Source organism: Solibacillus ferritrahens (assembly GCF_037027585.1).
GTDB classification, from domain to species: domain Bacteria; phylum Bacillota; class Bacilli; order Bacillales_A; family Planococcaceae; genus Solibacillus; species Solibacillus ferritrahens.
The window spans coordinates 1-93,580 of record NZ_JAXCLE010000015.1 but is presented as its reverse complement, the minus strand read 5'-3'; the positions used below and the strand labels follow the sequence as shown (position 1 = coordinate 93,580).

General features: G+C 38.1%; 104 protein-coding genes, 2 pseudogenes and 1 riboswitch. Of the genes and pseudogenes, 10 read left to right on the top strand and 96 right to left on the bottom strand.

From position 1 onward, the window contains the following. Positions 1-108: 108 nt before the first annotated feature. From SNE38_RS14625 to SNE38_RS14520, 22 genes and pseudogenes are all read right to left on the bottom strand, one after another. Positions 109-222, bottom strand: a pseudogene (locus tag SNE38_RS14625) (sporulation initiation factor Spo0A C-terminal domain-containing protein); the annotation flags it as partial. Between the two features lie 148 nt (positions 223-370). Continuing rightward, positions 371-631 (bottom strand): hypothetical protein, encoded by a 261-nt coding sequence (locus SNE38_RS14620; RefSeq protein WP_336046781.1) that lies wholly within the window; start codon positions 629-631, stop codon positions 371-373. Positions 632-1,873: 1,242 nt separating this feature from the next. Continuing rightward, positions 1,874-2,257 (bottom strand): DUF2577 family protein, encoded by a 384-nt coding sequence (locus SNE38_RS14615; protein WP_336046779.1) that lies wholly within the window; start codon positions 2,255-2,257, stop codon positions 1,874-1,876. Then, positions 2,254-3,300 carry an XkdQ/YqbQ family protein gene (locus SNE38_RS14610; protein ID WP_336046778.1) on the bottom strand — a complete coding sequence of 349 codons (1,047 nt, stop codon included), beginning with the start codon at positions 3,298-3,300 and terminating at the stop codon, positions 2,254-2,256. Before SNE38_RS14610 ends, SNE38_RS14615 begins: the two co-directional genes overlap by 4 nt. Continuing rightward, positions 3,297-5,357: a phage tail protein gene (locus tag SNE38_RS14605; protein WP_336046776.1), complete on the bottom strand. Its 2,061-nt coding sequence runs from the start codon at positions 5,355-5,357 to the stop codon at positions 3,297-3,299. The genes SNE38_RS14610 and SNE38_RS14605 overlap by 4 nt, the downstream gene beginning before the upstream one ends. After that, positions 5,350-5,670 (bottom strand): hypothetical protein, encoded by a 321-nt coding sequence (locus SNE38_RS14600; RefSeq protein WP_336046774.1) that lies wholly within the window; start codon positions 5,668-5,670, stop codon positions 5,350-5,352. The genes SNE38_RS14605 and SNE38_RS14600 overlap by 8 nt, the downstream gene beginning before the upstream one ends. 216 nt (positions 5,671-5,886) lie before the next feature. Next, positions 5,887-6,141 (bottom strand): UDP-glucose 6-dehydrogenase, encoded by a 255-nt coding sequence (locus tag SNE38_RS14595; protein ID WP_336046772.1) that lies wholly within the window; start codon positions 6,139-6,141, stop codon positions 5,887-5,889. Continuing rightward, positions 6,141-6,422: a hypothetical protein gene (locus tag SNE38_RS14590; protein WP_336046771.1), complete on the bottom strand. Its 282-nt coding sequence runs from the start codon at positions 6,420-6,422 to the stop codon at positions 6,141-6,143. The genes SNE38_RS14595 and SNE38_RS14590 overlap by 1 nt, the downstream gene beginning before the upstream one ends. A 66-nt stretch (positions 6,423-6,488) precedes the next feature. Next, positions 6,489-6,767, bottom strand: coding sequence for a hypothetical protein (locus SNE38_RS14585; RefSeq protein WP_336046770.1), 279 nt, complete (start codon positions 6,765-6,767; stop codon positions 6,489-6,491). Positions 6,768-6,769: 2 nt separating this feature from the next. Next, positions 6,770-7,462, bottom strand: a complete 693-nt coding sequence (locus SNE38_RS14580) for a hypothetical protein (RefSeq protein WP_336046769.1) — start codon at positions 7,460-7,462, stop codon at positions 6,770-6,772. Further along, the gene (locus tag SNE38_RS14575; RefSeq protein WP_336046768.1) at positions 7,452-7,865 is read right to left on the bottom strand and encodes a hypothetical protein; all 414 of its coding nucleotides are present in this window, start codon (positions 7,863-7,865) and stop codon (positions 7,452-7,454) included. The genes SNE38_RS14580 and SNE38_RS14575 overlap by 11 nt, the downstream gene beginning before the upstream one ends. Before the next feature lie 5 nt (positions 7,866-7,870). Next, positions 7,871-8,017, bottom strand: coding sequence for a hypothetical protein (locus SNE38_RS14570; protein WP_336046767.1), 147 nt, complete (start codon positions 8,015-8,017; stop codon positions 7,871-7,873). Positions 8,018-8,106: 89 nt separating this feature from the next. Beyond that, a complete protein-coding gene (locus tag SNE38_RS14565; RefSeq protein WP_336046766.1) occupies positions 8,107-8,232 on the bottom strand; it encodes a hypothetical protein in 126 nt (41 codons plus the stop codon). Between the two features lie 119 nt (positions 8,233-8,351). Continuing rightward, a complete protein-coding gene (locus SNE38_RS14560) occupies positions 8,352-8,918 on the bottom strand; it encodes an HNH endonuclease (protein WP_336046765.1) in 567 nt (188 codons plus the stop codon). Between the two features lie 127 nt (positions 8,919-9,045). Then, entirely contained in the window at positions 9,046-9,369 is a 324-nt protein-coding gene (locus SNE38_RS14555) for a hypothetical protein (RefSeq protein WP_336046764.1), read from the bottom strand. Positions 9,370-9,382: 13 nt separating this feature from the next. Next, the gene (locus SNE38_RS14550) at positions 9,383-10,330 is read right to left on the bottom strand and encodes a hypothetical protein (RefSeq protein ID WP_336046763.1); all 948 of its coding nucleotides are present in this window, start codon (positions 10,328-10,330) and stop codon (positions 9,383-9,385) included. A 14-nt stretch (positions 10,331-10,344) separates the two neighbouring features. After that, positions 10,345-10,587: a helix-turn-helix transcriptional regulator gene (locus tag SNE38_RS14545; protein WP_336046762.1), complete on the bottom strand. Its 243-nt coding sequence runs from the start codon at positions 10,585-10,587 to the stop codon at positions 10,345-10,347. A gap of 235 nt (positions 10,588-10,822) precedes the next feature. Beyond that, entirely contained in the window at positions 10,823-11,395 is a 573-nt protein-coding gene (locus tag SNE38_RS14540) for a hypothetical protein (RefSeq protein WP_336046761.1), read from the bottom strand. Positions 11,396-11,416: 21 nt separating this feature from the next. Then, positions 11,417-11,959, bottom strand: a complete 543-nt coding sequence (locus SNE38_RS14535; protein ID WP_336046760.1) for a hypothetical protein — start codon at positions 11,957-11,959, stop codon at positions 11,417-11,419. 956 nt (positions 11,960-12,915) lie between these two features. Continuing rightward, positions 12,916-13,320 (bottom strand): hypothetical protein, encoded by a 405-nt coding sequence (locus SNE38_RS14530; protein WP_336046759.1) that lies wholly within the window; start codon positions 13,318-13,320, stop codon positions 12,916-12,918. A 106-nt stretch (positions 13,321-13,426) separates the two neighbouring features. Next, positions 13,427-13,897 (bottom strand): hypothetical protein, encoded by a 471-nt coding sequence (locus tag SNE38_RS14525; RefSeq protein WP_336046758.1) that lies wholly within the window; start codon positions 13,895-13,897, stop codon positions 13,427-13,429. Further along, positions 13,855-14,028, bottom strand: a complete 174-nt coding sequence (locus SNE38_RS14520) for a hypothetical protein (RefSeq protein WP_336046756.1) — start codon at positions 14,026-14,028, stop codon at positions 13,855-13,857. The genes SNE38_RS14525 and SNE38_RS14520 overlap by 43 nt, the downstream gene beginning before the upstream one ends. A 149-nt stretch (positions 14,029-14,177) precedes the next feature. Here SNE38_RS14520 and SNE38_RS14515 point away from each other — a divergent pair, with 149 nt between their 5' ends. Beyond that, on the top strand, positions 14,178-14,402 hold the full coding sequence (locus SNE38_RS14515; protein ID WP_336046755.1) for a helix-turn-helix domain-containing protein: 225 nt from the start codon (positions 14,178-14,180) through the stop codon (positions 14,400-14,402). A 77-nt stretch (positions 14,403-14,479) separates the two neighbouring features. Here SNE38_RS14515 and SNE38_RS14510 read toward each other — a convergent pair whose 3' ends face one another. From SNE38_RS14510 to SNE38_RS14415, 20 genes are all read right to left on the bottom strand, one after another. Further along, complete coding sequence (locus SNE38_RS14510; RefSeq protein ID WP_336046754.1) at positions 14,480-14,929, bottom strand: hypothetical protein; 450 nt, start codon at positions 14,927-14,929, stop codon at positions 14,480-14,482. Between the two features lie 680 nt (positions 14,930-15,609). Then, on the bottom strand, positions 15,610-16,581 hold the full coding sequence (locus SNE38_RS14505) for a tyrosine-type recombinase/integrase (RefSeq protein ID WP_336046753.1): 972 nt from the start codon (positions 16,579-16,581) through the stop codon (positions 15,610-15,612). A gap of 140 nt (positions 16,582-16,721) precedes the next feature. After that, on the bottom strand, positions 16,722-17,513 hold the full coding sequence (gene spo0A / locus SNE38_RS14500; protein WP_191703985.1) for a sporulation transcription factor Spo0A: 792 nt from the start codon (positions 17,511-17,513) through the stop codon (positions 16,722-16,724). A gap of 338 nt (positions 17,514-17,851) precedes the next feature. Continuing rightward, complete coding sequence (locus SNE38_RS14495; RefSeq protein WP_191703986.1) at positions 17,852-18,775, bottom strand: SpoIVB peptidase S55 domain-containing protein; 924 nt, start codon at positions 18,773-18,775, stop codon at positions 17,852-17,854. 198 nt (positions 18,776-18,973) lie between these two features. Next, positions 18,974-20,665: a DNA repair protein RecN gene (gene recN, locus SNE38_RS14490; RefSeq protein WP_336046752.1), complete on the bottom strand. Its 1,692-nt coding sequence runs from the start codon at positions 20,663-20,665 to the stop codon at positions 18,974-18,976. Positions 20,666-20,681: 16 nt separating this feature from the next. Further along, positions 20,682-21,131 carry a transcriptional regulator AhrC/ArgR gene (gene ahrC, locus SNE38_RS14485; protein ID WP_191703988.1) on the bottom strand — a complete coding sequence of 150 codons (450 nt, stop codon included), beginning with the start codon at positions 21,129-21,131 and terminating at the stop codon, positions 20,682-20,684. Positions 21,132-21,325: 194 nt separating this feature from the next. Beyond that, on the bottom strand, positions 21,326-22,963 hold the full coding sequence (locus SNE38_RS14480; RefSeq protein WP_336046751.1) for a hypothetical protein: 1,638 nt from the start codon (positions 22,961-22,963) through the stop codon (positions 21,326-21,328). A 94-nt stretch (positions 22,964-23,057) separates the two neighbouring features. Further along, positions 23,058-23,876 carry a TlyA family RNA methyltransferase gene (locus tag SNE38_RS14475; RefSeq protein ID WP_191703990.1) on the bottom strand — a complete coding sequence of 273 codons (819 nt, stop codon included), beginning with the start codon at positions 23,874-23,876 and terminating at the stop codon, positions 23,058-23,060. 6 nt (positions 23,877-23,882) lie between these two features. After that, complete coding sequence (gene dxs, locus SNE38_RS14470; RefSeq protein WP_191703991.1) at positions 23,883-25,778, bottom strand: 1-deoxy-D-xylulose-5-phosphate synthase; 1,896 nt, start codon at positions 25,776-25,778, stop codon at positions 23,883-23,885. Between the two features lie 88 nt (positions 25,779-25,866). Beyond that, a complete protein-coding gene (locus SNE38_RS14465; RefSeq protein ID WP_191703992.1) occupies positions 25,867-26,751 on the bottom strand; it encodes a polyprenyl synthetase family protein in 885 nt (294 codons plus the stop codon). A 3-nt stretch (positions 26,752-26,754) separates the two neighbouring features. Continuing rightward, entirely contained in the window at positions 26,755-26,982 is a 228-nt protein-coding gene (xseB, locus tag SNE38_RS14460; RefSeq protein WP_336046750.1) for an exodeoxyribonuclease VII small subunit, read from the bottom strand. Next, entirely contained in the window at positions 26,979-28,337 is a 1,359-nt protein-coding gene (gene xseA / locus SNE38_RS14455) for an exodeoxyribonuclease VII large subunit (protein ID WP_191703994.1), read from the bottom strand. Before xseA ends, xseB begins: the two co-directional genes overlap by 4 nt. Positions 28,338-28,565: 228 nt before the next feature. Continuing rightward, a complete protein-coding gene (gene folD / locus SNE38_RS14450) occupies positions 28,566-29,429 on the bottom strand; it encodes a bifunctional methylenetetrahydrofolate dehydrogenase/methenyltetrahydrofolate cyclohydrolase FolD (RefSeq protein ID WP_191703995.1) in 864 nt (287 codons plus the stop codon). A 113-nt stretch (positions 29,430-29,542) separates the two neighbouring features. Next, positions 29,543-29,929 (bottom strand): transcription antitermination factor NusB, encoded by a 387-nt coding sequence (nusB, locus tag SNE38_RS14445; RefSeq protein ID WP_191703996.1) that lies wholly within the window; start codon positions 29,927-29,929, stop codon positions 29,543-29,545. Between the two features lie 210 nt (positions 29,930-30,139). After that, entirely contained in the window at positions 30,140-30,406 is a 267-nt protein-coding gene (locus SNE38_RS14440) for an aminopeptidase (RefSeq protein ID WP_191703997.1), read from the bottom strand. A gap of 72 nt (positions 30,407-30,478) precedes the next feature. Further along, complete coding sequence (gene glpK / locus SNE38_RS14435; protein ID WP_336046749.1) at positions 30,479-31,969, bottom strand: glycerol kinase GlpK; 1,491 nt, start codon at positions 31,967-31,969, stop codon at positions 30,479-30,481. Then, positions 31,969-32,778: an MIP/aquaporin family protein gene (locus SNE38_RS14430; RefSeq protein ID WP_336046748.1), complete on the bottom strand. Its 810-nt coding sequence runs from the start codon at positions 32,776-32,778 to the stop codon at positions 31,969-31,971. Before SNE38_RS14430 ends, glpK begins: the two co-directional genes overlap by 1 nt. Before the next feature lie 11 nt (positions 32,779-32,789). Next, the gene (locus SNE38_RS14425; protein ID WP_191704000.1) at positions 32,790-34,436 is read right to left on the bottom strand and encodes a glycerol-3-phosphate dehydrogenase/oxidase; all 1,647 of its coding nucleotides are present in this window, start codon (positions 34,434-34,436) and stop codon (positions 32,790-32,792) included. A 177-nt stretch (positions 34,437-34,613) separates the two neighbouring features. After that, on the bottom strand, positions 34,614-35,018 hold the full coding sequence (locus SNE38_RS14420) for an Asp23/Gls24 family envelope stress response protein (RefSeq protein WP_191704001.1): 405 nt from the start codon (positions 35,016-35,018) through the stop codon (positions 34,614-34,616). Between the two features lie 130 nt (positions 35,019-35,148). Further along, the gene (locus tag SNE38_RS14415; RefSeq protein WP_191704002.1) at positions 35,149-36,222 is read right to left on the bottom strand and encodes a mechanosensitive ion channel family protein; all 1,074 of its coding nucleotides are present in this window, start codon (positions 36,220-36,222) and stop codon (positions 35,149-35,151) included. A 189-nt stretch (positions 36,223-36,411) separates the two neighbouring features. On the opposite strand from SNE38_RS14415, the gene SNE38_RS14410 reads away from it, so the two are divergent. Next, positions 36,412-36,756, top strand: a complete 345-nt coding sequence (locus SNE38_RS14410; RefSeq protein WP_191704003.1) for a nuclear transport factor 2 family protein — start codon at positions 36,412-36,414, stop codon at positions 36,754-36,756. 32 nt (positions 36,757-36,788) lie between these two features. Here the strand turns inward: SNE38_RS14410 and SNE38_RS14405 are convergent, their stop codons facing one another. The 17 genes from SNE38_RS14405 to SNE38_RS14325 all read right to left on the bottom strand — a co-directional run bounded on the left by SNE38_RS14405 (position 36,789) and on the right by SNE38_RS14325 (position 49,954). Next, on the bottom strand, positions 36,789-37,697 hold the full coding sequence (locus SNE38_RS14405) for a VanW family protein (RefSeq protein ID WP_336046747.1): 909 nt from the start codon (positions 37,695-37,697) through the stop codon (positions 36,789-36,791). Between the two features lie 213 nt (positions 37,698-37,910). After that, complete coding sequence (locus tag SNE38_RS14400) at positions 37,911-38,906, bottom strand: M23 family metallopeptidase (RefSeq protein WP_336046746.1); 996 nt, start codon at positions 38,904-38,906, stop codon at positions 37,911-37,913. Positions 38,907-38,913: 7 nt separating this feature from the next. After that, entirely contained in the window at positions 38,914-39,693 is a 780-nt protein-coding gene (locus SNE38_RS14395; protein ID WP_336046745.1) for a polysaccharide deacetylase family protein, read from the bottom strand. A 162-nt stretch (positions 39,694-39,855) separates the two neighbouring features. After that, positions 39,856-41,157, bottom strand: a complete 1,302-nt coding sequence (locus SNE38_RS14390) for an NCS2 family permease (RefSeq protein WP_191704007.1) — start codon at positions 41,155-41,157, stop codon at positions 39,856-39,858. 279 nt (positions 41,158-41,436) lie between these two features. Continuing rightward, positions 41,437-42,801, bottom strand: coding sequence for an acetyl-CoA carboxylase biotin carboxylase subunit (gene accC / locus SNE38_RS14385; RefSeq protein WP_191704008.1), 1,365 nt, complete (start codon positions 42,799-42,801; stop codon positions 41,437-41,439). Between the two features lie 15 nt (positions 42,802-42,816). Further along, positions 42,817-43,311, bottom strand: coding sequence for an acetyl-CoA carboxylase biotin carboxyl carrier protein (accB, locus tag SNE38_RS14380; protein ID WP_191704009.1), 495 nt, complete (start codon positions 43,309-43,311; stop codon positions 42,817-42,819). Positions 43,312-43,504: 193 nt separating this feature from the next. Continuing rightward, a complete protein-coding gene (locus SNE38_RS14375) occupies positions 43,505-44,038 on the bottom strand; it encodes a SpoIIIAH-like family protein (RefSeq protein WP_191704010.1) in 534 nt (177 codons plus the stop codon). Then, the gene (locus SNE38_RS14370; protein ID WP_191704011.1) at positions 44,035-44,412 is read right to left on the bottom strand and encodes a hypothetical protein; all 378 of its coding nucleotides are present in this window, start codon (positions 44,410-44,412) and stop codon (positions 44,035-44,037) included. Before SNE38_RS14370 ends, SNE38_RS14375 begins: the two co-directional genes overlap by 4 nt. Positions 44,413-44,478: 66 nt before the next feature. Further along, entirely contained in the window at positions 44,479-44,613 is a 135-nt protein-coding gene (locus SNE38_RS14365; protein WP_263618324.1) for a hypothetical protein, read from the bottom strand. Then, the gene (locus tag SNE38_RS14360) at positions 44,610-45,521 is read right to left on the bottom strand and encodes a stage III sporulation protein AE (protein ID WP_191704012.1); all 912 of its coding nucleotides are present in this window, start codon (positions 45,519-45,521) and stop codon (positions 44,610-44,612) included. Before SNE38_RS14360 ends, SNE38_RS14365 begins: the two co-directional genes overlap by 4 nt. Beyond that, the gene (locus SNE38_RS14355; protein WP_191704013.1) at positions 45,521-45,898 is read right to left on the bottom strand and encodes a pyruvate formate-lyase; all 378 of its coding nucleotides are present in this window, start codon (positions 45,896-45,898) and stop codon (positions 45,521-45,523) included. Before SNE38_RS14355 ends, SNE38_RS14360 begins: the two co-directional genes overlap by 1 nt. Positions 45,899-45,902: 4 nt before the next feature. Beyond that, positions 45,903-46,109 (bottom strand): stage III sporulation protein AC, encoded by a 207-nt coding sequence (locus tag SNE38_RS14350; protein WP_191704014.1) that lies wholly within the window; start codon positions 46,107-46,109, stop codon positions 45,903-45,905. 104 nt (positions 46,110-46,213) lie between these two features. Then, positions 46,214-47,218: an NAD(P)H-dependent flavin oxidoreductase gene (locus tag SNE38_RS14345; protein ID WP_191704015.1), complete on the bottom strand. Its 1,005-nt coding sequence runs from the start codon at positions 47,216-47,218 to the stop codon at positions 46,214-46,216. Between the two features lie 179 nt (positions 47,219-47,397). Then, positions 47,398-47,955: an elongation factor P gene (gene efp, locus SNE38_RS14340; protein ID WP_191704016.1), complete on the bottom strand. Its 558-nt coding sequence runs from the start codon at positions 47,953-47,955 to the stop codon at positions 47,398-47,400. 17 nt (positions 47,956-47,972) lie between these two features. Further along, entirely contained in the window at positions 47,973-49,034 is a 1,062-nt protein-coding gene (locus tag SNE38_RS14335; protein WP_336046782.1) for a M24 family metallopeptidase, read from the bottom strand. Positions 49,035-49,049: 15 nt separating this feature from the next. After that, positions 49,050-49,478: a type II 3-dehydroquinate dehydratase gene (gene aroQ, locus SNE38_RS14330; RefSeq protein WP_191704017.1), complete on the bottom strand. Its 429-nt coding sequence runs from the start codon at positions 49,476-49,478 to the stop codon at positions 49,050-49,052. 68 nt (positions 49,479-49,546) lie between these two features. After that, positions 49,547-49,954, bottom strand: a complete 408-nt coding sequence (locus SNE38_RS14325) for a DNA helicase (protein ID WP_191704018.1) — start codon at positions 49,952-49,954, stop codon at positions 49,547-49,549. 235 nt (positions 49,955-50,189) lie between these two features. On the opposite strand from SNE38_RS14325, the gene SNE38_RS14320 reads away from it, so the two are divergent. The 3 genes from SNE38_RS14320 (at position 50,190) to SNE38_RS14310 (ending at position 54,824) form a co-directional block, all read left to right on the top strand. Beyond that, a complete protein-coding gene (locus SNE38_RS14320) occupies positions 50,190-51,077 on the top strand; it encodes a DUF1385 domain-containing protein (RefSeq protein WP_225223786.1) in 888 nt (295 codons plus the stop codon). Between the two features lie 235 nt (positions 51,078-51,312). Further along, positions 51,313-53,031: an ABC transporter ATP-binding protein gene (locus SNE38_RS14315; RefSeq protein WP_191704020.1), complete on the top strand. Its 1,719-nt coding sequence runs from the start codon at positions 51,313-51,315 to the stop codon at positions 53,029-53,031. Beyond that, on the top strand, positions 53,028-54,824 hold the full coding sequence (locus SNE38_RS14310) for an ABC transporter ATP-binding protein (protein ID WP_191704021.1): 1,797 nt from the start codon (positions 53,028-53,030) through the stop codon (positions 54,822-54,824). Before SNE38_RS14315 ends, SNE38_RS14310 begins: the two co-directional genes overlap by 4 nt. Before the next feature lie 92 nt (positions 54,825-54,916). Here the strand turns inward: SNE38_RS14310 and SNE38_RS14305 are convergent, their stop codons facing one another. Next, positions 54,917-55,789, bottom strand: coding sequence for a CPBP family intramembrane glutamic endopeptidase (locus SNE38_RS14305; protein WP_191704022.1), 873 nt, complete (start codon positions 55,787-55,789; stop codon positions 54,917-54,919). 351 nt (positions 55,790-56,140) lie between these two features. Here SNE38_RS14305 and SNE38_RS14300 point away from each other — a divergent pair, with 351 nt between their 5' ends. Further along, the gene (locus SNE38_RS14300; RefSeq protein ID WP_191704023.1) at positions 56,141-56,590 is read left to right on the top strand and encodes a cAMP-binding protein; all 450 of its coding nucleotides are present in this window, start codon (positions 56,141-56,143) and stop codon (positions 56,588-56,590) included. A 64-nt stretch (positions 56,591-56,654) separates the two neighbouring features. Here the strand turns inward: SNE38_RS14300 and SNE38_RS14295 are convergent, their stop codons facing one another. The 21 genes from SNE38_RS14295 to trhO all read right to left on the bottom strand — a co-directional run bounded on the left by SNE38_RS14295 (position 56,655) and on the right by trhO (position 76,718). Further along, the gene (locus SNE38_RS14295) at positions 56,655-57,494 is read right to left on the bottom strand and encodes an alpha/beta fold hydrolase (protein ID WP_336046744.1); all 840 of its coding nucleotides are present in this window, start codon (positions 57,492-57,494) and stop codon (positions 56,655-56,657) included. 105 nt (positions 57,495-57,599) lie between these two features. Beyond that, positions 57,600-59,081, bottom strand: coding sequence for a methyl-accepting chemotaxis protein (locus SNE38_RS14290; protein WP_191704025.1), 1,482 nt, complete (start codon positions 59,079-59,081; stop codon positions 57,600-57,602). 175 nt (positions 59,082-59,256) lie between these two features. Next, the gene (kynB, locus tag SNE38_RS14285) at positions 59,257-59,871 is read right to left on the bottom strand and encodes an arylformamidase (RefSeq protein ID WP_191704026.1); all 615 of its coding nucleotides are present in this window, start codon (positions 59,869-59,871) and stop codon (positions 59,257-59,259) included. A 10-nt stretch (positions 59,872-59,881) separates the two neighbouring features. Beyond that, entirely contained in the window at positions 59,882-61,228 is a 1,347-nt protein-coding gene (locus SNE38_RS14280) for a sodium-dependent transporter (protein ID WP_191704027.1), read from the bottom strand. A 43-nt stretch (positions 61,229-61,271) separates the two neighbouring features. After that, entirely contained in the window at positions 61,272-62,129 is an 858-nt protein-coding gene (gene kynA / locus SNE38_RS14275) for a tryptophan 2,3-dioxygenase (protein ID WP_336046743.1), read from the bottom strand. An 11-nt stretch (positions 62,130-62,140) separates the two neighbouring features. Next, entirely contained in the window at positions 62,141-63,400 is a 1,260-nt protein-coding gene (gene kynU / locus SNE38_RS14270) for a kynureninase (protein ID WP_191704029.1), read from the bottom strand. 83 nt (positions 63,401-63,483) lie between these two features. Continuing rightward, positions 63,484-64,359, bottom strand: a complete 876-nt coding sequence (locus tag SNE38_RS14265) for a hypothetical protein (RefSeq protein WP_336046742.1) — start codon at positions 64,357-64,359, stop codon at positions 63,484-63,486. Further along, positions 64,352-64,828 carry an RNA polymerase sigma factor gene (locus SNE38_RS14260; protein WP_336046741.1) on the bottom strand — a complete coding sequence of 159 codons (477 nt, stop codon included), beginning with the start codon at positions 64,826-64,828 and terminating at the stop codon, positions 64,352-64,354. The genes SNE38_RS14265 and SNE38_RS14260 overlap by 8 nt, the downstream gene beginning before the upstream one ends. 126 nt (positions 64,829-64,954) lie before the next feature. Beyond that, positions 64,955-65,134, bottom strand: coding sequence for a hypothetical protein (locus SNE38_RS14255; protein WP_191704032.1), 180 nt, complete (start codon positions 65,132-65,134; stop codon positions 64,955-64,957). A gap of 126 nt (positions 65,135-65,260) precedes the next feature. Further along, a complete protein-coding gene (locus tag SNE38_RS14250; protein ID WP_191704033.1) occupies positions 65,261-65,968 on the bottom strand; it encodes a response regulator transcription factor in 708 nt (235 codons plus the stop codon). 31 nt (positions 65,969-65,999) lie between these two features. Next, positions 66,000-66,653 (bottom strand): phosphate signaling complex protein PhoU, encoded by a 654-nt coding sequence (gene phoU, locus SNE38_RS14245; RefSeq protein WP_191704034.1) that lies wholly within the window; start codon positions 66,651-66,653, stop codon positions 66,000-66,002. Positions 66,654-66,668: 15 nt separating this feature from the next. Continuing rightward, positions 66,669-67,484 (bottom strand): phosphate ABC transporter ATP-binding protein PstB, encoded by an 816-nt coding sequence (gene pstB / locus SNE38_RS14240; protein WP_225223779.1) that lies wholly within the window; start codon positions 67,482-67,484, stop codon positions 66,669-66,671. 16 nt (positions 67,485-67,500) lie between these two features. Continuing rightward, the gene (gene pstA / locus SNE38_RS14235) at positions 67,501-68,325 is read right to left on the bottom strand and encodes a phosphate ABC transporter permease PstA (protein ID WP_336046740.1); all 825 of its coding nucleotides are present in this window, start codon (positions 68,323-68,325) and stop codon (positions 67,501-67,503) included. A gap of 1 nt (position 68,326) precedes the next feature. Beyond that, positions 68,327-69,241, bottom strand: a complete 915-nt coding sequence (gene pstC / locus SNE38_RS14230; protein ID WP_191704036.1) for a phosphate ABC transporter permease subunit PstC — start codon at positions 69,239-69,241, stop codon at positions 68,327-68,329. Between the two features lie 21 nt (positions 69,242-69,262). After that, positions 69,263-70,093 carry a phosphate ABC transporter substrate-binding protein gene (locus SNE38_RS14225; protein ID WP_191704037.1) on the bottom strand — a complete coding sequence of 277 codons (831 nt, stop codon included), beginning with the start codon at positions 70,091-70,093 and terminating at the stop codon, positions 69,263-69,265. Positions 70,094-70,561: 468 nt separating this feature from the next. Beyond that, positions 70,562-72,520: an ABC transporter permease gene (locus tag SNE38_RS14220; RefSeq protein ID WP_336046739.1), complete on the bottom strand. Its 1,959-nt coding sequence runs from the start codon at positions 72,518-72,520 to the stop codon at positions 70,562-70,564. Beyond that, a complete protein-coding gene (locus tag SNE38_RS14215; protein ID WP_191704039.1) occupies positions 72,510-73,274 on the bottom strand; it encodes an ABC transporter ATP-binding protein in 765 nt (254 codons plus the stop codon). Before SNE38_RS14215 ends, SNE38_RS14220 begins: the two co-directional genes overlap by 11 nt. Before the next feature lie 75 nt (positions 73,275-73,349). After that, on the bottom strand, positions 73,350-74,324 hold the full coding sequence (locus SNE38_RS14210; protein ID WP_336046738.1) for a sensor histidine kinase: 975 nt from the start codon (positions 74,322-74,324) through the stop codon (positions 73,350-73,352). After that, positions 74,321-74,932 carry a response regulator transcription factor gene (locus tag SNE38_RS14205; RefSeq protein ID WP_336046737.1) on the bottom strand — a complete coding sequence of 204 codons (612 nt, stop codon included), beginning with the start codon at positions 74,930-74,932 and terminating at the stop codon, positions 74,321-74,323. Before SNE38_RS14205 ends, SNE38_RS14210 begins: the two co-directional genes overlap by 4 nt. Before the next feature lie 189 nt (positions 74,933-75,121). Beyond that, entirely contained in the window at positions 75,122-75,622 is a 501-nt protein-coding gene (locus SNE38_RS14200) for a hypothetical protein (RefSeq protein ID WP_336046736.1), read from the bottom strand. A gap of 154 nt (positions 75,623-75,776) precedes the next feature. After that, the gene (gene trhO, locus SNE38_RS14195) at positions 75,777-76,718 is read right to left on the bottom strand and encodes an oxygen-dependent tRNA uridine(34) hydroxylase TrhO (protein WP_191704043.1); all 942 of its coding nucleotides are present in this window, start codon (positions 76,716-76,718) and stop codon (positions 75,777-75,779) included. 221 nt (positions 76,719-76,939) lie between these two features. On the opposite strand from trhO, the gene SNE38_RS14190 reads away from it, so the two are divergent. After that, positions 76,940-77,704 (top strand): YqjF family protein, encoded by a 765-nt coding sequence (locus SNE38_RS14190; protein ID WP_336046735.1) that lies wholly within the window; start codon positions 76,940-76,942, stop codon positions 77,702-77,704. 109 nt (positions 77,705-77,813) lie between these two features. On the opposite strand, the gene SNE38_RS14185 is transcribed toward SNE38_RS14190, so the two are convergent. From SNE38_RS14185 to SNE38_RS14170, 4 genes and pseudogenes are all read right to left on the bottom strand, one after another. After that, positions 77,814-78,437: a response regulator SirA gene (locus SNE38_RS14185; RefSeq protein ID WP_191704044.1), complete on the bottom strand. Its 624-nt coding sequence runs from the start codon at positions 78,435-78,437 to the stop codon at positions 77,814-77,816. Between the two features lie 65 nt (positions 78,438-78,502). After that, entirely contained in the window at positions 78,503-79,330 is an 828-nt protein-coding gene (locus SNE38_RS14180) for an HNH endonuclease (RefSeq protein ID WP_225223780.1), read from the bottom strand. Between the two features lie 255 nt (positions 79,331-79,585). Further along, positions 79,586-81,535: pseudogene (locus SNE38_RS14175) on the bottom strand (vitamin B12-dependent ribonucleotide reductase); the annotation flags it as partial. Between the two features lie 251 nt (positions 81,536-81,786). After that, the gene (locus SNE38_RS14170) at positions 81,787-82,566 is read right to left on the bottom strand and encodes a lipoate--protein ligase family protein (protein WP_225223790.1); all 780 of its coding nucleotides are present in this window, start codon (positions 82,564-82,566) and stop codon (positions 81,787-81,789) included. A 153-nt stretch (positions 82,567-82,719) separates the two neighbouring features. On the opposite strand from SNE38_RS14170, the gene SNE38_RS14165 reads away from it, so the two are divergent. Beyond that, positions 82,720-83,103, top strand: a complete 384-nt coding sequence (locus tag SNE38_RS14165) for a rhodanese-like domain-containing protein (protein WP_191700099.1) — start codon at positions 82,720-82,722, stop codon at positions 83,101-83,103. A gap of 128 nt (positions 83,104-83,231) precedes the next feature. On the opposite strand, the gene gcvPB is transcribed toward SNE38_RS14165, so the two are convergent. From gcvPB to comGA, 11 genes are all read right to left on the bottom strand, one after another. Then, a complete protein-coding gene (gene gcvPB, locus SNE38_RS14160; RefSeq protein ID WP_336046734.1) occupies positions 83,232-84,713 on the bottom strand; it encodes an aminomethyl-transferring glycine dehydrogenase subunit GcvPB in 1,482 nt (493 codons plus the stop codon). After that, positions 84,706-86,052, bottom strand: a complete 1,347-nt coding sequence (gene gcvPA, locus SNE38_RS14155) for an aminomethyl-transferring glycine dehydrogenase subunit GcvPA (protein ID WP_191704047.1) — start codon at positions 86,050-86,052, stop codon at positions 84,706-84,708. Before gcvPA ends, gcvPB begins: the two co-directional genes overlap by 8 nt. Positions 86,053-86,075: 23 nt before the next feature. After that, entirely contained in the window at positions 86,076-87,179 is a 1,104-nt protein-coding gene (gcvT, locus tag SNE38_RS14150) for a glycine cleavage system aminomethyltransferase GcvT (protein WP_191704048.1), read from the bottom strand. A 259-nt stretch (positions 87,180-87,438) separates the two neighbouring features. Beyond that, a riboswitch (glycine riboswitch) is annotated at positions 87,439-87,531 on the bottom strand. A 129-nt stretch (positions 87,532-87,660) separates the two neighbouring features. Next, positions 87,661-88,173 (bottom strand): shikimate kinase, encoded by a 513-nt coding sequence (locus tag SNE38_RS14145; protein WP_191705541.1) that lies wholly within the window; start codon positions 88,171-88,173, stop codon positions 87,661-87,663. Between the two features lie 271 nt (positions 88,174-88,444). After that, positions 88,445-88,585: a hypothetical protein gene (locus SNE38_RS14140; protein WP_225223925.1), complete on the bottom strand. Its 141-nt coding sequence runs from the start codon at positions 88,583-88,585 to the stop codon at positions 88,445-88,447. Between the two features lie 16 nt (positions 88,586-88,601). Beyond that, positions 88,602-89,054, bottom strand: coding sequence for a competence type IV pilus minor pilin ComGF (gene comGF, locus SNE38_RS14135; protein WP_225223924.1), 453 nt, complete (start codon positions 89,052-89,054; stop codon positions 88,602-88,604). Then, on the bottom strand, positions 89,051-89,344 hold the full coding sequence (locus SNE38_RS14130) for a pilus assembly FimT family protein (protein WP_191705538.1): 294 nt from the start codon (positions 89,342-89,344) through the stop codon (positions 89,051-89,053). Before SNE38_RS14130 ends, comGF begins: the two co-directional genes overlap by 4 nt. Then, positions 89,253-89,804 carry a prepilin-type N-terminal cleavage/methylation domain-containing protein gene (locus tag SNE38_RS19310; RefSeq protein WP_225223923.1) on the bottom strand — a complete coding sequence of 184 codons (552 nt, stop codon included), beginning with the start codon at positions 89,802-89,804 and terminating at the stop codon, positions 89,253-89,255. The genes SNE38_RS14130 and SNE38_RS19310 overlap by 92 nt, the downstream gene beginning before the upstream one ends. Positions 89,805-89,816: 12 nt before the next feature. Further along, the gene (gene comGC / locus SNE38_RS14125) at positions 89,817-90,128 is read right to left on the bottom strand and encodes a competence type IV pilus major pilin ComGC (RefSeq protein WP_191705536.1); all 312 of its coding nucleotides are present in this window, start codon (positions 90,126-90,128) and stop codon (positions 89,817-89,819) included. Between the two features lie 18 nt (positions 90,129-90,146). Then, complete coding sequence (gene comGB / locus SNE38_RS14120; RefSeq protein ID WP_336046733.1) at positions 90,147-91,226, bottom strand: competence type IV pilus assembly protein ComGB; 1,080 nt, start codon at positions 91,224-91,226, stop codon at positions 90,147-90,149. Next, complete coding sequence (gene comGA, locus SNE38_RS14115; RefSeq protein ID WP_191705028.1) at positions 91,207-92,223, bottom strand: competence type IV pilus ATPase ComGA; 1,017 nt, start codon at positions 92,221-92,223, stop codon at positions 91,207-91,209. The genes comGB and comGA overlap by 20 nt, the downstream gene beginning before the upstream one ends. Before the next feature lie 189 nt (positions 92,224-92,412). Here comGA and SNE38_RS14110 point away from each other — a divergent pair, with 189 nt between their 5' ends. Both SNE38_RS14110 and SNE38_RS14105 read left to right on the top strand, forming a co-directional pair. Then, entirely contained in the window at positions 92,413-93,111 is a 699-nt protein-coding gene (locus SNE38_RS14110; protein ID WP_191705027.1) for a helix-turn-helix transcriptional regulator, read from the top strand. 117 nt (positions 93,112-93,228) lie between these two features. Continuing rightward, on the top strand, positions 93,229-93,471 hold the full coding sequence (locus SNE38_RS14105; protein ID WP_008404362.1) for a DUF2626 family protein: 243 nt from the start codon (positions 93,229-93,231) through the stop codon (positions 93,469-93,471). The last annotated feature ends 109 nt before the right edge of the window (positions 93,472-93,580 follow it).

Here is a 93,580-nt window from a genome sequence, read left to right as displayed (position 1 = left end):
ATCTATTCCCCCTCCCCACACATATTAAACTTAAATCAAAAAAAAAAAAAAAAAACACCCCCATAATCATTCGAGCTGAAAATGAACGTGTTTAAATAATATATTAAATTATGAAGCTACCATTTCAATACGAATCTTGTCCGCAATCATGGCAATGAATTCCGAATTTGTCGGTTTTGACTTCATATGGTGCACCGTATAGCCGAACGTCGATAAAACGCTCATTCTACGTAGCTTGTAGCGGTTTTACTTATTATAATTAACGATTATACAACGAAAGTTTAGCGGTCATTCTGACGGCAGCCTTCGCAGTTATTAACGACTTATATTTATCGTCTATATTACATTGATGTGACGGTTATAGCAAGAACTATTTATCCGAAATTTGTGAATGATAGACAGCAGTGATAGCGAACTGTTCTACGCTATTATACTCACTTGGGAATACTTCATTTTTAATAATAATAAATACCGCACAAGCCCGCTCATCATAACGCCATTTGTTTGCGTCGACTTTAATCGCAAATAGAGGATATAATTTAATAAGTTCCGGTGTTTTATTACGTATTGTCGATGGTGCGTATCCGCTCATATTAGAAACGTAGGAACCACTGTAAATAAACTTATTCATTAGCGCTATTCTCCTTTTCTGCGACGTCGACTGATCGCGTTCTCCTTAAGTGATTTTTACGATACCATCACCGCTAAATATTTGCAAGATAAATTTCACCGAAAACCCTTGGTACTACTGACTTTCAACGCATTTCCGACGCAAATAAATCATGTGATTTCCCTCTATCTATATTAACGCAAAATCGACGTATTTTAACGAATCCAATCGACCAACTATCCGGCTTTCCGATTTTCGAACGCTCTCAATACGATTTGACAGCGGTTTTACTACGTAAACTGCACCTATCGAGTATAAAAAAATTGTAGCGGAAATTTTTATAGCGGATACTTGCTGCGGAATATGTAGCGTCTTGGGTAAACAACAATGACGTAAAGTTAACGCATATTATCGGCTATAACCCCCCGATGAAAAAAAGTTGCTTAGAAAAAGCGTTTGGCAGATGCGCGCGTTTGTGGAAAGGCGCTTGGGGCGCGAGACTATCGGCAAATTTACATAAAAGCGTACATACATTCGATATATAACGATGATTAAGAACTGTATAAAAATACGTTTACAGCTTCCTATAAGCTACATTATGTAAACTCGATTTAAACTAAAGTAGCGTCATATCAACGTTCTTCAACTTCCGCTTAATTATCCGTATGCAATATTCTATACATTTCTTGCAAACGTAATGTTATCGCATACTTACGTTAAGTAACTGAAACAGTTCGATTTGTTTCCTCTGCATAAAATACGCCACTTTTATACATCCGCTATATACGTATATTATACCCCGTGAGTTCGCCAAGCCCTCGTCTAATCCTCCTCGGTTGCCCCTGTATTACGTACATTACCCGTTATTCCATTACCGTACATTACATACTATTCCGCCTGTTAAACGGCGTTCCTACTATTATATGCGCCTTATAACGCTGTATTATCAATGCGGTAATACTTCCGATTGTTCAAAGCGTTTGGATAGCACGCGCATTCAGACGTTCTAGCCGATAATACTTACGTCTACTAACGTGCATTTGCCGATTAATGCGGAGTTAAAATCGCTCATTCTGTCGCCATATGTAGCGTTAGAAACACTCGAAAAGTGGAAGTTTTCGGACATGCTCCGTTTGAGTTTCTTCTATATAATGCGCCGATTTTTCGCTATATCCGGTTACTTCCCATCGGAGCAATTTCCGTTAGGCTACATTAGACATAAAAAAATCGGCAGACACTCAGTTATGAGCGCCTGCCTTTTCTTTATCCTATTTTCGCCAGTACATAAATCAACTGGCCGTCGTCTGCTACTGCTACGATCACTTTATCGCCTACTTTAAGCGGACTCTTAACCGTCAATTCTCCATCTGTAATCGTTAGTGACGTTAGATTACCTGGACCATGAAATCCGTTCACATTACCGCTAATTGTACCGCCTTTAAAGTCGATCGTGCGCGTATGTGTCAGTAATTCATCTGCAACGACTAAGCCTTCGCTCGGTGTGTCGAAGCTGTCTCCGTCAACTCTTACCGATAAATCCGGAGGCTCTGCCGTTACTGTAGCTTGTGTAATCGAAAGAGGCGTCTTATTATTACCTCGCGCTAACTGCGCAATCCTCTCATACCCGTTTCCTTCTAGGTTTGTCATTTCTTAGTTACCTCCTTCTTTGCTGGCCTTTTAGCCTTCTGCTTAACCGTTTCCGGCTTTAATTCATCGTCGTTAAGGTCGATGTCCGGTAGCTCATAAGTACGCGTTAATTCAAGCTCCATCGTGTGCAAGCTGTTCGCGATGTTATGCCTTACGTTAGTTACGTAATAGCCTCCGTTTGTGCCAGTCATTGCATTCCTGACGTATACTGCCGTTCCAATATCAACCGTAATAACGCCTAATACCTCGACTGTTAATTGCTCTTTGACTCCGGATTGCTCACGTAATAACGTTGTAGCTCGCTGTTTAATTTGTGAAGGCGTCGCTTTCTCGTCCATTTCCTCATAGGCTTGTAACGCACCGTATTTAGCACGCTTGGCATCGTCTTTAACGACTACTACCGTTTCTTTGCCTTTTGGACCGCCTATAACCTTTACCTGAGTTTTAGTGTCGTCAATGGATCGAGAATACGTTGCGCTCATTAAATTCTGACCATCCGAAGCAAGTAAGAAACTTTTAGCCTCTACGCCTGCATTTAGCGTCAATTTCCCGTTCTCGTTTCCGAGGAAAAATCGCTTTCCAGTTTGTTGCTGCGTTATCGTCAACGCCTTTAATACCATGTCGCGTAACGTGAGATTAGAAAGGCGTAAATATGGTATAACGTAACCTGTGTCTGCGATTGTTCCAGTAGGAATACCGAAGTCTCTCGCTAATATCGTAAGTATTTCCGACGCCTTTTTTTCACGGAATAGTTTACTATCCGTATTCTTTGTTAAATAAACGTTAGAATCGTACGCCTTAATACTTAGCGAGCCGTCTGAACCGATTTCTTGCGAGAAAAGTACGCCTCTAAATCGAATCTTATCGTTAAATAAGAACGCGACGTCCTGTCCTTCATCTAGCTTAAACGAAGGCTTACGACCATCTACGGAGGCAATCAGCTCCACCGTTAATGTACGGTGAAACTGCGTTGAATTACCTTCGAGTGAGACGGACTTAACGGTATCTGTTATATCTAAAGTGCCTACGAATAATCGAATCATCCTAACGCCACCTCTACTTCTCGAGCGATTATTGCAGCGATTCTTCTCGCTTGCTCCTCGTCTGTACCGCCAGTACCGTTGAATGTGAAGTTAAGCGTATTACCGCCAGCCTTAACGCCTTGTCCCGATGTACCTTCACGATAAGCCTTCGCCTCTTGAGCGGTTAATACTTTTTCTCCGCGATGTAAAGATGCTGTGTAATTATCGTAGGGAACGTTATCTAGTCCATGATAGTGTCCTGGAATGGCTTTTTTATCGCTACCACCCGTTACGAAGTTAACCGCAGTGGATACACCATTCTTAATCCAGTCCGGTAATTTAACATTGCGAATGAAATCGGCAAATTCTCGGATTTTATCGTAAACTGAGCTGACTTTACCCGACACACCGTCAAATGCGCCTTGTATGATTGATAATGCATCAGTAAGTGCCTCGAACGCATTTTTAACACCTGTTGCAATAAATTTGATAAATGGCGCTAGTACGACTTCCCATAAAACTTTTAATGCTGCCATCCATAAATCAAAACCGGCGGCAAGTAGTTGTAAAATAGGACTGGCTATCGACCATAACGTAGAAAACGCCTGAGCCGCAAAGCCTAAAGCCGGAACTAATACGTTATTGAACACGATTACCGCATAGTCACCTACCATTTGTAGCACCGACCACAAGCCGCTAAGAATCGGACTAATAATCGTCCATGCAGTAGAAAACACGCTAGAAATCGTTCCCCAAACTTGCGAGAATATACCGCTTAACTTTTCGATTGTTGGCGCAAGCTGTTCAATCTTGCCTCGGATAAAACCGACGACTGTATCGAAAATAGCCTTCAACGATTCGAATTTTTGAACGAGTCCGTCGAATGAACCTTCTCCGAGAAGTGCATCGAATAATCCGCTGATTCCGTCTGACTGGAACGCTGTTATTAGCTCACCGGCTTTTACGGTTATACGGTCGATAAGCTCTCGGAATTGATCGCTATTATCGTACAATCGCTTAAATCCGAATACTAAGCCGGTAATTCCAGCGGCTATTAGTCCGATTGGTGAAGTTAGGAACGCGAAGGCTGCTCCGATTCCCATAATCGTTTTTGCTACGACTACTATTCCGACAATTGCTCCAACGAACGTGCCGAATACTTTAGCTGCTGCGATAATAGGCTCGCGCATTTCCCACGCCTTTTTAGCAAAGTCGATAACGCCTTGTACTGCTCCACCGATAGCTGCATCGAATTTAACGGCTATATCATCGAGATTTATGCTGTCGAGTTTATTGACGATTCCTCCGAGGACGTCGCCTATTTTCGAGTTACCCATATTTCCGATAGTCCTCATAAACGTTTCAGCACGTTCTCCAATTTGCGACCAATATCCGAGCGTTGTTTTACCCATTGCATCAACGGTTGCTTGCGTAACACCCATACCGTCGAGTAGCGCACTAATTGCTGCGACTTGCTCAGGTATTGCCATTTTCTTAATCTGATTAAGCGCCTTTTTATCAAGACCGAAACGCTCGACCATACTTAGTGAATCTCCCTGAAAAACCTCTTTTAATGCGAATGAAGCTCCACTTGTGCCTTGCGTTGGATCAAGCACTTGTAATCGCTCGACAATCGACCATGCTTTTCCTAGCTCCCCGACGTCCTTTGTCATTGCGACTAAACCTTTTGAACTTGCTAACATATCCTTCGAATTTAATAGCGGACTATCCAGTGCCATTGAATCGACCATTTTTAAGTAAGCGCTAGACGCTTCATCATCGTTAAAAATCGCCTTTACTGCGACCTCACTGGCTTCATACTGTGCTGCTTCTCCGATAGTAGCGTGAAATGCCTTCATTGCTCCTTGCGCTCCAAAATATGCGCCAGCTACGCCAGCAATTTGCGATTTTAAGCCGGTTAATTGATTTGCTTGGCGTCCAATCGCCGATCCCATTCCACCTACCGTACCTCCGACCCTTTTAGCTGTATCACTAAAGCTCGTCATTTGCCTTGATACTTGGCGTAATGGCTTAGTTAAATCATCATTGAGCCGGAGGGTTGCGACTAAATCAATCATTTTTAGTACCTCCTCGGGACATTACGCGTGAAAGTCGCTTAAATTCCTTCGACATTTCCTCACTGTGTCGGCGTACTAACTTGGCCTCGCTAGGCTTGCACGTTTGTAAACTACGTTTAGCTGCTGAGAGCATTAATAGCGTTGATTGCTTTACTGTCTGTAAATAGTCCGTACTTACGGATTTAACTTGTTCTTCGAATATTTCTAGCGACTGAATAACCGAAGGTTTGTCCGCTTGTTTCTTAACACTTAGTGACTGGCGAGACAACTCGTTAGCCATCGTTAGTAGCTTTATTTCTTGTATCGTTTTCATTCCGTTCATTCCCTTCCGTCGGATAATCTGTTTTAACACACACAAAAAACGCAGTTATACCGCTGCGTGTCGGTTGTCTGAACGGTTTCCAGGCGTTCAAACTTAGAGGATTTGAATTATAACGTCATAACAAAACTAATCGTTGGTGGTCCAATACGGACCCTAATAAAAAGAAGGCGCGCGAACTTAGTCGACACACCTTCGGAAATTTAGTTATTATTTTTTGTTGCCCATTTTTTGAATGTACATTCCACGCAATTTAGCGTAATAAGCTGCTTTATTGACTTTACTAACGCCGTCATTTTTAAGCGCATATGCATACGAATCAATTAAATGCTCAGTTGAGATACTACTACTTTCAATATCAAACGCATCGTAATATTTATAATCGTAAGGAATTATCGATAAAATCTCCTCGTCACCCTCAATAAAAGTTAATATTCCGCCTCTATTAAATGTTAGTTGTAGCATTATTCCGCCTCCGTTTCTTCTACTTCGACTACCGGCTCATGCGATGCTTTCGCTAGTGCTTGTTGCTCGATATAAGCCTGTTTTAACGCTGCATAGAACTTTACATGATCAACGCTCTTATAGCTGCCGTATTCGGCTGCGATAGCTAGGTTATGTGCGTCAACTCGGACGTCTGTTAAATCGACTGTTGCTACGTCAAAGCCTTCCGGTAGGCGTTTTAAAATCTCTGCGTCTCCTGTGATAAGTGTTCCGTTTTCGTGATTCATAATTTGAATAGTCAATGTAATCGCTCCATTTCATTTTTAGTTTGTAATTAAAAAGGCGACTCAATGGCCGCCATGATCGGTTTATTCTGTTGGTTGTTCTTCATTCTCAGGCGTGTCGTCCGATTTTTCCTCGACGATACTCTCAGCTGCTCGCTTGACGCTAGCATACATAACTCGCGCTTGGTCGGATTGAAGTCGTTTAGCTACGTCAAATGCTACGGCTACATCGTCTTTCGTGATTTCACCGTTTGCAAGGCGCTGTTTTAATCCGTTTTCGAGAACTCGATAATTAACCGTCTTGCCTCCGTGTGCTGCTTTTGTTGCATTGTATACGTCTAATTGCTCGTTGTATTTGCTCATATTTATTTACCTGCCTTTTCCGTTGTTTTTGTTTTTACCGTTGGTGCTACGTCGATGTACTTATAGCTGTGAGGTGTTTTACCGAATGTGAACTGTGACACTTCTTCTAATAACTTTCGAACACCGGATGTGACGCCTACTGCGTTATGAATCCTCGCATTATCAGTCGGATGATTCTGTAGCATAATTTCTCTTGTTAATCCTCGTTTATGATTACCTTTCACATGGTCGTCAATTTCTTGATGAATCGGCTGATATGCCGCTGAATACTCTTTTCCATCTGCGATTGCGCTTAAAATCAAATCGAGAGCCAGTTGTAACTTCGGATTGACTAACTCCTCAAATTCCGAACGTATACCGTCCGCAAAATCAGGCTTATAACGCGCTACAACGTCGACTGGTGAAATCTTTGTATTACGCATTGCTTGGTGCACTAGTACTAAATCACGTTCACGTCGTGCGACTACTTCGCGTTGAGTCTCAATGTCTTGGTCGATTTTAAGGAGTTCCGCCGTAACGTCTGTTCCTTCTTTTACTGACCGTGTGAACGTAATTTCATATTGAGTCTGTAATTCATTTAATCGAGCGCGTGCGCCTTCTGCATCTTGTTGGTACTGTGTTAACTTCACCGCACGTTCCGTTTGCTCCGCCTTGAAATCTTCTAATAATTTATAATCGTGTACTTTAATCGTCATTGTGTTTTAATCCCCTTGTTTTTAGTATTTGAATGATTTTTTCTAACTTATCAATAACAAAAAGCCTCCATCGAGGTATAACGACGGTAGGCTCTGAATTTAGCTCAAATAATTCGATTAGCGTTTCTTTGTTTTGCTCAATTAACTGGCGTGTTCCCTCGACTTCTCGACGATAAATAACCGGATATTTAAGGCTCATAAGCTCGCGATAAATCGACTGGCTATCGGTATGCAATTCCGATATGTCATAAGCGATCAAGTCGTCTATTAAATCAGCCAATTCGTATGGCTTTGTTATCTCTGCAATACAGTTATAAATACCGTTATCGTCTGACTCGTAAATGAGCAACGAAACGAACTGCGTCGATTCTACGTCAATGAGTGATAGTAAAGCGAACCTCATTCCGTTTACGCCTCCGCTTTCTTGGTTTTAATTCGTGTAATAAATAAACGCTCCTCATGGCGTTCGTTAGCGATGCGTTTTCGTTCCGCCGCTTTCGTTTGCCATTTAGAGCGCTTGCTGTCCGATATTTCTTTATTCGATTTCTTTGCCATCCGACATACCTCCGATTGACTTCGATGGGTATGGAAAATCGGCATTTCTTTCGATTCTAACCGTTTTAATCCATTCCCTGACTTATTTATCATTGACGTTCATAATCGCCATTCTCAAGCCTTTTAAGCACGGATTTAATACCGCGATGCATACGCTCAGGTACTTTAAATTGAACTGCATCGAGTTCACCTTTTCTAGTCGTATAAGTCGCCATAACCCTGTAGTCCTTGCGTTGTTTTAGTCGACGTATGGCCTCGTTATGGCCGGCTCCGACGTATAATACAAAAAAGCCCGGTATGCGCCAGGCTTCGAAATCGCGATTATTTGTATTCACTACGCAGTCACCTTCTTTTTACGCTCTGTCGCCTCAACTAATCGTCGATACTGCGCCTCACTCTCAGCCTTTTGATATTCGAAAATGCGGTCATATAACTGCTCATACGGCATATTACCACGTGTAGCGAGTAATTTTACAAGCGGTAGCACGCTATGCGGATTGTAGCGCTCCTCAATAAAGTCCATCATATTCGTAATGCGCTTTTGACGATTAACTTCGAGGTCAATAACGAGTATATTGTCGATTGTATTTGTACCGCCTTCACTTAACGGAATAACATGCTCTAACGATAAGCACTCCGACGGTTGATTTGTATAACTGCAAATTCCGCCAGCTAATTTAAAAAGATAAAGAACGTCGTCATAGCTTAAATTATCGTAAGCACCGTACTTTGCTGCTGATTTCTGCGCCGTTCTAAATGCATTACCGGCTTTATTTTGTACTGATGCCATACGCTCGCGTGCTGCTTCACGTTCACAGTCGATACACATGTAGCGCGATGCATTGTAGTAGTGCAATCCGATTTCTTTTTCTTCGAAACAGCTCGTACATACTTTATTCATACACGCTCACCGCCTTTGATTTTCTCCAGTTGTTTCTTCGTGTTGTACGTAATGATTCCGGCTGTTGTGAGCATTGCAAAACTGATAATTAACATTTCCCCATTCTCCTTTTACCTGTTTATTTTTATTAAAAAGCGGTATATTCCGCCTTAGTGATTTCCGAATTGCTATCGTCTAATGTTTCACGTAAATATCGAGTAAGCGTACGATCGTTTTCGTGTAGCAGTCTCAGGTCACTTAATACCGCATTAACATTCGTTTTTAACGTGATTAACGCGTTCGGGTGGTCGTGAATGAGTCTACGTAGCATCGTGTGAGCAGCAAAGGCGCTGTTGCAATCGTTATACTCAAAGGTCAAGTATTCATCACCGTTTACAAAGGCTTGCACGTCATACTCGCGATAAGCTACTCGCTTAGATAAAATCTTAAATTCAATCTCTCGTTTTTCCATTCCGCATTTCTCCTTAGTTAAATAAAATTTTAATCGCTGCCAGTTGTTTACCGTCTCCAGCAAAAACAGCGCGTGGATTTACAACAATACGCTTCGTACGACGGTCGTTCGGATTTTCAAAGAAACCGAATACCGGCTTACCGTCAATTTTTACTTTGTTCATCGCCGTTTTTAACTTAGCTGCGTCTTTGTACTCCAGTAATACCGCTAGCTCGTCCAACGTTATTAACTTCAATTGCTCGTCGTCAACTTCGTCAGGATTGTGGCAAACAGCGTTACTTCCAAAATGCAAAAAAGGCATGATCGAATATACAAGCGCAAGCTGTGCAATCGTTCTGCCTTCGGATTTCTCATATAAATCGCGTACTGTATCTTTAAACATTCGCGTATATTTTAAGTCGGTTACTTCTTTCGGTGCATCGCTAAGACTGCCGCGATAAAATACTGACGGATTGACGAATACGGCTCCGTCTTGCTCCGATACAATTCCCTCGCTTACAAAGCGGTCAAATAACTGACGAGCGCGTTTATCGCTTAGTTTAAACATTCCCTCGATTGCTTTACGGTCGATTACTCGTCCATTGTCGTACTGGACGCGTCCTGTTTTCCATGCTGTGTAAGTCGCAATGTACATTAGTCGAGCAATATCAGCTGTAACTAGCGAAGGGAATCGCTCATTAATCGTCCGTGACTGCTTAAAGAACGTAAATACGAAACCTCCGTTTTCCTCCTCATGTGCGCCTAACACTTGCTTTGATTCGATGAAACGTAATTGCGCGTCTGATCGGATTGGAACTAACTCATGGCGGAATTTATCGCCTAAATACTCACCAGTTTCCGAATCGTAGGGCTTATCGTCTACTACTACGAAGTTATGCTTTTGAGCGATTGCTCGGCGTCTTACTTGCTGATGTAATCCATTAAATTCTTTTCCGTCTAATACGTTTGCTGTGTTCGTCATTGTAAAATCTCCCCTTAACCTTTTTTAGTTTGATATTGCGGAAATAGCGATAATCGCTCCGCCTTTACTTCTTGCATCACTTGTACTAACTCCGCTGTAATTCCGAGTTGCTTTGCGAAGTAACCTGGAATCTCACGTGAACCGCTTTCGATATGCGCGATGTAGGATTGAGTGACGCCTAATTTTCGCGCCAGCGTTTCTTGTGTGATTCCGTAGTGATAGCGGTAATCCTTGATGGTTGTTGCAGTTAGTTCCATTTTTGACGCCTCCTATTCATATTTTTATGACTAAATTGGAAAATAAAAAAAAAGCCGTCCATTTTTGGACTGCCTTTGACTTCTCAAAATATAAAATACAAACTGCTGTGAAATAGAAGTTAAACTTCCCTTATATATACTAGACCGTTAAAAGTCACTTTCTAGACAGTTTTAGGTAGAAATTATAAATTAAATTTCCATCTTACACCTTTAGGACGTATGACCGCAGTAAAAACTATTTATCATCGTCCTCATACGCAGTTGCCCAAGTCGTTCCCCAAAACTCACGCGATCGCTTAATACCTCTCGATTTAATATCGTCAATATTCTGCGTAGTTACTCGCTTTTTACCGCCATTAAGCTGACGAATCTGTGAGCGTGCTATCGTCTTTTCATAATCAGGTGTATCTACTCGATGTTTAATATTATCGTCCATAAGCGCTTGGTCGTCCGCATAAAATCCGTAAGCCTCCGAATAGTTTGACGGGCCTGTCGCACTATCTTGGCGCTTTAATCGCCGTAAAAAGACGTTCTTTTTCGCGCGACAGTCATCCGAACAAGTAATCGCTTGATTCCCTTTAGATTGATCCCGGAAATAATGTCCACATGCGCTACATCGTCTGACACGCTTATCCTCGAATATCTCCGGTCTGTCCGATTCAATGTCACGGAAAAGTAGAGCCTCGTCCGGATATTCATCGCCGTACTGTTCGATTAATTCTTGCGCAAAATTTACTGCGCCTATTCCTGGAGCTAATTCATTCGCTAACTCTGCAATAACTTCACCTTTTATAATTTTCCGATTCATGCACTCACCTCCCTATATAAACTAAAAATTAATGAACTTATAATGCTCATTAGTAAGGCTAGATTCTGTAAATCCTATATCTTTTCTCATTTTGAGAATACATTCTGAAAATAGTTCCTTCTCTAACGATTGTATTTCTTGTTGGGTTAATTCATTAAGAAGGTTATTGGTATTAATTTTAAATTGCATATAATTCGACAATGCAAGCAAAACTTCATCACTCGCCCATAACCAAGATGCATCATAAGCTTTCAAAAACTTTTTTTGATATTCTACTCTCTCATTTTCATCTACTCTCTTGCCTATAAAAACTGCCATTGTATTAATTAAATCAATATAAGCATTTCTCTTCTGAGTTAATCTTTCTAGTTCATTAGAAAATTCCAACTCAAGATTTCTCTTTAGCTTTTCTATTTCTTTGTCAATTTCTCCTTTTTGCTTTAATAGTTGATTATCAAATTCTAGTTTTTGTTTTTGTAATCCGCGGTTAAACATATTTCCTATAATTAGAGTGAATATCCCTATAAACGCTGCGTTTGTAATAATTGATATAAAAGTTTCCATTTAAACTTTCCCCCTCTATTATTTTTAACATAATACAATAAATAACTGTTGTAATAAATTTACTATAACTTAATAGTTTAACGTCTCCAATAGGTTACTAAAAATAACCTGCTTTTACGTCCCATATTAGACGAATTATACTGCTTTTACGTACCGCTACAAAAGTGCATTAACGCTTACTCTCCGTAAGGTTTATAACACTTCGACGGTGCACTTACTCATCTTATCTTATACTCTACGCTTAATTAAAGACCTACAATAATATATAGCGAGTAAATAATCCGCCAAGATATATCGAAGTTATTCGCCTTTGTTCCGTGAAGTTGGTACAACTTCCTAAAACATTATCGCCTTCATTTTGCAAAGAACGCAAAATAAATTCGATTGATACTTATTGTATCGTTTATATCGTACGGTAAAGGAGTTACAATAATAGTGCAATGAGACGCGCCAGCGGATCATAGAGGCGTTAGCCTCGTATAATAACCGCTTTAATCCGTTCAATTGTCAATGTACGAGCATACTGCGTCTACTTGACCGCCTACTATATGTATCCCGAGTTTTTATAGCGTGGAATTAGAAATATCGTAAAATTAATAAAAATAGCGGATATTCGCCAAAATACCCGCCATAACCATCCGGCCACTGCTGCAACAATGACCACTTATCTAAGTAACGTCCGCCAAAACGCTACCACTCGCACCAATCCGCCAAAATCGGTGCTACTCACGACTGCAATCGTGAGGTTAATCGTTGAACGTACCGCCAATTATGCTCAGTTAAAATCCGCTCAGTTTCGCATACTACCATTGAATATCGCATTTTCGTAGTATGTCGCTATACATACCGATGATAATTAACGTTAAATCTCGGTAGATTTACCGTATCTGATTCTGTTTACACCGTTTAATAATCGACTGTACGGTAATTTAAGCGGAATTTAACGTTACTGTTACCTAGCTCCATCTGTAGCCAGCCATTTCACACGCTTTCTTGATTAGGACAAGCGTTAAAGCACGTTGGCTCAAATTCGTCTTAGCCTGTAGCAATCGGAATTTATCGTATAACTCTCTGCTGATTCTTCCATTTACCTGGAATCCGTCTGCCTCTCTTAGAGATCGTTTAGCTGCAACTAAATCGTCTTTTGTTATTGCGAGATGGATTCCGTTTGCTACTGCATCCGTTACAAAGTCAACGATTGTTCGATAGCCTTGCATGTGTGCAACTTCATTAACAAGCAACTTTTCCCGCTTTGACAATAACGCCTGAATCGTGTGCTTTTTATCGCTGCGTCGTTTCTTTGCTGGACGCTTCACATTCAATTCGTAGCCTTTATAACTTACTATTTTAAGATAATCCAACTACTCTCTCCTTCCGTTTAAGTATCTCCCCCGGCCACATTAGCCTATAAGGGTGTAAGTGCGTAAGGGTATAAGGGTAACCTCCCCTACTCACGAAATTATTCCGCTATAAATCTCTCGCTGATGATACTCGACTGTAAAGCGCCATGACCTCCGGATTAGCTGCATCAAATTCGTTACTTTCCTGCCTCGGAATTTTAAACTTGCGCTCCATCTCGTCCATTATGTTTGATAAAAACCGGCTACGTGTCGGCTCTTTCATCGAGCAAGCTGATTCGAATTGTCGCTCATACGACGCCAGCAATAACTCCGTGCTGTTCAATACTTCCTCGATAAAGTCGTTCAATGCGATAACAAACTCGCCAATCTCGATCGCTGATGCCTCGTAATCGCGTTGCAACGTGACTGCTTCGTTATACATGACCTCAGTGAAGTATTCTTCGATTCCGTATTGAGTGACGTTAGCATTTTCGCTGTACCATTTGTTGAAACGTTGCTTTACCTCTTCTAAGCGATTAATCATGCGATAACCTCCTAAATATTCGATAAAATACTTAACAATTCCACCGGCTCGCATACGTCTAAATCATCGAATAAAGCCGCAGCCTCGTCCGTCCATTTAAATAAAACTGTATTCATGCCTATTAACAAAGCCGCCTCATTACCGTTCAATTCCAACTTAACGTTATCCATTAATTCAATCGTCATATTTTCCGCCCCCATTTTGCTGATGTGTTGTTCTTGATATCAATATATCGTATATACGATATAACGTCAACACTTATTTACGGAATAGTTTTAAAGCGGTATAATTATGTTAATAATATGAATACCATACATAAAGGAGCGATTTTACAATGCGTAAAATTCGAATAAAGTTATCAGAGATATTGGAAGAACGAGGATTAAAACAGTCTCAGCTTGCGGAAATGGCAGACGTAAGACCAAATGCAATAAGCAATTTATGCCGTGGGTATGTGGATCGCCTGTCTATCGAGCATTTAGAAAAGATTAGCGATGCGCTCCAATTGGCGAGTATTAACGAATTAATCGAATTAGAGAACGACAAAAAAGACGCCTAACATTATAGTTGAGCGTCTTTACATTTAATTTGGAATTAACAAACTATTTGATTCAAATTTTAATAAAATACTTCTATTTAGTTTTCTTTTTGTTTTATTTTAAATTTGTTAATTATTTCTATAACACCTTGATATTCTAAAATAAATAGGGCAAATACTCCTCCAAATAACATAGGACCCATATTACTTATACTTGTTGTAATTAATGCAAAAATATACAATAAAGCAGATAATAAAAGTAATAGAGCTAAATTTTTTATCTTTTTTTCACCAACAAGCTCAACTTCCTTAGCATTTTTAGATAGTTCCAAGAAAATCATCTCATACCATCTATGACAAAATAAATTTAAAATTCCAATCCACAAAATAAATAAAATTACAACTTCCTCATTTGATTGAACTACAATAAAAGATTCCCAAAAATCACTCCAATTACCACCCAGATTAAAGTTGCGAAATAAAAAAATACTAGCAGTAATTAAACTTAAAGTAACAATTATTGTCCAAGCTATTTTAAATATTTTCATAAATTACCCCCAACAAAATTACGATTATTTAAGATAATCATTTACTTTATATATTAAATTATTTATTTAACTTTGTATTTAATAACTTTAAGATTGACAAACGCACTATCAAACTAGCAGAATGGGGCTTGCTCCAGGAAATCGGCTGAACGTAGTTACCTTATATCGCGTAACAAAAATTAATTCGTTAAGCGATATAAAGTAAATACGCAATTTCTAGCGTCATGTGACGTCTGAGGTTTCTCGTTGCCCTGTTCGTATCAGAATTTCTTCCGCTATCATCTCATGCAATTACTGTCCTGCATGTGTACGCTAACGCACTCGATCATAGTTACCCTTACCGTAGTAAGCCAGTAAACCTTTCCGCACCATAAGCCGTGCTCGCTATTCGTCGCTACGATAACAGGGAATCGTTTATATGCGATATATCCGAATTTATTGCGTTAGCTCGGCAAACTTGACGTGTTTTTTATAGACGCTTAACGGCTGCTCGTCTTGAGCGCTTGCTAAAAAAGACAATAGCAAAGCTAACCTTTGACACTTTACTTTTTTTTGAGTAAAATGAAGGCTATATAAAGCTCATATTCAGTTATGAGTTACGCAAATGCGGTCAGGCAATTTAGCGTAGATATTTATTTTCAGAAGTCGTTCCGGTTACCGCCGGAGCGTCTTTTTTTTATTTAAATATCGAGATTTTCTAACGGACTATGCTGTCTGTACTTTTGCATAACCTCTTTATCCGCAAAATCCAAATAAATTTGCGATGTAATTTCTATACTTGCATGGCCCAGCAAACGTGATAACGTCGCTAAGTCTCCGCCATTAATTAAGTATCTTTTGGCGAAGTTATTTCTAAGCAAGTGCGGAGTTACCTGTAATCCAACGTCTCGACTTCGTAGTCTGAATGAACGTTCTACACCTTCTAAACGATGCTTTGTACCGCGATTTGTCGGAAATACATACGGACTATCCATATATCGATCCTTGTACGTTAACCACGATTTAAGATGATTGCGCGTCTTATGTGAATAATAAACAAAACGTTGCTTACCTGACTTCGTTTTACGTAAAAGTATTGCATTGCTGCGTAAATCAATATCCCCTGGAACAACTTCTAATAGTTCGCCTATTCTTGCGCCAGTATCAAAGATGATTCTAGCGATAATCCAATCGCGGTATTGATCGAATTTTGTTACGTCAAAAGAACGGAAGAATTGCTTTAATTCGTTATCCTCAAGCATGATTTTTATTTTGCGCTCAGGCTTAACGTTCTTTAAATCTTTCAACGGATTTTTACGAATAGTTTGCTCATTATATAGATGCGAAAAAAATGCCTTAATATTGCGGACATAATTCGCTATTGTTGTCTTACTTACTGCCTTACCGTAATCACCTCTACGCTCCGGATAATTAACAGGAGTTTCCGCAGCGCTTACCTCAAACTTACCTCTTTCTTCGATTGAACGGATATAAGCTCGAACGTGTTCCGTTGTTACTTGCGATACATCGTTAATATTAAATGAATCCGATAAGTAACGCGCAAAAAGTTTTAACGACTGTTCATACGAACTCATCGTCTTTTTTGATAATCCTTTTGCGCTACAATCGAGCATGTAACGATCAATTTCGATTAAAAACGGACTTAACGACATACAAAAAACGCCTCCCAAAACAGTCGTGAATAAACTGTCCTCGAAGGCGCTTTTTATTTCGTTATATAATCGTTATCTATAATAAGTTTACCGGTCATTCTCCGATAGCCTGTACGCTACAAATCTAGTAATATCAACGGTTATGAAGCTACCATTTCAATACGAATCTTGTCCGCAATCATGGCAATGAATTCCGAATTTGTCGGTTTTGACTTCATATGGTGCACCGTATAGCCGAATAGCTCTGAAATGTTCTCATAACTGCCTCTATTCCACGCTACCTCTATCGCATGACGGATAGCCCGTTCCACACGAGAAGGCGTTGTGCTGAATTTCTTGGCGATTTCCGGATAAAGTATTTTCGTTACGGAACTTAATAATTCGATATCATTGTACACCATTTGAATTGCTTCACGTAAATAAGCATATCCTTTTATATGGGCAGGTACACCAATCTCTTTAATAATACCTGTGATTGTTGTATCCAATAAACGTGTATCGATTTTTGCAGGCGTATTTGGCGCTAAAATTGGACTGCGTTTTTCCTGTTCATATTTCTTGCCTGCACAATGCAGAATTTTATGCACAAGTTGTTCAAATTCAAATGGTTTCAGCATAAAGTAAGATGCACCAAAATTTACAGCCTGTTTCATAACATCTTCTTGTCCAAAAGCAGTAAGCATAATAACCTGCGTATTTAGATGACGTTCATCATTGTACATTTCTTCCAATACAGCCAATCCATCTAAATGCGGCATAATGATGTCCAGCAGTAATACGTCGATTTTATGCTCTTCCAACATTTTAATACACAATTTTCCATTTGAAGCAGTTGCGACAATTTCAATTTGCGGATGGTTCGCGAAATAAATCTCCATCATTTTTATTAATTCACGATTATCATCAGCAATCGCAATTTTTACCTTTGTCAATCAAAATCCCCCTTTATTTTATGCAATTCTTTATTCACTACAATAGCAAATTTTGCCGAGCATATTAACAAGTGCTAAATTATTTGTCATAAAAATATAACAAAAATGATCGACAGTTGATTCTAATCCCCTTTTGCATTGTCCTGTAGGGAACTTTCGACAGCATTTCTAAAAATCCTTCTCTTTTAACAAAAATGAGTAACAAGTATTATGTTTTCTACCTTTATCGACAAGGAAATATATGGTTCTTCATTTGTCGAATTTTCTATATGTACTATTGTAAAGAAAAAAGGAAAAAATGACTACACTTTTAATAAAGTATAGTCAAAAATTTTTTATTATGGGCTCTTTTTTAACATTTCTATGACAAGAATTCCTGCACCTTTTGTAGGCTCTTCAATAAACATGTGCGTAACCGCTCCGACAAATTGATTGTCCTGAATAATCGGACTGCCGCTCATCCCTTGAACAATACCGCCCGTTTTATCAATAAGACGTTCATCCACAACATGGAACGTAAACGTATTATCCGTTTGTTTGTCAATTTTTATATCAAACAAATTAACTTCTTCACCGTCGATTGCCGTTAAGATTTGTGCTTTTCCTTTTTTTAATTCATTGGCATGTATAATTTCAAGCGGTGGATGCAAACTGTCATGTAATGATTGTTCCCAATTCCCAAAAATACCGTATACATCATTACTGTTAACAGTTCCGAGTGGTGTTTGGGTTTTATCTACAATTGAAATTTTGTAGCCTGGTTGTCCCGGAGTACTCTTTTTCACCTGTGAAATGGATGCTTCATAAATAGCACCTTCACTGAATTTTGGAGGCAGTTTCATCGTGGAGTCTACAATTTGATGGCCAAGTGCTCCGTATTCCATCGTTTCGGGATCGATATACGTGAGTGTTCCTACACCATCCGTTTCGCTTCTTAAAAATGGTTTTAAATGTATCAATTCATGGGCAGATACACTAATTTCTCGCTGTTGCTTTCCATTTTCCAATGTTAGGGTAAACGATTCATCTTTACCGGATAATTCGTCTAGCTGGCTAATTTTTTCACCATTTAATTTTAAAACCCGCTCTCCCTTTTTCAGCCATTCACTACTTTCTAATAAAACGTCCTGAGCAACTATAACATATGGCATTTGCAATTGTACTCCGATTGAATGCCCCATCGGAATTAAAGATTTCCCAAAAACCTGCATTGGCGACAATATAAAAAGCATTGCAACGAGTAACGACCATTTTTTTATCATTATTCACCTCCTCTATGCGCTTACTATGTGAAGAAACGAAGGAGTTATGAACGGAAAAATTTTGTTGATATGAGGAAAAATTAGAATGTATTCAATTCTAATTAGCTGAAAGTAGCGATTGCTCATCGTTTTGTAATAATAAAAACAGCAAAAGCCGTCTAAAAAATTTTTAAAATTTTTAGACGGCTCTATAATTTATTATTTCATGGATTCTTTACGTTCATTTGCCATTTGGATTAATTCTGAAGCATGTTGTAATGTAAGCTCTGTAATTTCTGAGCCACTCATCATGCGGCTGATTTCTTCAACGCGTTCCTTTTCTTCCATTTCAGAAAGAGTCGTAAAGGTACGATCATACTCAACCTGCTTTTTAATATAATAATGATGATCAGCCATTGCCGCTACCTGTGGTAGATGCGATATACACAATACTTGGGAGTTCACTGAGATTGCAGCAATCTTCTCTGCTATTGCCTGCGCAACACGACCACTTACACCTGTATCAACCTCATCAAAAATGATTGAGGTAATGCCATTTGATGTTGAAAAAATTGTTTTCAAAGCAAGCATCATTCGCGAAAGCTCTCCACCTGATGCCACTTTTGGTAACGACTTTGGTGGTTCCCCGACATTAGTCGAAATATAGAATGCCACAAAGTCTTTACCATTTGCATCAAATTGTGCCAATGTATTAAACTGAACGATAAACTGTGCTTTTTCCATATGAAGCATGCGCAATTCATTCATAATTGCTTCACTTAGCTTTATGGCATTTTCTTTGCGAATTGCTGTTAATTCGTCTGCAATTTGGTTTAGATTTTCTTCCATACCCGCTAATAATTGTTCATTTCGTTGCAATGTTTCATCACGGTTCATAAGTTGGCTAAGCTCTTCTTCAATTTTTTCATAGTAGTTTAAAATTTCTTCCACAGTCGTACCATATTTGCGTTTCATATTTTGATATAATGCCAGACGCTGCTCAACTTCATTTAGACGTTCAGCATCATATTCCAAATCATCAAGCACATTTTTAATCTGATACGCTGCATCCTGAAGAGCATAAAAACTTGTTGTGACAGCTTCTGATGGCTCTTTGAAATTCGAATCGAGCGCCACAATATCTTCAAGTGCATTCATAGCATTACCGATAAAATCAAGACCATTCGCATCACCGGAGATCGCTTCATATGCTACGTTTGCCCGTTCGAAGATTTTATGGAAATTCATTAAACGAAGTCGTTCTTCGTTCAGCTCATCCTCTTCATCCTCTTTTAATGCAGCCTGCTCAAGCTCCTGAATCTGGAATTGGTATAAATCGATTCGCTGTGCCATCCGCTGCTCGTCCATACTTAGATCAGCAAATTCTTTTTTTAGCTGGCGATACGCTTCATAGGCTTCGCTATATTGCGCTTTTACAGATTGGAGTTCATGTTGTGCAAAATGGTCCAATAAATGAATATGGAATTTCTCATCCATGAGCTCCTGATTTTCATGCTGACCATGAATATCAATTAAACTGCCTCCGATATCCCGTAAAACAGATAAAGGGACGAGTTTACCATTAACTCGGCAAATGCTTTTTCCCGAATCATGTAAATCACGGCGCAGAATAATGGTACCTTCTTCTGCCTCCACTCCATGTTCTTCGAGTTTCATAAATATCGGATGGTGACAATTATTAACCTGGAATAGTCCACCCAGCTCCGCCTTTTTTTCACCATGACGGATAAACTCGGTTGATCCGCGACCACCGGCCAATATATTAACAGCATCAATAATAATTGATTTACCGGCACCCGTTTCACCTGTTAATACAGTTAACCCTTCAGAAAAACTTACAGTTAAATCATCTATAATAGCAAAATTTCGAATGCTTAATTCTCTTAACAAACCACTCCACCTCGATTTACAGCATATCTAATAATCGATTTTTTATATCTTCACGATCGTTTTCTGTACGGCACATAATTAGAATCGTATCATCACCACAGATTGTCCCTAAAATTTCCGACCAATCCAAGTGATCCAATAACGATCCGATAGCATTGGCATTCCCCGGTAATGTTTTCATTACCAAAAAATGTGAAGCCCCATCAATCGATACGAATGCATCCGCCAATGATCGATGCAATTTTTGAATTGGGTTGAAACGTTGATCTGCTGGTAAACTATATTTATATCGGCCGTCCTGCAGGGGAACTTTTACTAGATGCAATTCTTTAATATCACGGGAAACGGTAGCTTGTGTGACATTGTAGCCCGCATTTTTTAAATGATCGACTAAATCATCTTGTGTTTCAATTTCATTATTTGTAATAATATCGCGAATACGAATATGGCGTTGTCCTTTGTTCACAAAAGTCACCTCATTAAAATGGATAAGAATATATGTATATTTACACTACCACTTGCATAAAAGAAATACAAGAAAAAATCGTACATATGTTCAATTACCCTTTTTTATCAGCATTTATTCTGTTATAAACCTAAAAAAAGTAAAAGCTCTTCGTATAATTTTACGAAAAGCTTTTGAAATTATCTTATAATTTACTATTTCTTCTTCCGTTTTCGCCAAACATAAACAATCAATGCAATGACTACAAATAGGAATAGGAAAAGCAGATAGAAACTATTACTATCAAGCATGTTTGATGTTAGTTTTTGCGTCAGGTTTTTTTCGGTGATTTGCGCTTGATTTGTATGAACTTTGCCACCGCTGCCATTCACCGCAATATTGGCATTGTCCCCCAGCATTTTTAAACTTGCTGCAAATTCCTTCGGCACATATTGGTCTGTATTGCTAACGGCATCAAAAACTACTAGAGCATAGTCCTCATCCCAAGGATTATTTTGAATAAATGCAAATTCCATTACATTGAAAAATCCGTGCTCTGTTAAATCAGGAACTTTATCATTGTAATGAACAACTAATACTTCATCCTTTAACAGTTCGTGCTGTTTTTTACCGCCAATAAAAATAACATGACTCTTTTTCAAAAGGTCAGTTTTAACATCATCTGTATGTATAAGCGTTATTTTTGGCAACTTATTATTAATCGTAAGTGCCTCATATACGGCTAATAAATCAGACCAACGATATAAATCGGGCACTACAATCGTGATAGGTTCATCAGTTTTAGGAAATGGAAAGAAGCGGAATGTGAATTGTGATACCGTTTGCTTGTCGACATGGAAATTCAATGTACTCGATTCGTCAATATAAACCCATTTTTTAGGATTATTAAGCAACCCATTTGCTGTAAGCTGAATATTCATGAAAGTTGAACTTGTAAAAACCGCTTTACTTAGTGGAACTTCAATAAAAATATCACCATTTCTATCTGCTTTTACGTTGCGTAAATTAATACTATGAGGCACATTGTTGACGAGAAGCACCAATTCTTCCAGCGGGTTACTTTTCTCTCTTTGACTTGATTGAATCATCTCAGAAACCTTTAAGTGGAGTTCGACACTAGCCTTCATATCGATAAATGGATAGTAAGGCATATAATAAGAATATGTATCCGAATTCATCTTTTCACCACTTAACGTTATACTCGGAATCCCCATATTTTTAAATGTAATTAAATTTATATCTGTCCTGTTTTTTATTATTGGCATATTTGAAATGGTTAATTGGCTGCCGTATAACTGCTGAATGAATACTTCCTCTGTTAATACACCTATTTTTTCAAACACAGTATCCTCTTCGCCTGTAAGGACAAGTATATTTTTAGTAGATTGTTGTAAAGTAATTGGCTGGATTGTAAGTGATAGGCCATCTTTAACTTTACTATTACGTATTAACTCATTAAATGATGCATTTTTAAATTGATTTTCCAGCCCAATTATAACAGTCGCATCGAAAATGGTTTTCACCTGTGATTCTTTTAATAGTTTCACTTTATTGTAAGCCGAGAGATTTGATAAGTAAGTTGTCATTTCAAGTGCGGCATTAAGCATTTTCAATGTCGGCTCATCCGGAATAATAATTTGCGTATTTCGAGTTTCTGTTCCGATAAAATATTCTGGGTATTGATTTAAATCGTTTAGCTGCGCATTTACATTGTTTGCTTTTACCGTTTCTACTTCACCACCATACGGCAAATTCAGGTCTACAGCCTGTGCAGTCGTTTGAAATACAAAAAGTACAATGAAGCTTAGTAAACCGATGAAATAATGCTTCATATTTATATTTATCTCCTTCCACTAAGTTTAGATTGCTTTATTTTAAAAATAAAAAGCACAAAATAAGTCAAATCGACCCATTTTGTACTTTTCATTATTTTAAACTAGTATGTGCATCGTTTACGACTTGATCAAAGTTTGTAAATGCGTCTACTTCTTCACCATCATGAGGGTTATACAAATGGAATAAAAATTCAATATTGCCTTCCCCACCAGTTATCGGAGAGAATGATGCATCCTTAACAACAAAGCCATTGTCAGTCGCCATTTTAGCTGTTTCTTCTAATACAGCTAAATGAATTTTCGGATCCCGTACAATTCCTTTTTTCCCTACGTTTTCCCTGCCAGCTTCAAATTGTGGCTTTACAAGGGCCATCACATTGCCACCTTGCACTAAAACCGTTTTCAAAACAGGTAGAATTAGCGATAAAGAAATAAAGGAAACATCTATTGTCGCAAAATCCGGTAAGCCTTCTGTCAAATCTTCCGGTTTTGTGTAACGGAAATTTGTCTTTTCCATGACCGTTACACGTTCATCAGATCGGATTTTCCATGCGAGCTGATTCGATCCCACATCAAGTGCATAACAATGGCGGGCACCGTTTTGTAAGGCACAGTCTGTAAATCCACCTGTTGACGAACCGATATCAAGCATTAGCTTGCCATCTACGGACAAATCAAAAATTTCAAGTGCCTTTTCCAGCTTAAGTCCGCCGCGTGATACATATTTTAATTGTGAACCTTTTACTTGCAGAGGGGCGTCAACCTCAATTTTTTCCCCTGCTTTGTCGATACGAACTTCATTGGAAAATACAAGTCCTGCCATAATTGAGCGCTTTGCCTTTTCCCTTGTTTCGCACAAACCACGCTCTACAAGCAATACATCTACCCGTTCTTTTTTTTGCTTTGTCATTCTATATTAAACCCTATCCGACTGTTTATTCGGTACGAGCTGTGTAATGCGTTTTACCGCTTCTTCAGCCGTCACGTTAATTTCTTCCAATAATAGATCTACTTCACCGTGCTCTATAAATTCGTCCGGAATACCGATACGGTCCAGCTGCACATTGCGATATTGCTTATCGAAGGCAAATTCTAATACTGCACTGCCAAAACCACCTTGCAGCATCGTTTCTTCAATTGTTAAAATTGGCAGGTTTGCCTGCATAATTTCATGCAACATTGCTTCGTCCATAGGTTTGATAAAACGTGCATTCACAACACGTACAGAAATGCCCTGGTCAGCCAATAACTCAGCTGCATGTAATGCCATTGGAATCGTTGTACCGAAAGTTAAAATAACGGCATCTGTTCCTTCACGTAATACTTCCCATGAACCAATCGGCAATGCTTTCATTTCTGCATCCATTTCTACTCCATAGCCATTACCTCGAGGATAACGAAGTGCTATAGGACCATCATTATACTCTAGTGCAGTTTTCACCATATGCTGGCCTTCATTTTCATCCTTTGGCATCATTAATACGAAGTTTGGGATATGACGTAAAAATGAAATATCAAATACGCCCTGATGTGTTTCGCCATCAGCTCCAACTAAGCCTGCACGGTCAATTCCGATAAATACATTCAGGTTTGGACGTGCAATATCATGTAGAACCTGATCATACGCACGCTGCAAAAACGTCGAATAAATCGATAAAAACGGTTTCATTTGCTGTGTGGCAAGACCTGCAGCCATTGTCGTTGCATGCTGCTCTGCAATTCCGACATCATAAAAACGATTCGGGAAGTCGCGTTGAATCCCTTCAAGCTTCGATCCAACTGGCATTGCTGGTGTAATTGTCACAATGCGGTTATCCTCATTCATGCATTTACGAACCGATTCCGCCACTAAACTACTCCACGCAGGACCTTTAGAGGCAGATTTTACAAATGCACCTGTTTCCATTTTATATGGACCAGTTCCGTGCCACGTACCGACTGTATCATCTTCTGCTGGTTTGTAGCCTTTACCCTTTTTCGTAATAACATGCACTAAAACTGGACCTTGAACTTTTTTTGCATAGTCCAATGTTTTTTCTAATGCTTCAAAATCATGTCCATCGATAGGACCTAAATATTTGAAACCTAATTCTTCAAAGAAAACACCTGAAACAACCAAATATTTTAAGCTATCTTTTACACGCTCTGCAGTAGCTGCCAATTTATCGCCGACCATAGGAATTTTGTGGATTAATGATTCCAAGTCCTCTTTAGCACGAGAATATTCCTTTGCAGTACGAAGTCTACCCAATACGTCATGAAGTGCTCCGACATTTGGCGCAATCGACATTTCATTGTCATTTAAAATGACAATCATATTTGTTTTTTCGTGACCGATATGGTTAAGCGCTTCCAGAGCCATACCGCCAGTTAAAGCACCATCACCAATAATAGGAACTACAAAGTTTTTATCTCCTTTAATATCCCTAGCTGCTGCCATACCCATCGCTGCAGATAAAGATGTGGAGCTATGACCCGTTTCCCACATATCATGTTCGCTTTCGACAAGCTTCGGGAAACCGCATAGCCCTTTAAATTGACGTAAAGTATCAAATTGGCCTGCCCGACCTGTTAAAATTTTGTGGACATATGCCTGGTGTCCAACATCCCATAAAAATTTATCCTTTGGACTATTAAAAGCTTTATGCAATGCAATCGTCAGCTCAACTACGCCTAAATTAGGGCCAATATGACCGCCAGTTATTGAACATTTTTCGATTAGAAAAGCGCGAATTTCGCCTGCCAGCGCTTCTAGTTGCTTTTTATTCAAGTCTTTTAAAAAGGATGGACTAGAAATTTTAGTTAAATCCATCTCTACACGCACCTTTTCATCAGTTTATTCACCTTTGTGATTTTTCTATTATATCAATGTACAACCCAAGAAAAAAGTTTAACACATTTTAGTTATTACGTCTCACAATATATTGTGCAAATTGTTGAAGTAAGGAAGTATCGATATCAATCTTCCTTAATGCCTCAATTGCCAGTTCATAATGCTCATTAAGTTTACTTTTTGCACCTTCTAATGTTAGTAATGCAGGGTATGTACTTTTTTCACTTACAATATCTTTACCTGCTGTTTTACCTAGTTGCTCTGAAGTTCCCTCAATATCTAAAATGTCATCCTGGATTTGGAACGCTAAACCAATATGGTGTGCATATTCTACTAAAGCTTGACGGTCTGACTCACTAGCACCTGCTAAAACGGCACCCGATTCGATGCTAAAGCGCAATAATGCTCCTGTTTTATTTACATGAACTGTTTCAAGCTCCTGTAAGTTTAAAAGGCGTTTTTCGCCATCCATATCCAGAATCTGTCCACCGACCATTCCTTCTGCACCTGCAGCAACACTTAATAAATTTATCAGTTCAATTCGTTTTTCTGCAGGAATATTGTTCAGTCGAGCAATGACTCCAAACGCAATTGTATTTAATGCATCACCTGCCAATGTTGCCAATGCCTCTCCATACACGACATGGTTCGTAGGCTTACCACGACGCAACTCATCGTCATCCATGCAAGGTAAGTCATCATGGATTAGAGAATACGTATGAATCATTTCAACCGCAGAGCCAACTGTATAGCTTGCTTCTAGCGATTGATTATACATTTCACAAACCGCCGCGACAAATAATGGACGAATTCGTTTTCCACCTGCTTTTAGTGAATAGAGCATCGACTCTTTCAAATGGGCCGGTGCCTGAATTTTTTCTACAAGCTCATACATCGTCGCTTCAATTTGTGGGATATTTTGCTCAATAAATTGCTTTAACGCGTTTTCCATTAGTTAGTCTTCTCCCTTTCCCTGTTGGAAAGCTTTCTTTTCACCATCTTCTCCAACGATTGAAATTAACTGTTGTTCTGCATTTTGTAGTGTGTCATGGCACAGCTTGGAAAGCTCCATACCCTTTTTATAAAGATCAATTGCTTCTTCTAAAGGTACGTCTCCTTGCTCAAGCTTGCGTACTACTTCTTCCAGTTCTGTCATTGCTGTCGCAAATGTTGGTTTTGTCACTTTGCTTCCCCTTTCTTATGCACATGCTTTTTTTCGACCTTTGCTTCTGCAAATCCGTCTTGAAACGTTACATGAAGAATGTCGCCCTTTTCCAACTCATGAATAGATTTTACTACGTTTTCCTCTTTATATGCTACGCTAAAGCCCTTACTCATAAGTGCAAGTGGATTTAATGCCTCCAGCATGCGCAATTGGTTAGTAAAGGCCACTTTGCTTTGTGCGAGCTGTTGTTGCATACGCTGCGTCAATAGCTCTGTTCGATGGCTTAATTGCTGTTTCGCTGCCGATAACTGATAACTCGGCGAATGTAGCTTCATTTTACTGTCAATCGTTTGCAGCTTTGACTTTTCGTTCATCAAATATAGCTTTGTCGCATTTTGCAGTGCAGCATCCGTTTGCGCCAGCCTTTCAATAAAAGGACGATATAATCTCTCAGGTGTTGCAAGTGGATAGGAATTTTGCATTTTTGTTAATCGATTACGTTCAAAATTGAGACGCGATGTCATCATTTGATGGAGAATCGATTGATGATGCAAAATTTGCTGATATAGCTGCTGCTGATTAGGAACAGCCAATTCTGCTGCCGCTGTTGGAGTAGGTGCACGTAAGTCCGCTACAAAATCCGCAATAGTCGTATCTGTTTCATGTCCTACAGCACTAATGATCGGAATGCGGCTTTCAAAAATAGCCCGTGCCACAATTTCTTCATTAAATGCCCATAAATCCTCGATCGATCCACCACCACGCCCTACAATAAGAACATCACAAAGAGCATGTCGATTCGCCAAATAAATATTTTCTGTAATCTTTGGGGCTGCCCCAGCACCTTGAACAAGCGTTGGATAAATTAATATCTCCGCCTGTGGGTAGCGGCGTTTTATCGTCGTGCAAATGTCCCGAATTGCAGCTCCGGTAGTAGCTGTTAAAACCCCAATAGTTTTTGGGTATTGTGGAATCGGCTGCTTAAAGTCTTGATTGAACAACCCTTCCTTTTGTAGACGTTCCTTCAATTGGTTAAAGGCAACGAAAAGACCTCCAATTCCATCCGGCTCCATCGTTTGGGCGTACAATTGATATACACCGCTTGCCTCATATACGTTGACATCCCCGCGTATGAATACTTTCATCCCTTCTTCAGGTTTAAAAGAAAGTTTGGAAGCCTGCGTACGGAACATCGTGGATGTAATACGTGCACTATCGTCTTTTAACGTAAAATAAATATGGCCTGAACTATGTACTTTTACATTTGAAAGCTCCCCCGTTACATACACATCACGTAAATGTGGATCGGCATCAAATTTTCGTTTAATATATTTCGTTAATGCTTTTACGGATAAATAGGAAGTCGAAGTCATATACGTACTGCTCCTTTACGGTGGATTTCACAAAAAGTTACTTCTGTTTTTGGTTTCTAGTTCGATTATGCCTTTAGCGCGCATAAGTCATCCATCATTCTGCTTCGGTAATGAAAAATAAAATAACCGGCATGTTCCCCGCTAATTTTAACCTCATTTATTATTATACCCGTCAAGATAAAAATCACGATTTTGATCGACGTCAAAATCGTGATTTTTAAAGTTAGATTATTCCGCTTGACGTTCTAACTCTTTTTCAGCTGCCTGCACCGTATTTTCCAATAGCATCGTAATAGTCATTGGACCTACACCGCCTGGCACTGGTGTAATATGAGAAGCGATTCCCTGAACATCATCAAAGTTCACGTCACCGCATAAATGATTTTCTTCATCACGGTTAATGCCAACATCAATAATTACCGCACCTTCTTTAATATGCTCACTTGTAATAAAGTTCGCACGACCAACTGCTGCGATTAGAATATCCGCTTGTTTCGTGAAAGATGGCAAATCAGGTGTTTTTGAATGAGTATATGTAACGGTTGCATCTTTTTGTAATAGTAATTGCCCCATTGGCTTTCCAACGATATGGCTACGACCAACGATGACCGCATGCTTTCCGGCAACTTCAATTCCGGAGTGTTCAAGTAATTTCATCACCCCGTAAGGTGTACATGGCAAGTATGTATCCTGTCCTAACATCATTTTCCCTACGCTAATCGGCGAGAAGCCGTCCACGTCTTTTTCCGGGGAAATCGTTTGGATAACTTTGTCTTCATCGATGTGCTTCGGTAATGGAAGTTGAACAAGAATACCGTGAATATCTTTACGATTGTTTAATTCACGAATTTGTTCTAGTAAAGCTTGTTCGGAAATATCTTCCGGGAGTTTGATTAGTTCTGAAAACATACCAATTTGTTCACAAGACTTTTGCTTGTTGGCAACATATGTCTTTGAAGCCGGGTTATCCCCCACTAAAATAACTGCCAATCCAGGTGTTATTCCTTTCGCTTTAAGTTCTTGGACACGTGTAGCAACTCCTGTGCGAATTTCCTGACCGATTTCTTTACCATTGATAATTATACTTGACATGTTGTTACTCCTTCCAGTGATCACGACAATTTGGAAGGTTACCAAAATTATTGACAACCAACCAATTTAAATCTCATATATTAATCTTTATAGATTTGAATACATTTATTGATTTATTGCTCAGTAAATTTCGAAAGTACACCATTGACGAACTTGCTTGATTTTTCGTCACTGAATGTTTTGCAAAGCTCAATTGCTTCATTCATTACAACTTTGTTTGGTGTTTCTGCCTCATACAACAATTCGTATACAGCTAAACGTAGTACAGTTCTCTCAATTTTCGGTAGACGACTAATCGTCCATTTTTCAAGGTTTTTTTCTAGCGCTGCGTCAATTGCTTCCAAGTTTTCAGTTGTCCCACGAACTAATTGTTCCAAAAAGGCATTCGATTTTTGTTCTTCTTCAAGAACATGACCAATCGCCTCTTCTATTGAAAGTTCTGTGCTGTCTAACTGAAACAAAGCTTGCAACGCTTTTTGGCGCGCCTCTGTTCGTTTCATAAATTAAAGCTCTCCTTCATAAGTAGCATTACTTGTTATCATAGCATATTTTGCAAGGCGTAGCACAGTTTGACTGAAAATTTTTGGCTGTAAAAAGAGATTTGCGTAAACTATCTTAAAATGGTGAAATTTGCGCTAAAAAAACGACATGTTTAAGTAAAAACAACATGCCGTTCCTATACTTTTTATAAGAAATTTTAGAACCGATAACTAATTGTTCTGAAGTGGGATCATCAGTGTACCTGTTTCACGCTTGTCATTTTCGGAACCCGGGAATTCAAAAAGGTACGTTATTTGTTCTGTCGTTTCCTTTAACACAAAGAACTGAAAATGCTCCATGTTTTCCAGGAAATACCGGATGTCCTGCATCGCCATTAACTCTCCTACTTCTTCGTAATGCGCTAATGCTTGCTTAAAGTAGGCAGTAATTAATGTTAAATCTTCTTCATTTGCCATACGAATATAATCTTTGCTCATATTTATTAACTCCTCAACTAGACTACGACATATTATAGCATAATTCCAAAAAGGAAATAGAAAGTCAGTTCCTTATTTAAACGCCTGTGCAGCCTTTACTGCCTTATGCCAGCCTGTAAATAACTTTTCCCGTCTTTGTTCATCCATTTCTGGTTCAAATTGGCGATCGAGCTGCCAGTGCTTTTGAACCTCGTCAATATCTTTCCAGAACCCAACAGCTAAGCCAGCTAAATAAGCTGCGCCAAGTGCGGTAGTTTCGTTAATTGAAGGACGTTCAACTGGTACATTGAGTATATCTGATTGGAACTGCATTAAAAAGTCATTCATCACCGCGCCGCCATCAACTCGCAATGTTTTCAAATTGATCTTAGAGTCTGATTCCATAGCCGCCAGTACATCTCGTGTCTGGTAAGCAAGCGATTCCAATGTCGCACGGATGAAATGTTCCTTTGATGTTCCACGAGTCAACCCAAATACAGCTCCGCGCACTTCGCTATCCCAATACGGGGTTCCCAATCCTACAAAAGCGGGCACGACATAGACACCTTCTGTATCTTCCACACGTTTGGCGTATTCCTCACTTTCAGCAGATTTCCTAAACATTCGGAGACCATCTCGCAACCATTGGATGGCTGACCCGGCTACGAAAATACTCCCCTCCAATGCATATGTTACTTTTCCATCGTAGCCCCAAGCAATCGTTGTTAGTAAACCATGCTCAGATTTCACCGCTTCTTCCCCGGTATTTATAAGCATAAAGCACCCAGTTCCATACGTGTTTTTAACCATTCCCTTTTCATAGCAAGCTTGGCCAAATAAAGCCGCCTGCTGATCACCTGCTATACCTGCGATCGGTACTTGATGACCGAAGAAGTGATTACCGGAAATTACTCCATACACTTCAGATGATGGTTTGACTTCAGGCAACATAGAATGAGGTATACCTAGTATTTCAAGTAGCTGATCATCCCACTTAAGTTCATAAATATTGTACATTAACGTACGGGATGCATTTGAATAGTCCGTAACATGCACTGCCCCTTCTGTTAGTTGCCATATAATCCACGTATCAATCGTACCGAATAATAGGTCGCCCGCTTCTGCTTTTTCTCTTGCACCTTCTACATTATCGAGAATCCATTTAACTTTTGTTCCGGAAAAATACGCATCCAAAAGAAGTCCTGTCTTATCGCGGAACAATTCATCGTATCCGGCTTCTCGTAATTCATCGCATATTCCTACTGTTTGACGTGATTGCCACACAATCGCATTATAGACAGGTTCCCCTGTATGTTTATCCCATACAACGGTCGTCTCACGTTGGTTCGTAATTCCTACACCTTCAATTTGCGTTGACTTTATATTGTTTTCGGAAAGCACTTTTGCAATTACCGCTAAGATTGAACTCCATATTTCCTTTGCATTATGTTCAACCCACCCTGATTTTGGAAAGTACTGCCTGAATTCCTGTTGTGCTACATGAACAACATCGCCTTTTTTGTTGAATAAAATAGCACGCGAGCTTGTCGTACCTTGATCCAATGCCATAATATATTTTTCCATCATGTAATCTCCTTTGTAGCGGATTTCGGTTGTGTAATAATTGCTGCAATACAAATGACAATAAATAATGCAGCAAATAGCCAAAATGTCATTGTACCTTCATTTAAAAAGAATTGTTTATAAAATAATGCCCCTGTTACCCCTCCTATAATCGGACCGAAAATCGGTACAAAAGCATACGACCAATCTGAATCTCTCTTATTTGGAATAGGCAATAAAAAATGGGCAATACGAGGACCTAAATCGCGCGCTGGATTTATCGCATATCCAGTAGGTCCACCTAAACTCATACCAATCGCCATAACAATTATCCCAACAAGGAGTGGATTAATCCCATCTACCAGTGAATTGCCCCCGAGTGCCAAAATTCCTAACAATAATACGAACGTACCGATCATTTCCGTAACGAGATTTGACAGGGGATGACGAATAGCGGGCATTGTTGCAAATACGGACAGTTTAGCATCTGCATCGTCAGTTTTGGACCAATGAGGCAAATACGCAAGGTACACGATCACTGCCCCAATAATAGCTCCTATAAGTTGGGCTAGTATATACATTGGAACTTCTACCCATGGTAAATCACCAATTGTTGCGAACGCAATGGTCAAGGCCGGATTGATATGAGCGCCACTGATTCCTCCTACAGTGTATGCTGCGATTGCCACGGCAAAACCCCAGGCAATCGTAATGAGGACCCAGCCTCCATTTTCGGCTTTAGAAAATTTTAACAAAGAGCCGGCGACAACTCCACCACCTAATACAATTAATATCATCGTACCTACAAGTTCAGCTAAAAAAGTCGACATGGACTCCACCTCTATTTATTGGATATTGTTACGTTTTTTAGTTCGTTTTCGAGTTGTTGTTTTTGATACATCTTTTGATTTTCTGTCCAGTTCAAATATTCTGCCATTTCCTTTATTACTGTTTCTTTATACCGTCTTACCAAATCAATATTAAATAATAGCGCACCCGTTCTGCGAATAAAAAAGTCTGTCGGGGTACATGCACATTCTTCATTCATTGCATAATAAAGCTGACCATATATAATAGGCGGTAAATCTCCTTTTGCCTGTGAAATATAATTAAATACTTTGTCAACATTCGTTCCGTAAAACTTCGCCAAATAACGACTTTGATCTTCGGTTAAACCGAATTGCTGTCCAATTATAGTACGCTTACTGACGAATCGTTCAAAATATTTAGAACCACTCATATCCCCGCCTGAAATAGGTAGATGTTTCGTAATGGATTTCCCGTATGATTGCTGATATTCCTCATTTAATTGCGAAACAACTAAGTCCACAATTTTTTCAGCCATTTTCCGGTACCCTGTCAGTTTTCCTCCTGCAATCGTAATAAGCCCATTTTCAGACTGCCATATTTCGTCTTTCCTCGAAATTTCCGAGGGTGCTTTCCCTTCTTCATGAATGAGTGGTCGGACACCTGCCCAAGCGGACTCTATTTTCTCTTCTGTTATTTGCAGTTGCGGGAACATATAATGAATCGCATCCAAAATATATTGACGGTCTTCTTTTGTAATATCCATATTCTTTGGATCACCATCATAAAAAGTATCCGTTGTCCCTACATAAGTTTTTCCATCTCGAGGAATCGCAAAAATCATTCGCCCGTCTTTTTCTGTATCAAAATAAATGGCCTGCTGTAATGGGAAATCGTCCTCATCAAAGACAAGATGAACACCCTTCGATAAAATAAGGTGTTTATTGTTGAACTCCCCATCCAATTTTCGTACGTCATCAACCCAAGGACCGGCAGCATTCACAACTTTTTTTGCTTTAATGGTATATTGTTCACCCGTTAATTGATCTTCCACCTTTACTGTGGAAAAGGCTAAATTATTTGATTCAAATCCAACCACTTTCAAATAATTCAATGCAAATGCTCCATTAGCAGCAGCTGCTTTCATTACTTCAATTGTGAGACGGGAATCATCTGTTCGATATTCGACATAGACACCACCTCCAACCAATCCATCCTTTTTAATAAGTGGTTCACGTGCAATCGTCTCATCGGCAGATAACATGAATCTTCTTTCATCCTTTTTAACGCTCGCTAAAATGTCATACACTTTCAAACCAAGCGCCGTCGAGAACGTACCAAACGTCCCTCCTTTATGAAACGGAAGTAGCATCCATACAGGGGTCGTAACATGTGGTCCATTCTCATAAACAATCGCTCTTTCACGTCCTAATTGTGCGACCTCTTTGATTTCAAATTGCTTTAAATAGCGCAATCCGCCATGTACAAGCTTCGTTGAACGACTGCTCGTTCCTTCTGCAAAATCCTGCATTTCTGCCAATCCTACCTTCAATCCTCTTGTTGCAGCATCAAGCGCAATACCCGCTCCTGTAATGCCGCCTCCAATCACAAAAAGATCAAACGTTTCTTCTTGGAATACTTTTTTCATTCGTTCTCTGGCTGTTGCAGAAAAGTTTCCCATAACGTACGTTTCCTCCTTACTATACAAAACTGTTATTCTATACCCTATTTTCACCCTGTTCCAAAACTTAAATTCATAAATGCAAGAAAAAAAGGATTCAACTGTGCATATTTAGAACGTGCCCAACAAAAAACCGAGCTTTATTGGAAAATAAGCTCGGTCACATGGTTCATATTATTATTCTGCGTCTTTTGAATTTTCAAACTGAATACCCGTAATATGGATATTTACTTCACTCGTTTCGATAGCTGTCATATTTAGAATAGCTTGACGAATTGTTGTTTGTACTTCTTTTGCTACCTTTGGAATCGCAAAGCCATATTTCACTGTACAGAAGACATCAATGACAATATTGCCCTCTTCCGACATAGCCGATTTTATGCCTTTTGAATGTACTTTTTTACCGAAGCGCTCGGCAACACCTGACGCGAAATTTCCGCGAGTTGCTGCAATTCCTTCTACTTCTGTTGCAGCAATACCTGCAATTACTTCAATTACTTCTGGCGCTACTTCAATCTTTCCTAGCTCTTCTTTGCCAACTGGTGTAGGTTGAACAAATGCTACATGTTGTTTCTCAGCCATTTGTGATACATCCTCTCTTATGTAAACTAATGGATTTCTAACGCTTTTACTTTAAATCCTTATGTTCAGTATACTACAATTATACACTTCATGTAGAATGGTTACGCCACTTTTCTAACAGGAACGTTTATTATCCGTCATTCCAAACAAATTGCCCTTGATTTGGGTCCACTAGTTTTACGTCGTTTGCCTCGCAATAATGCTTTGCAGCAAATAGTATATCCTGTCGTACCTTCAGCATAATATCCGAGTCGTTTGTATCGACAAAATAACGAATAAGAATGCGACAACTATTTGGTCTAAGCTCATCCAACGCTACATGGATAACATTTTTTGACGTCTTCGGATGCAGTGAAATCTGCTTGCGTAATCTTTCAATGAACTTCACGATTGCCTCTTCACTATTATCATTTGAAAGAAACAAATAATGCTCCACTTTCCGCTGTGTGCGCTTTGATAAATTGTAGATAGGTCGATTCACCAAATAGGAGTTCGGTACATAGACCAACCCTTTATCAGACGTCTGGATAAGGGTACTTCGTAAATTAATATCTTCAATTGTCCCATCAATTTTTTCGTCACTGGACATTACCCAATCGCCAACTTGAAATGGTTTATCAAGCGCAACACTCATCCCGCCGAAAATATGAGCCAGTGTATCACGAATACCAAAAGCCAGCGCTACCCCTGTTAATCCAAGTGCTGTTAAAAACCCATTTAAATTAAAATTCCACAATGAAGCAATTGTAAACATCGCAATTGTCATTACAGCAACTTTACTAATCCGTAAGAAAAATGGAGTCAAAATATCCTGATCTTTCCCTGTTTCAAATCGATGGGGATTTTTCAAATAAAAACTCAGTACATCATAAAGTGCATTAAATGCAAAAAACACATAAACCGAATCAATATAAATACTTAGCTTTTCATTGTCAAATAGCCACACTTCCACTAAAAGAGATACTGCTATTACAATTAAACTGAAAATAAGCGCATTGCGGATTGATGGATAAACACTTTTTGCAATATCACTCATTACCGGATGATTTTTCTTATTTAACAAATCCGCTATTTTAAATAGAAGCGGGCGAATAATTAATCGGATGATAAGTAAACCAACGATTAATATCGCAGCAGCAGCTAATGCATCTGGTAATGTAGGCACAGTAACAGACGGTATTAACCATTTAATTGATTCCCACATAGCTTCACCTTCTTTACAACTTTAAATCAAAATCATACCATGTATTGAAATGGTTTGACTAACCCAATGAAAATTCCGAATATTCATTCGTTCTATACTGCATCATCTTGATTTTTGGCTTTTAAGTTTGTATTATTTTCCTTACAAACAATATGCTCAACTATTCAGCATTAAAACGGAGGAATCGTTATGAAATCATTAAAGGAACAGTTTTTACAGTTAGAACAACAACTCATGCTTTACCGTAAGCGTGATTTTACAGCTTATTTAAGCGAAGATTTTAAAGAATTTGGTTCCTCTGGAGGCATTATGGATAAAAATTTCCTACTTGAAAATGTAACCGAACAAGGCTTTGACAAAGTCTATTATGACGTCACAGACTTTGAAGCGCTACTACTTGCAGACGATATTGTTCAAACAAGGTTCATTACAACGAATTTAACAAATGGTAAACAACAAAACCGTAGCTCACTTTGGCGCAACGAAAATGGGATATGGCGCATGTTTTTCCATCAAGGTACACCGTCAATTTAAAAAGCCACTCTCAATCGAGAGCAGCCCATATTTTAAGACTTTTTTAATACATCCTTATATTGATGTGTAGTCCGTAATTCAATGGTGAGTGTGTTCTTCGAATAAAAAGTTCTAATTAAGAACGGCACCCCGCTATTATTCTGGAATTTAAAATCCAATGTGCCATATGAAACCGTTGCATCTCTGCCAGTTGGCACATAGCCGATGTTTAGAGAATGATGGTGCCTTTCCTTCATTTTAACTCCAAGTTGATCCACTGCATTAAATAATGTGGAAGATGTTTGGCAAATACCTCCACCAATACCCATTACTAGCTGCTTATTAATTATTTCTGGGGCTGGTTGGTAGCCTTTTGACACCGATCGTTCACCAACCATTGTATTGAATGAAAAAGTGTCTCCATCACCCACTACTATATTATTGAGTGCAATTGCTGAAAGCTCGATATTTCTGCTTCTTCCTGTTTCAGAAGAAGAGAAATATGTAGTATATGAAGCAACTGTAACATCATTCATTGAAGGGATGTCCTCAGCATTATAATTACTTTCCAGCAAGTATAAAGGTAAAAAAATGTCTTCACCTTTATATGAAGCAGCAATTACTTTTTCCACTAATTCACTTTCCTTTAAAAGGATTCCTGGATTCCCCTTAATAATCTCACCATTAGCGTCCACTCTATCCAATTCCATTTGTTGATCATAGCCAGGGATATCCTTAGTTCCTCTAGCTAATTCCCTTGCTATTTCTTCGACCTTTGATTTGTACAATTTGTCATCCACACCAAACCCCATTAATTGCGGAGAAAAGGTTTTAACAATCTGTAAAGTTCTCGGATCAATTAAGGTAATAACGACTGGGTAGATGAACTGTTGCTCCGAAATGGCGACTTCTGAAGTAGAAGTTAGATTATCTGAAACGACGTCCAAAACTTGTTCATCCATTTCAGCATTCCCTTCGTCCGTTACCCTCAAATTCTGTTGACAACCCGATAAAATGCAGACACTTATAAAAAAATAAATAACCCATGTTTTCATTTTATTTCCCCTATCTATAAAAGCAAAGATTGTCTAGTCTATTCAGAATTTTTTTTTTAGTACCGTTACTTTTATAGGTAAGGAAGGGGATAGATGATAAGTATAATGAATTTAACCACTTTATTTTTTCGCGTTCTTCGCTTCTATTTCCCATCTGGTAAGGGCAGGATAAGGATCAAACGCCCATTCTGTCCGTCCATTGAATTTATAAATTCCATAATGGAGATGCGGCGGAAATTTCCCTGCTGTCCCCTCCTTTCCGTACCCAGTACTTCCAACATACCCTATAACTTGTCCTGTCTTTACAATATCGCCCTCTTGTAAGCCTTTTTCAAAATAAGCTAGGTGAGCATAATAGTGGTAGGAGTTATGATTATCTCGTATTCCAATACGCCACCCACCAAATTGATTCCATCCCATTACTTCTACTACACCATAAGAAGTGGAAAGTACGGGTGTATTGTAAGGAGCATATATATCTGTTCCTTCATGGTTTCTCCTTCCACCCCATCCACGATTGGCTCCCCATGTACCGCTATAGCTATAGTCAGCTCCAATTACAATCGGAAACGTATGCTGGTCCAGTTCAATTGTTCTAAACTTCTCATATAATTTGGCTATCGCGACTATTTGATTGACAGATATTTCGTTTTTATAGTAATCCCATAATGCTAACTTAAAATTGTCTTCACCATAGCCATACTGTCTTAAATAGTTGGCCATCGATAGCAATACATCTTCATCATTCGTTTTATCGGCAATGCCATCCCCGTCGCCATCGATGCCCAACCCATTAAAATAGGCAATGGAAAGTGGAGATTTATCATTTTCTGACGGATTTAATGCCCCAGACCAAAACTCATCTGAAAATTGTATAGCGATTACTGATTCGCGTTTTGGTATATCCGTACGGACCTCTTGGATATTGCGCTCAAATTGGTCAACAGCCGCTAAATAATACCATGGCATCAATACATTTTCATGTTTCATATAATAGCTCATTCTTTTTTGTACTAATTGCTCTTTCGTCGGGGGACTCTCGGATTCCGAAGCTTCTGCAATCGGTATAAATACCCATAAAAAGGCAGTTGTAATGATTATTGCAAGTCGGTTCATAGCTCCCTCACTCCTCTACGACATGATGCTTTTCTTCATTTTGTAAATGAATCATTTGGGAGATCGTAATAAATTTATATCCTTCTTTTTTAAGCTCTGGCAAGATTTTTTCCATTGCTTTTACCGTTTGCTCTCGATTCCCACCACCATCATGAAACAATATGACATCCCCATTTTTCAGCCCATTTAATACTGTAGTGACAATTTTGTTTACACCTGGTTCTTTCCAGTCTTCTGTATCCTGATGCCAGGACCACATTACAATTTTGTAGCCTTTTTTCACAACCTCATTTACAATAGGCTCCGTATAGTATCCTTCAACTGGTCGAAATAAATATGGCTTTTCCCCCGTTATGCTAAAAATAACATCCGACGTTTGGTCAATTTCCTCTAAGATGTGGGAGACTGATTTTGTATTCGGATGGGTATATGTGTGATTTGCAATTTCATGTCCATCTTCAGACATACGAAGCACAACTTCGGGACTTTTCTCAGCGTGCTGTCCCACGATGAAAAAAGTTCCCTTTGCTTCATATTGTTCGAGCAAATCCAAGATCTGCTCTGTATACTTTGGGTGCGGCCCATCATCAAATGTAAGTGCTACAACTTTTTCGTCTGTTTTTATATCCCAAATAATATGTCCTGTCTCTTCATAATACTGGCGTCCTTTTTCTAAAGATTTTGCATTCGTTGCCCCGAGACTATGGAAAACATAGAATGCCGCAAATAAAAATAAAAGAACTAAAAATAAAATAAAGGCGATTCTTTTAATTCTTTTTCTCGTCACATTATCACTTCCTTCATTGTTTTACTCTTCATTAGTATTTAGAGAAACGTAAAAAAAATGTACTTAATTTAAAGTGAAATAAATCCAATTAAAACATGGTTAAAATTGGAATTTAAAAACAAAAAAAGTGTTGTTTCAAAAAGAAACAACACTTTTCTTAATTTAATGTGGTAAATAAGCTAACTGTAATACAAATAAAACCGCAAATATATAAACAAGCGGATGTACTGCACGCCCGCGACCTTTAATCAGCATAATAAGTGGATAACTGATAAATCCTAAAGCAATCCCTGTTGAAATGCTTGAAGTTAACGGCATCGATAAAATAACTAAAAATGCAGGAAACGCATCTTCCATTTCATCCCAATTTATGTGCTTTACAACACTAATCATTAAACTCCCTACAATAATCAGTGCCGGTGACGTAATCGCCGCTACAACTGATAAGGAGCCAACAAGAGGTCCGAAAAATGAAGCAAAGATGAATAGCACAGCAACTGTTAATGCAGTTAAACCTGTACGTCCACCTACCGCTACACCAGAGCCGGATTCTAAATATGCTGTTGAAGGACTTGTCCCAAACATCGCACCAGCAGTGGTTGCAAGTGAATCGGAAATAAGTGCTTTACGTGCACGAGGTAATTTTCCATCCTTCAATAATCCTGCCTGCTTTGATACTCCGATTAATGTACCTGTCGTATCAAATAATGTAACTAAAATGAATGAAAAAATAACACCATATAAACCATATTCTATAACTTCCTGAATCGCTGTAATCGGATTAAATACAATTAAGCCTTCCGGAAGATGCGGTAGCGCTACTACTTTATCAATCGAAAGCTGTCCAGTGAACATCGCAATAACAGCGGTCACAATCATACCGATAAAAATTGCCCCGTTTACTTTACGTGCCATTAATGCGACCGTTATGAACAACCCGATAAATGTAAGTAAAGGTGCCGGTTCCGTAATATCTCCAAACTTGACTAAATTGGAAGTATCCGCCACGACAATTTCAGACATACGAAGCCCGATGAAAGCAATAAATAAGCCAATCCCTGCTGTAATCGCCAACTTAAGGTTTTCCGGAATGGCTTTTATCAGCATCTCACGGAATGGCGTTAAACTAATAATAATAAATAAAATACCTGCAATAAATACTGCTGAAAAGGCAGTAGTATAAGTAATCTCACCATTTGAGGCTAATACAACAGTATAAGTAAAATATGCGTTTAATCCCATACCCGGAGCAACGGCGATCGGATAGTTCGCACAAAGCGCCATCCAGCCTGTCCCGATAACTGCTGCGATAATTGTTGCCATAAACACTTGATCAACCGGAACACCAGCACCTGATAAAATAATTGGGTTTACAATGATGACATAAGCCATCGTTAAAAATGTAGTTAAACCCGCAAATAATTCACGCTTAACTGTCGTTCCATTTTCTTTTAATTGAAACATTTGCATAACCTTCTTTCAAACACGAACATTTTTAAACAACTTATATATAATATTCGTTTATAGAGCGAAATGCAATCATTTTACATAAATTTAGTATATGTTTTAATTTTCTATATAATCAGAAATTTATATAAGAGAAATCTTGAATAGACTGCATTTATCTATTGTTCCCTGTTTTTCAAACAATCATTCGTAGTATCCTCTATTAGGTAAATGAAAAAAGCGTTGTAAATTTTAATTCTAAAATTTACAACGCTTGTATTTTTTTATTTAAAGCGATTAAGACTTCACATTCACGCCTAAAATATCATTCTCTTCAAGGAACTTCGTGTTGAATTTCGCTGATTTGAATACGTCGTTGTTCATTAAAGCTTGGTGGAATGGAATTGTTGTGTTAATTCCAGGTCCAGCTACTTCGAACTCTGATAAAGCACGATCCATTTTAGCGATTGCTTCCTCACGCGTGTCAGCATGTACAATCAGTTTTGCTACCATTGAATCGTAATATGGCGGGATTGTATAGCCTGCATATACAGCAGAATCAATACGAACACCATATCCGCCTGGAACAACATACGTTTCTACCGTACCTGCTGAAGGCATGAAGTTTTTGTATGCGTTTTCAGCGTTAATGCGGCACTCAATTGCCCAACCGTTGATTTTAATGTCTTCTTGCTTGAATGGCAGCTTTTCGCCAGAAGCGATTTTTAATTGTTGCTGTACTAAGTCTACACCTGTGATCATTTCTGTTACAGGATGCTCAACTTGGATACGTGTGTTCATTTCCATGAAGTAGAATTTATCTTCTTGGTAATCATAGATGAACTCGATTGTACCCGCACCTTCATAGTTACAAGCAAGCGCTGCTTTCACAGCTGCTTCACCCATTTGTGCACGACGCTCTTCAGATAGTGCCGGTGATGGCGCTTCCTCAACTAGCTTTTGCATACGGCGTTGTACCGTACAGTCGCGCTCACCAAGATGAACAACATTGCCAAAGCTGTCTGCTAATACTTGAATTTCACAGTGACGGAAGTACTCAATGAATTTTTCCAAATAAACACCAGGGTTACCGAATGCTGCAGCGGCTTCTTTTTGAGTAATCTCAATACCTTTTACAAGATCCTCTTCAGTGCGTGCTACACGGATTCCTTTACCACCACCACCAGCAGTTGCTTTAATGATGACTGGGTAACCGATTTTCGCTGCCCATTGTTTACCTGTTTCGATATCCGGCACAATGCCAGTACCAGGAACTAAAGGAACGTTTGCCGCTTCCATCGTGTCACGGGCAACGTCCTTAATCCCCATAATTTTAATCGCATCCGAAGAAGGACCGATAAATTTAATACCCGCGTTTTCACAAGCCTCTGCAAATGCTGCGTTTTCCGCCAAGAAGCCATATCCAGGATGGATTCCGTCAGCACCTGTTTTTTGTGCTACCCCTAAAACAGCCGGGAAACTTAAATACGAATCTTTCGATAATTTAGGACCGATGCAATATGCTTCATCCGCTAACTTTACGTGTAACGCATCCGCGTCAGCTTCCGAATATACTGCAACTGTTTGAATACCAAGCTCTTTACATGCACGGATAATACGTACCGCAATTTCGCCACGGTTTGCGATTAATACTTTTTTCATTGATAGTTACGCTCCTTATTCAGCTTTTACTAGGAATAAAGGTTGACCATACTCTACTAATTGGCCGTCTTGTACTAAAATTTCTACAATTTCCCCTTTAATTTCAGCTTCGATTTCGTTGAATAACTTCATTGCTTCTACGATACATACGATTGACTCATCGCCTACTTTGTCGCCTACTTTTACGTAAGGTGCTGCTTCAGGGTTTGGAGATTGATAGAAAGTTCCGACCATTGGAGAAGTGATTTTATGTAAATCAGCTGCGTTTTCCACTGGTGCTGGAGTTTCTACTTTTGGAGCCGGTGCTGGGATTGAAGCTACCGCTGTTGGAGCAGGTGCTGCAACTTGCGCTACTGGTGCCTCCTCTACCTTTTTAGGAGCTACTACTTCTGTTACACCATTCTTTTTCTTTAATTTAACCTTTGCGCCGTCCGCTTCATAAACAAACTCGTCGATAGATGATGCATCTACTAATTTAATAATTTCTCGGATTTCTTGAACTTTGAACATTCTTAACTCTCCCTTTAAAAAAGTAATAACAATACAAACCCTATTTTATAATTTTTCCGACTATTTTGAAATACTTTATTTTAAATTACATAAAAATAGGCATAAAACAGAACAAATGTATATTAAAACAAAGAAATAAATAATCATCTGCTATATAACACAGCTCTGTTATTCACTTTAATAGGACGAGCGGTTAATTAAAAGGTTCAAACTTTACTTGTACGTTTACATAGTCATTAAATTCAGAACGAACGATATACATAATTTCACTTGCCTGCTTGTTTGATATCTCATCAGACATAACCGTTACCATTACTTTTTCATCGTCAATTCGGACAAGTGCATCGGAATAGCCGATTGATTTAATAAGCATTTCCAACATTGCCTCTGAAGACTCTAGTTTAATAAGTTCGTCCATTTCATTGAATGCCGTATTCTTTTCTTCCGCGCTGTATTCATCGGATGCAATCTTTTGTGTTAATTGCGCTTTCAATTGGCTTCGTTTGTTTGCTTGCTCTAGGCGCACTTCCTGGAATAAATCACTTTCTGAATTAACTGGTTGAGTTAGATTTTGGTTAACTCCTAAAATATCCGTTTCATTAATAGCTTCATCGGAAAAAATCGATAAAATATTCGGTGTATTGTCTTCAAAAATGTAGAATACAGAAATTACCGCAACTAGGCTTACTAATGTTAAAAACCATACTGTTCGCTTTTTCACTTTCACTTATTTTCCTCCTTAATTTGCATTGGTACAACTTGAATACGATGCGCCGGAATTTGAAGAACATGCCCTACCGTTTCCTTTAGCATGATTTTCACATCGGCCCTGTTTGCTCCTTGTGCCACAATAATGACACCTGATAGTTGTTCTTGTTGTGTCACAGCTAAAAACTGTTGTTCCCTTTGTTGATCATAGTGAAAATATACCTGTACTTGTCCGACTGAATGAATCTCACTTAATAAATTTGCAAGCTGTTCTTCATTTGAGCGATTTTTTTCCCCTTTCTCTGATTGTGGTAGAAGAAAGAATAAACTAAGAATAAATACAACGGCAATAAAGATTAAAACGATAGGACGATTCGCTTGTTTCTTTTCCACATTATTAAGCGTATGCGCCCCCTTCTCTACTAGAATTCAAAATAATGTATGAACGAAAGAACACGGTTATGCAAAGAATGAAAGAATTGTGCTTGTAACAAATAAATATAGGGCAAGCTTCACATAGACGTGCCACTGCTTTTCATCTGCAAACACAAGCAAACTGCTCCCCAGCAAAATAAATAGAAATAATTGAATCACGTTTTTCCTCCTATGGACATCTGCATAAAGAAAATAAATAATAGCACGATAAACATAATCGCAAAGCCGAGTAAAAAAGCGACTGCGCATAAAACAAACAGCGTCTTCCCGACATCATCAAACAAACTGCTTAAGCGCATATTCGTAAAAGGCTCGGTAACTGCACCCATGATTTTAAAAAGCAAGGCATGTAAGAGCAATACAGTTGCAGGATAAAAGGCCGCCCCCCAAACGATTGTTAAAAAGGATAATCCAATAAAAGTCGAAACAGTTGATTGGGTTTTTTGGAAAAAGGACAATCCTTCAACAATCAGACTTCCGATTAACGGAATGTTTTGTTCTATTAGTTTTTTTATAGGAGATTTCAATGCATCGTTTAATTGGATAAATGCAATACCGGATAATGTAAGAATAGATGTGAGAGCCACAACAGAAGCAATCATGACGCTCAATATGGAAGAGCGAATAAGGTCTGCAGCTTTAGTAAAGGAAATTGCAGGATATATTTTCGTACATACATCGAAAACTAAGGCGAGGACAAGGGCTGGTATTAATATGTTCGTACTGACAAATAAAATAACTTGAACAAATATAATGATAATAGGATTCCAGGCGATTGCTGTAAAAACAGTTTGAATTGTCAACAGCATGAACGTCATAATCGGTAATATAGCCATGAAAAAATTTTGAAGCAATGCAATCAACTCATATAATACGACAAAAGCATCGACTACATTTTGTGCAAATACAACGATGAAAAGCAGTATAAATAGCTGTTCTATTAACACGGCTTCACTCGGCACTAGGGCAATTAACAGCAAATACAATAAAATGTAAATTGCAACGAGCAATAATGAAAATAACAAAGATTGAAACGGCTCGGTAAAGATTGAAAAGAACGTCTCCATTACTGTAGCCTTTCTAATAGTTGGATTAACACCTGAAACTTAGGTTGCAATAGATTGATCCAATATAAAACTGCTGTCATACGTATGGACAATGTAACCAGCGTCGCAAATGCATCATACTCATATTGCTCCAATAGCTGGCAGATCAACTCATTCATTAGGAAAAGCAATGCCGTAAACAATAGCCCCTTACTATATGGAACACTGTTAAAAATAACGGCCAGTCGCTGCCAAAGTGGAATTAATTGTTCGCGAATAATAAATTGGAAAAAAATAAAAAAAGCGATGACGACAATAATCGAGTGCAACTTGTCCATTGTCTGTTTTAAAAATAAAAACAGAACTAAGTAAATGACACTAGCAAATAAGGCAATCATTTAGCTAGACTGCTGTCAACCATTGAAAAAATATGACAATCTCTTGAAAGAACAAGCGCAAAAATCGGATTAATTCAATCGTCATATATAAATACGCAATAAAGAATAAGAAAAATGAAAACTCTTTTTTTCCTAAATGTTCGAAAAATAAATGAAGAAGTGCAATAATCAACCCAACCCCTGCAACACGAAGCACATCTTGTAATTCCAATAAAGCCCTCCTTCCTTAACGAAACTATATGCAATTCATAACGAAATAAGCACAAAAAATACCGATGAGAAAGTTTTTATCCTTCCTCATCGGTGATTTTTCCATTAATGATATAACTGCCCGATAATCTCTTTTATCGATCCTTCTTTAGCCAAATAGCTATTTTCCCCCATCCATAAGGACATGTATTCGGGCTTATTTTGATTAGCACTCTCTTTCCGAATATGTAATGTTAAATAATGCTGGATTGGATAAGGTGCAACTATAGCATCCTTTAACTGCTCGGTAAATTTATTTTTAAGACCACGTGCATATTTTCCTGTAAATGCCTTAGTCAATGTTGTGGACTCTTGTGGAGAATTCAAAATGGCATTTTTGTGGGGTTTTGCAGCACCACACTCATGGGCCGTCAATAATACCGTTCCAACTTGTACAAATGAGGCCCCTATTTCAAGCATGCTGTTTACATGCTTTTTTGTCATTATGCCCCCTGCAGCAATAATCGGAATCGATACTTTTTCCCGTACAGTCATCACTAAATCCGCTGTAGCAATTAGTTCGATAGGCTCGGTAAATGAACCTCGGTGACCGCCTGCTTCCCGGCCCTGTAAAACAACTGCATCTAGCCCTGCCTTTTCAACCGCAATAGCTTCTTCGATTGTTGTTGCTGTGCCAATCAAATACACATCATGCGACTTCAATTTCATAATGGTATCTTCGTCGGGAATGCCAAATGTAAACGATACTATATTTACACCTTCATCAATAATTGCTTGAACTTGCCCATCGAAAACTTCTGTCGATATAACGCGTTGTATATTTGGTATTCCCAGTTCATCATAAATCGGCTGTAACGCCGAACGTGCATCTTGAAGGACAGTAACATCAATTCCAGGCTCCTCCTGAATGAACAAATTTACACTAAATGGCTTATTCGTTATTGATTTAACTTTTTTAATGAATTCCTTCGTCTCATCGCCATTTAAATAGCCTGCTCCAATCGAACCTAATACTCCCACTTCACAACAAGCCGCCACAAATTCAGGAGTTGTAATACCTGCCATCGGTGCTTGAATTATTGGCTTTTCAATCGAAAACTTTGATTTCATAGTCGTTCCACTCCTTTCTTTAATTATACTAACCTAACCCTTAATTATCTATAATTTCTAGTGAATGGAAGGTGTATGTATATTCCCTATAATATAGATTGTCACAATAAAAATAGGGATACCGCAAGAAATGCAGTATCCCTATCTTTTAAATGCAGGAATTCACTTATACGTACAGATTATGCACGTGAAACGTAAGAACCTTCAGTTGTGTTGATGATTAGTTTGTCACCTTGGTTAACGAAGAATGGTACGTTTACCATTAAGCCTGTTTCCATTTTAGCTGGTTTAGTACCGCCTGAAGCTGTATCGCCTTTAATACCCGGCTCTGTTTCAGCTACTTCTAAAATAACTGTATTCGGTAATTCGATACCGATTAGCTCACCTTGATAAGATTGGATATGAAGCTCCATATTTTCTAATAAGTAGAATAACTCTTCTTTAATTTGTGCTTCAGATAAAGTAGTTTGATCGTAAGACTCCATGTCCATGAATACGTGCTCGTCACCTTGTGCATATAAATATTGCATTTTGCGGTTTTCGATCATCGCTTTTTCTACTTTTTCACCAGCACGGAATGTTTTTTCTGTTACGTTACCATTACGTAAGTTACGTAATTTAGAACGCACGAATGCAGCACCTTTACCTGGTTTTACGTGTTGGAATTCAAGTACGCGGAATAAGTTACCGTCAACGATAATTGTTAGACCTGTACGGAAATCGTTTACTGAGATCATGAGTTGTTTCCTCCAAATTATAAAATAATTAATTCTTTTGTCGAATGTGTTAGTACTTCATTACCCGTTTTTGTGATTAAAATATCGTCCTCAATTCGAACGCCACCAATTCCAGGAATGTAGACACCCGGTTCAATTGTTACAACCATATTCGGCTCCAGCACAGTTTCAGAACGGAATGATAACCCAGGTCCTTCATGCACTTCCAAGCCGATACCATGACCTGTTGAATGACCAAATGCACTGCCTAAGCCTTTTGATTTTAAGTAATCACGTGCCACTGCATCTGCTTCGATCCCTGTCATGCCTGGACCCACTTTTTCAAGTGCCAGAAGCTGAGACTCGAGTACAGCATTGTACATATCTACCAACTTCTCTGAAGGTTGTCCTACAGCGATTGTACGTGTTATGTCCGAAATGTATCCATTATAGTAAGCACCAAAATCAAGGGTTACAAAATCGCCCGTTTCAATAATTTTATTTGTCGCTACACCATGTGGCAGTGCTGAGCGCAATCCACTTGCAACAATAATATCAAAAGAAGAACTTGTAGCACCTTGTTTACGCATGAAAAATTCTAATTCATTCGAAACCTCAAGCTCTGTTATACCAGGCTTGATGAACTTTAAAATATGTGTAAATGCATTATCCGCAATTTCACAAGCAACCTTAATAATATTAATCTCTTCTGCAGTCTTAATCAAGCGAATTTTTTCAATTAAGCCTGAAACTGGGATAAAATCGATTTTCACTGCAGATTTATATATTTCATATGTACCAAAATGTATAGCATCCTTTTCAAATGCCAATGATTTCACGCCCATTAGCTCTACTTGTTTTGCTACTTCATCAAAAATTGTCCCAGTATGCTGAGCAATTCGAAAATCTTTAATCTGCTCGGAAGCCTGCTCCGTATATCGGAAATCGGTAATAAATACCGCATCATTTTGCGAGACAATTGCCACTCCTGCAGTCCCAGTAAAACCTGTCATATAGCGACGGTTATACTCGTTTGTAATCAATAAAGCATCTACATTATGCTCAATTAAAGCCTGACGTAATTTTGCTAGTTTCACGATTTCTCATTCCCCTTTTTATTGTTGTAAAAACTTGCGGATGGCCAACTCATAGCCAAATGTACCAAGTCCACAAATTTGCCCTATACATTGTGCCGCCAATTTTGATTCGTGACGGAATGCTTCCCGTGCATGAATGTTTGAAATATGCACTTCGATTACCGGTACATGTACAGAAGCAATCGCATCCCGTAGCGCGATACTTGTATGTGTATATGCACCAGGATTAAAAACAATGCCATCTATGTCTGTGTCAGCTGCCTCATGGATCCAGTCAATGAGGATCCCTTCATGATTGGACTGGCGAAAGTCGATGGAAGCATTGAACGAACTTGCAAGCTTTTCACATTTCACCTTTACATCGTCCAATGTTTCAGCTCCGTAAATTTCCGGCTCACGCTTCCCTAAGCGATTTAAATTTGGACCATTTAAAATAAGTAGCTTCATCTATGTGTGCCCCTTTTTTCATACTGACCCTATTTTATCACAGACTTTTCAGACATCAATACTTTCACCTATCGATATATATATAACTTCTTATACTGGGCAGTTTCAATAATAAAACGCATTATCGTCAAAACTACTATGATAAAGGGAATCGATAACTTTTTCACCGAAGAAAATTCAATTGGAAGATCTAAAATCAGCCATTCCAAAATTACTGCAATAACCAGCCCTAAAATTAACGAAAATAAAAAAGGTGGCGCCTTAAACAAAAACTGTGCCAGTAACGTAATCACATACGCACATACTGCCAGGATTAAAAACAGAACAGCCCATCGTTCAAAGGCAGTCCATTCAAACCATTCATATTTTTTTAGAAAAGAAACGGGTTGCCATGGAATAAGACTAAAAAAGTGCAAACCTTTTAAACTGATGGTCATTAAAAGTGCTGCGACTATAGCCGTAATCAATAAATGCATACAAATCAAAACTCCTCTTTTTTTTACAGTATTGCCGTTTGTAAAAAAACTATTCGAATCAATAGTGCTTTTCACCAAAATTTAGTACAATATGAAAGTGAAACTTTAAGATGGATAAGGGTAGATTCCCTTCTATTTTTAAAGTACAAAAATAGAAATATAATTAGAGAGTGGTGTGCTGCAAGTGAGTAATAATGCGCCAGTATATGGTGGGCAAGCACTTTTAGAAGGTGTCATGTTCACCGGGCAAGATCATATGGTAACTGCAATTCGTCGAAATGATGATTCCATTGATTATTTCCACGTTAAAAAAGAGAAAAAGCCTATATATCAAAAACTGAAAAAAATTCCATTCGTTCGCGGTGTTGTGGCGTTAATCGAATCGGCAGGATTTGGATCTCGGCATTTACAGTTTGCTTCAGACCGCTATGAAGTGACACCAGGTGAAGAAGAAGAAAGCGGTGGTGAGGAACCATCGAAGTTAATGATGATTTTAGGCGTAGCCGTTATCGGTGTATTATCGTTTCTATTCGGGAAATTTGTCTTTACATTAGTACCGATGTTTCTGGCAGAATTTCTTAAACCATGGTTCCCCGGAAAAACTGTACAGATTCTTATCGAAACAGGCTTTAAGTTAGTTTTATTATTGGCCTACCTACAAATTATTACGATGACACCTTTAATTAAACGTGTTTTCCAATATCACGGAGCTGAGCATAAAGTAATTAACTGCTATGAAGCCGGCCTAGAATTGACGGTTGAGAATGTACAAAAGCAATCCCGCCTGCACTATCGTTGTGGCTCAAGCTTTATTTTATTCACAGTAATTGTCGGCATGTTTACATACTTCTTTGTGCCAGTAGATCCTCTATGGGTACGTCTTGTAAGTCGTATACTATTAATCCCAGTCGTAATCGGCATCTCATTTGAAGTATTACAAGCAACAAACGCGGTACGTGATATTCCCGGTTTACGTTATTTAGGTTATCCAGGTTTATGGCTGCAGCTTTTAACGACAAAAGAGCCAAAAGATGAAATGGTTGAAGTTGCCATTGCATCATTCAACAAGCTTCATGAAGTTGAAAAAAATCCGGCTATTGCACAAACTTTAGTGCATGACTAAGAAAACAGGAGTTGATTTGAATGTGAAAGCATTCAGCTCAACTCTTTTTTTCTTTATTATTTAGACTCTCGAAATAATTTTATTGAGTTCATTTAGATGAAATGGCATAATAGATATCAAATATGACAGAATTGTTAAAAATCATTTTAAAAGCTTCTGTAATCTAGAGAGCTTGGTTTTTATATAGGTAAATCAGAAGTTAAAATCTAAAGAATTCAACATGAGAGGTAATCACATGAAAACTATTTTCCAATTTATGAGGCGCTATAAATGGCCTGCCGCAATTGCCTTCTTTTTAATGCTTTTAGAGCTGACAAGCGACTTGATCCAGCCACTTTTCATGGCAAAGATGATCAATGAAGGTTTATTAGAAGAAAATTTGTCCAATGTTGCATTCTGGGGTGGCTGTTTATTTGTATTGGCACTGTTTTCCTTTATAAGCGGTGTTTTAAACTCCTTCTTCTCCGCACATGTCGCACATAGCTTCGGCTTCGATTTACGTAAGGCACTTTATAGTAAAATTCAATCGCTGACAATGGCTACATACTTAACATTTCCGACATCGGGTCTAATTACCCGGCTAACGAGTGATGTAACGCAAACAATGAATATTGTCTTTATGATGCTACGAATAGCAATGAAAGCACCATTAATGACAATAGGTTCGCTCATTATGGCATTTATCATCAATGCAAAACTTGCCTTGATCTTATGTGTAAGCTTTCCTTTTTTGCTTATCTTTCTCGTATGGATGGTATCGATTGGCATCAAGCTATTTGCACGAGTACAGCATCGACTTGATTTTGTGAACCGACAGCTTCAGGAAGGTTTGCAAGCTGTAAGATTGATCAAAGCATATATGCGGGGACAGTATGAAGAAAGCCGCTTTTTATCGGTCGCAGAAAACTTGAAGTTTGATACGATTAAAGCGACACGTGTTATGGAAATCGCTTTGCCTGTCCTTCAATTTGTGATGAATATTAGCTTACTTATTGTAATATGGGTTGGTGCAGATGCGATTCGGGAGAACGATATTCTTGCTGGGGACTTAGCTGCAATTATTAACTATGCATTCCGTATGACAGCTTCATTTTCTATTTTTTCATTTATTATTATTGCCTATGCCCGCGCCAAAGCTTCTGCTGAGCGTATTGAGGAAATTTTAAATGTTAACGAAGGAACTGAGGAAGTAGAGAAAAATGAAGCCCCTATTCTTGAAGACTTCTCGATTCGTTTTGATAATGTTTCTTTCCGTTATCCAACAACCGAACAGTATACGCTTCAGAATCTATCATTTTCAATTCATAGTGGCGAAAAAATAGCGATTATGGGCGCAACTGGCTCAGGTAAATCAACCATTTTACAGTTAATCGAACACTTTTACGAGGCTAACAGTGGTGCGATTTATATAAATGGTCACAATATAAAAGAAATCCCGTTACAACAATTGCGCCGCTCGATTACTTATGTCCCGCAGCAATCACTTCTTTTTTCAGGGACGATAGTGGACAACTTACGCTGGGGACAAAATGAAGCATCGCTTGAACAAATTATTGAAGCGACGAAAAAAGCACAAATTCATCAGTCCATTGAAAGCTTTGATAAACAGTACGAGACAATGATTGGACAACGCGGCATAAATTTATCAGGTGGCCAAAAACAACGTCTTGCCATTGCACGTGCCCTGCTGAAGCCAGCTTCATTACTCATTTTGGATGATAGTACTTCGGCGCTTGATGTTGCGACCGAGCAAAAATTATGGGAAGCGCTCGATTCAGAGTCATTAACAATGCTCGTTGTCACACAAAAAATTCAAACAGCACAAACGGCCGATCGCATACTACTTATTGATGAAGGTCAACTTCATGGCTTTGGCACACATGAGGAGTTATTAGAAACAAACGAATTGTATGCGAAAATTGTGGCTTCACAGCAGGAGGTGCTTGCCGAATGAAGATTTTCAACTATGAACCTATCATCACGAAAGAACAAATAAAAAATGCAAGCGGAAAAAAGAAGAAAGGCGAACGTGCTCAAAACTGGACGTACACTTTAAAACGTATTCTTGATTTTGTTGCCGAGCAAAAAATGCTTCTAATTACTGTGCTGCTTCTCGTCGTATTAAGCTCTGCACTCGCATTAATCGGACCATTTATTATCGGACGACTAATCGATCAGTTTATTGATGGCAGTTCGTTAAGCCAACTGCAATATTGGCTATATGGATTGGCGGTCATATATTTGCTCTACAGTTTAGCGAGCTATTTCCAAAATTACTGGATGGTCAGCATCGCTCAGCAAACGGTCTTTCGCATTCGTACACAGTTATACGGGCATTTTTTCAGGCTACCTCTTCGCTTTTTCGATAAAAGAAAGCACGGTGAATTAATGAGCCGCGCGACAAATGATATCGAAACAATCAGTGCAACCTTAAACAGTGCCTTCATCCAAGTCGTATCAAGTATATTAACATTGACGGGTACCGTAGCCGTCATGCTGTGGCTGAGTCCTGCTTTAACGCTCATCACGATGCTGATTGTGCCGCTTATGTTTTACGGCATGCGCTGGATTACAAAACGAACAAGCTTGTTATTTAAACAACAGCAAGCAGCCATTGGAGAAATGAATGGTTTAATTGAAGAATCGATCACAGGTCAGCATGTTGTTAAAGCCTTCTCTCAAGAAAACGAAATGCTGCGCCAATTTGATGAAAAAAATACGCGGATTCGCACTGTCGGCTTTTGGGCATTAACATATTCCGGCTTCATCCCAAAAGTCATGAACACCTTAAATAGCTTAAGTTTTGCAATTGTTGCATTTGCAGGTGGTCTTTTTGCCTACTATGGATATATTTCTATCGGGACAATTATTATTTTCACAGAATATGCACGTCAGTTTACCCGTCCGCTGAATGATTTGGCAAACCAATTTAACACCGTCTTATCTGCTCTTGCAGGTGCTGAACGTGTCTTTTTAATTATGGATGAAAAAGAAGATAAAACCGTTGGGGAAAATGTTGAGATACTCGGTAATGTCCGTTTCCAAAATGTTTCGTTCCAATATGATTCACAGGCATCCTCCCCTACTTTATCGAATGTGTCTTTTGAGGTGAAAGCAGGGCAATCGGTTGCGTTAATCGGCCAAACCGGAGCAGGTAAAACGACGATTATGCAGCTCTTAACAGGGCTATATGAAAAGACGGATGGGAAAATCGTTTTTGACGATATGAATATTGAAGAAATTTCCAAAGCCAGTCTACGTAGCCAAATGGCATTCGTATTACAGGATCCGTTTCTATTTGAAATGACGATAAAAGAAAACATACGCTACGGGAAACTTGATGCAACAGACGAGGAAATTTATGAGGCAGCGAAAAAAGCAAATGCCCATTCATTTATTGATAAGCTTCCAAATAAATACGATACAATTTTAAGCGCGGATGGCAGTCAAATCTCTCAAGGTCAAAAACAGCTGCTCTCTATTGCGCGTGCCTTCGTTGCAGACCCGAAAATTTTATTATTGGATGAAGCGACAAGCAGTATCGATACAGTGACTGAGCTCCATATTCAAGAGGCCCTTGAAAAGCTGATGGAAAATCGTACAAGCTTTATAATTGCACACCGTCTAAATACAATTCGCAAAGTCGATTATGTTATCGTGCTGAAACAAGGGAAAATTATCGAACAAGGAACGCGCCAGCAGCTTATTGAAAAACAAGGTGTGTTCGGACAAATGCTGAACGTGTAGGCATAAAAAGAGCTAAGGCATCTTAATAAATATACAAAACCGCCCATGTTGCACTATAAAAGCATCATGAGCGGTTTTTTGTTTATTATTACTTAAATAGAATCAAGTTCTCCTTGCTCCTCGACTTTCGGTGGCGGATTTTTTAATTGGCGGAAGCGCTTATAATATTTAACAAGCAAAATTACAATAACGACTGCCAATACTATAAACAAAACACCGTTCATTAACAGTTCACGCTGTGCTTCTTCTGTCGAAGGTAAATCAAGTTCGGCCGTTTGATTTGTATATACATATTGAAGGAATGCAAGAAAATTACTGAAACTATGTAATAACATCGGAACAAATATATTTTTTGTTTTTAAATACGCATAGCCGAGCACACAGCCTAATGCAAAAGCAAACACTACATTAATCGGATTAAGATGAATAATCCCAAAAATTATAGAAGAAATAATAATGCTTTTTTGCGGACTCCATCTCAAAGTAAAGCGACGAAGTAGGATCCCTCTGAACAAAAGTTCCTCATAAATAGGTGCGAGAATACAAATATTAATGAAAAACAAAATATAAACGAGTAATGATGGCTGCACTTCTTCCAAATCGATCATCGGATCAAATAAAAATAAGTTTTGTAAAAGTTCTTCAAACATAAGATACAGAAGTGTTACTACAATCGTTGTAAATACAACGGTAATTAACTGAAAGCAGGTGGTTATCGATAAGTACCTTGCCCAGCGTCCTTTTGACATGATTGTATTCATTGGCTGTTCATTATACGTAAAATTCCATTTCTTTGTTTGATATACAATATACACCAAAAAACAAATGGACATAATAAATGTAATCCATTGCTCACTTTCCGGGAAATCGACTGCAAACACCAATACAATACTCGCTATAAATAAGAAAATCGCAAACAGAATAAAATAACGCATTTTAAATTTTTTCAACTCGGTATAGTCCATTAATTCACACCTCCTGCTTTAAGAATAGCATAATATGACAATATTATCCTTTTACCCCCCTAATTATTTCCCACTCATTCACATTATGATAACGCGTTTCTTTTTAGCAGTTATCAAGATTATGATTAGCCTCTCTTCTTTCGTGGACGAACAACAGCGAAAATAAAATAGACTTATATTTTGGTTTTTAGTAAGATTTATATAAGACTTATCTGACTTATCAAAATGGTAACGCAAATTAATGCAAAGCTATGCAATTACAGGTTAACTGTTTTGCATAGCTTTTAATTTTACCAGTGAGCCTTATCCAAAATTACATTAAAAGTATTAACTTAATTGGAGGTAAATTCATTGAAAAATGTAAATCGTTTATTTGTAATTATCGGCCTTATTATTCTTGTTATTGTCGGGCGCTTCTTTTTAGTCCAAAATGAAGTAACCGAAATTCCTACGGCAACGGTTGTAACTAATGAACAAACAATTGATTCTATTCGTGGAAGCTATTGCTGGCATTCTGCTGGCGAAGCTACATGTGTGGATACTGCAGCGCCTCATGAATTGGTACAGGAATCGAATATGCCTTATATTAAAATTCAACCGAATGAAGAGATTGAATTTAAATATGATCAGCATATTAAGAGTGTTTCGATTCAGCTGTGGCAGGAAGATTATAATTATGAGGAAATCGCAACGACCGCTCGATTTACTGCACCAAGTGAAAAAGGTACATATATTATTTCTAGCCTAACTCGGTTTAGTAATGGGGATGTCAGCGATGTAATAGCAATAGAAGTTGAATAGCAGAACGGAATACAGCATGGTTTTGTACAAAGCCATGCTGTTTTATATTATTTATATAAGATATTTACGCACCCGCAAATTGATTAACCAACTCAGTGAAAGGCTCCTCTTCTTCTAAAAACGGGAAATGATTACTTTTCTCAAAGATAGTTAGGTTGGCATTTTTAATAAGTTCAGCAATTTCTATTCCAAAATTTACTGGGCATTGTGCGTCATACCTTCCTGCATAAATAAAGCTTGGTATGTTAATATCCTTTAATTTTTCTCTTAAATCCATATCCCGATATTCTACTTGTCTAAAATATGTAAGTCGCGGTCCAACAGTCTTCCCGCTATTTGGCTTTTTTAATGCTTCTTTTAGTTTGTCTTCACTGTAATATGAAAATAGCGCCCATTCATAGCCTAATTTTTGGCGGTCTTCCTTGGACGTTGATTGATCACTTAACAAATTCATAATTTCCGTTACACGATGAAAATTTTTATTTTGATGATTATACATACAATCTTTATGCATTGCATATTCGTAACTCGCAGCAGTCCCACCCGCAATCAGTTTCGTTATGGAATTTGGAGCTTGAACTGCATATTGTAAGGCAAGCATCCCTCCTGTAGAATGTCCGCCAAATGCCCACTTTTCAATATGGAGCGCTTTTCGAATTGCTTCCATATCATGTACGGTTTCAACCATGCTGTATTCAGGGTCCTGTTGTGCCCTTACTGAGTTCACTGTACCACGCAAGTTAATTAAATAGACCGTAAATTTAGTGGTAAATGGGTTGGCAAATGCATTTCCTCGCTCATCAAATTCGCTATATAAATGAGTAATCGCCATTGGTTCCCCTTCACCATGTTTAAAATATTCAAATGTACCTCGCGCTGTTTCAATTAAGTTTTGCTGCCACAAATAAATCACGTCCTCTCTTATTTAAAATTACCGATAATTGCCAATCATTTCAACATTTATTTAAGAATATAACAATGCCTGGTAAATTTACTACCAGGCATTCGTTTATCGCTGTTTTGAAATTTCAGATAGATCTTGTTGTAATTGCTGTAATTGTTTACTTGCTTTTGATATGGCCTGCATCATTTCATGTTCTTCATGAATAGATGTAGCAATTTCTTCTGTCATTGCTGCATTTTCTTCAGATATTGCAGATAAGCTTTCCATTTGGTTCATTGCTTCTTCGACCATACCATTTGTATTCGTAATAGTCAGCATATCCTCAGATAGCTTCGTTTGAATATTATCAAAGGATTGCTTTATCCCATTAAAAGAAACCGAAATATCATTTAAAGCTTCTACATTTGAATGCACTGCGTCCTTGCCTTCATATGCTTTTAACCGAGCAGTTGCTGCTCGTTGAAGTAGTTGCTTTGTAACTTCTGTGATATTCGCTGCGATTTCCGCGCTTTGTCCCGCCAGCTTTTTAACTTCATCTGCAACAACAGCAAAACCTTTCCCGTGCTCGCCTGCTCTTGCAGCTTCTATCGATGCATTCAAAGATAATAAGTTTGTTTGGTTAGCAATAGCTTTAATACCATCAAGAAGTTCATTCACTTTTGCTAGACTTTCGTGCAGATCGTCTATTGTTACTGTCGTCAAGTCAATGGAATCACTTAACGTTTCCATACCATTAGTTACCTCATGCACTTTTTTCCAACTGTATTCTACAGCTGCCTGAACCTCAGTTGACCCTTTTACTGTCATTTCTGATGATTGTTTTGTCATGAGCATATTTTGATGAGCTAAAACCATTTGTTCATTAATTTTCTGAATCATTTCCGCTTCACTATGAATTGCGGTTGCCATTTGATTGGAAGAGTGTAGAATTGTTTCACTTGCCACATTCAATGTATGGACATTATCATTCACATTAATAATATTTTGGGCTAATTGGACTGAACCGTCGTCGATTTTATTTAAGATTACCGTTAAATTAGCTAAAAGTTCCTTTGCTTCTTTTTCTTTTGATTGAGCATCTTTCACTAATTTATTGCCCCACTTTGTTAAGCGATAAAGCATAAAATTACAGCCATTAATAATAGCAAAAACTGTAATAAAAATAGGGATGCTTGCATTGTCACCTAGTAATTTCTCTGGTGCCACTATGTACAATAACAAATATAAACTATTTATAACTGTCAAAAAAGTTAATATTAAGCGCTCATTGAAATACATAGCCGCCATAATAAATGTGATAAATAAAATGTAATGCTTATTAATTGCGTCCCCGTCTAAATAAAATAATAAAATAGTGACAATTGCAGGAAGAAGTGCGAAAATTAATCCTTTGGCAAAATAAGAAATCTTCAAAAAATAATTCAATGTCGATAATAGAACGACACTTCCCCCCGCAATGAGATAAGGAATGGATTGTTGAAATCCATTTTTATAAATAAGTGGTGTCAGTATTAATACAACTAATATGACGGTAATAATAGTATTTAGCTGGTGTACCCAATTTAATTTATCAATGCGCTTTTCCAAAATTTATCCCCCTAGGAACTATGTACTGAAATAGTCTATTGTGGATATATTTTACAGTCAGTATATTAAATATTCAATCTATTTTTTTATTACATGAAAATATTATTAAATATATTATTTAAATATAAAAAAAAAGAAGCATCACAAAATTTAATTCGTGTGCCTCTTTCATATATCATTTTTTTCTAACAACAGCCCGTACCGGTGACCCGTCAGCGCCTTCTAATTTTAACGGTAAAGCAATTAAATCATAAAGACCGGGTGTTACTTCGCTTAAATCCAGCCCCTCCAAAATATGAATCCCATTTTCATAAAGCGCATGGTGGGCTAATACTCCCTTGCTATCTAAAGGATCGACAGAAGGATTATCCACACCGAGTAAAATAACACCGCGCTCATTTAGTAAGGATGCTACATCCGGAGAGATTACAGGTATCTCTTCTGGAAACTGCTCAAAAGGCTGTTTCACAGTTTTCAACAGCACACGCTTTGCTCCAAGAAAGTCAACGGATGACAGTCGCTCTGCTGTAATGACCCCCTCTCCGACACAAGATACAATATAACAATCTCCAATATAAGTATTGATGTCTAATTGTTCCATTGTCTCTGCCTCACTATTAAAATGAAAAGGCGCATCTACATGTGTGCCGGTATGCAAGGAAGTTGTTATTCTCCCAATATTGACCGAGCCCGTCTGCTGCTTTGTATACCATATTTCAAATGAAAACGGCGTATCCCCCGGCCAGTTCGGCATCCCTTTTTTCATCGTTTGTGTAATATCAATCCACATAGCATCACCTCTAATACTGAATGACTAAATATAAGAGAACGAGAAAAATTACTGCCGGTACTACAAAGGTCATTAAAATTCGATAGGTTCTGTAAAAGCCTTCCCCCATTTTACTACCTTGTAACAACTCACTTTTGACAACTTTTTTATCCATAATATGCATAATAAAAATTGCTATCAGTAAATTGCCGACCGGTAAAATTACATTGGACACAACAAAATCTGTAAAATCAAAAATACTTCGGCCAAATATTGATACATCACCTAGTGTACTGTATGTCAGTGTCGATGGAATCGAAGCGATAAATACAAGTACACCAATAATCATCGTAATTTGAGCGCGCGTAATATTCCACTTCTCGATTACTGCCGCTACTATAATTTCATACATACTGAAGGATGAAGTTAAAGTCGCGAATAAAAATAAAATTAAAAACATCGCCAAGAAAACTTCGCCAAATGGCATCTGTGAAAATGCTGCCGGCAATACCATGAATAATAATGGCGGTCCGCTTGCCACTTCCATATCAAAAGCAAATACGACCGGGAAAATGGCCAAACCTGCTAAAAAGGAAACAAAAATACTCAATCCTACAACTGAGCCTGCTGAATTTGGTAAGCTTACATCTTTCTTTAAATAAGAACTATATGTAACTAAACATGAAAATCCAACTGCAAGCGCAAAAAATGATTGTCCTAAAGCATATAGTATTGATTCACCTGTAATGTTCGAAAAGTCTGGATATAGGAAAAACTTAATCCCTTCCATCGCGCCATCAAGGGTAACTGCTCTAATGACTAAAATAAAGAACATTATGAATAAAAGCGGCATCATAAACTTATTCGCTTTTTCAATTCCGTTCTGTACACCTAGTGCGATAACGACAACATTGGCAATTGTAAATAATGCTAGTCCAACAAGCGCAATCCACGGTGTTCCTGTTACTTGTCCGAAAAATGCACCTGGATCAACTGATGGCTCAATGACATTTCCGACTATAGATACGCCACTATATACAAATATCCAGCCACCTACAACACTATAAAACGATAATAATAGGAAACATCCCAATATACCAAGCTTTCCGATCCATGCCCAAACTTTCGGATTAGGGGAAAGAACTTTATACGCAGTAACCGCTTCTTTTTGCGCGGCACGCCCAATAATATATTCCGATAATAGCATTGGTAAACCAATAATTAATGTTAGTACTACAAAAATCAAAAAGAATGCGCCGCCTCCACTTTGACCGGCTACGTAGGGCATCTTCCATATCGCCCCAAGCCCTATCGCTGCACCAGCTGACGCTAATACAAATCCTAATTTACTTGACCACTGTCCTTTACTCTTCTCCATTTGCCTCACTCCACTCATCTAAACTAAACTAAACTTAACTAAGCTATAACACTGTTCGTAAATCCCATAGCTCCGGGAAAAAACGATGATCAAGCACTTGACGCAAATAATTGACACCGGATGATCCACCCGTGCCTACTTTAAAGCCAATAATACGCTCGACTGTTTTCATATGACGGAATCGCCATTGCTGCAATGAATCTTCTATATCGACTAGCTTTTCACCGAGCTGGTATAAATCCCAGTACTTATCAGTATTTTCATAGACAGTTTTCCATGCAGCAGCAACTGAGTCGTCACCACTATATACTACCGAAAAATCTCGATTTAGCAAAGCTTCATTAATTGGTAATCCAGCTTTTGCCAATGCTTGGATGGAAACGTCATAAATACTCGGTGCATCGTACGCTTCTTTTAATCTTTCTAAAACGTCCTTTTCTTTCTCATAAATTTTTAAAATATGAGGTGTTTTATATCCAAGCGAAAATTCAATTAAACGATATTGATAGCTTTGGAAACCGGATGCTTTTCCAAGATCATCGCGGAACTGCAAATATTCTGCAGGTGTCATTGTTGCCAATACATCCCACGCCTGAATAATTTGCATTTGTATTTTTGAAACTCGTGCCAGCATTTTAAAAGCCAGCTGCATTTCCCCGCGTTCAATTGCTTGAATCGCACCTTGCATTTCATGAATAATCAGCTTCATCCAAAGCTCGCTTACTTGATGAATAATAATAAAAAGCATTTCATCGTGGTGATTGGATAGGCGGTTTTGATTGTTTAAAATTGCGTCTAAACTTAAATACTCGCCGTATGTCATATCCTCCTTAAAATCGGTATGAATGCCTTTTTCACTTTTTAGCTTTTGATGTAAATCCGAAATCGAACGCTTCTCCATCAAACCACTCCTTATGCAATGATATCCCGCTTGTTTTCATGATTCTCATAAGTCTTATTGAAGACAATATCTTTTAAAATTTGAACAGCATGCCACACTTCTTCAAAGGAATTGTATAGCGCAACAGGCGCTAAGCGGATTCCATTCGGTGCACGGAAATCCGGGACGACCCCATTCTCCTTTAATGCTTTACAAATTCTGGCCGCTTCGTCATGCACTAAAAACAAATGACCGCCACGTGTTTCGTCAAGAGGATTGCCAAATGTGAATGTATTTGGTATTTCATGCATAATGCATTCCATCATATATTCAGTTAAGGCAAGTGATTTTTCACGCACAGCATCAATCCCTGCCTCTGCAAAAATGGAAAGTGCGCCTTCAATTGGTGCCAAACTTAATATATGCGGTGTCCCGATTTGATAAGCCCCTGCATCGGGCGCAGCTGAAATCGTTGTCTCTAAATCAAATTGTTTTTCCTTTGCAGAGCCAAACCAGCCGGCTAAACCTGGTGCTGTACCAAAATGCTTTTCATGGACAAATAAACCTGCGACAGATCCCGGTCCCCCATTTAAGTGCTTATAATTGCACCAAAATGCAAAGTCCGCTCCAATTTCGTGAAGCTGATGCGGAATTGAGCCAATTGAATGGCATAAATCAAAGCCTATGATAATCCCTCGTTCATGAGCCGCTTTCGTAATTGCCTGTAAATCCAGCACTTGCCCACTGCGATATAAAACAGCTGGTAAAACAGCGACTGCTACATCATCAGTCATCGCTTCAATAATTGCTTCAGTCGAAATTGTTTGCCCATCTTCACTTTTTACGAGCTTCATATGGCTTTCCGGTAAATTATGCAGTGCAATTTGACTGGCAACCGCATATAAGTCGGACGGGAAATTCAGCTCATCTGCCAAAATTTTATTCCTCTTCTCGGTTGGTTTGAAAAAAGTAGCAAGTAGCTGATGTAAGTTTGTCGTAGTTGAACCGGTTAATACGACTTCCTTACTTTTTGCTCCAACAAGTGGTGCACAGTATTCCCCTAGCTTTTCAGACAAATAAAACCACGGATGCTCCCCACTCGTCCATCCATCAATTCCGTACTGCCTCCATGAGTCAAGCAATGTAAGCACCGATTGTTCAGCTCGCTTTGACAGTAACCCGAGGGAATTGCCGTCTAAATAGATTTGTCCTTCTTTTTTATAAAACTCATCGGCATATTTTCCAAGTGTATCCTGTTGATCTAGAAGTCTTGCTTTTTCAATTGTAGTCATCCTTTCACCCCTTCTTATTTCCTTACTATTATCGTACGAGGGAAAGAATTTATTGTCAAAGTATTCTGAAACGATATCGATTATTATAATACAAAAGATAAATATAAATAGGTCGGAACAAGTAAACCAAACAATAAAAATGACAGTTTGCGCCAATTGTTATTCCCATATTTATTTTCAATCAAAATATTGATAAAGGCTACAGCAAGACTGCTGACAACAATCCACATGAAATGAATATTGGGAATAGAAAACAGTAGGATGAATAAGCTTAACAAGAACAATAACGTCAGCACACTTTGTCCTGTATGGGAATGCTTAGGTAATTTCCTTTTTGGATCCGATTTATCACGCATTTGGCGATCGACGTATACAAAACTACCGATTAATAAAACAAATAGTGAAAAAAACGCTACAGTGTGGAGGGTAGTCGGTTGATCATACTGAATAAGTGGTATGCCCGAACCATCTTCCCGTTTATAATACTGTCCTGTTGAAGCATCTTCATAGTAGATCTTTTGACGAACAATATATTGATAATACAGCTTAGATGTATTGTCACTGAAATTAAAGCGGTAAGAAGCATAAACTTCCGAAGTTGCATCAGGTTTATCGGTTATTTGTAGCTGATTGTATACTTGCCAAATCTCATCCAATGCTTTCTCATTTGTCACCCGATTTACATGTAACTGCAGTGCGGACTTCGGGTTTCCATTCCCATTTACTGTATACACAGCGATTAGTTGGCTATCATCAGTAGTTGTTGCCATTTGATTATCGAGAGGGGTGGTTGCAATTAAAAACAATGTAATACTTACAATGCTGACGATTAATGCAAATATTGGCCAATCCACAACCTTTTGCTTGCCGCGCTTTATAATTTTGTCAAAATCAGCCTGTTTTTTTTCCTCATCCACTTTAATATTGCGTAAGGTTTTTAAATGCTTCTCTTCAAACATCTTTTTCCCCTCCCAACAGGACACGCAATGCCTTTAAGCCGCGCGCTGTATTATTTTTCACCTTTACTTCACTACAGTTTAAAATCATCGACGTCTCTTTTACCGAATATTCTTCGATATAACGAAGGATTACTACTTCTCGATAGCTCCATTTAATTTGTTGTAATGCACAATAGAGCTTTTCGATTTCTGCATTACGCTCGATTACTTCATCTGGTAAAGCTTCTGTAGCAATAGGGTCTGATTTCAATTGAAAAAAGCCTACAATTTTTTTCCTGCGATAATGATCGTATACAAGATTTCGAGCAATTTTCAGCAAATATGTACGTTCATGCTCAGTATAATTTTTATGATAAAAGCGGTAAAAGGTTTCCTGCAAAAGATCATGTGTTAACTCTGGATCATTCGTTAAATAACGTATGTATTTATATATGGCATCATAATTATTCTCAAAAACTTCGCGTCTCAAATAAATCAGCCTCCTTCCTCTATAAAGACGAGTGACACACAATATGGAATCACTTTTCTATGTAAAAAAAAACCAAAACAAAACCCCGCGCAATTTTTCGATTGCACAGGGTTTCAAATTGCTTAATTATACGCCCATTTTACGGCGTGTGTTGCTCGTTTTTTTCGTTTGTTGGCTTTTCATCTTTTTCGTTGATGTATCACCTTTTAAATTACCCTTACCGCTATTGGCATTGTTTTTCTTAGCCTCTAATTGTTGTTTTACAAGTTCCTGTAAGCTTAATTTCTTTTTTTCTTGTTCTGACATATTCATACCTCCTCATTAACCTTCTCCATTTAGTATAAATCGTGGTTCACCCATTTGTAAAAGAAATGATGCAATTTCCTATTTTAAATTTAAATCACTGACTAACATCATGAAAATAGTCTCCTACTAATTGTAAGAGACTTCTTGTGTCGGGGAATTAAAGTAATACCCTATTCCGCTTTTTGTTTTAATCCATTTTGGCGAACTCGGCTGTTCTTCAATCTTTTCTCGTAATCTTCGAATATGTACATCGACCGTACGCCGATCACCTTTAGTAAAGTCCAGTATATCAATAATTTCCTCACGTGATTTAATATCTCCAGGCTGCTCGAGCAAATGGAGCAGTAATTTAAATTCACGCTTCGTTAATGGAATCTCTACTTCATCTTTAAATACTTTAAAGGTTACTAAATCGACACGGAACGGCCCAATTAATAGTTCTGATATACGCTCCTGCTGCCGAATTTCTTTTTCATGACGTTTTAAATGGATCCGAAGACGTGTGAGCATTTCACGAAATCCAAACGGTTTGCGAATGTATTCCGTTGCACCAATCTCAAGGGCCAGCACAATATCCACCTCATCTGTACGGGCACTTATCATAATGATTGGAAAATCGTGCTCGAAACGAATTTGACGGCATAATTCGATCCCTTCAATGTCGGGAAGCATCCAATCCAAAAGCATGGCATCCGGCTCAAAAGTCTTAATTACTTGCATAATGTTTTTTCCATTTTTTACGCAATGAACTTCATAACCGTCCTTTACTAAATAAATGCGCAGTAAATTCACTAAATTTTCGTCATCTTCAACGACTAATATTTTTTTCGTCATTAATGATTCCCCGCTTCTCTAGTTAACCTAGTTAATTTAAATCAAATAACTGCCCTTTAATAAAGTACGCTGTTGATTCCGCCATATTTGTAATATGGTCTGCTGCACGCTCAACAAAGCGATTAATGAAAAGCAACTGTAACGTTTGCTCTATATCCTGTGGACTTTCTTTTAGATAATCTGTCAGTACTGCATAATTTTCGTGATTCTTCTGATCGACTTTATCGTCAAGCTCGCCAACTGCTTTTGCCAATGCGATATCTTCCTCTATGAAAGCAGTCATCGATTTTTTCAGCATATCCATTGAAATATTTTTCATTTCAACTAAGGATGTTTTGGATAATATTGAATCAGTTTTGCTGATTCTAATCGTCGCTTTTGCTGTATTTACGGCAAAATCCGCTATACGCTCAATATCGGAAGACATTTTAATCATACTAACTATACGACGTAAGTCACGAGCTACAGGCTGCTCTTTCGCCATCAGCCAGATTGCCATTTGATTTATCTCATTTTCCAGTTCATCTATGGACGAATCTTCCTCAATGACAGCTAACGCTAATACCATATCCTGTTCTTCAAGGGCTTTAAACGCTTTTTCCATTGCTACAACCGTCAAGTCTACCATTTCACCCATCTTGTTTTGTAACTCGAGCATGTTCTTTTCGAAATTTTCGCGAATCATCTGTAAATCCCCCTCTTATCCGAATCGTCCTGTTACATAGTCTTCCGTACGCTCGTCTTTTGGAGTCGAGAAAATAACATTTGTATCATCATATTCAACAACTTCACCATTTAAGAAGAACGCTGTTTTATCACTAATACGCGCTGCTTGCTGCATGTTATGCGTAACGATAACAATGGTATAATCTTTTTTCATTTGTGTTATTAGTTCTTCTACTTTCAATGTAGAAATCGGGTCAAGCGCTGAAGTTGGCTCATCCATTAAAATTACGTCTGGCTTCATGGCTATTGCACGGGCGATACATATACGTTGCTGCTGTCCACCGGATAACCCTAAAGCGGAAGATTTTAAACGGTCTTTTACTTCATCCCAAATTGCGGCACCGCGTAAAGATTCCTCAACGATTTCATTTAGAATTTTTTTATTTTTAATCCCCTGCATACGTGGACCATAAGCTACATTATCATAAATGCTCATTGGGAATAGATTCGACTTTTGGAACACCATCCCCACCTTTGTGCGCAGTCTAATGACATCATTCGATTCATATACATTTTCACCATCAATATGAATATTACCAATTACACGCACACCATCAATCAGGTCATTCATGCGATTTAATGTGCGCAGAAATGTTGACTTACCACATCCAGATGGACCGATTAATGCTGTTACTTCCTTTTCTTTTATATCTAAATTGACATTGAATAATGCCTGTTTTTCACCATAAAATAAATTTAAATCGTTTACTTGTATTTTCGTTGCGTAAGTATCCGTCGTTGCACTTGTTGTTGAATTGAAGATTGATGCTTCTGATACGATCATAGTCATGTAAGTTTAGCTCCTTTTAATATTCTGCTTTGTTTAATTTTTTTGAAATATACGTTGCCGATAAATTCAGCACTAAAATAATGACGATCAATACGATACCAACAGCTGCTGCAAGACCGATATCGCCTGCTTCCTGTGTAACTAAAAATGAGTGTACGGTTAATGTACGGGCTGATGAGAATATACTCGTTGGCATAGCCGCTACTGTACCTGCCGTTAAGAAGATTGCCGCCGATTCCCCTACGATACGACCGATTGATAAAATAATACCGGATAAAATTCCTGGCATTGCACTTGGCAGGATAATTTTAATTAGTGTCTGCAACTTTGTCGTTCCTAATGCAAGTGAGCCTTCACGATATGTTGCCGGTACAGTTTTTAACGCTTCTTCTGTCGTTCGAATAATTACTGGTAATACGATGATTGTTAATGTTAATGATGCTGCAATAATCGACATTCCGAGCTTTAAAATGGCTACGAAGAATACGGCACCGAATAGACCATAAATTATGGATGGTATTCCTGTTAGACTTTCTGTTGCAAAACGAATCATGCGAACTAGACGACCTTGTTTTGCATACTCATGCAAGTAAACAGCTGCTAAAATTCCGATTGGTGTTGCTATGGCAAGTGAAATTAAAATCGTTAGTAATGTTGTGACAATCATCGGGAAGATCCCGCCACCACCTGTTGGTGAATAATCCCCGAATATGAAATCAAAGCTAATGTAGGAGAAGCCTTTATAAAAAATATAGCCTACGATAATAACTAGGACAGCTACCGAAACAAATGCGGAACCCCAAAGCAATCCCCGGAGCATATTATCTTTAAATTTTCGCATGTTACTGTGCTCCCTTCGCTGTTATACGAGCTAATACAAAGTTTAAAATAAGAATGAATGAGAATAGTACGATCCCTGTTGCAAACAGCATCTCCTGGTGAGTTCCTGCTGCATAGCCCATTTCAAGAGCAATGTTTGTCGTTAATGGACGTACACTATCCGTTAAGCTTGTTGGAATAATGAGCGAGTTCCCGGCCACTAAAATTACGGCCATTGTTTCACCTAAAGCTCGGCCTAACCCAAGTACGATTGCTGCCATAATTCCTGATTTTGCAGCGGGTACGACTACTTTGAAGATTGTTCCGATTTGCGATACACCAAGTGCTAGTGAACCTTCTCGATATGTTTTCGGTACTGCGCGAATGGCTGTTTCCGCTACCGTTACAATTGTTGGAAGCATCATAATTGCCAGTACTAGAATTACAGCGATTAAACTTTGTCCACGTGCCAAACCAAAATTATTTTGCAGAAATGGTACGATAATGGCTAAACCGAATATCCCGTACAATACAGATGGAATGCCTGCCAATAGCTGAATGGCTGGTGATACAATTTTCGCAACTGATTTCGGCGCTATTTCAGCCAAAAAGATTGCTGTCAGTAATCCAATTGGTACACCAATAATAAGTGCACCAATCGTTGCATAAATCGAAGCAACAATCATTGGGAAAATACCAAATTTATCTTCCGATGGCACCCAATCACTCCCGAAAAGGAAGTCAAAGAAGCTGTAGCCACCTGTTATAAACGGGTTTGAACCTTTATAAAATACAAATCCTACAATAAGTAGTAGGCTGATAACTGATAAAAGCGCACATGCCAGGAAAACTTTTGATGAAAGACTTTCCAAAAAATATTTTCGTTTATTGCCTTTACTAATTTGCTGTTCTAGTTCATTTTTATCTTGTATATTCACACATGTATCCTCCAGCACTGATTATTTCGTTAATGGAATTGCTCCAGCAGCTTCCACAATTTTCTGTCCATCTGCACTTAATATAAAATCCATAAACTTCGTTGCTGCTTCGGGAACGTCTTCTTTATGAACGAATAAGAATGGGCGAGATAATTGATAGTTCCCATCCAATACATTGCCTGCTTCGGCTTTTACACCGTTAATGTCCATAGCTGAAACCGTTTCATCAATGTATTCGAATGATATAAACCCAACAGCGTGTTTATTTGTCGCCACCGTTGTTTTAATATTGCCATTGCCACTTGCTACAATCGCATTGCGAATTAACTGACCTGATTTATAGCCTACTATTTCCTGGAAGGCATCACGCGAACCTGAACCATCCTCACGCGACACGACCACAATCTCCAGATCTTTGCCGCCAAGCTCTTTCCAGTTCGTAATTTCTCCTGTAAAAATCTGTTTTACTTGTTCCATCGTTAAATCTTTTACTGGATTGGAAGGATGAGCTACGACTACAATTCCGTCATAGGCAATAACCAATTCTTTAATGCCCGAATCTATTTCTTCTTGTTTCAAGTCTCGGGATGACATACCGATTTGTGAAACATCCTTGATTGCGTTTGTAATACCGGCTGATGAACCAATTTGGTTAATCTCTATTTTTACGTTTTCAGTTTCCTCATATTTCTCTGCTAATTTCTCTGCTAAAGGTCCGACCGATGTTGAACCTGAAATTGTAATTAAATCTTCGTTGCCGGAATTTGATTCCGAAGTATCTTTGCTATTGCAGGCCGCTAGTACTACCATTAGAATTGTTAATCCAATGAAGTAACATGTTTTTTTCAACATACTTCAATCCTCCATCAACTTGCATTTTTATCTTATGCCTTAACAATACCTTTATAAAATTAATAACATATGTGAATCATGTAAACCTTCTGTAAATTATGAAGAGAGTAATACATATTTTTGTAAAACTCTTAAATAAAATCTGAATATTTCGCATTAATAGTTCTATTAGCCTTAACTTTTTATATTTGTCCTTGATTCGGGCAATTTATTCATCGGTAAGTTGCTATCTTTCAGATAGTTCTGAAATATAAAGCTAAATTGCAATTAAATAGCTTTAAAATTTCTATAATATTAGATGTAAAGAGCGCTTTTTTTGAAAACGAGATGAATTTTCCGTAAACCTCATTTACAAAACCTTTACAAAGGCTAAGTTTTTTATTTCACTTAATAAAAAAAAGCCGATTTTCATCACAGCAAGTTGTGAAAAATCGACTTTACTATTAATTTGGATTCCTTTTGGCTTTCCTATCGCCTTTGAATAACATATTTTTTCGTCAGTCCGAAAGTAACCATAAAATAAAGGAAGTAAATCAACCCTATAACTACTACTATTGAAACGGATACTATATTAAAATTCAGCATTGCGCTATATCCTGCCAGGTCAATAAATTGATTGAGAATTATTGTAATAGGTATGGATAAGCAGATCGGAACGACTATCGGAAACGTAAAGAACACAAAAATTTGCTTCGCTAATGTCTTTCGCTGTAACTCCTCATTGACGCCTAATCGATTGAGCAGTCTATACTTTTTCTCATCATCACGTAGATTCGATAATATTTTAAGTGCCAAAATTGCCATAGCCAGTAAAATAAAGACGACCGCTAAGTATAATGCTCCGACAATAAAAATAGCTGAGAATGCTGCCGCATATAATCGACGTTGCTCTTTAACCCGGTAGTCACTCGTTAAAACAGAGTAATTGTTTTCTTCTATTTTATAAGTGTAACTTAATGCATCTTGGAGCTTTTGTGCATCAAATGGTCCTTCTTCTAGAGTAATGGCTGCCGCTGTTTGGCTTATTTCCATGCCTTCTACTACTTCATCCGGCACGACAATGACAAAATAGCTCCATAAAAACATCGGCATGGATTCCACTACATGACTTAATGTATAAGTTTGACCTTTATGATTAAATGAGGCCTCTGAAAAGTCCGCCCCTTGAATTCCCGGCATATCAGAGAAAATTGCAAATTGATTATCAAGATTCAGTGGTTTACTGCCGAGTTCTTGCAAAAGCTCATTTACTTCCGATTCTTTCATGTACATATCGACGTCCTGATATTTATCACCCTGCCAAATTGTATGCTTATGAAAAGTCCTTTCATTTGTGGAATAGCCGTTATACACCTTCGACCAATCTATAGGCACATAAGATTCAATCGTTTCCTTTGCTTGTTCCAATGGAATACTGCCCTCTTGTTCGGAATTAATATTGGCTATAATATCAAACGGATATTGTTTATCTAAATTTGCTTCCTCAATCTCTTTATATAAAAAGCTGAAATTAGCAGCAATCATGGCAAATACGATTAAAAAAGACAGCGCCCCAAGTAGAATGGCATTAGAGCTTAACATCGCACTCAATTGACGTAGTAAAAATTGATTCGTCCCACGTTGTGTAAAATGTTTAAACCCTAATAAAATATACATCAAGCTTTTGGCAAGTCCAATGTGGAATGTCACCAATGATACGGCTAATAAAAGCATCAGCCATACGAGGTTCCCCGGATTTGAATCGACTTCTAAAAAGATATGCTTTAATTCCCGAGAAAAAAAGATAAATGATACGATGATTCCAACGAAGGATACGCCTGTCACAAGCATGGCGACATACGGATGCTTCACCCCCTGCTCCACTTTCTTCTCTCCATGAATGAGTTCGTAAATAGTGACACGGTTTAAATAAAAACTTGATACTAAGGATGAGAACAGGAATATGCTACAAACCATTCCAATTGTTAATAGAACACCTTTTAATGAAAACATCGAAAACTCAAATGGAATATCCAGAAGTTGAGTCATTAACAGCATGAGTCCCTGATAAAAAAGTGACCCCACAAAAAATCCAACAACCATCGCAAGAATCCCGAGTAAGCTATTTTCAAATAAAAACAGTTTCACAATATGCTTTCGTTTCATTCCGACCGTTAAATAAGTGCCGAATTCTCTTTTTCGCAGTCGCAGCATAAAGGCATTCGCGTAACCGAGTACAAAAGCTATAATGATACAAATTATAATCGATAGAAACACTAATCCTAATGCCAATTCCGCTATGGATTGAGCTTGAGTTTGTAACTGATCATTAAATATCAAGTTATTCATTGCAAAAATAAGGGAGATTGTTAAAGCAACGGTAATAAAATAAATTAAATAATTGCCAATTTGTCTTCGCACATTGCGTAAGGCTAGCTTACGATACATGCCCCTCACCTCCGAGCAATGCCATCGTCGCTAAAATATCTTCATGCATCGCACGTTGACTTTGATTTCCTCGATACAATTCATTCCAGATCTTTCCGTCTTTTAAGAATAATACACGCTTCGCGAAGCTACCAACAAGGGCATCATGTGTCACCATTAAAATTGTGGAGTGCAATTGTTCATTCATAAATAAAAGTGTTTCCATCAGCTTTTTGGAATTGGCTGAATCTAATGCCCCCGTAGGCTCATCAGCTAAAATAATACTTGGATTTGTAATAAGTGCTCTTGCACAGGCAACACGCTGACGTTGCCCACCAGAAAGCGCCATCGGAAACTTCTTTAGCTGCTCATGAATTCCTAACTTATCTGTAATGTCTATTAAGCGCTTCTCCGTTTCTTTAAGAGATACCCCTTGTAAATTAAGAGGGAGTGTAATGTTTTCTTCTACTGTTAAAGTATCGAGTAAATTATATTCCTGGAAAATAAAGCCGAGCTTATCGCGTCGATAATCTGCTAACTCCCTTTCCTTCTTGTTCGATATTTGCTCTCCGTCCAATAAAATGTTCCCTGCGCTAATTCGGTCAATTGTCGCTATACAATTTAAAAGTGTACTTTTCCCGGAGCCTGATGCACCCATAATTGCTATAAACTCTCCATCTCCAACTTCAAAGGAAATGCTATCAAGTGCTTTTGTTACAATGGCTTCTGCACCATAATATTTTGTTACTTGGTCAATTTGTAATCTTTTTTTCATCGAAACACCCTCCGTTTCGACATTATCATATCACGCTGTGCACAAATCTTTTCTAACAGAGTGGTAGCAGAATTCTTACATTTCCGTTAGATTTGGAAAGATTAACTGAAATCGAGTGTAGTTGTTATGTTCTGATTTTATTTTCAACTCGATATGTAACTCTTTGCACAGCTGTGCCACAATATATAAGCCCATTCCAGTACTTGTCCCTAATTTACGACCGTTTGACCCTGTATATCCCCGTTCCGTAATACGCTCTAATTCGTGAGCCAAAATACCGATTCCATCATCTTCATAAATTAGTTCCGTATCCTCTACACGCATTGTAATCTTCGCACCAGGGCAATATTTAGCACTATTCGTCAATAGCTGATTGACGATAAATTGTAGAGCTTTATTATCCGTATAAATATTGGCATCTCCCTCAATTTCGACCTTCATTTTTGACGCAATTAATAAATCCATTTGGTTTTTCACCACATCATTTAAAATGGCATTCAGTGAATGTTCTTTCAGCTGCTTGTCCTTTTCGATGGAATCAAGCCGCGCATAATGTAAAATGTTATCAGTTAAATTATCCGCACGCTTTAGCTCCCGACGCAATTTCCAAACATCCTGCTCATTGGCTAATATTAACGACATCGCAGTTAGAGGTGTTTTGATTTCATGAATCCATTGCTCCACGTATTCCTTATATTCTTTCGCTGAACGTTCGCTTTGCTCAACACGGTATATAGCATCTCGACTAACAGCCAGCATCGCCTCATAATATTTATGCTCTACTAAAGATCTTGGTTTTCGTAAAACTTCACCTAATAAATATGTTTCCTCTAGCTTTTCCATCTGCTGCTTCATTTCTTCATAGCGCTTCTTTTCATAAAAAAAGCTTGTTATAAGCCAGCTGAGCTGTATGAAAATAAAGGCAAATGATATCATGGCAATCGTTCCAAATGGTACATCAATTAACATAAAAATTAACAGAAATAAAAAATAGCCAATCCACAAGAAACCTACCGATATGAGTTTAGACTGTAGAAATTTTCTGATCATAGACGGTATCCTACGCCACGTACTGTTTTAATAAAATCTGTCGCATTTAGTTGTTTTAGCTTTTCGCGCAATCGGTTAATGTTTACATACAATGTATTTTCATCAATATACAGCGAGTTATTCCATAAATCCTCTATAATTTCTTCCCTTGTAACAAGTTCTTTTTTCATTAAACAAGCTAAAATACGTGTTTCATTTTTGGTAAGCTCGGTAGAATTATTTTCAAAGCTAACCATCATATTCCCTACGTCTAAGGTTAATCCGCGTACTGACTGATGACTTGTTATTTTTCTCATCAATAATCGTGAAATGCGTGCTAATAGTATTGAAGAATTATAAGGTTTGCGAATATAATCATCCGCACCCACTCCAAACCCAATAAGTTCGTCCTCTGTAGAATCCCGTGCCGTCAAAAAGATGATTGGCACATCTGAAGATTCTCGGAGCTTACGGCAAATTTCAAAGCCACTTTCTCCTGGAAGATTGACATCTAACAGCGCTAAGTCACACGGTGGTGCATCCACCGGTAAATAACCATTACTTCTTAAGAGCTGTTTTAATTCTTCCAAAATTACCGTATCATCTTCTACTACATAAATTTTTTGCACAAAAAGTACCCCTTTAAAGCATTTTTCCTTATTATACACGATGTTTATTCATTAAAAACACAGCCTATTTAAAGCAATAGACTGTGAAACAAGAAAATTAAGGTAAATATATTTCTGAGATGAATACAACTTCCCCATCTTTTTCATATAATTTCAGAAATCCGCTCATTGGAGCAAATTCCTCCCAAGTTACTTGTACTGATTCTCCCGGTTTTCGAGCATCCAGATTGGCACATCCTTTTTTATACTTATCTCTTTAGTCCCTTCACCGGATTCAAATAGGCGATAACCATTCAGCGCATCCTCATCGATGACTTTATTCTTATACGTAATATTGATATCAAACGATTCTTCGTTAATATCGAAGCTATTTAAAATAGCCGTTTTATAATTAGTTGTTTCGTTTATAACAGCTTCTTGTAAATCAAGTCGATTTTGCAAATAGTAAATGGACTCTTTGAGCAGCGATAATTCATTCATGACTTGCTCCCACTCACCCAATGCTGTCAGTTTATTTTCATGGTCTACAATCGTTTCCTGCTGATCCTGAAGTGTTTGTTCAAGCTTACTTATAGTATTTGCATCTTCATTATCTGAACGAGACGTTGTATTTTCATCATTTGTACAGCCTACCACTAAAAGTGTAGCCAAAAAACATCCGAACAGTAGCGAATATTTCTTTTTGTCCAATAAAGATCCCCCTTTCTTTTTCCTCCAATAAATTACGATATTCTTATGTATTAGAAAGTTTACCAAAATAGGCAAAAAAAAAGGTAAGCCATTACTGAATGTGTAATAGCTTACCTTTTCGATTTGGAATCTCCCATTTATTAAGAAGAAGATTTTATGCTTCCAGTAACGCAATCGCTTCTTCAACTTGTTGCTCAGACAGCCCATTACGTACAATATAGCGGTTACGTTCATGTTTAGTGCACTCTATTGTACAGCCGCCTAAATGCTTCGCTTCGTTTTCTTCTGATGCTAAAACTTGCTTGTTGCATTCAGGGTTTGCACAGTTAATATAGCGCTCACATGGTGTGCCGTCGAAGTGATCACGACCAACTACGACATGCTCTACCTGGTTGATCGGCACTGTTAAACGCTCATCGAATACATACATTTGACCGTCCCAAAGTTGACCTTTTGTAGCTGGGTCTTTACTGTATGTTGCGACACCACCGTGCAATTGACCAACATCCCCAAAGCCTTCACGCTTCATCCAGCCAGAGAATTTCTCACAGCGAATACCGCCAGTGCAATAAGTTAATACGTTCTTACCTTCAAATAGTTCACGGTTTTCCCGTACCCATTGCGGTGTATCACGAAAATTCTGTACTTCTGGTCGAATCGCGCCACGGAAATGACCAACATCATATTCATATGTGTTTCGCACATCTAAAACAACCGTATTCTCATCTTGCAGTTCCTTCATAAATTGCTCAGGGGATAAATAACGGCCTGTCAATTCATGTGGGTTAACATCTTCCTCTAAGCCTAAGTTAACAAGCTCTGGTCGTGGACGAACATGCATTTTTTTAAACGCATGGCTTTCTACCGCATCAATTTTAAATACGATACCTTCAAATAAAGGATCTGCCTTCATCTTTTCCATATAGGCTTCTGTTTGCTCAATTGTTCCGGAAACTGTTCCGTTAATGCCTTCATTAGCGACTAAAATACGTCCCTTTAAACCGATTTCTTTACAGAAAGCTAAATGCTCCGCTGAGAATACTGCCGGATCTTCAATCGTTGTATAATGATAATATAATAATACTTGATAATTCATGTTTTCCACCTATCATTCATATATTTGCAGGATATACCTGATAGTTTAAAACTACCTTACAATGATAAGTTATTGCACTATCATTTCCTATCAGTATTTAGACTGATATTTTAGGACAAATTTCCCTTTTTACACCCTTTTTACAGAGAATATATAAATAGTGATATATTTTATATATAAATAATTTATTGCAAAGGAAGCGAAATGCGGTGAAAGAACAGATGATAACGGAAAAAAATAAGTGGGATGACAGTCATCGTCCATGGGCACTGCCAAATTTACCATGGGGGATGAAGCAGACATGGAGCGATCTTTTGTTTGCCCATTACCCGACTAAATATGAAATGTTAAGAAAGATAGTACCGGAAGAGCTGGAACTAGATTCATATGAAGGAACTTATTGGATAGGAGTTGTTCCTTTTCTTATGTCAGGGGTAAGATTTCGAGGGCTACCGCCAATTCCAGGAACAGACCGTTTTCCGGAACTTAATGTTCGTACATATGTGACGATGGACGGAAAACCCGGTGTATACTTTTTTAGTTTGGATGCTGACAATTGGCCTGCCGTCAAAGGAGCCAGAACATTTTTCCATTTACCATATTGGTACTCTAAGATGCAAATTAACAATCGCGGGTCAGCTATTGAATTTGAAAGTAAAAGACGCCATGACTTGGAAATTGAATTTGCCTGTAGCTATAGACCCGTTTCAGAGCCATATTTAGCAGCAAAAGGATCTTTTGATGAATGGATGTCGGAGCGTTACTGCTTCTATACTTTAAATTTGTCAAAAACCCCTGTCCGCTGTGAAATTTTGCATAGACCATGGATCTTACAAAAAGCTGAAGCTGAGATTACGATAAATACGATACTATCAAAGCAAGGCATTGAAGTGGAAAGTAATGTACCTATCGTACACTTCGCAAAAAAGATTGACGTACGTGCCTGGCCATTAGTACATCATGCCACGAACCGGTTAAGGATTTAATTTAAAATCATTTCCCTCCGCCGTAAAAACATCAAAAAAATCATCCCTCCTCTAATATATCTTTAGGGGAGGGATGATTTTAATTTATTTCAAATTCACATGGAAAAATTTATAGTCCGCATTTCAGCTGTGCGCCACAGTTTGTACATGTGTTGCAGCCACCCATTTCCTCTACCGTACCTTGACGGCAAACAGGACATGTATTACCTACTTCCGAACCGATTGTTACGTCAGTATCTGTTAATGGTTTAATCGTATCCACTAACACAACTTGACGTTTTACTTGGTCTTCCATTTGTTTGAATTCTTCAAACTCTAATTGCTCATCTGAATTTGCCTCTTCAGCTTTTAAAGTTAATACTTGTGTATCACGGGAACCGTCTACATACACCGTACCACCTTTTGCTCCGCCGCGGTATAGACGCTCGTACACTTGTTGTACTTGCTCTACTCCATAGCCTTTTGGCGCATTCACTGTTTTCGAAATCGATGAATCAATCCAGTTTTGAATAATACATTGAACATCTGCATGAGCTTCAGCAGAAAGCTCCATTGAGGATTTGAACCAGTTTGGTAAGTTATTTTCATCCACACCTGGGTTCGCATCTAAATATTCTTTTACGATTTCGGCTTTTACTTCAATAAACTTCCCTAAACGACCTGAACGGTAGTAAGTGAAGCTGAAGTAAGGTTCAAGCCCTGTTGCAACTCCGACCATTGTACCTGTACTCACTTTTGTTACTCTCTAATTTTAGAGGGCGGGATTATCATTACCCGCTCCATATGTCGCCATATGGGTCAGACTATATCATCAACCATTTTAGAATGTCTCTTTCTATGACATGGGAATTCACATAGAGAAATTAAATTTGAAAGCTGATTCGCTTTCTTCCAATCCCCGTTAAATTGTTTAAAAGGAATAATGTGATGTACGGAAAGCTCTTGTCCATACTCTGCTTCTGTAATTCCGCAATCCTGGCAAGTATACTTATCTCTTGCTCTAACCTTCCTCCGTTGACTATACCAATTTGGCCCATAATATGAGACTTTACCACCTGTCCATGTACCACTGTTAGCACCAGAGAACATTTCATTCTCCGCATAATAAGTGGACATACATGCTACAGTACAGAAGTTTAATTTTCTAATAGTAGAGGGAGTTTTTTCAAATTTTTTATGACAATTACTACAAGAAACAATAATTCGAACACGATATTGTTCCTTTCCTCTAATACCATTAGCTTTTCCTAAACATTTCTTAGAACAAAACTTTGATGTATGCTCACGATTTTTAGGAACAATAAACAACTGATGACAGGTAAGGCATTTAACTTCAACATCTTTTCTCAAATGCTGATTAACTAAATGACCATTTTGTATTTGATATAGTTTTTTGCAATTTATATTGCAAAAATTTGTTTTATTAATATGAGAAGGTTTCCTCAATATTTGTTGTTTACAATAAGAACATGGAATTAATATCTTTTTTGACATTTCACTCCAAAATTGAGGGGGATTGCTTTGTTGATACTCTGTTTTACAGATTCTAGAACAATATTTCTTCCGTTCAAATTGACTGGGTTTTACATTAATTTCTTTTCCACAATTAAGACAATTCTTTTTCATCGAATCACCCTTTATCTGTTTTATTAATTATAAAACAAGAACGAGTGTTCGTAAAATAATGGTGCTCGGCGTGTAGTCGTTGAGGGGTCAGCCACGACTTCCCTGCGGATTGTCTGGTAGATAATTTCTTATCAACACTTTTACATTTTTACCTTTATGGTGCTGGCAAAGCTAGGTAGTAAAAGATACGCCAGGGTTTCCCGCATATAGCCAAGTTTACGCTACATTTTTACAAATGTACGGGGCAACTTGTTTACCCGTAGGTGCAACCGTCAATAAATGCGAGTTGCGAATACCGTTTGCCACAATATTTTCGCGAATATGCTGCGGCATTTTTTTCATGAAGCCTGTGTTAATAAATGCTTCACGTAAACGTGCTGTTTCCGCTTCTGTTTGTCCTTCTAAGAACGGGAAGCTTCCGCGCTCTGTTGCTAATTCAATTGACTGCTCATAAGCTGCAATCGCAATTGTTTTGAAGATTTCATCAACAAGTGCATTGCCTTCTTCAGAACCATATTCTTTTTCGCAATAGATTAGTAAATCCGCAAGCCCCATAACACCAAGACCTACACGACGTTCACCAAGTGCTTGCTTTTTATTTTCGTCCAAGAAGTACGGTGTTGCATCAATTACGTTATCCTGCATACGCACGCCAACTTTTACTGTTTCACGTAACGCCTCAAAATCAACTGTTTTTGATTCCTTATTTGCAAACTTCGCTAAGTTCACTGCTGCTAAATTACAAACAGAATATGGTGCTAATGGTTGCTCACCACAAGGGTTTGTCGCAACAACTTGCTGACCATACGCCTTTGCGTTCGTCATGTCATTTGCGTTATCAATGAAGAAAATCCCTGGTTCTGCAGCATAAGTCGCACAAATATTGATCAGATTCCAAAGTTCTTTCGCTTTAATTGTACGATATGTGCGCACTGGGTAGCCAAGCTTTTCCCATTCGCGAACATCGCCAACTTCATGCCATTTTTCATTGTAATCTTTCATTTGTTCTGGCGTATAGTTTGCTACGTCAGGGAAACGTAATGGGAATTCCCCATCATTTTCTACAGCATCCATAAATTCTTTAGTTAACGTTACCGAAATATTCGCACCTGTTAAGAAATCTGCATTATGGACTGAATACGTCCCGCCATCACGAAGCTTTGTTTCAGCGTCACGGATAATCGCTTCACTAAATCCACCAAAGCCTTCAATATTTTTATAGTTTACAATGCCTTGATACATCGCATCTTCCTGCTGTGATAAAGGTTTGAATTTCAACTTTTCTTTTGCTAGTCGGATAATAGACTCATCGTCTGTATTCTCGATTAGATAACGCAGAATACGAGGGTTTTGCATTTTTGAAATGATAAACTCTACGATATCCGGATGCCAGTCTGCCAGCATAATCATTTGTGCTCCACGGCGAGATCCACCTTGCTCCACAAGATGTGTCAGCTTAGCAATATCATCAAGCCAGCTTACAGAACCACTTGATTTACCGTTTACACCGCGCGCCAGTGTGTTACGGGGACGAAGTGTTGAACCGTTTGTACCAACACCACCACCACGACTCATAATTTCCATTACTTGCTTACGGTGGTCACTGATCCCTTCTCGCGAGTCTGCTACAAATGGCATTACGTAACAGTTGAAGAATGTTACTTCTGTTTCCGAGCCCGCACCATAAATTACTCGTCCTGCTGGAATGAAGTTCATCGACACAAGCTGTTCGTAAAACTTCTCGAACCATTCTGTGCGCTTTTCTTCCGTTTTTTCTACAGATGCCAAGCCTGTTGCATTTCGCTTTGCAATCTGCTCATAGAAAATTTCCAAAGGCTTTTCAATAATATCTAAAGAGCGCTCGATTATTCCTGTTGTCTGCTCTTCTCCCTCTAGTACGTGGCGATAATCCTCTTCAATTTCAATAAGTGCACTCTTCTTATCGAGATCAATTGATTGGATAATGCCCAGTCCACGTGCCGGGAATTTGGGATCCTGCTTTACTGTCAGTACAACAAAATCTCCTGCTTTTAATGTTTTCTTTTCCGTATCCTTAAAAGAATAACGGTCAATCATGACAAGACGCGACACACCTTTATGTGTAATATGCATATCAGGTGTAATCGGATGAACTTGAGGAAATTGCTTAATATCCTGATTTAATTGATTGAATGGGATGGATTGTTCTAAAACACTTACCACCATGCAAGCCCCCTTTGAACGCTATTTAATAATTTTAACTTTCCCAACAAAAACGAGAATCAAACACCATATCTTGTGTTTGATTCATTAGGACTATCCCATATGTTGAGTTATATATAATTCCTTAAAAAAGATTACACCAAATTTTTTTTTCAATCAAGGGTTGATTTTTTTCAGTTTATGTTAAATCCCTATATATCAACGTTTCGAGTATCAAAATTTTTTTCTTAAAAATAAAAACAAGTGTTCGTAAACTATTTTTTGAAATTCCAGGCATCTGTTAAATATTTTTTTTGCATTAACTGTTCCACATATTGCTGTTGCTTTTCGTTTATTTCATATGGAGTCAGCTCTATATTTAGTGCCTCTTCAAACCCCTTTGAAAATGCATTTACACATTGCTCAATTGTAAAGGGAATATCAACAAACTGGTTCATCGCAACTGCCTTTTCAGGTAATTTTTTTCGCATTCTTTCTTTTGCCTCATCAGAATCAAAATTAAATACCGATAACAACAATTCCTCATTTAAATCCAATAATATTGCACCATGCTGTAATATGACACCTTTTTGACGTGTTTGTGCACTGCCTGCCACCTTTTTCCCTTCTACAACAAGCTCATACCAGCTCGAAGCATCAAAGCAAACTGCACTTTTCGGCTTTTTTAGATCATCCAGCTGTTCCTTTGTTTCAGGTACGCTAAAATAGGCGTTTAACCCTAGCTGACGGAATCCTTGTAAAATCCCTTCACTAATAACACGATATGCTTCTGTTACCGTCTCAGGCATATTTGGATAGCTTTCGGATACAATCACCGAATAAGTTAGCTCCTGGTCATGTAAAACAGCACGTCCACCTGTAGGACGGCGAATAAAGCCTAAGTTTTGGTTTTGAACAGCTTGTAGATTAATATCTTTATGTACTTGCTGGAAGTAGCCAATTGATAAAGTTGCAGGGTTCCATTCATAAAATCGAATGACAGGAGGGATTTCTCCTTCACTGTGCCAATCCAGTAAGGCTTCATCTAATGCCATATTATATGCCGAGCTGCATGGACCGGAATTAATAAAATACCATTGTTTTTTCACAATTTCTCGCCTCCAATAATTCATTTTAACAAACTGGCTCGACTAACTCTAGTTCATCTCTTATAATAGAAAGTACAGAAAGAAAGGGGCAATATCGCTGTGACAATTTTATACACGATTCTAGCAATTTTAGTCGTAATCGTTGCTTACGTAGTAATCAATTCAATGCGATTGAAAAAAGCGGTAACAAATTTAACGCAAGAGCAATTTATTGAAGGCTATCGTAAAGCACAATTAATCGATTTACGCGAACCTAAAGAATTCGAAGCTGGCCATATTTTAGGCGCTCGAAACATTCCTATGACGCAATTCAACACACGTCATAAAGAAATACGTCCTGACCTACCTGTATACCTTTACTGCCAAAACTCTGGCCGTAGTGCACGAGCAGCGCTATCTTTAAAGAAAAAGGGTTATAGCCAACTTTATCAATTACAGGGTGGCTTTAAAACTTGGACAGGTAAAGTAAAATCGAAAAACTAATCTTAAAGGCTCTCTAAATAATTAGAGGGCTTTTAATTATGAGTTTCTACTATTATAAAGTGAATTGTAAGAAGTCTAACATCTCCATTAGAAAAAGGGTCAGAATTTCTCTGACCCTTTTGAAAATTTTACGACACTGTTACTTGTTCTTGTTTTTTATAGCGTAACACTGGCGTTCTTGCAGCACGTGTTTCATCTAGACGATTGACAACTGTCGTATGAGGTGCTTCTTGAACTAGCGCTGGATTATCAATTGTTTCTTGCGCAATTTGAATCATTGCATCACAGAATGCATCTAAAGTTTCTTTCGATTCTGTTTCAGTCGGTTCAATCATAATTCCCTCTTCTACATTTAATGGGAAGTAGACTGTTGGTGGATGATATCCGAAGTCAAGTAGGCGTTTGGCAATATCCAGCGTACGTACGCCTAATTTCTTCTGGCGACGCCCCGATAAAACAAACTCATGCTTACAATGACGGTTATACGGTAAATCATAATGCTCTTCCAAACGGCGCATCATATAGTTTGCATTTAATACTGCATATTCAGTAACAGCTTTCAAGCCATCTGGTCCCATTGTACGGATATACGTATACGCACGAACATTTATACCAAAGTTTCCGTAATAAGGTTTTACACGACCGATTGACTGTGGACGGTTGTAATCGAAGTGGTATGTTCCATCTTCTTTTTTCACTAGTACTGGTTTTGGTAAGAATGGAATTAAATCCGCTTTTACACCGACAGGACCTGAACCTGGACCACCACCACCGTGTGGGCCAGTAAATGTTTTATGCAGATTCAAGTGAACACAGTCAAAGCCCATGTCACCAGGACGCGCTTTACTCATAACCGCATTTAGGTTTGCGCCATCATAGTAAACTTTACCGCCAACACCGTGAACAATATTTGCCATCTCTATAATATTTTCTTCGAATAAACCTAAAGTATTTGGGTTTGTCAGCATTAATGCTGCTGTATCTGGTCCAACTACACGGCGTAAATCTTCTAAATCAACTAACCCGTCTTCACCTGATTTAATGGTAATTGTTTCAAAGCCTGCAACAGTTGCAGAAGCTGGATTTGTACCATGTGCTGAATCCGGAACAATTACTTTATTTCGGTGTCCTTCACCATTGGCCTCATGGAATGCACGAATCATCATCAGCGCTGTCCATTCACCATGTGCACCTGCTGCAGGTTGTAGCGTTACTTCATCCATACCTGTAATTTCCTGTAGGGATGTTTGTAAATCGTACAGTAATTCCATTGCACCTTGAACTGTTGACTCATCCTGTAATGGATGAATATTAGCGAAACCAGAAAAACGTGCAACTGTTTCGTTAATTTTTGGATTGTATTTCATTGTACAAGAACCTAATGGATAGAACCCTGAATCCACACCGTGGTTACGGCGGGAAAGTGCTGTATAGTGACGCATAATGTCCAATTCAGAAACTTCAGGTAGTTCAGCTGCTTCTTGACGTACTAAATTTGATGGAATAAGCTCCTCAAGATCAAAATTAGGAACATCCAGTGGCTCTAAGTTATAACCGATACGGCCTGGTTTTGTAATTTCGAAAATGAGTGTTTGGTTTTCGTTATTCATTATAAGCCCCCATTTCTGCAACTAGTGCATCAATTTCTTCTTTTGTACGTATTTCAGTAACAGCGATTAGTGCGTGGTTTTCCAATTCCGGGTAAACTCGCCCTAAATCAAATCCTCCGATGATACCTTTTTCAATTAACGCTTTATTTAATTGTGTTACGTTATGTTTTGTATTTACTACGATTTCATTGAAGTGTGCACCTTTATATACAACTTCGAAGCCAGCTGCTTCAAAGGCGTTTTTTGCATAACGTGTTTTCACGATATTTTGTTTTGCCATTTCTTGCATACCCTGTTTTCCAAGTGCTGTCATTGCAACTGAAGAAGCAAGTGCAAGTAACGCTTGATTTGAGCAAATATTTGATGTCGCTTTATCACGACGAATATGCTGTTCACGTGCTTGTAATGTCAATACGTAACCACGACGTCCATCTTGGTCCACTGTTTCCCCAACTAAACGACCTGGTACTTTACGCATTAATTTAGTCGTAACTGCGAAATAACCGCAGTGTGGACCACCGAATGCTTCCGAAATACCGAATGGCTGTGCGTCGCCAACTGTAATGTCCGCTCCTAATTTCCCTGGAGGTGTTAATACCCCAAGTGCTAATGGGTTTGCCGACACGATAAATAATCCTTTTGCTTCATGTGTGATATCTGCAAGAGGCTGTAAGTTTTCAATTTGCCCGAAGAAGTTTGGATATTGCACAATAACGCCAGCTGTTTGTTCATCAATTAATCCTTTTAACGCTTCAACATCTGTTACACCGTCTTTTGTTGGAATCGTTACAACATCAATTGATTGACCATATGCATACATCGTTACAACATCTTTATACTCTGGGTGTACTGCTCCAGAGACTAATAGTTTTTTACGGCGAGTATGACCTGCTGCAAGCATTCCTGCCTCCGCCAATGCTGTTCCACCATCATACATAGAGGAGTTCGCGATATCCATACCTGTAAGTTCAGCGATCATTGTTTGGAACTCAAAAATCGCTTGTAGCTCGCCTTGGGAAATTTCTGGTTGGTATGGTGTATAGGCTGTATAAAACTCTGAACGGGAAATAACATGATCGACAATTACCGGCTTGTAGTGATTATAAACACCTGCACCTAAAAACGATACATTGCTGGCAGTATCTTTATTTTTGCCTGCTAGTTGCAATAATTCCTTCATTAAAGCTGCTTCTGATTTAGCAGGTTTAATATTATAGTTTCCTTGGAAGCGAACTTTTTCTGGGATATCTGCAAAAAGTTCATCGATTGTTGCAACTCCGACGCGATCTAACATTTCTTGCTTATCTTGTTCCGTCATTGGTAAATAACGATGTTTCATTGTTAACCCTCTTTTCAAAAGTATTATTTTGTACGTTTATAAAACGGTTTTTCCACAATTACAGCTTTAGCTCTATTTTTACGAATTTCAACTTCCAACTCAGTTCCGACTTCAGCGAATTTTGCGTCAATTAAAGCTAAACCGATGTTGCGTTTTGTCATCGGAGATTGCGTACCAGTTGTAACTTCTCCAATTTCTACCCCATCTTTGAATACTTTATATCCAGTACGTGGAATCCCTTTATCTATCATCTCAATACCTACTGATTTACGAGCTAGACCTTTTTCTTTTTGGTCAATTAATGCTTGTTGTCCAATAAATTGTGGCTCTTTAGCTAATTTCACTGCAAACCCAATCCCAGCTTCAAGTGGGTTAATATCTTTAGAAAGTTCCTGACCGTATAATGGGAGGCATGCTTCAAATCGTAATGTATCGCGGGCACCTAATCCTGCTGCAATAACACCTTTGTCCTTACCTGCATCCAAAATTTTATTCCAAAGTTCGATAATAGCTTCCGGTGTACCGTAAATTTCAAATCCATCTTCACCTGTATAGCCGGAGCGAGATACAAGTACCGATTGTCCAGCTACATCCACATTGTCTTTGAATTTGAAATATTTAATCGCTGCCAAGTCTTCCGTCGTTAACGTTTGTAGCAATTCCTCTGCTAATGGACCTTGGAGTGCAATTTGAGCATATTTATCGGAAGCGTTTGTTACTGTAACATTGCCTTCTACATGTTTTTGCAACCATTCGAAGTCCTTTTCAATATTAGAGGCATTGACACATAGTAAATATCGTTCATCTGCTAAACGATATGTTAATAAATCATCTACAACTCCGCCATCTTCATAGCAAAGTGCACTGTATTGTGCTCCACCAACTACTATTTTGGAGATATCATTCGTCAGCATTTTTTGTAAATATGATAATGCATCTGTGCCTTCTACAAAAATTTCCCCCATATGTGAAACATCAAAAAGACCAGCACGGTTACGGACTGCATCATGTTCTTCTTTTATAGAAGAAAATTGTACAGGTAATTCCCACCCACCAAAGTCAATTGTTTTCCCACCATATTTTGCGTATTCATCAAATAGTGGAGTACGTTTTAATTCATTTGTCATGTCATTTCCTCCTTAAAGTTTTATGTTTTAACCTTTTTAAAATTGTTATGGGGAATGAATATTACAATGTGCGGTACAGCTAGCTGCCTTTTTTAGAAAACGTTTTTTTCCATAAAAAAAGACAGAGGAATCCCTTTTAATGAGATTCTCTGTCCTTGCACCTGAAAGTTACACCTAAATTTGATACGCTATCACATTTTAGGCTTTCCCCTTTGGTGGCTGCCAGTAACTTGTACTATAACAGCGCTCTCCAGAGTTGCGTCAAATACGAGTCTTTTTGCCTGAGAGATTCATAGCAGCGCTATTTGCTCCTTCGGCGACGTGACATCACGTTCTCTCCCCGTATCATCATCCGCGCTAGTTTTTCAACTAATTTAAATTTACTGTACTCTTAGCAATATCCTAACATTGAATGTATTGAAAACGCAATCTTTTTTTAATTTTACTTAATAAGCGAACGTTATTGGTTTTTATTAAATAATCATTCGCTTTTAAGTCTATTTACTTGGAAAGCAATGTATTCAACTATTTGTCTTAATGATCTTCCTACAGTCAGTACTTGTATATGGCTCGCTTCTCGATAAGCCTTTCTACGGCTATGGTACAGTTCTTCTAACTCTTGTTCTGATGAAGTTTGTACAATGGGACGATTTTTATCATTACGAATTCGCATATAAATATCTTCAAATTTGGCGTCCAGGAAAAAGACGAGCCCTGTTCTCCGCATAATTTTCCGATTTTCTCCATTAACAGCTACCCCACCGCCTGTTGAAATAATGCATGCTTCATCACGGAATTTTTTTAAAAATTCCGTCTCTATTTTTCGAAAATGTGCTTCCCCGTATTGTTCGAAGATTTCCGGAATTGTCATTCCTTGTTGTCGAACGATTTCATGGTCCATATCATAATAGGGCATCTTTAAGTAATAGCTTAATCTTCTGCCAATCGCACTTTTTCCGCATCCCATAAATCCAACTAAATATATTTTTCGCATGCTGTTCACCTTCTTCTAATTACGAACTACTTTTCCATAGCACCTCAACTTCAATATATCAAAAAAGGTAGTATACTTAAATGTGAAAATGCAGTTTTGTATGTGTTACTTATTACTTCCCATTACCAATGCTTTCGTGACTCTCACCTTAAGTATTTCTTACCCACTTTTTAATAATTGCTGAGATATTAACTTCCTTCATTTGAAATTTATACTGCCAACCGCCTCTATTTTTGGAGGCGAGAGACAATTGTTGAAAGAAGTCGAAACTTCATTGAGTATTTAGTATGTTTATCGTAGCACGAACGTAAATAGATTCCAATGAATTATAAAATTTTAATTGTGCAAAATACGCATTTGAATATAAAATGGCAGATCCAGTAACGACGAATAATAATAGAATTGCTAGCATAAATAATGCCCCTTTTTCATTTCGGACCCAATGGTAACACGAGGGATCTTTCTCTTTCCGTTCCATCCTGCATCACCACTTTCATTTTTAGATCATTGCCCACTCCTTCTAGATGCCATTTATCAACAAATGGCAATAGAATCTCATTCCCCCCTTTATTAGACCTTTTCCGCAGATGCAACTCTGATTTATCAAAGACAAATAACCGGTCTTTTGGATCATTTAACATTTCAAGCTGAAGTGTACTGGAATTATACAATTTTCCGGATATCGAATTCATATTGTATTGATGCAGGTCGTAGACAAAAAACTCCCAATTCACTTCATTCTTCATCTTCTTTATTTGTTGGATATCATGTACCCAGATTAGGATTAGTAAACTGATCGAGGCGAACAAACCGAAAACCGTTAACTGAAATAAACTCTCCAACAGTGTAAATCCTGACTCATTTAACCGAGCTCGCCTCATATGCATTTCTCCTCTTCCATACCGTTCTTATCGAACAATACACAAACATACTGGCCGTCATAGGTCCAATGAAAAACGGTTTGGTCGATTTCCTGAATACCGTCAGATTGCCCGTATCTCTTATACTTTAACGCACCAATAAAGGCGACCTCAGCAGCATGGGTCTTCAATTTTTGATCGGCTATCTGCTGTTTCATATTATAAGTAAGGGGAATTATTGTTGAAGTCAGGAAAAATAGAATGACGACTGCTAAAAGTGTTTCCACAAGCGTTAGGCCTCCCTGTGTCATGAAAAACCTCCTTTTCTAAAATTCTTGCTTTCCCAATATTTACAGAGTATTGATAGCTCACATTTTCAAAATGGTACATAATCCGCCCAAACGCATTCGTATTTCCTTCCGTATTAAAGATAAGCCTTGAGTTCGGGGTGGTTATGAATATTTCAATGTGATTAGGTACCATCTGTTCATATATAACGCCCTCTTTATTCCTTTCTTTTATACGAATTCTACGACAATTGACGATTTCAAAACTATGTGGATTTTCTTTTTCGATAGAAATCAATTGCGTCATTCTTATTAATAGCTCATTTTGATTCATTAATTGTTTTTCTGTATAATCTAAAAATGGTTTATGTGAAAAAAGGAGAATTGCTGTACTTACAACTAAAAAAATCGAGAGAACAACGAGCATTTCCATTAAAGTAAATCCTTTTTCATTCGTTAGAACTGATTTCACTTTTAACTTCATCGTTATTACCGGTCAACTGCTCGAAGTAGGAGCAATCACTTTGCCATTCTCTATTAGAATTTTCGTATTATCCGGGCATCTTAAATCTTCTTCCATCACATAGCTCTCTTCTATTAAGTCAGCAACGGAGCTTGGGTATTCCTTATGATTTAACTTATAAGCTTCGACTTGTCCTTGAAGCATTAAAATATAGGCATCGCAGCCTTTTTCATCTATTGATGCAAAATGTTTTGATACATTCGGAATTGTCACTAAAATCAGTATGGAAATAATCAACAGTACTACTAGCATTTCAACTAGCGTAAACCCTTTTTCATTTTTCATCATCTATTCCACCTTTCCTTAAATAAATTCAATTACGTCATACATTGGAATTAAAATACTTAAATAGGCAGCAATAACACAAATAGCAATAATTATAAAAAGTAATGGTTGAATGATTGCCAGTAACCGTTCAATAATTTTCTGAAGTTTTTCATCGAGTAGCTCACAATATAAAACCAATTCACGGCCCAATAAGCCACTCGCCTCGCCGTGGGCAATAAAATGTTCAAACTTCGGATAAAAATAGCCTACAAGCACGACAGCACCCGACAAAGACTCACCAATAAGAATACGTTCTTGTAAAGTTTGGGCAATATATGCTATTTGTTTTTGATGTTGCTGGGATTTTAAATAATCGAATGCATCTTGGAGAGAAATTCCTGCCAACAATAGATTGCCTAAATGACGTGAAAACTGTCTTGTTAATATCAATCGCCAAAATAAGCTGAAGAATGGAATCTTAAATAACAAATGGAGCTGTATGTCGATGCGTTTCTTCCTAACATAGAAAATAAAAATTATCAGTAGACAGCATAAAGAAATGCTACCTGCAACAATATAGTCAGGCATATGAAGGAAAAAAGCCGACCATTGGATACTTGCTGACTTCTCCCCTTGTCCACGCGAGGCTACGACTGAAGCCATATTCGGCAAGAAATACGTACGAAATGCAAAAAACAACAGTATTAAAAAGGAAAATAACACTATTGGATATGAAACTACTTTTAATAATTTCATTTTCGCCTGTTGTTGGAATGTAAGGTGCTTCGAGACTATTTCAATTGCTTCGCTCAATCTACCGGTCACTTCCGCCATTTCGATTGATACTAAATATTGATCGCCCAACCGAAGAAACTGAAAAACTTGCGTTACACTCCCTCCGTTTTGCAATATATTCGATATTTCCAGTTGAACTGGTTCATAATGCTTTACATGATAAGGAAGCAGCATTTCAATACTATGTGCAAATGTATAGCCTTCATTTAGTAATGTAGAAATACGTTGAAGTAATGTAGGAAATTCGGAAGGTTTAATTATTGGTTTTTGAAATAATGGGAATGGAATGGACGAAAATTTTTTATTGAGAAGTAAATTCATAATCTTCTCCTTTTAATAATGCTTTTTGTCCAGCTATTGTTTGATGATAAGGTAATGAAAAACGGTTTCCTTCTAAAATAGATTCTATCGCCCTCTGTAATTGTTCTTCAGTCAGAAATTCAAAAACTGCTTTATACCCTTGTTCATTAGTTTCGACTAGACGCTGTGAAATGACGGCTTTAAGCATTTGCCTCATTTCCTCATATGAGATGGATAAATCCTGAAGCCTGTATAAACAATTGACGGTATCTTTTGCGTGAATTGTTGAGATAACTAAATGCCCTGAAAATGCAGCTTCCATCGCAACCTTTGCTGTTTCCTGATCACGAATTTCCCCTAGCATAATCACTTCCGGGGAGTGCCTCAGTACTGCTTTCAAACCAGCAGAATACGTAATGCCTGCCCTTTCATTTACTTGAACCTGCAGTAGGTAATCTTGTGTACTTTCCACGGGATCTTCAATCGAAATAACATGTCGAGAAAGATGTTGAGCACAATATTGCAACAACGAATATAAAGTTGTCGTCTTCCCACTGCCGGTCGCACCACTAATCAATATTAACCCACTATCCAAACGGGCTAGCCTATCTAGATGTCGAACGCTTTCATGAAAATGACATAATGTTTTTAAGGGGACTGTATGATTTTGACGCAATAAACGAATCGCCAAACTCTCTTTGTAAAAGCTAGAAGGTAATGTAGAAATTCGGAAGGCATACATCGATTGACCGATAAACTTTTGGAACGCACCACTTTGGGGTTTTCTTTTTTCGCTAATATCGAGGGATGACAAAAATTTAAAGTAGGAAATCATCCTTATGGCAAGTTCATTCGGAATTTCAGTGGCTTTTTCGAAACGTCCGTACTTCCTTAGCAGTACATCAAAACATTCCTCTCTTGGATTTAAATGAATATCTGTCGCATCAAGCTTTGCTGCACTCGACAAAAGCTCTAAACATTTTTGCTCAATTATAGATTGCTGTTCGATAGTAATCACCTCGTTTAAGTTGATATCTTCAATCTATTAATATTATAAATCCGTCTATTTAAAATTAATATAAATGGTGGAATAATTTCTTTTTAAGTTATTTTTTGTATGAATATTAACAATTCCAATAACATTTCATGTAGAATAATAGAAAAGTAAGCCATTTTATAATATATTTAGCTTGATGGAGGTGGAAAAATGCTACATCCTATTAAAATTACTAGCACATTGGCAGATGAAACTCGATTTTCCATTTATGAATATATGTTACAGTACAAAAAAATTGTATCGGTACAGGAAATCGCGGAACAATTTAACATTCATTCAAATGTGGCACGTTTACACTTAACAAAGCTTTCGGAAATTAATGCAATTTCAGCGGAATATTTAAAAACGGGAAAAGGTGGACGGCCTGGACGAGTTTATAAAGTAAATGATGAAGGAATTAGCCTAAGTTTCCCTAGACGAGATCCAGCTTCTCTAATCAGATGGTCGCTTGAACTTATATTTGAATTAGGTGACGAGGCTTTGAACAAAGCGCGGGAAATTAGTTATGAGGATGGAAAACAGTCGATGCAGGAAATGCTCGATGAGATGAAAAGGAAATTCCCTTTAACATTTGAAGATAAGATTGCCCTGCTAACAAAAAGTTCAAAACTAATCGGCTATGTTCCTGAAGTTCTTGAAAATGAACAAACAAAGACATTAATATTTTCAATTTTCAACTGTCCTTTCCATACCCAATTAGAAAAATACGGAAATATTGTATGCCAACTTCATGAATCTTATTTAAAAGGACAAGTTGATATATTGTTTGGCAATAATGAAATTTCCCAGGTAGAAAGCATGATGAATGCATGTTCTTTCTGTAAATATAAAATCTCAGTTCACAATTAATGGGAAAAATCACGCGATTGTCACAACTCTTCCATAACTTCCAGTTTACATTATTAAGAAACTTGATTTATAATGGTTAAGAGATTACTCTATTTTTTTGAAAAAGGAGGGAAATTCATGAGCAATATGTATAAAGTTATGGCATTCTGGACTGCTATTTTCGCCGTTATGTTCTACCTTGGTGGTATGAACGAGGTTTCGCTATTATTCGTAGGTAATACAGGTTTATTCTTATTATTAGGCTTCTTAAATCTTTCAGAACGCATGTACATGTACATTTTCGGAGCATATTTAACAGTATTCTTCGCCGGATTCACATATTATACAACATTTATCCACACACCTGGTGGTGGACATTAAAAAACGCCCGCTCTTAATTAAGAGCGGTCGTTTTTTTATTTTAAATTTAATTGCATTATATAAAGACCATACTTTTAAAATCCATTTAAAAATGGATTGGAATTCATTT

What these genes read in the sequence shown, in the direction of transcription:
- SNE38_RS14620 (WP_336046781.1), bottom strand. Translation starts at nt 631, where the DNA reads ATGAATAAGTTTATTTACAGTGGTTCCTACGTTTCTAATATGAGCGGA.
- SNE38_RS14615 (WP_336046779.1), bottom strand. Translation starts at nt 2,257, where the DNA reads ATGACAAACCTAGAAGGAAACGGGTATGAGAGGATTGCGCAGTTAGCG.
- SNE38_RS14610 (WP_336046778.1), bottom strand. Translation starts at nt 3,300, where the DNA reads ATGATTCGATTATTCGTAGGCACTTTAGATATAACAGATACCGTTAAG.
- SNE38_RS14605 (WP_336046776.1), bottom strand. Translation starts at nt 5,357, where the DNA reads ATGATTGATTTAGTCGCAACCCTCCGGCTCAATGATGATTTAACTAAG.
- SNE38_RS14600 (WP_336046774.1), bottom strand. Translation starts at nt 5,670, where the DNA reads ATGAAAACGATACAAGAAATAAAGCTACTAACGATGGCTAACGAGTTG.
- SNE38_RS14595 (WP_336046772.1), bottom strand. Translation starts at nt 6,141, where the DNA reads ATGCTACAACTAACATTTAATAGAGGCGGAATATTAACTTTTATTGAG.
- SNE38_RS14585 (WP_336046770.1), bottom strand. Translation starts at nt 6,767, where the DNA reads ATGAGCAAATACAACGAGCAATTAGACGTATACAATGCAACAAAAGCA.
- SNE38_RS14580 (WP_336046769.1), bottom strand. Translation starts at nt 7,462, where the DNA reads ATGACGATTAAAGTACACGATTATAAATTATTAGAAGATTTCAAGGCG.
- SNE38_RS14575 (WP_336046768.1), bottom strand. Translation starts at nt 7,865, where the DNA reads ATGAGGTTCGCTTTACTATCACTCATTGACGTAGAATCGACGCAGTTC.
- SNE38_RS14570 (WP_336046767.1), bottom strand. Translation starts at nt 8,017, where the DNA reads ATGGCAAAGAAATCGAATAAAGAAATATCGGACAGCAAGCGCTCTAAA.
- SNE38_RS14565 (WP_336046766.1), bottom strand. Translation starts at nt 8,232, where the DNA reads ATGGCGACTTATACGACTAGAAAAGGTGAACTCGATGCAGTTCAATTT.
- SNE38_RS14560 (WP_336046765.1), bottom strand. Translation starts at nt 8,918, where the DNA reads ATGAATAAAGTATGTACGAGCTGTTTCGAAGAAAAAGAAATCGGATTG.
- SNE38_RS14555 (WP_336046764.1), bottom strand. Translation starts at nt 9,369, where the DNA reads ATGGAAAAACGAGAGATTGAATTTAAGATTTTATCTAAGCGAGTAGCT.
- SNE38_RS14550 (WP_336046763.1), bottom strand. Translation starts at nt 10,330, where the DNA reads ATGACGAACACAGCAAACGTATTAGACGGAAAAGAATTTAATGGATTA.
- SNE38_RS14545 (WP_336046762.1), bottom strand. Translation starts at nt 10,587, where the DNA reads ATGGAACTAACTGCAACAACCATCAAGGATTACCGCTATCACTACGGA.
- SNE38_RS14540 (WP_336046761.1), bottom strand. Translation starts at nt 11,395, where the DNA reads ATGAATCGGAAAATTATAAAAGGTGAAGTTATTGCAGAGTTAGCGAAT.
- SNE38_RS14535 (WP_336046760.1), bottom strand. Translation starts at nt 11,959, where the DNA reads ATGGAAACTTTTATATCAATTATTACAAACGCAGCGTTTATAGGGATA.
- SNE38_RS14525 (WP_336046758.1), bottom strand. Translation starts at nt 13,897, where the DNA reads ATGCGAGCCGGTGGAATTGTTAAGTATTTTATCGAATATTTAGGAGGT.
- SNE38_RS14520 (WP_336046756.1), bottom strand. Translation starts at nt 14,028, where the DNA reads ATGACGATTGAATTAATGGATAACGTTAAGTTGGAATTGAACGGTAAT.
- SNE38_RS14515 (WP_336046755.1), top strand. Translation starts at nt 14,178, where the DNA reads ATGCGTAAAATTCGAATAAAGTTATCAGAGATATTGGAAGAACGAGGA.
- SNE38_RS14510 (WP_336046754.1), bottom strand. Translation starts at nt 14,929, where the DNA reads ATGAAAATATTTAAAATAGCTTGGACAATAATTGTTACTTTAAGTTTA.
- SNE38_RS14505 (WP_336046753.1), bottom strand. Translation starts at nt 16,581, where the DNA reads ATGTCGTTAAGTCCGTTTTTAATCGAAATTGATCGTTACATGCTCGAT.
- SNE38_RS14495 (WP_191703986.1), bottom strand. Translation starts at nt 18,775, where the DNA reads ATGATAAAAAAATGGTCGTTACTCGTTGCAATGCTTTTTATATTGTCG.
- SNE38_RS14480 (WP_336046751.1), bottom strand. Translation starts at nt 22,963, where the DNA reads ATGAAGCATTATTTCATCGGTTTACTAAGCTTCATTGTACTTTTTGTA.
- SNE38_RS14475 (WP_191703990.1), bottom strand. Translation starts at nt 23,876, where the DNA reads ATGACAAAGCAAAAAAAAGAACGGGTAGATGTATTGCTTGTAGAGCGT.
- dxs (WP_191703991.1), bottom strand. Translation starts at nt 25,778, where the DNA reads ATGGATTTAACTAAAATTTCTAGTCCATCCTTTTTAAAAGACTTGAAT.
- SNE38_RS14465 (WP_191703992.1), bottom strand. Translation starts at nt 26,751, where the DNA reads ATGGAAAACGCGTTAAAGCAATTTATTGAGCAAAATATCCCACAAATT.
- xseA (WP_191703994.1), bottom strand. Translation starts at nt 28,337, where the DNA reads ATGACTTCGACTTCCTATTTATCCGTAAAAGCATTAACGAAATATATT.
- folD (WP_191703995.1), bottom strand. Translation starts at nt 29,429, where the DNA reads ATGTCAAGTATAATTATCAATGGTAAAGAAATCGGTCAGGAAATTCGC.
- nusB (WP_191703996.1), bottom strand. Translation starts at nt 29,929, where the DNA reads ATGAAACGAACAGAGGCGCGCCAAAAAGCGTTGCAAGCTTTGTTTCAG.
- SNE38_RS14440 (WP_191703997.1), bottom strand. Translation starts at nt 30,406, where the DNA reads ATGAGCAAAGATTATATTCGTATGGCAAATGAAGAAGATTTAACATTA.
- glpK (WP_336046749.1), bottom strand. Translation starts at nt 31,969, where the DNA reads ATGGAAAAATATATTATGGCATTGGATCAAGGTACGACAAGCTCGCGT.
- SNE38_RS14430 (WP_336046748.1), bottom strand. Translation starts at nt 32,778, where the DNA reads ATGTCGACTTTTTTAGCTGAACTTGTAGGTACGATGATATTAATTGTA.
- SNE38_RS14425 (WP_191704000.1), bottom strand. Translation starts at nt 34,436, where the DNA reads ATGGGAAACTTTTCTGCAACAGCCAGAGAACGAATGAAAAAAGTATTC.
- SNE38_RS14420 (WP_191704001.1), bottom strand. Translation starts at nt 35,018, where the DNA reads ATGGCTGAGAAACAACATGTAGCATTTGTTCAACCTACACCAGTTGGC.
- SNE38_RS14415 (WP_191704002.1), bottom strand. Translation starts at nt 36,222, where the DNA reads ATGTGGGAATCAATTAAATGGTTAATACCGTCTGTTACTGTGCCTACA.
- SNE38_RS14410 (WP_191704003.1), top strand. Translation starts at nt 36,412, where the DNA reads ATGAAATCATTAAAGGAACAGTTTTTACAGTTAGAACAACAACTCATG.
- SNE38_RS14405 (WP_336046747.1), bottom strand. Translation starts at nt 37,697, where the DNA reads ATGGATGAACAAGTTTTGGACGTCGTTTCAGATAATCTAACTTCTACT.
- SNE38_RS14400 (WP_336046746.1), bottom strand. Translation starts at nt 38,906, where the DNA reads ATGAACCGACTTGCAATAATCATTACAACTGCCTTTTTATGGGTATTT.
- SNE38_RS14390 (WP_191704007.1), bottom strand. Translation starts at nt 41,157, where the DNA reads ATGTTTCAATTAAAAGAAAATGGAACGACAGTTAAGCGTGAATTATTT.
- accC (WP_191704008.1), bottom strand. Translation starts at nt 42,801, where the DNA reads ATGAAAAAAGTATTAATCGCAAACCGTGGCGAAATTGCGGTACGTATT.
- accB (WP_191704009.1), bottom strand. Translation starts at nt 43,311, where the DNA reads ATGTTCAAAGTTCAAGAAATCCGAGAAATTATTAAATTAGTAGATGCA.
- SNE38_RS14360 (WP_191704012.1), bottom strand. Translation starts at nt 45,521, where the DNA reads ATGGAGACGTTCTTTTCAATCTTTACCGAGCCGTTTCAATCTTTGTTA.
- SNE38_RS14355 (WP_191704013.1), bottom strand. Translation starts at nt 45,898, where the DNA reads ATGATTGCCTTATTTGCTAGTGTCATTTACTTAGTTCTGTTTTTATTT.
- SNE38_RS14345 (WP_191704015.1), bottom strand. Translation starts at nt 47,218, where the DNA reads ATGAAATCAAAGTTTTCGATTGAAAAGCCAATAATTCAAGCACCGATG.
- efp (WP_191704016.1), bottom strand. Translation starts at nt 47,955, where the DNA reads ATGATCTCAGTAAACGATTTCCGTACAGGTCTAACAATTATCGTTGAC.
- aroQ (WP_191704017.1), bottom strand. Translation starts at nt 49,478, where the DNA reads ATGAAGCTACTTATTTTAAATGGTCCAAATTTAAATCGCTTAGGGAAG.
- SNE38_RS14325 (WP_191704018.1), bottom strand. Translation starts at nt 49,954, where the DNA reads ATGCATTTATTGATTACGGCTATAGTCGCAGCACTTTTAATGACCATC.
- SNE38_RS14320 (WP_225223786.1), top strand. Translation starts at nt 50,190, where the DNA reads ATGTTCACCGGGCAAGATCATATGGTAACTGCAATTCGTCGAAATGAT.
- SNE38_RS14315 (WP_191704020.1), top strand. Translation starts at nt 51,313, where the DNA reads ATGAAAACTATTTTCCAATTTATGAGGCGCTATAAATGGCCTGCCGCA.
- SNE38_RS14310 (WP_191704021.1), top strand. Translation starts at nt 53,028, where the DNA reads ATGAAGATTTTCAACTATGAACCTATCATCACGAAAGAACAAATAAAA.
- SNE38_RS14305 (WP_191704022.1), bottom strand. Translation starts at nt 55,789, where the DNA reads ATGGACTATACCGAGTTGAAAAAATTTAAAATGCGTTATTTTATTCTG.
- kynB (WP_191704026.1), bottom strand. Translation starts at nt 59,871, where the DNA reads ATGTGGATTGATATTACACAAACGATGAAAAAAGGGATGCCGAACTGG.
- SNE38_RS14280 (WP_191704027.1), bottom strand. Translation starts at nt 61,228, where the DNA reads ATGGAGAAGAGTAAAGGACAGTGGTCAAGTAAATTAGGATTTGTATTA.
- kynA (WP_336046743.1), bottom strand. Translation starts at nt 62,129, where the DNA reads ATGGAGAAGCGTTCGATTTCGGATTTACATCAAAAGCTAAAAAGTGAA.
- kynU (WP_191704029.1), bottom strand. Translation starts at nt 63,400, where the DNA reads ATGACTACAATTGAAAAAGCAAGACTTCTAGATCAACAGGATACACTT.
- SNE38_RS14265 (WP_336046742.1), bottom strand. Translation starts at nt 64,359, where the DNA reads ATGTTTGAAGAGAAGCATTTAAAAACCTTACGCAATATTAAAGTGGAT.
- SNE38_RS14255 (WP_191704032.1), bottom strand. Translation starts at nt 65,134, where the DNA reads ATGTCAGAACAAGAAAAAAAGAAATTAAGCTTACAGGAACTTGTAAAA.
- SNE38_RS14250 (WP_191704033.1), bottom strand. Translation starts at nt 65,968, where the DNA reads ATGACGAAAAAAATATTAGTCGTTGAAGATGACGAAAATTTAGTGAAT.
- phoU (WP_191704034.1), bottom strand. Translation starts at nt 66,653, where the DNA reads ATGATTCGCGAAAATTTCGAAAAGAACATGCTCGAGTTACAAAACAAG.
- pstB (WP_225223779.1), bottom strand. Translation starts at nt 67,484, where the DNA reads ATGACTATGATCGTATCAGAAGCATCAATCTTCAATTCAACAACAAGT.
- pstA (WP_336046740.1), bottom strand. Translation starts at nt 68,325, where the DNA reads ATGCGAAAATTTAAAGATAATATGCTCCGGGGATTGCTTTGGGGTTCC.
- SNE38_RS14225 (WP_191704037.1), bottom strand. Translation starts at nt 70,093, where the DNA reads ATGTTGAAAAAAACATGTTACTTCATTGGATTAACAATTCTAATGGTA.
- SNE38_RS14220 (WP_336046739.1), bottom strand. Translation starts at nt 72,520, where the DNA reads ATGTATCGTAAGCTAGCCTTACGCAATGTGCGAAGACAAATTGGCAAT.
- SNE38_RS14215 (WP_191704039.1), bottom strand. Translation starts at nt 73,274, where the DNA reads ATGAAAAAAAGATTACAAATTGACCAAGTAACAAAATATTATGGTGCA.
- SNE38_RS14210 (WP_336046738.1), bottom strand. Translation starts at nt 74,324, where the DNA reads ATGATCAGAAAATTTCTACAGTCTAAACTCATATCGGTAGGTTTCTTG.
- trhO (WP_191704043.1), bottom strand. Translation starts at nt 76,718, where the DNA reads ATGAATTATCAAGTATTATTATATTATCATTATACAACGATTGAAGAT.
- SNE38_RS14190 (WP_336046735.1), top strand. Translation starts at nt 76,940, where the DNA reads ATGATAACGGAAAAAAATAAGTGGGATGACAGTCATCGTCCATGGGCA.
- SNE38_RS14180 (WP_225223780.1), bottom strand. Translation starts at nt 79,330, where the DNA reads ATGAAAAAGAATTGTCTTAATTGTGGAAAAGAAATTAATGTAAAACCC.
- SNE38_RS14170 (WP_225223790.1), bottom strand. Translation starts at nt 82,566, where the DNA reads ATGGCATTAGATGAAGCCTTACTGGATTGGCACAGTGAAGGAGAAATC.
- gcvPB (WP_336046734.1), bottom strand. Translation starts at nt 84,713, where the DNA reads ATGAATAACGAAAACCAAACACTCATTTTCGAAATTACAAAACCAGGC.
- gcvPA (WP_191704047.1), bottom strand. Translation starts at nt 86,052, where the DNA reads ATGAAACATCGTTATTTACCAATGACGGAACAAGATAAGCAAGAAATG.
- gcvT (WP_191704048.1), bottom strand. Translation starts at nt 87,179, where the DNA reads ATGACAAATGAATTAAAACGTACTCCACTATTTGATGAATACGCAAAA.
- SNE38_RS14145 (WP_191705541.1), bottom strand. Translation starts at nt 88,173, where the DNA reads ATGCGAAAAATATATTTAGTTGGATTTATGGGATGCGGAAAAAGTGCG.
- SNE38_RS14140 (WP_225223925.1), bottom strand. Translation starts at nt 88,585, where the DNA reads ATGCTAGCAATTCTATTATTATTCGTCGTTACTGGATCTGCCATTTTA.
- comGF (WP_225223924.1), bottom strand. Translation starts at nt 89,054, where the DNA reads ATGAGGCGAGCTCGGTTAAATGAGTCAGGATTTACACTGTTGGAGAGT.
- SNE38_RS14130 (WP_191705538.1), bottom strand. Translation starts at nt 89,344, where the DNA reads ATGACACAGGGAGGCCTAACGCTTGTGGAAACACTTTTAGCAGTCGTC.
- SNE38_RS19310 (WP_225223923.1), bottom strand. Translation starts at nt 89,804, where the DNA reads ATGAAGTTAAAAGTGAAATCAGTTCTAACGAATGAAAAAGGATTTACT.
- comGC (WP_191705536.1), bottom strand. Translation starts at nt 90,128, where the DNA reads ATGAAAAATGAAAAAGGGTTTACGCTAGTTGAAATGCTAGTAGTACTG.
- comGB (WP_336046733.1), bottom strand. Translation starts at nt 91,226, where the DNA reads ATGAATTTACTTCTCAATAAAAAATTTTCGTCCATTCCATTCCCATTA.
- SNE38_RS14110 (WP_191705027.1), top strand. Translation starts at nt 92,413, where the DNA reads ATGCTACATCCTATTAAAATTACTAGCACATTGGCAGATGAAACTCGA.
- SNE38_RS14105 (WP_008404362.1), top strand. Translation starts at nt 93,229, where the DNA reads ATGAGCAATATGTATAAAGTTATGGCATTCTGGACTGCTATTTTCGCC.